97 protein-coding genes and 6 pseudogenes (2 of these 103 cut by a window edge) are annotated in these 113,888 nt (G+C 72.2%); 53 read left to right on the top strand and 50 right to left on the bottom strand.

The window, feature by feature from the left end; translation table 11 throughout:
• Positions 1-845, top strand: the 3' portion of a protein-coding gene (locus tag AS97_RS12030) for a PHB depolymerase family esterase (protein WP_210564876.1). Its footprint begins 67 nt before the window's first position; only the last 845 of its 912 coding nucleotides appear in the window; the start codon falls outside the window, past its left edge; its stop codon occupies positions 843-845.
• A 426-nt stretch (positions 846-1,271) separates the two neighbouring features.
• Here the strand turns inward: AS97_RS12030 and AS97_RS12035 are convergent, their stop codons facing one another.
• Positions 1,272-2,615 carry an endonuclease domain-containing protein gene (locus AS97_RS12035; protein ID WP_210564877.1) on the bottom strand — a complete coding sequence of 448 codons (1,344 nt, stop codon included), beginning with the start codon at positions 2,613-2,615 and terminating at the stop codon, positions 1,272-1,274.
• A 358-nt stretch (positions 2,616-2,973) separates the two neighbouring features.
• Between AS97_RS12035 and AS97_RS12040 the strand changes: the two genes are divergently transcribed.
• The 7 genes from AS97_RS12040 (at position 2,974) to AS97_RS12070 (ending at position 10,477) form a co-directional block, all read left to right on the top strand.
• Positions 2,974-4,308: a ferredoxin reductase family protein gene (locus AS97_RS12040; RefSeq protein WP_247204800.1), complete on the top strand. Its 1,335-nt coding sequence runs from the start codon at positions 2,974-2,976 to the stop codon at positions 4,306-4,308.
• Between the two features lie 78 nt (positions 4,309-4,386).
• Positions 4,387-4,818, top strand: a complete 432-nt coding sequence (locus AS97_RS12045; RefSeq protein WP_210564879.1) for an FMN-binding protein — start codon at positions 4,387-4,389, stop codon at positions 4,816-4,818.
• A gap of 43 nt (positions 4,819-4,861) precedes the next feature.
• Positions 4,862-5,572, top strand: a complete 711-nt coding sequence (locus AS97_RS12050) for an FAD:protein FMN transferase (protein ID WP_125757527.1) — start codon at positions 4,862-4,864, stop codon at positions 5,570-5,572.
• Positions 5,573-5,881: 309 nt separating this feature from the next.
• Positions 5,882-5,971, top strand: a complete 90-nt coding sequence (gene kdpF, locus AS97_RS12055; protein WP_037770757.1) for a K(+)-transporting ATPase subunit F — start codon at positions 5,882-5,884, stop codon at positions 5,969-5,971.
• Between the two features lie 32 nt (positions 5,972-6,003).
• Positions 6,004-7,665, top strand: a complete 1,662-nt coding sequence (kdpA, locus tag AS97_RS12060) for a potassium-transporting ATPase subunit KdpA (protein ID WP_086708402.1) — start codon at positions 6,004-6,006, stop codon at positions 7,663-7,665.
• Complete coding sequence (kdpB, locus tag AS97_RS12065) at positions 7,665-9,803, top strand: potassium-transporting ATPase subunit KdpB (protein WP_201724522.1); 2,139 nt, start codon at positions 7,665-7,667, stop codon at positions 9,801-9,803. The genes kdpA and kdpB overlap by 1 nt, the downstream gene beginning before the upstream one ends.
• Positions 9,804-9,808: 5 nt before the next feature.
• Positions 9,809-10,477, top strand: a complete 669-nt coding sequence (locus AS97_RS12070; protein ID WP_059148644.1) for a potassium-transporting ATPase subunit C — start codon at positions 9,809-9,811, stop codon at positions 10,475-10,477.
• 94 nt (positions 10,478-10,571) lie between these two features.
• Here the strand turns inward: AS97_RS12070 and AS97_RS12075 are convergent, their stop codons facing one another.
• From AS97_RS12075 to AS97_RS12095, 5 genes are all read right to left on the bottom strand, one after another.
• Entirely contained in the window at positions 10,572-10,760 is a 189-nt protein-coding gene (locus AS97_RS12075) for a hypothetical protein (protein WP_059148645.1), read from the bottom strand.
• Between the two features lie 152 nt (positions 10,761-10,912).
• Positions 10,913-11,710 (bottom strand): hypothetical protein, encoded by a 798-nt coding sequence (locus AS97_RS12080; RefSeq protein ID WP_059148646.1) that lies wholly within the window; start codon positions 11,708-11,710, stop codon positions 10,913-10,915.
• Positions 11,707-12,255 (bottom strand): sigma-70 family RNA polymerase sigma factor, encoded by a 549-nt coding sequence (locus tag AS97_RS12085; RefSeq protein ID WP_086708405.1) that lies wholly within the window; start codon positions 12,253-12,255, stop codon positions 11,707-11,709. Before AS97_RS12085 ends, AS97_RS12080 begins: the two co-directional genes overlap by 4 nt.
• Positions 12,252-12,410: a hypothetical protein gene (locus AS97_RS12090; RefSeq protein WP_014059559.1), complete on the bottom strand. Its 159-nt coding sequence runs from the start codon at positions 12,408-12,410 to the stop codon at positions 12,252-12,254. The genes AS97_RS12085 and AS97_RS12090 overlap by 4 nt, the downstream gene beginning before the upstream one ends.
• A 225-nt stretch (positions 12,411-12,635) precedes the next feature.
• Complete coding sequence (locus tag AS97_RS12095; protein ID WP_086708406.1) at positions 12,636-13,475, bottom strand: helix-turn-helix transcriptional regulator; 840 nt, start codon at positions 13,473-13,475, stop codon at positions 12,636-12,638.
• Between the two features lie 103 nt (positions 13,476-13,578).
• Here AS97_RS12095 and AS97_RS12100 point away from each other — a divergent pair, with 103 nt between their 5' ends.
• Positions 13,579-14,286: an SDR family NAD(P)-dependent oxidoreductase gene (locus tag AS97_RS12100; protein ID WP_210564880.1), complete on the top strand. Its 708-nt coding sequence runs from the start codon at positions 13,579-13,581 to the stop codon at positions 14,284-14,286.
• A 28-nt stretch (positions 14,287-14,314) separates the two neighbouring features.
• On the opposite strand, the gene AS97_RS12105 is transcribed toward AS97_RS12100, so the two are convergent.
• The gene (locus tag AS97_RS12105; RefSeq protein WP_059147000.1) at positions 14,315-15,058 is read right to left on the bottom strand and encodes a CDP-alcohol phosphatidyltransferase family protein; all 744 of its coding nucleotides are present in this window, start codon (positions 15,056-15,058) and stop codon (positions 14,315-14,317) included.
• Between the two features lie 117 nt (positions 15,059-15,175).
• Between AS97_RS12105 and AS97_RS12110 the strand changes: the two genes are divergently transcribed.
• From AS97_RS12110 to AS97_RS12130, 5 genes and pseudogenes are all read left to right on the top strand, one after another.
• A complete protein-coding gene (locus tag AS97_RS12110; protein WP_059146999.1) occupies positions 15,176-16,174 on the top strand; it encodes a zinc-binding alcohol dehydrogenase in 999 nt (332 codons plus the stop codon).
• 78 nt (positions 16,175-16,252) lie between these two features.
• Positions 16,253-16,651: a 6-carboxytetrahydropterin synthase gene (locus AS97_RS12115; protein WP_059146998.1), complete on the top strand. Its 399-nt coding sequence runs from the start codon at positions 16,253-16,255 to the stop codon at positions 16,649-16,651.
• Entirely contained in the window at positions 16,648-17,754 is a 1,107-nt protein-coding gene (locus tag AS97_RS12120) for a glycosyltransferase family 4 protein (RefSeq protein WP_059146997.1), read from the top strand. Before AS97_RS12115 ends, AS97_RS12120 begins: the two co-directional genes overlap by 4 nt.
• Positions 17,751-18,587, top strand: a complete 837-nt coding sequence (locus AS97_RS12125; RefSeq protein ID WP_059146996.1) for a class I SAM-dependent methyltransferase — start codon at positions 17,751-17,753, stop codon at positions 18,585-18,587. The genes AS97_RS12120 and AS97_RS12125 overlap by 4 nt, the downstream gene beginning before the upstream one ends.
• Positions 18,584-19,504, top strand: a pseudogene (locus AS97_RS12130) (lysylphosphatidylglycerol synthase transmembrane domain-containing protein); the annotation flags it as partial. The gene AS97_RS12125 and the pseudogene AS97_RS12130, both read left to right, overlap by 4 nt.
• Positions 19,505-19,696: 192 nt before the next feature.
• On the opposite strand, the pseudogene AS97_RS47305 reads toward AS97_RS12130, so the two are convergent.
• Both AS97_RS47305 and AS97_RS12135 read right to left on the bottom strand, forming a co-directional pair.
• Positions 19,697-20,338 (bottom strand): annotated as a pseudogene (locus AS97_RS47305) (RibD family protein); the annotation flags it as partial.
• Positions 20,338-21,087: a creatininase family protein gene (locus AS97_RS12135; RefSeq protein WP_210564882.1), complete on the bottom strand. Its 750-nt coding sequence runs from the start codon at positions 21,085-21,087 to the stop codon at positions 20,338-20,340. The pseudogene AS97_RS47305 and the gene AS97_RS12135, both read right to left, overlap by 1 nt.
• Before the next feature lie 97 nt (positions 21,088-21,184).
• Between AS97_RS12135 and ribA the strand changes: the two genes are divergently transcribed.
• The 6 genes from ribA to AS97_RS12165 all read left to right on the top strand — a co-directional run bounded on the left by ribA (position 21,185) and on the right by AS97_RS12165 (position 27,371).
• Entirely contained in the window at positions 21,185-21,841 is a 657-nt protein-coding gene (gene ribA, locus AS97_RS12140; RefSeq protein WP_210564883.1) for a GTP cyclohydrolase II, read from the top strand.
• A gap of 168 nt (positions 21,842-22,009) precedes the next feature.
• Positions 22,010-22,516 (top strand): 2Fe-2S iron-sulfur cluster-binding protein, encoded by a 507-nt coding sequence (locus tag AS97_RS12145; protein ID WP_086708412.1) that lies wholly within the window; start codon positions 22,010-22,012, stop codon positions 22,514-22,516.
• A complete protein-coding gene (locus AS97_RS12150; RefSeq protein WP_059146992.1) occupies positions 22,513-23,502 on the top strand; it encodes a xanthine dehydrogenase family protein subunit M in 990 nt (329 codons plus the stop codon). Before AS97_RS12145 ends, AS97_RS12150 begins: the two co-directional genes overlap by 4 nt.
• Positions 23,499-25,631, top strand: a complete 2,133-nt coding sequence (locus AS97_RS12155) for a xanthine dehydrogenase family protein molybdopterin-binding subunit (RefSeq protein ID WP_059146991.1) — start codon at positions 23,499-23,501, stop codon at positions 25,629-25,631. Before AS97_RS12150 ends, AS97_RS12155 begins: the two co-directional genes overlap by 4 nt.
• Before the next feature lie 2 nt (positions 25,632-25,633).
• Positions 25,634-26,548: an NAD(P)H-binding protein gene (locus tag AS97_RS12160; protein WP_210564884.1), complete on the top strand. Its 915-nt coding sequence runs from the start codon at positions 25,634-25,636 to the stop codon at positions 26,546-26,548.
• Between the two features lie 145 nt (positions 26,549-26,693).
• The gene (locus tag AS97_RS12165) at positions 26,694-27,371 is read left to right on the top strand and encodes a hypothetical protein (RefSeq protein ID WP_247204341.1); all 678 of its coding nucleotides are present in this window, start codon (positions 26,694-26,696) and stop codon (positions 27,369-27,371) included.
• 58 nt (positions 27,372-27,429) lie between these two features.
• Here AS97_RS12165 and AS97_RS12170 read toward each other — a convergent pair whose 3' ends face one another.
• Positions 27,430-28,302 (bottom strand): NAD(P)H-binding protein, encoded by an 873-nt coding sequence (locus AS97_RS12170; RefSeq protein ID WP_236669823.1) that lies wholly within the window; start codon positions 28,300-28,302, stop codon positions 27,430-27,432.
• Positions 28,303-28,383: 81 nt separating this feature from the next.
• On the opposite strand from AS97_RS12170, the gene AS97_RS12175 reads away from it, so the two are divergent.
• The 3 genes from AS97_RS12175 to AS97_RS12185 are packed head-to-tail and all read left to right on the top strand — an operon-like array spanning position 28,384 to position 29,948.
• The gene (locus tag AS97_RS12175) at positions 28,384-29,349 is read left to right on the top strand and encodes an AraC family transcriptional regulator (protein ID WP_210564885.1); all 966 of its coding nucleotides are present in this window, start codon (positions 28,384-28,386) and stop codon (positions 29,347-29,349) included.
• A 36-nt stretch (positions 29,350-29,385) separates the two neighbouring features.
• A complete protein-coding gene (locus tag AS97_RS12180) occupies positions 29,386-29,529 on the top strand; it encodes a hypothetical protein (RefSeq protein WP_236669824.1) in 144 nt (47 codons plus the stop codon).
• A gap of 47 nt (positions 29,530-29,576) precedes the next feature.
• Positions 29,577-29,948, top strand: a complete 372-nt coding sequence (locus tag AS97_RS12185; protein ID WP_210564886.1) for a LysR substrate-binding domain-containing protein — start codon at positions 29,577-29,579, stop codon at positions 29,946-29,948.
• A gap of 65 nt (positions 29,949-30,013) precedes the next feature.
• Here AS97_RS12185 and AS97_RS12190 read toward each other — a convergent pair whose 3' ends face one another.
• Complete coding sequence (locus AS97_RS12190; protein WP_210564887.1) at positions 30,014-31,207, bottom strand: glycosyltransferase; 1,194 nt, start codon at positions 31,205-31,207, stop codon at positions 30,014-30,016.
• A 277-nt stretch (positions 31,208-31,484) separates the two neighbouring features.
• Between AS97_RS12190 and AS97_RS12195 the strand changes: the two genes are divergently transcribed.
• Complete coding sequence (locus tag AS97_RS12195) at positions 31,485-33,407, top strand: cellulose synthase catalytic subunit (RefSeq protein WP_086708418.1); 1,923 nt, start codon at positions 31,485-31,487, stop codon at positions 33,405-33,407.
• Between the two features lie 15 nt (positions 33,408-33,422).
• On the opposite strand, the gene AS97_RS12200 is transcribed toward AS97_RS12195, so the two are convergent.
• The 4 genes from AS97_RS12200 to AS97_RS12215 all read right to left on the bottom strand — a co-directional run bounded on the left by AS97_RS12200 (position 33,423) and on the right by AS97_RS12215 (position 37,712).
• Positions 33,423-34,445: a glycoside hydrolase family 6 protein gene (locus AS97_RS12200; RefSeq protein ID WP_125757507.1), complete on the bottom strand. Its 1,023-nt coding sequence runs from the start codon at positions 34,443-34,445 to the stop codon at positions 33,423-33,425.
• A gap of 61 nt (positions 34,446-34,506) precedes the next feature.
• Complete coding sequence (locus AS97_RS12205; protein WP_236669826.1) at positions 34,507-35,274, bottom strand: cytochrome b/b6 domain-containing protein; 768 nt, start codon at positions 35,272-35,274, stop codon at positions 34,507-34,509.
• Complete coding sequence (locus AS97_RS12210) at positions 35,216-35,950, bottom strand: molybdopterin-dependent oxidoreductase (protein ID WP_059146983.1); 735 nt, start codon at positions 35,948-35,950, stop codon at positions 35,216-35,218. The genes AS97_RS12205 and AS97_RS12210 overlap by 59 nt, the downstream gene beginning before the upstream one ends.
• A 106-nt stretch (positions 35,951-36,056) precedes the next feature.
• Positions 36,057-37,712 (bottom strand): FAD-binding dehydrogenase, encoded by a 1,656-nt coding sequence (locus tag AS97_RS12215; RefSeq protein ID WP_059146982.1) that lies wholly within the window; start codon positions 37,710-37,712, stop codon positions 36,057-36,059.
• A gap of 272 nt (positions 37,713-37,984) precedes the next feature.
• Here AS97_RS12215 and AS97_RS12220 point away from each other — a divergent pair, with 272 nt between their 5' ends.
• The 4 genes from AS97_RS12220 to AS97_RS12235 all read left to right on the top strand — a co-directional run bounded on the left by AS97_RS12220 (position 37,985) and on the right by AS97_RS12235 (position 40,106).
• Positions 37,985-38,710: a hypothetical protein gene (locus AS97_RS12220; RefSeq protein WP_210564888.1), complete on the top strand. Its 726-nt coding sequence runs from the start codon at positions 37,985-37,987 to the stop codon at positions 38,708-38,710.
• Positions 38,711-38,739: 29 nt separating this feature from the next.
• Positions 38,740-39,276, top strand: coding sequence for an NUDIX domain-containing protein (locus tag AS97_RS12225; protein ID WP_086708420.1), 537 nt, complete (start codon positions 38,740-38,742; stop codon positions 39,274-39,276).
• A 107-nt stretch (positions 39,277-39,383) separates the two neighbouring features.
• Positions 39,384-39,749 carry a DUF202 domain-containing protein gene (locus AS97_RS12230; RefSeq protein ID WP_059147027.1) on the top strand — a complete coding sequence of 122 codons (366 nt, stop codon included), beginning with the start codon at positions 39,384-39,386 and terminating at the stop codon, positions 39,747-39,749.
• 18 nt (positions 39,750-39,767) lie between these two features.
• Complete coding sequence (locus tag AS97_RS12235; RefSeq protein ID WP_210564889.1) at positions 39,768-40,106, top strand: DUF202 domain-containing protein; 339 nt, start codon at positions 39,768-39,770, stop codon at positions 40,104-40,106.
• Between the two features lie 207 nt (positions 40,107-40,313).
• On the opposite strand, the gene AS97_RS12240 is transcribed toward AS97_RS12235, so the two are convergent.
• Both AS97_RS12240 and AS97_RS12245 read right to left on the bottom strand, forming a co-directional pair.
• Positions 40,314-41,240 carry an NADP-dependent oxidoreductase gene (locus tag AS97_RS12240; protein WP_125757503.1) on the bottom strand — a complete coding sequence of 309 codons (927 nt, stop codon included), beginning with the start codon at positions 41,238-41,240 and terminating at the stop codon, positions 40,314-40,316.
• Between the two features lie 167 nt (positions 41,241-41,407).
• Positions 41,408-42,061, bottom strand: a complete 654-nt coding sequence (locus tag AS97_RS12245; RefSeq protein ID WP_059146977.1) for an NAD(P)-binding domain-containing protein — start codon at positions 42,059-42,061, stop codon at positions 41,408-41,410.
• A gap of 122 nt (positions 42,062-42,183) precedes the next feature.
• Between AS97_RS12245 and AS97_RS12250 the strand changes: the two genes are divergently transcribed.
• The 3 genes from AS97_RS12250 (at position 42,184) to AS97_RS12260 (ending at position 45,009) form a co-directional block, all read left to right on the top strand.
• Positions 42,184-42,600, top strand: a complete 417-nt coding sequence (locus tag AS97_RS12250; protein WP_086710586.1) for a helix-turn-helix domain-containing protein — start codon at positions 42,184-42,186, stop codon at positions 42,598-42,600.
• 164 nt (positions 42,601-42,764) lie between these two features.
• The gene (locus AS97_RS12255) at positions 42,765-43,787 is read left to right on the top strand and encodes a phosphotransferase family protein (RefSeq protein WP_059146975.1); all 1,023 of its coding nucleotides are present in this window, start codon (positions 42,765-42,767) and stop codon (positions 43,785-43,787) included.
• Between the two features lie 7 nt (positions 43,788-43,794).
• Positions 43,795-45,009 carry an acyl-CoA dehydrogenase family protein gene (locus tag AS97_RS12260; RefSeq protein WP_059146974.1) on the top strand — a complete coding sequence of 405 codons (1,215 nt, stop codon included), beginning with the start codon at positions 43,795-43,797 and terminating at the stop codon, positions 45,007-45,009.
• Positions 45,010-45,173: 164 nt separating this feature from the next.
• Here the strand turns inward: AS97_RS12260 and AS97_RS12265 are convergent, their stop codons facing one another.
• The 4 genes from AS97_RS12265 to AS97_RS12280 all read right to left on the bottom strand — a co-directional run bounded on the left by AS97_RS12265 (position 45,174) and on the right by AS97_RS12280 (position 49,459).
• Entirely contained in the window at positions 45,174-45,776 is a 603-nt protein-coding gene (locus AS97_RS12265; RefSeq protein ID WP_079059643.1) for a TetR/AcrR family transcriptional regulator, read from the bottom strand.
• 31 nt (positions 45,777-45,807) lie between these two features.
• Positions 45,808-47,451, bottom strand: coding sequence for an AMP-binding protein (locus tag AS97_RS12270; protein WP_059146973.1), 1,644 nt, complete (start codon positions 47,449-47,451; stop codon positions 45,808-45,810).
• A gap of 70 nt (positions 47,452-47,521) precedes the next feature.
• On the bottom strand, positions 47,522-48,304 hold the full coding sequence (locus AS97_RS12275) for an SDR family oxidoreductase (RefSeq protein WP_086710052.1): 783 nt from the start codon (positions 48,302-48,304) through the stop codon (positions 47,522-47,524).
• Between the two features lie 114 nt (positions 48,305-48,418).
• Complete coding sequence (locus tag AS97_RS12280; protein ID WP_125759033.1) at positions 48,419-49,459, bottom strand: LysR family transcriptional regulator; 1,041 nt, start codon at positions 49,457-49,459, stop codon at positions 48,419-48,421.
• Positions 49,460-49,758: 299 nt separating this feature from the next.
• Between AS97_RS12280 and AS97_RS12285 the strand changes: the two genes are divergently transcribed.
• Positions 49,759-51,123: a serine-threonine protein kinase gene (locus AS97_RS12285; RefSeq protein WP_210564890.1), complete on the top strand. Its 1,365-nt coding sequence runs from the start codon at positions 49,759-49,761 to the stop codon at positions 51,121-51,123.
• Positions 51,124-51,173: 50 nt separating this feature from the next.
• Here AS97_RS12285 and AS97_RS12290 read toward each other — a convergent pair whose 3' ends face one another.
• The gene (locus AS97_RS12290; RefSeq protein ID WP_086710054.1) at positions 51,174-54,020 is read right to left on the bottom strand and encodes a penicillin acylase family protein; all 2,847 of its coding nucleotides are present in this window, start codon (positions 54,018-54,020) and stop codon (positions 51,174-51,176) included.
• A 201-nt stretch (positions 54,021-54,221) separates the two neighbouring features.
• Here AS97_RS12290 and AS97_RS12295 point away from each other — a divergent pair, with 201 nt between their 5' ends.
• Together AS97_RS12295 and AS97_RS12300 are read left to right on the top strand one after the other, a co-directional pair.
• A complete protein-coding gene (locus tag AS97_RS12295; protein WP_059146969.1) occupies positions 54,222-54,833 on the top strand; it encodes a hypothetical protein in 612 nt (203 codons plus the stop codon).
• Between the two features lie 236 nt (positions 54,834-55,069).
• Positions 55,070-55,531: a MaoC family dehydratase gene (locus AS97_RS12300; protein WP_059146968.1), complete on the top strand. Its 462-nt coding sequence runs from the start codon at positions 55,070-55,072 to the stop codon at positions 55,529-55,531.
• Positions 55,532-55,574: 43 nt separating this feature from the next.
• On the opposite strand, the gene AS97_RS12305 is transcribed toward AS97_RS12300, so the two are convergent.
• Positions 55,575-56,219, bottom strand: a complete 645-nt coding sequence (locus AS97_RS12305) for a TetR/AcrR family transcriptional regulator (RefSeq protein WP_059146967.1) — start codon at positions 56,217-56,219, stop codon at positions 55,575-55,577.
• A gap of 101 nt (positions 56,220-56,320) precedes the next feature.
• A pseudogene (locus AS97_RS12310) lies at positions 56,321-56,544 on the bottom strand (chorismate-binding protein); the annotation flags it as partial.
• Positions 56,545-56,548: 4 nt separating this feature from the next.
• Between AS97_RS12310 and AS97_RS12315 the strand changes: the two are divergent.
• The gene (locus tag AS97_RS12315; RefSeq protein WP_247204342.1) at positions 56,549-56,962 is read left to right on the top strand and encodes an MMPL family transporter; all 414 of its coding nucleotides are present in this window, start codon (positions 56,549-56,551) and stop codon (positions 56,960-56,962) included.
• 107 nt (positions 56,963-57,069) lie between these two features.
• On the opposite strand, the gene AS97_RS12320 is transcribed toward AS97_RS12315, so the two are convergent.
• Both AS97_RS12320 and AS97_RS12325 read right to left on the bottom strand, forming a co-directional pair.
• Positions 57,070-57,852, bottom strand: a complete 783-nt coding sequence (locus AS97_RS12320; protein WP_125759039.1) for an aminotransferase class IV — start codon at positions 57,850-57,852, stop codon at positions 57,070-57,072.
• A gap of 117 nt (positions 57,853-57,969) precedes the next feature.
• Positions 57,970-59,295: an RNA-guided endonuclease TnpB family protein gene (locus tag AS97_RS12325; protein WP_210564891.1), complete on the bottom strand. Its 1,326-nt coding sequence runs from the start codon at positions 59,293-59,295 to the stop codon at positions 57,970-57,972.
• Positions 59,296-59,321: 26 nt separating this feature from the next.
• Here AS97_RS12325 and tnpA point away from each other — a divergent pair, with 26 nt between their 5' ends.
• A complete protein-coding gene (gene tnpA / locus AS97_RS12330) occupies positions 59,322-59,753 on the top strand; it encodes an IS200/IS605 family transposase (protein ID WP_210564892.1) in 432 nt (143 codons plus the stop codon).
• 22 nt (positions 59,754-59,775) lie between these two features.
• Here tnpA and AS97_RS12335 read toward each other — a convergent pair whose 3' ends face one another.
• On the bottom strand, positions 59,776-60,330 hold the full coding sequence (locus AS97_RS12335; RefSeq protein ID WP_210564893.1) for a nuclear transport factor 2 family protein: 555 nt from the start codon (positions 60,328-60,330) through the stop codon (positions 59,776-59,778).
• On the opposite strand from AS97_RS12335, the gene AS97_RS12340 reads away from it, so the two are divergent.
• Positions 60,280-60,795 (top strand): DUF402 domain-containing protein, encoded by a 516-nt coding sequence (locus AS97_RS12340; RefSeq protein ID WP_059146963.1) that lies wholly within the window; start codon positions 60,280-60,282, stop codon positions 60,793-60,795. The genes AS97_RS12335 and AS97_RS12340 overlap by 51 nt on opposite strands.
• Before the next feature lie 28 nt (positions 60,796-60,823).
• On the opposite strand, the gene AS97_RS12345 is transcribed toward AS97_RS12340, so the two are convergent.
• The 4 genes from AS97_RS12345 to AS97_RS12360 all read right to left on the bottom strand — a co-directional run bounded on the left by AS97_RS12345 (position 60,824) and on the right by AS97_RS12360 (position 66,789).
• Positions 60,824-62,107, bottom strand: a complete 1,284-nt coding sequence (locus AS97_RS12345) for an MFS transporter (protein WP_059146962.1) — start codon at positions 62,105-62,107, stop codon at positions 60,824-60,826.
• Between the two features lie 3 nt (positions 62,108-62,110).
• Positions 62,111-63,565 (bottom strand): citrate:proton symporter, encoded by a 1,455-nt coding sequence (locus AS97_RS12350; protein WP_086710061.1) that lies wholly within the window; start codon positions 63,563-63,565, stop codon positions 62,111-62,113.
• A gap of 122 nt (positions 63,566-63,687) precedes the next feature.
• Entirely contained in the window at positions 63,688-65,919 is a 2,232-nt protein-coding gene (locus tag AS97_RS12355; protein WP_125759048.1) for a molybdopterin-dependent oxidoreductase, read from the bottom strand.
• A 192-nt stretch (positions 65,920-66,111) separates the two neighbouring features.
• The gene (locus AS97_RS12360; RefSeq protein ID WP_059146959.1) at positions 66,112-66,789 is read right to left on the bottom strand and encodes a TetR/AcrR family transcriptional regulator; all 678 of its coding nucleotides are present in this window, start codon (positions 66,787-66,789) and stop codon (positions 66,112-66,114) included.
• A gap of 101 nt (positions 66,790-66,890) precedes the next feature.
• Between AS97_RS12360 and hmgA the strand changes: the two genes are divergently transcribed.
• From hmgA to AS97_RS12375, 3 genes are all read left to right on the top strand, one after another.
• Positions 66,891-68,246: a homogentisate 1,2-dioxygenase gene (gene hmgA / locus AS97_RS12365; protein WP_185929957.1), complete on the top strand. Its 1,356-nt coding sequence runs from the start codon at positions 66,891-66,893 to the stop codon at positions 68,244-68,246.
• Positions 68,247-68,335: 89 nt separating this feature from the next.
• A complete protein-coding gene (locus tag AS97_RS12370; protein WP_059146958.1) occupies positions 68,336-69,085 on the top strand; it encodes a GntR family transcriptional regulator in 750 nt (249 codons plus the stop codon).
• 320 nt (positions 69,086-69,405) lie between these two features.
• Positions 69,406-70,614 carry a type ISP restriction/modification enzyme gene (locus tag AS97_RS12375; protein ID WP_210567197.1) on the top strand — a complete coding sequence of 403 codons (1,209 nt, stop codon included), beginning with the start codon at positions 69,406-69,408 and terminating at the stop codon, positions 70,612-70,614.
• 271 nt (positions 70,615-70,885) lie between these two features.
• Here AS97_RS12375 and AS97_RS12380 read toward each other — a convergent pair whose 3' ends face one another.
• Entirely contained in the window at positions 70,886-71,149 is a 264-nt protein-coding gene (locus tag AS97_RS12380; RefSeq protein ID WP_059146957.1) for a hypothetical protein, read from the bottom strand.
• Between the two features lie 222 nt (positions 71,150-71,371).
• Between AS97_RS12380 and AS97_RS12385 the strand changes: the two genes are divergently transcribed.
• From AS97_RS12385 to AS97_RS12395, 3 genes are all read left to right on the top strand, one after another.
• Positions 71,372-72,886 (top strand): DUF4331 domain-containing protein, encoded by a 1,515-nt coding sequence (locus AS97_RS12385; protein ID WP_125760849.1) that lies wholly within the window; start codon positions 71,372-71,374, stop codon positions 72,884-72,886.
• Positions 72,887-73,066: 180 nt separating this feature from the next.
• Positions 73,067-74,428: a hypothetical protein gene (locus AS97_RS12390; protein WP_247204343.1), complete on the top strand. Its 1,362-nt coding sequence runs from the start codon at positions 73,067-73,069 to the stop codon at positions 74,426-74,428.
• Positions 74,429-74,547: 119 nt separating this feature from the next.
• Positions 74,548-76,050: a nickel transporter gene (locus AS97_RS12395; protein ID WP_247204344.1), complete on the top strand. Its 1,503-nt coding sequence runs from the start codon at positions 74,548-74,550 to the stop codon at positions 76,048-76,050.
• Positions 76,051-76,143: 93 nt separating this feature from the next.
• Here AS97_RS12395 and AS97_RS12400 read toward each other — a convergent pair whose 3' ends face one another.
• Complete coding sequence (locus tag AS97_RS12400) at positions 76,144-76,950, bottom strand: SGNH/GDSL hydrolase family protein (protein WP_125761052.1); 807 nt, start codon at positions 76,948-76,950, stop codon at positions 76,144-76,146.
• Positions 76,951-77,353: 403 nt separating this feature from the next.
• On the opposite strand from AS97_RS12400, the gene AS97_RS12405 reads away from it, so the two are divergent.
• The 3 genes and pseudogenes from AS97_RS12405 (at position 77,354) to AS97_RS12410 (ending at position 79,464) form a co-directional block, all read left to right on the top strand.
• Positions 77,354-77,749: a hypothetical protein gene (locus AS97_RS12405; RefSeq protein ID WP_125761056.1), complete on the top strand. Its 396-nt coding sequence runs from the start codon at positions 77,354-77,356 to the stop codon at positions 77,747-77,749.
• Between the two features lie 4 nt (positions 77,750-77,753).
• Positions 77,754-77,867: pseudogene (locus AS97_RS47310) on the top strand (cellulose biosynthesis protein CelD); the annotation flags it as partial.
• A gap of 484 nt (positions 77,868-78,351) precedes the next feature.
• On the top strand, positions 78,352-79,464 hold the full coding sequence (locus AS97_RS12410) for a DUF5925 domain-containing protein (protein WP_059146952.1): 1,113 nt from the start codon (positions 78,352-78,354) through the stop codon (positions 79,462-79,464).
• 57 nt (positions 79,465-79,521) lie between these two features.
• Here AS97_RS12410 and ddaH read toward each other — a convergent pair whose 3' ends face one another.
• The 4 genes from ddaH to AS97_RS12430 all read right to left on the bottom strand — a co-directional run bounded on the left by ddaH (position 79,522) and on the right by AS97_RS12430 (position 82,563).
• Positions 79,522-80,298: a dimethylargininase gene (gene ddaH, locus AS97_RS12415; protein ID WP_125761050.1), complete on the bottom strand. Its 777-nt coding sequence runs from the start codon at positions 80,296-80,298 to the stop codon at positions 79,522-79,524.
• 48 nt (positions 80,299-80,346) lie between these two features.
• Positions 80,347-80,727: a GntR family transcriptional regulator gene (locus AS97_RS12420; protein WP_059146950.1), complete on the bottom strand. Its 381-nt coding sequence runs from the start codon at positions 80,725-80,727 to the stop codon at positions 80,347-80,349.
• Between the two features lie 76 nt (positions 80,728-80,803).
• Positions 80,804-81,394, bottom strand: coding sequence for a TetR/AcrR family transcriptional regulator (locus AS97_RS12425; RefSeq protein ID WP_059146949.1), 591 nt, complete (start codon positions 81,392-81,394; stop codon positions 80,804-80,806).
• A 62-nt stretch (positions 81,395-81,456) separates the two neighbouring features.
• On the bottom strand, positions 81,457-82,563 hold the full coding sequence (locus AS97_RS12430; protein WP_210564894.1) for a methyltransferase domain-containing protein: 1,107 nt from the start codon (positions 82,561-82,563) through the stop codon (positions 81,457-81,459).
• 58 nt (positions 82,564-82,621) lie between these two features.
• Between AS97_RS12430 and AS97_RS12435 the strand changes: the two genes are divergently transcribed.
• Positions 82,622-83,401 carry a class I SAM-dependent methyltransferase gene (locus tag AS97_RS12435; RefSeq protein ID WP_236670012.1) on the top strand — a complete coding sequence of 260 codons (780 nt, stop codon included), beginning with the start codon at positions 82,622-82,624 and terminating at the stop codon, positions 83,399-83,401.
• Here AS97_RS12435 and AS97_RS12440 read toward each other — a convergent pair.
• Positions 83,373-84,119 carry a class I SAM-dependent methyltransferase gene (locus AS97_RS12440; protein ID WP_086709658.1) on the bottom strand — a complete coding sequence of 249 codons (747 nt, stop codon included), beginning with the start codon at positions 84,117-84,119 and terminating at the stop codon, positions 83,373-83,375. The two genes, AS97_RS12435 and AS97_RS12440, sit on opposite strands and share 29 nt — an antisense overlap.
• A gap of 230 nt (positions 84,120-84,349) precedes the next feature.
• Between AS97_RS12440 and AS97_RS12445 the strand changes: the two genes are divergently transcribed.
• Positions 84,350-85,774: an MFS transporter gene (locus AS97_RS12445; RefSeq protein WP_125757501.1), complete on the top strand. Its 1,425-nt coding sequence runs from the start codon at positions 84,350-84,352 to the stop codon at positions 85,772-85,774.
• The gene (locus tag AS97_RS12450) at positions 85,771-86,994 is read left to right on the top strand and encodes an FAD-dependent monooxygenase (protein ID WP_210564895.1); all 1,224 of its coding nucleotides are present in this window, start codon (positions 85,771-85,773) and stop codon (positions 86,992-86,994) included. Before AS97_RS12445 ends, AS97_RS12450 begins: the two co-directional genes overlap by 4 nt.
• A gap of 7 nt (positions 86,995-87,001) precedes the next feature.
• On the opposite strand, the gene AS97_RS12455 is transcribed toward AS97_RS12450, so the two are convergent.
• The 4 genes from AS97_RS12455 to AS97_RS12470 form a co-directional block, all read right to left on the bottom strand.
• Positions 87,002-87,694, bottom strand: coding sequence for a response regulator transcription factor (locus AS97_RS12455; RefSeq protein WP_059146943.1), 693 nt, complete (start codon positions 87,692-87,694; stop codon positions 87,002-87,004).
• Positions 87,691-89,016, bottom strand: coding sequence for a sensor histidine kinase (locus AS97_RS12460; RefSeq protein WP_210564896.1), 1,326 nt, complete (start codon positions 89,014-89,016; stop codon positions 87,691-87,693). The genes AS97_RS12455 and AS97_RS12460 overlap by 4 nt, the downstream gene beginning before the upstream one ends.
• Positions 89,017-89,023: 7 nt before the next feature.
• Entirely contained in the window at positions 89,024-91,351 is a 2,328-nt protein-coding gene (locus AS97_RS12465) for an MMPL family transporter (protein WP_210564897.1), read from the bottom strand.
• Positions 91,352-91,555: 204 nt separating this feature from the next.
• Entirely contained in the window at positions 91,556-105,283 is a 13,728-nt protein-coding gene (locus AS97_RS12470) for a type I polyketide synthase (RefSeq protein ID WP_210564898.1), read from the bottom strand.
• Between the two features lie 429 nt (positions 105,284-105,712).
• On the opposite strand from AS97_RS12470, the gene AS97_RS12475 reads away from it, so the two are divergent.
• Positions 105,713-107,005: a carboxymuconolactone decarboxylase family protein gene (locus tag AS97_RS12475; protein WP_086709908.1), complete on the top strand. Its 1,293-nt coding sequence runs from the start codon at positions 105,713-105,715 to the stop codon at positions 107,003-107,005.
• 96 nt (positions 107,006-107,101) lie between these two features.
• Here AS97_RS12475 and AS97_RS12480 read toward each other — a convergent pair whose 3' ends face one another.
• The 6 genes and pseudogenes from AS97_RS12480 to AS97_RS12505 form a co-directional block, all read right to left on the bottom strand.
• A complete protein-coding gene (locus tag AS97_RS12480) occupies positions 107,102-107,779 on the bottom strand; it encodes a class I SAM-dependent methyltransferase (RefSeq protein ID WP_059146939.1) in 678 nt (225 codons plus the stop codon).
• A 99-nt stretch (positions 107,780-107,878) separates the two neighbouring features.
• On the bottom strand, positions 107,879-108,955 hold the full coding sequence (locus AS97_RS12485) for an HAD-IIIC family phosphatase (protein WP_086709906.1): 1,077 nt from the start codon (positions 108,953-108,955) through the stop codon (positions 107,879-107,881).
• A gap of 27 nt (positions 108,956-108,982) precedes the next feature.
• A complete protein-coding gene (locus AS97_RS12490) occupies positions 108,983-110,092 on the bottom strand; it encodes an acyl-CoA dehydrogenase family protein (protein WP_125757491.1) in 1,110 nt (369 codons plus the stop codon).
• Positions 110,085-110,357, bottom strand: a complete 273-nt coding sequence (locus AS97_RS12495) for an acyl carrier protein (protein WP_247204801.1) — start codon at positions 110,355-110,357, stop codon at positions 110,085-110,087. The genes AS97_RS12490 and AS97_RS12495 overlap by 8 nt, the downstream gene beginning before the upstream one ends.
• Before the next feature lie 2 nt (positions 110,358-110,359).
• Positions 110,360-111,223 (bottom strand): 3-hydroxyacyl-CoA dehydrogenase family protein, encoded by an 864-nt coding sequence (locus tag AS97_RS12500; RefSeq protein ID WP_059146936.1) that lies wholly within the window; start codon positions 111,221-111,223, stop codon positions 110,360-110,362.
• Positions 111,224-111,604: 381 nt separating this feature from the next.
• A pseudogene (locus tag AS97_RS12505) lies at positions 111,605-111,778 on the bottom strand (TetR/AcrR family transcriptional regulator); the annotation flags it as partial.
• Here AS97_RS12505 and AS97_RS12510 point away from each other — a divergent pair.
• Positions 111,779-112,114: pseudogene (locus AS97_RS12510) on the top strand (short-chain dehydrogenase); the annotation flags it as partial.
• Between the two features lie 79 nt (positions 112,115-112,193).
• Here the strand turns inward: AS97_RS12510 and AS97_RS12515 are convergent.
• A complete protein-coding gene (locus AS97_RS12515) occupies positions 112,194-112,352 on the bottom strand; it encodes a hypothetical protein (protein ID WP_167543243.1) in 159 nt (52 codons plus the stop codon).
• Positions 112,353-112,506: 154 nt separating this feature from the next.
• On the opposite strand from AS97_RS12515, the gene AS97_RS12520 reads away from it, so the two are divergent.
• A complete protein-coding gene (locus tag AS97_RS12520; RefSeq protein ID WP_210564900.1) occupies positions 112,507-113,373 on the top strand; it encodes a helix-turn-helix transcriptional regulator in 867 nt (288 codons plus the stop codon).
• The gene (locus AS97_RS12525) at positions 113,333-113,545 is read left to right on the top strand and encodes a DUF397 domain-containing protein (protein ID WP_125757485.1); all 213 of its coding nucleotides are present in this window, start codon (positions 113,333-113,335) and stop codon (positions 113,543-113,545) included. Before AS97_RS12520 ends, AS97_RS12525 begins: the two co-directional genes overlap by 41 nt.
• On the opposite strand, the gene AS97_RS12530 is transcribed toward AS97_RS12525, so the two are convergent.
• Positions 113,527-113,888 carry the 3' portion of a sulfite exporter TauE/SafE family protein gene (locus AS97_RS12530; RefSeq protein WP_210564901.1) on the bottom strand. The gene runs 403 nt beyond the window's last position, so the window shows 362 of its 765 coding nt (coding positions 404-765); its start codon lies off the right edge, out of view; it ends in the stop codon at positions 113,527-113,529. The two genes, AS97_RS12525 and AS97_RS12530, sit on opposite strands and share 19 nt — an antisense overlap.

The raw sequence follows: 113,888 nt of genomic DNA on the forward strand, positions 1-113,888 counted from the left end.
AGGGCGACTTCACCGGAAGCACGTCGCTCACGGCGAGTGACTCCGCCGCGGCATCTGCCGGATGCGGCAAGGCGCCCGCGCTGACCAGCGGTACGCATACGTTGCAGAGCAACGGAAAGAACCGCAGCTACATCCTGAAGGTTCCGGACAACTACGACCAGAACCGCTCCTACCGGTTGGTCTTCGGGCTCCACTGGCTGGGCGGCACCGCCACCGATGTCGCGACGGGGCGAACGGTGGAAACGGGCACCTGGGCCTACTACGGGCTCCAGCGGCTGGCGAACGACAGCACCATCTTCGTCGCGCCCCAGGGTCTCAACAACGGCTGGGGCAATGCCGGCGGTGAAGACGTGACCTTCGTCGACAACATGATCAGCCAGATCGAGGGAGCGCTCTGCGTCGACACCTCACGGCGCTTCGCCGTGGGATTCAGTTACGGCGGTGCCATGTCCTACGCGCTGGCGTGTGCCCGGCCGACGGTCTTCCGCGCGGTCGCGGTCCAGTCCGGCGGCCAGCTCAGCGGATGCAGCGGTGGCACCCAGCCCATCGCCTACCTCGGGGTGCACGGCATCAGGGACGGAGTGCTCGGCATCTCCGGCGGACGGACCATGCGCGACACGTTCGTCAGGAACAACGGCTGCGCCGGACAGAACCCGCCCGAGCCGGCACAGGGCAGTCGAACGCACACAGTCACCACCTACGCGGGGTGTTCGGCCGGGCATCCGGTCGCGTGGGCCGCGTTCGACGAAGGCCACATCGCCGCTCCCCAGGACGAGGCCGGCGGCGACAGCGGCTCCAGGACCTGGGTTCCCGGAGAGATCTGGAAGTTCTTCACCCAGTTCTAGGCCACCACCCCGGCGTCGGGCCGATCCGCCCGACGCCGAAGGCCCGGAGGCTTCCGCGCCTCCGGGCCCGCACGTCCGCGGGAACAACAAGGTCTGGGGCCATGGCGCCGGCAATGGGCACGTCCTGGACGACGGTCCGTGCGACCGTGAGCACCGCGGCTCCGACCGGCCCCGCCAAGGTGTGCGGCGGGGCCGGTCCGCGCTCGCGCACGGTAAGACTCCTGAGCGAGGTCTGAGGATGCGCAGGGGCTTTCCCATGGACCGAGCGGTATCGAGCGGCCTCTTCGCTCCGAACAGCGGAATGAACACCATCGCCAGCGGTCGCGCTCGCCCTTCGACATGCCGCCGAAGACGGACATGATCAGGTCGTGGGCCTCGCCGGCAGGTGCGAGGTGACGTCGGGGTGTCAGGTCTCCCGGCGCTCGCTCAGAACAGTGCCAGGCCCTCGCCGCTGGTGTCCGCGATGACTGGCCGGAACTGGGCGGGGAGATCGTCCAAGCGGTCAGGACCGGCCGCGGCGGCCACGGCAGGGGCCGTCTCGGCCAACCAGGGGCGAAACCGCTCGGCGGCTTCGCGGTAGGGGACTCGCGCCAGGACACGGTGCTCGCCGGAGGGGCAGAAATCGACCGCGACCGTGAGCAGGCAGGAGCGGGGCGCGTTCTGACTGCCCGTCCAGGACACGCGCAGAACACCGCAGGGCTGGCGTCCGCGGGGGGCGCGGTGGGTCGGGCGCAGCGATCGGCAGGCGATGTGGGCGGTCCATGCGGCGAGGTGTGGCAGGGGCAGGGTGGTGCGTGCGCGGCAGCCGGGGCAGCGGTGCCAGTGGCGAAGCCAGTCGTCGGCGCCGGTGTCGAAGAGGCGTGTGTAGCGGTTCGCCACGCGGATGTCGTTGCTGTACAGGTGGTCGGGGCGTTCCTGGGTGTTGCAGGACTGGCAGACGGGGGCGCGGACGTAGCCGTGTTCGTGGCAGTGGTCGAGGACCGTGGCGGGCGCGGTGCGGCAGACGGCGCACGCCCACCCGGCCACCCTGCGGGGGGTGCCGGGCTTCCTGCTGAGCACCGAGTACAGCTGGCCGTCCAGCTCCGCGTGGTACGGGCGCGGTGAGGCGGTGGAGCCCTCGGTGCTCGTCGTCCGCGGACCGCCGGAGTCTGGGGCCTGCCGGGGGTGGGAGGGCGGCTTGATGGCGGCTGTGCCTGCCCGGCGGGTCCGCGCGGCGTGCGCCCACCGGGTTTCGGCGTGCTCGGCCGCGTCGAGCAGCCTGACCACGGCACGCGGCAGCCACCACGTCGGCTGTGTCCCGTCGCGGGTCCGCTCCACGAGTATCTGTCGCCAGTCGATCCCCGCCAGATGGTACGGCCGGCCGACGTCACGTCGTGCTGCCCGCTCGGGGCCGCCCAGCTCGCGCAGTTCCCCCGTGATGCGCCGGCGCCAGCGCAGCGGCGTCTCCTGGTCGTGCTCCTGCCCCGGCGCCGCACGAAAGGGACCGATGCGGACCAGGTCCCGCCGATCCATCCCCACCGCGTTCAGTTCCGCGGCCGCCCGGCGCACCTCGGCCTCCGGAACACTCCACTGGCCGCCGCTCGACCGCACCGTCGGCACCACATGGCCGCCGAGCAGGACGTACCCCACCCGGGCATGGGCAGGAGAGCGGGTGAAGGCCCCAGAGGCCGTCGGTACGGCGCTGTCGGCCGTCACCTCGACCCACAGGGCGTCCGCGGCACCCAGGGTGATCAGGCCGTCCGTACAACCGGGCAAGGCACGCTCCGACATACCGACAGGCTAACGGCCCGCGACGCGGCAACGGGCGCCACGTGCCCCGGTCGGCCGGGCCGCCGCCACGCCGCATCCGCCGCCCGCAACCCACGTTCGGGCTCGCCGTCGACGACGAGGACGCGGACCCGGGCGCCGTCGGGCCGCTGCGGAAAACGGCCGGTGGTGCGCGTATCCATGATGAGTCCAGGACCCCTCGCGGTGCGCCGTGCCCAGGCGCCCCCTTCCTCTGAGTTTCCTCTGAATCCGAAGGCGTCCGCCTCGTTCATAGGGTCCTCAGAGCTTCGCCGATGACGCTGGCCGGGCACAATCGCCCGAGAGGACTCCCATGACCAGCACGACCCCAACGGTCCCGGCCATGACCCGCCCGTCCCGGTCGGCACCGCGCCCGCCCAGCCCCGTCCCGGTGCTCGCACACCTGGTGATCTGGGGCGGGGCCGCCGCCGTCCTGGCGCTGTGGTGGCACGACACCCCCTCGGTCGTCGGCGCCGCCGGCTGGCTGACCGGCGCGGGGCGGATCACCGGGCTGCTCGCCGGTTACGCCTGCGCGATCCTCCTGCTGCTGATGGCACGCGTACCGCTGCTGGACCGGGCCATCGGCACCGACCGGCTGGCCCGCTGGCACGCCCTGGGCGGTCGCTACACGATCTCGCTGGCCTGCGCCCATGTCCTGCTGATCATCTGGGGGTACTCGCTGGAGTCGCACACCGGCGTGGTGGACCAGACCACCACTCTGGTCCTCCACTACCCGGATCTGCTCAAGGGGACGATCGGCTTCCTGCTGTTCCTCGTCACCGCGATCGTGTCCGCGCGCGCCGTGCGCCGCCGCATCCCCTACGAGACCTGGCACCTGCTGCACTTCGCCACCTATCTCGCGGTCTTCCTGGTCTTCGGGCACCAGCTCTCCAATGGGGCCGACTTCACCGGGAACCGCACCGCCCAGCTGGTCTGGTACGCCCTCTACATCGGGGTGGCGGTGCTGCTGGCCTGGTACCGCTTCGCCGTCCCGGTACGCAGGGCGCTGCGCCACCGGCTGTACGTCACCGAGGTCCGGCCCGAGGCGCCGGGCGTCGTATCGGTGTACCTGTCGGGCAGCGGGCTGGCGGAGCTGCGCGCGGAACCCGGCCAGTTCTTCCGGTGGCGGTTCCTGACCCGGGGCATGTGGTGGGCCGCCAACCCCTACTCCCTGTCGGCCGCACCGCACCCCGCGTACCTGCGGATCACGGTCAAGGCGTCCGGCGGGCACAGTGCGGCCCTCGCCCGTCTCCGCCCCGGCACCCGGGTACTCGCCGAGGGTCCGTACGGGGGCTTCACCGCACGCCGCCGCCGCACCCGCAAGACCCTCCTGCTGGGCGGCGGCGTCGGGATCACCCCACTGCGGACCCTCTTCGAGACACTGCCCGGCGAGGTGACTCTCGTCTACCGGGCCCGGCGCCCCGAGGACCTGGCGCTGCGCGGCGAGCTAGACGCCGTCGCCGCGGCGCGCGGGGCGGCCGTCCATTACGTCGTGGACGAGCCCGCCGTCTACTCCTCACCGCTGACCGCCGGGGCACTGCGCGGTCTGGTGCCCGACCTCGCCGAGCGCGACGTCTTCCTGTGCGGCCCACCGGGCATGACGGAGGCCGCCCTGTCCGCCCTGCGCGAGGCAGGAGTGCCACGCCGCCGTATCCACCACGAGTCGTTCGCGCTCTGAGTCCGATCCGCCTGAATCCGATCCCGCGCCGCGTCCGATCCGCGCCGCGTCCGAAGTCGCGTCCGAAGGAGATCCGCCGTGCGCAAGGCCGCCGTCACCACCGTCTCGACCGTGGCAGGTGTGATCCTGCTGCTGTCGCTCAAACCGCACCAGAACCCGGCCCCGGCCGTGGCCGAGCCGTCGGGACGGCCGTCCCCCGCGCCGACCGGGCGCACCCCCTCGAACGGCGGCGTCTCCGGCACGTACACCGGCAGCGTGATCAATACCTCGTACGGACCGGTCCAGGTGTCCGTCACGCTCTCCCACGGCAGGATCACCACGGTCAAGGCGCTCCGCACCCCGTTCGACCGCCCCCGCTCCCAGCAGATCGCCGCCGACGCCGTGCCCCGGCTCACCCAGGAGGCGCTGAGCGCCCAGAGCGCGCACATCGACGCCGTTTCCGGCGCCACCTACACCAGCGAGGGGTACGCCCGGTCGCTGCAGAGCGCACTGGACAAGGCCGGTGTCTGAGGCGTGCCCGCCCGCGCGCGGAACGCGCCACGTCGAGCACGTCATGGGCACGGTGTTCTCCTTCGACCTCCGCGATCCGGTCACCCCGCCCGTCCGCCGGGCCCTGGAGGAGGCCGTGGCCTGGTTGCACCACGTGGACGAGGTCTTCTCCACCTACCGTCCCGACAGCGCGATCAGCCGCCTCGGCCGGGGCGAGCCGGTCCCGGAGCGGTACGGGCCCGAGGTGGCCGAGGTGTTCGCGCTGTGCGAAGAGGTGGCGCACACCACCGGCGGCTGGTTCAGCCACACCCCCGGCGGCCGGCTCGACCCGTCCGGATTGGTCAAGGGCTGGGCGGTCGAACGGGCGTCGCGGATGCTGTACGCGGCGGGCACGCGCAACACCTGCGTCAACGGCGGCGGCGACATCCAACTGCGCGGCGAAGCCGCCCCCGGCACGCCCTGGCGGATCGGCATCGCGCACCCCGCCCGCCCCGGGGAACTGGCCGCCGTGGTCACCGGACGTGATCTGGCCGTCGCCACCTCGGGAACGGCCGAGCGCGGCGCGCACGTGGTGGACCCGCACACCGGCGAGCCCGCCACCGCCCTGGCCTCCCTCACGCTGACCGGCCGCAGCCTCACCCGGACCGACGCCTACGCCACGGCCGCGTTCGCCATGGGCGCCGGAGCCCGTGACTGGGTCGAGGCGCTGGACGGCCACGAGGCGCTGGGGATCACCGCGGCGGGCGACATCTGGCGCACCTCGGGCTTTCGCTGAGCCACCCGCGCCGCCCCATGGCGCCTCGCACCACCCCACGGCAGCAGAACGATCGGTTCCGGCCACCCCTCGCCGCAGCGCCCGTATGGGTCGCGTCAAGGGGGTGCGGATCGGCGTATGGGACCCGTCAACGACGCTCGGATCCGGCCATGGGCGGGGTTTTCTTCTATCGACAACCCGTCCGATCCGCCGCTTGCGGATTCCCCCGACCTCTTTCCAGGAGTTCGCGATGGCCGATGTGGCCTTCGTCGTCACCACGCTCGCGGTGTTCGCGCTGGTGGCCTTTGTCGCCAAAGGGGTGACGAAGCTGTGACCGTCGAAAACGTCGTCGGCCTCGTCGTCGCCGTCGCCCTGCTGGGCTACCTCGTCCTCGCCCTGATCTTCCCGGAGAGGTTCTGACGGTGACATCAGCTGCTACCGCGGCGGGAGGCATGGGCCCCGTACTCGCGGGCGTGCTCCAACTGCTCGCCCTCATAGGGGCGCTGGCGCTCGCCTACGTTCCCCTCGGCAACTACATGGCCAAGGTCTTCTCGTCCGAGAGGCACTGGCGCGTGGAGAAATGGATCTACAAGGGCATCGGTGCCGACCCCGACACCGAGATGCGCTGGGCCTCGTATCTGCGCGGGGTGCTGGCCTTCTCGGTGGCCGGTGTGCTCTTCCTGTATCTGCTGCAGCGGCTGCAGGGCAGCCTGCCCGGCTCCCTCGGGTTCTCCTCGATCGAGCCGGCGCAGGCGTTCAACACGGCCGCGTCCTTCGTGTCGAACACCAACTGGCAGTCGTACTCCGGCGAGCAGGCCATGGGCCACGTCGTGCAGACCGCCGGACTCGCCGTGCAGAACTTCGTCTCGGGCGCGGTCGGCATCGCCGTCGCGATGGCGCTGGTGCGCGGCTTCGCGCGCTCGCGCACCGGTGAACTCGGCAACTTCTGGGCCGATCTGGTGCGCGGCACGGTCCGCGTCCTGGTGCCGGCCGCGGCAATCGCCGCCGTCGTGCTGGTCGCCTGCGGGGCCCTGCAGAACTTCTCGGGCATCCACGAGGTGGGCCAGTTCATGGGCGGCTCGCAGCAGTGGAACGGCGGGGCGGTGGCCTCGCAGGAGGCCATCAAGGAGCTGGGCACCAACGGCGGCGGTTACTTCAACGCCAACAGCGCCCACCCCTTCGAGAACCCGACCCCGTTCACCAACCTCTTCGAGATCTTCCTGATCCTGGTCATCCCGCTGGCGCTGACCCGCACCTTCGGCATCATGGTCGGCTCGGTCAAGCAGGGCTACGCGATCCTGGGGACCATGGTCACCATCTGGGTCGGCTTCGTGGCCCTGATGATGTGGACCGAGTTCGCCCACCACGGCCCGGCCCTGCAGGCCGCCGGTGGCGCGATGGAGGGCAAAGAGGCCCGCTTCGGTGTCGGCGGCTCGGCGCTCTTCGGGGTGTCGACCACGCTCACCTCGACCGGAGCGGTGGACTCCTTCCACTCCTCCTTCACGGGCCTGGGCGGCGGCATCACCATGCTCGGCATGATGCTGGGCGAGATCGCGCCCGGTGGTGTGGGCTCCGGCCTCTACGGCATGCTGATCATGGCGATCATCGCGGTGTTCATCGCCGGGCTGATGGTCGGCCGCACGCCCGAGTATCTGGGCAAGAAGATCGGTGCCCGCGAGATGAAGCTGGCGGCCTGCTACATCCTGGTCACCCCGGCGCTGGTGCTGATCTTCACCGCCGCCTCCATGGCCCTGCGGACGCCGCCGAACTCGATGCTCAACTCCGGTGCGCACGGATTCTCCGAGGTGCTGTACGCGTTCACCTCCGCCTCGAACAACAACGGCTCCGCCTTCGCGGGCCTGAACGCGAACACCGACTGGTTCAACACCACGACCGGTCTCGCGATGCTGCTCGGCCGCTTCGTGCCCATGGTCTTCGTCCTGGCGCTCGCGGGCTCGCTCGCCGAGCAGAAGCCGGTGCCGACCACCGCGGGCACGCTGCGCACCGAGAAGCCGCTGTTCACGGGATTGCTGGTGGGCGCGATCCTGATCATCACCGGTCTGACGTACTTCCCGGCGCTGGCGCTGGGGCCGCTGGCCGAGGGGCTGGCGTGATGACCACCCGCACAGAAAACCACGAGGACTCCATGTCCACTGCCATTCCGACCAGGGCGCCGCAGAACGGCGTTCCCACCGGGCACGGCTCGGCCGAGGACCGTGCCGGCGCGGGCCTCTTCGATCCCGGACAGCTGCTGAAGTCGCTGCCGGACGCCTTCCGCAAGCTGGACCCGCGGGTGATGGTGAAGTCGCCCGTGATGTTCGTCGTGCTGGTCGGGTCCGTGCTGACCACGGTGTTCTCCTTCAAGGATCCGGGCGACTGGTTCGGCTGGGCGATCAGCGCCTGGCTGTGGCTGACCGTGATCTTCGCCAATCTGGCGGAGGCGGTCGCCGAGGGCCGTGGCAAGGCGCAGGCCGACACCCTGCGCAAGGCCAAGACCGACACGGTGGCCCGGCGGCTGGCCGCGGACGGCACGGCCGAGGAGCGGATCCCCGGCACCGGGCTGAAGATCGGTGACCTGGTGGTCTGCGAGGCCGGCGATGTCATCCCCGGTGACGGCGATGTGGCCGAGGGCGTCGCCTCGGTCGACGAGTCGGCGATCACCGGCGAATCGGCGCCGGTCATCCGCGAGTCCGGCGGCGACCGTTCGGCCGTGACGGGTGGCACCAAGGTGCTGTCCGACCGCATCGTCATCAGGATCACCACCAAGCCGGGCGAGACCTTCATCGACCGGATGATCAACCTGGTGGAGGGCGCCGCCCGGCAGAAGACGCCGAACGAGATCGCGCTGAACATCCTGCTCGCCTCGCTGACGATCGTGTTCCTGCTCGCCTGCGTCACGCTGCCGCCGTTCGCCGATTACGCGGGCACGCGGCTGACGATGGTGGTGCTGGTGGCGCTGCTGGTCTGCCTGATCCCGACGACGATCGGCGCGCTGCTGTCGGCGATCGGCATCGCGGGCATGGACCGGCTGGTGCAGCGGAACGTGCTGGCGATGTCGGGCCGGGCGGTCGAGGCCGCCGGTGACGTCTCCACACTGCTGCTGGACAAGACCGGCACGATCACCCTGGGCAACCGGCAGGCAGCGGAGTTCGCGCCGGTGCGCGGCACCACCGAGGCCGAGGTCGCCGACGCCGCCCAGCTCTCCTCGCTGGCCGACGAGACCCCCGAGGGCCGGTCCATCGTCGTCCTGGCGAAGGAGACGTACCGACTGCGCGAGCGCCACCAGGGCGAACTGGTGGGCGCCGAGTGGATCGAGTTCACCGCGCAGACCCGGATGTCGGGTGTGGACGTCGGCGAGCGGAAGATCCGTAAGGGCGCGGCCGGTTCGGTCATCGCCTGGGTCCGGGAGCGGGGCGGCACGGTCGCCGAGGACGCGGACCGGATCGTCCACCGGATCTCCGAGGCCGGCGGCACCCCGCTGCTGGTGGCGGTCCAGGACGCCGACGGGGCGCGGGTGCTGGGCGTCATCCACCTCAAGGACGTCGTCAAGGAGGGCATGCGGGAGCGGTTCGACGAGCTGCGCCGCATGGGCATCAAGACCGTCATGATCACGGGTGACAACCCGCTGACGGCCAAGGCCATCGCCGAGGAGGCGGGCGTCGACGACTTCCTCGCCGAGGCCACTCCCGAGGACAAGATGGCCCTGATCAAGCGGGAGCAGGCGGGCGGCAAGCTGGTCGCGATGACCGGCGACGGCACCAACGACGCCCCGGCGCTGGCCCAGGCGGACGTCGGCGTGGCCATGAACACCGGTACGTCGGCCGCCAAGGAGGCCGGCAACATGGTCGACCTCGACTCCAACCCGACCAAGCTCATCGAGATCGTGGAGATCGGCAAGCAGTTGCTGATCACCCGGGGCGCGCTGACCACCTTCTCCATCGCCAACGACGTCGCGAAGTACTTCGCGATCATCCCGGCGCTGTTCGCGGCGGTCTATCCGGGCCTGGACAAGCTGAACATCATGCGGCTGTCCTCGCCGGACTCGGCGATCCTCTCCGCGGTGATCTTCAACGCGCTGATCATCATCGCGCTGGTGCCGCTGGCCCTGCGGGGTGTGCGCTACCGGCCGATGAGCGCGGACAAGATGCTGCGGCGCAACCTCGGGATCTACGGCCTCGGCGGCCTGATAGCGCCCTTCATCGGCATCAAGATCATCGACCTGCTCATCTCCCTCATTCCCGGGATCGGCTGACCGCCATGAACCATTCCGTCATGAACACCGCCCGGCTGTTCGGGGCCGGCCTGCGGGCCCTTCTCGTACTGACCCTGGTCACGGGCGTCATCTATCCGCTGGTGGTCACCGGCATCGCCCAGGGGCTGTTCCACGACAAGGCGAACGGCTCCGAGATCAAGGCCGACGGCAAGGTCGTCGGCTCCTCGCTGATCGGGCAGCCGTACAACCTGCCGCTGAGGAAGGGGCAGGAGACCCCGGATCCCGATCTGAAGTGGTTCCAGGGGCGCCCGGCGAACGGCCTCGGCGCCAACAGCGTCAACACCCAGTACACGCTGCTGCTGTCCGGAGCCACCAACCTCTCCGCCGACAGCAAGGACCTCCTCCAGCAGGTCAAGGACGCCAAGGCCGCGGTCGTCAAGAACAACTCGGTGCCCGGCTACACCGTCAGGCCGTCCCAGGTCCCCGCCGACGCGGTGACGTCCTCCGGCTCCGGCCTGGACCCGGACATCTCCCCGCGCTACGCCGAGATCCAGGTCCACCGGGTCGCGGAGCGGAACGGGCTGTCCGTCGCCCAGGTGGAGAAGCTGGTCGAGGACAAGACCGAGGGCCGCGTCATCGGCTTCATCGGCGAGCCGCGGGTGAACGTCCTCGAACTCAACATCGCGCTCAAGGCTCTCGTGGCCCGGCACTGACGGCGGCACACGCCCCGAGAAGCGGGAGCCGGCGGCCGGAGACATGCGGCCGCCGGCTCCCGTCGTCATGTCCCGGGGGCCGAAGCCGCCCGGCTCATCCGTCGCTCTCCGGCCGCTTCATCTCCCGCAGTTCGTTCTCGACGACGAGCGCGGCCCGGCGCAGATGCTGGTCGGCCGCCGCGATGTCGTCCGGGCCGAGCGTGGCGTTCAGAGTGTCGCTGATCTTGAGTACCTCGGCGCTCATCTCCGTCAGCGCGGCCTGGCCCGCGTCGGTGACCTTCATCGACCGCGAGCTGCTTCATCGACCGCGAGAGGCCAACGGGCCGGCGGAGGAGGCCGGCGCGCCGGGCAAGGGACGCGTGCGGCACACCGGCCCGGTGCCGGCCCCCGGCCGACCCGGGAAGCCACTCGCCCTGGTGATACGCGGGCGGGCCGCTACGCGGGGGAACCGCTGCGCGGCCGCTCGGGCAGTACGGCCCGGTCGGGCGAGGGCGCGCCGGCCGTGGTGGTCTCGGTGGCGGTGAGGTCTTCGATGCGGTCGGCGAACCCCGGTTCGGGCAGGGGGAGATCGATGTCGGGGTCGTCGGTGAAGTCGACGGCCCGGGCGACGTAGTGGATGACGGCCATGGTGGCGGGCGGCACCTCCTGTTCCCGTTTCAGGCCGTGCAGGATGCGGAGGGCGGCGGCCATCTCATGGTCGGTGGCGGCCCAGTCCTCCACGGTGTCGGTGACCGGCGGGATGTCGTGGCCCGCCTGCTCGTGCCACCACTCCAGCCAGGCGTGCGCCTGGCCGTCCTCGCCCAGGGCCATGTGGTGGAGGTAGAGGCAGTACGCGGCGGCGGGGTCACCGGCGCCGGCGGCGAACTGCCACCAGAACTGGGCGTGGTCCTCGTGGCCGGCCAGTTGCAGGACGCATCCGAGGACCCGGGAGCCGGGCGGTTCGAGGATGCGGCGGGTGAGGAAGTCCCGTAGCTGGGTCAGGGCATCGGGGCGGGCGATGATCGCCTCGCACAGGGTGTGCAGGTCCTGCGCCATCCGTTCGTCCACGCCCGGCGCCGCGGCCCCCGCGGCCGCGGATGTCCGCTGCGCGTGCCGTGGAGGGCGCTCCTGGGGTGGGGCACCACCGGGGTCGGCGTGGCGGATGGCGAGCCGGGCCTCGGCTGCCTCGAAGTCGACGGGAGGGGTGGGGTTGAGCAGGGCCCGCGCGAGGATGCGGTCAATGGCTGAGGTCATCGGTCCTCCTTGGCCAGGAGTTGTTGCAGACGGCGGCGGGCGTAGCGGGCGGTGGAGCGGACGCCGGCCTCGGTGATGCCGAGGTGGGTGGCGGTCTCGGCGACGCTGTAGCCGCGGCAGTGGAGCAGGATGACCACGTCCTGCTGGCGCTCGGGGAGTTTCTTGATGGCCTGGTAGAGGTTCAGGCTCTCCTCGAGTACGGCGATGGGATCGACCGCGTCCCTGAGCAGCGCGGTCTCGAAGGTCGCGTTGTCCAGGAGGGCGGGGCCGCGGTTGCGGGCGCGGGCGAGGTCGACGGCCCGGTTCTTCATGACCTTCCAGGCGTAGGCGGCCGGGTTCTCCATGGTCAGCACCTTGGGCCAGCAGCGCAGGAGTTGTTCGAAGGCCGCGTCGACGGCCTCCTCGGCGTCCGCGTGGTTGCCGAGGTAGACCACGGCCCGGTCGATGTACGCCTTCCGGTGGAGCTGGTGGAAGGCGCGGAAGTCCGCGGGGAGTCCCGGTGTCATCGAGGTGGTCTCGCGCGAGCGCAGGAATTCGTTGGTCACCGCTCCCCTCCCTCCCGGTCGCTGCGATGCAGTTCCGATACGCCGACGCGGACTCCCATCGCGGCCGCGCGACGCAGGAGGGCGATGGCGTCACTGCCGAATACCCGCGCCACAAGTACGGCGGTGACGACGTTCACCACGGTTTGAAGATTCACGGACTTCGTTGTCCTTCTGTTCGTTGTACGAGGGGTGGCCCCCACACGCCCCGCGAGTGCGCGGTGTTGCGCTCTCTGTTTCAGATAGCGCTCACGGACGCCGATTCGTGCATCGGATGAGCTTAAAATCTTACGGAACGCAGCGATCCAATTACGCAAATATGAAAAACATATGGACCTGGTCCGCAGATCCGGCCCCGCCCGCGCCGCCGTACGGGGGACGGGCTAGCCGGTGAGCGTCTGCGTGCCGAGCACGGTGAGCAGGGCGAGGCGTTCGGCGTCCTCGGTGCCGGGCTCGGCGGTGTACACCACCATGCGCAGATCGCTGCCCGCCACCGTGAGCACATCGCAGTCCAGCGTCAGCGTGCCCACCCGCGGATGGTCGATGGTCTTGCGCGACGCCTCGTGGTGGCCGACGGTGCCGGAGTCCCACAGCTCGGCGAACCGCTCGCTGTTGGCGCGCAGCTCCGCGACCAGCCGTCGCAGCCGCTGGTCGGCCGGGTAGCGGGCGGCGGCCGTGCGCAGATCGGCGACCAGTGCGGCCTGGAACTCGCCGCGGTCCTCATGCGTCTGCCGGGATCCGCTGTCCTCGCCGACGAAGTGGCGCCACACTCCGTTGCGCTCGTTGCCGCGCCACCGGGACGGATCGCCCCTCAGGGCCACATACGGCGGATTGGCCATGAGCAGCGTCCAGGACGCGTCGCTCACGGCGACGGGTGTACCGGTCAGCCGGTCCAGCAGCCGCTGGACGCTCGGGGTGATGTACGCCGGCACCGTCTCCGGCCCCGGTGGCGCCAGCCCGGCCAGCCGGAAGAGATGGGCACGCTCGGTCCCCGACAGCCGCAGCGCCCTGGCCAGGGCCTCGACGATCTGGGTCGAGGGATGGGAGGCCCGGCCCTGTTCGAGGCGGGTGACGTAGTCGACGGAGATCCCGGCCAGCATCGCCAGCTCCTCGCGGCGCAGCCCGACCGCGCGCCGCTGCCCGCCGGACGGCAGCCCGGCGGCCTCCGGCGGGACCCGGTCCCGCCAGCGCCGTACCGCCTGCCCGAACTCCGTGGTCGCCATGACCACCAGTGTGCACCGCCGACCGGGGGCCCTTCCTGGTACTCGCGGTCCCAGGAAGACAGGGCACCTGGCTGCCCGCTCGCCCCGGGCGCAGCCTGGAGACATGACGACAACACTTATCACCGGAGCCAACAAGGGTCTCGGCTTCGAGACCGCCCGCCGCCTGATCGCCGCGGGACACACCGTCTACATCGGCAGCCGGGACGCCGAGCGCGGCCGCCGGGCCGCCGAACGGCTGGGGGCGCGGCTGGTCGTCCTCGATGTCACCGATGACGCGTCCGTGGCCGCCGCCGCCAAGGCCATCGAGGCCGACGGCGGACTGGACGTGCTGATCAACAACGCCGGTATCGAGGCACGGACGCCGGACGGCGGGGTGATCGGCGCCGCCGAGGTCACCGCCGACATGATGCGGACGGTGTTCGAGACGAACGTCTTCGGCGTGGTGCGGGTCACCCACGCCTTCCTGCCACTGCTGCGGCGGTCCGCCGCCCCGGTCGTGGTCAATGTCAGCAGCGGGCTGGCCTCGCTGGAGCGGGTCTCCACCCCCGACACCCCGACGCACGCCTATCCGGGGGTCACCTATCCGGCGTCGAAGGCCACGGTGAACATGCTCACCGTGCAGTACGCGAAGGCGTTCCCGCAGATGCGGATCAACGCCGTCGAGCCCGGCTACACCGCGACGGACCTCAACGCGCACACCGGCCACCAGACGGTCGAGGAGGGCGCCGAGATCATCGTCCGGATGGCCCAGGTGGGGCCCGACGGCCCGACGGGTGGGTACTTCGACATCGAGGGCGCTCTCCCCTGGTAGAGCGGCGGGCCGGTCGGCGACGCCGCCCTCACCGGGCCCCCGCGGTCACCTCGGCCCGGCTGTCCCGGGTGCGCCACAGCCACCTGATGTCGCGGGCGAAGGACCAGCTGAGCAGGGTCAGGGCGAGCAGGGCGGCGCCGAACGCCAGCGCGTAGGGCAGGACGTCGGCGCCGACGACCAGCAGCAGCACACCCTGGAGCGCGGCCACCGTCTTGCGGGCCGTGCTCGGCGGGAGCTGCCCGTTCAGCCAGGGCAGCACCCGGGCCGCGGCGACGAAGGCGTAGCGCATGGCGCCGATCAGCAGCACCCAGGGGCCGAGCGAGGTGGCCACATAGACGCTGAGCACCAGGATGAGGACAGCGTCGACCTCCATGTCGAACCGCGCGCCCAGCGAGGACGAGGTGCCGGTGCGGCGGGCCACCTGGCCGTCGACCGCGTCCAGGAGCAGCGCGACCGCGGTGAGGGCCACCAGGACGGTGACCGGCGGCGGGCTCTCGAAGGAGTCCGCGACCAGCGCGGTCACCCCGCCGACGAGCGTGGCCCGCGCCAGGGTGACGCGGTTGGCCGCGCCGAAGGAGACGAGCCAGGACCGCGACAGGGCGCGGGTGAGCACCGCCCAGGTGGCGACCGCGAAGGCCAGGCCGGTCAGCCAGCCCACGGGTCCCAGGTCGATCGCCGTGCCGAGCAGCACGAGCAGCAGCAGCTGCGCGGCCGCGCCCGCGGCCGTCTCGTTCCGCACCAGCGTCGTGTTGTAGGGATTGTTCAGGGCCACCGTGCACCCTCCGGGCTGTGTGGCGGAGTGGATGGGTGCCGCGTACCGTGTTCGCGGCTTCATGGTCACCGGTACGTGGGCCACCGCCCGATTGTTCAGCCCCTTTGGAGACGTCGTATGACGCGCACCGCCCGCGCCTTCTGGCTCCGCTCCCCCGGCCGTGGCGAGATACGGGAGGTGGCCCTGCCCGACCCCGGGCCCGAGGACGTGGTGGTGCGCACGCTGTGCTCGGGGGTGAGCCGCGGTACGGAGACCCTGGTCTTCCGCGGTGGCGTACCGGTGAGTCAGCACACCGCGATGCGCGCGCCGTTCCAGGACGGCGAGTTCCCCGGGCCGGTCAAGTACGGCTATCTCAACGTGGGTCTGGTCGAGGAGGGGCCGGCGCCCCTGCTGGGTCGCACCGTCTTCTGTCTGTATCCGCATCAGACCCACTATGTGGTCCCGGCGAGCGCGGTGACCCCGGTGCCGGAGGGCGTGCCCGCCCCGCGCGCCGTGCTGGCGGGCACGGTGGAGACCGCGGTGAACGCGGCGTGGGACGCCGCGCCCCTGCTGGGCGACCGGATCGCCGTGGTGGGGGCCGGGATGGTGGGCGCCTCCGTGGCGGCGGTGCTGGCGCGGTTTCCCGCCGTACGGGTGCAACTGGTGGACGCCGAGCCGGCGCGCGCGGAGGTCGCGCGGGCGCTCGGGGTGGGCTTCGCGCTCCCCGAGGAGGCGGTGGGCGACCTCGATCTGGTCGTGCACGCCAGCGCCACCGAACAGGGGCTCGCACGCTCGCTGGAACTCCTCGCCCCGGAGGGCACCGTGCTGGAGCTGAGCTGGTACGGGGACCGGCGGATCAGCCTGCCGCTGGGGGAAGCCTTCCACTCCCGCCGGCTGACGGTGCGCGCCAGCCAGGTGGGGACGGTCTCCCCGGCCCGGGGCGCCCGCCGCGGCTACGGCGACCGGATGGCGCTGGCGCTCGAACTGCTCGCCGATCCGGCCTTCGACGCCCTTGTCACCGGCGAATGCGGTTTCGAGGAGCTTCCCCAGGTGCTGCCGGGGCTCGCCTCCGGGGAGATTCCGGGGCTGTGCCACCGGGTTCGCTACGACGCGGAATCTGCCGTGTCATCCGTCTGAACACGGGGAACGTGAGGGCCGTACTAGAGGGCGTGCCCCGGCTGAGGGCCCGACGCGCCGTATCTGGAGGGTCATCCGTTGTTCAGCATCACCGTCCGCGATCACATCATGATCGCTCACAGTTTCCGCGGGGACGTCTTCGGACCCGCACAGCGGTTGCACGGGGCGACGTTCCTCGTGGACGCCACGTTCCGCCGTGCCGAGTTGGACGACGACAACATCGTCGTGGACATCGGCCTGGCCACCCGTGAGCTGGGGGAGGTGTGCGGCGCGCTCAGCTATCGCAATCTCGACGACGAACCCGATTTCGAGGGGATCAACACCTCCACCGAGTTCCTCGCCAAGGTGATCGCCGACCGCCTCGCCGAACGGGTGGCCTCCGGGGCACTGGGCGAGGGCGCCCGCGGGCTGTCCGGGATCGTGGTCACCCTGCATGAGTCGCATGTCGCCTGGGCGAGTTACGAGCGCGGCCTATGAGCCCGGCCGCACCGCGCACGGTGCACATCGTGATGCCCGGCGCCGTGGCCGACCCGGCCGCGCCGAGCGGCGGCAACGTCTACGACCGGCGGATCTGCCGGGATCTGCCCGGCGTCGGCTGGCGGGTCGAGGAGCATGCCATCGAGGGGGACTGGCCCCGGCCGGACCCCGCCGCCCGCGCCGAGCTGACCCGGATCCTGGCCGGGCTGGCGGACGGCACGGCCGTCCTGCTCGACGGGCTCGTCGCCTGTGCGCTCCCCGCCATCGTCGTCCCGCAGGCCCAGCGGCTGCGGCTGGCGGTGCTGGTGCATCTGCCGCTGGGCGACGAGACGGGGCTCACCCCCGGCAGGGCCGCGGAGCTGGCGGCACTGGAGGGCCGGACGCTGCGCTCGGCACGGGCGGTGGTGGCCACCAGCGCCTGGGCGGCCGGGCGGCTGGTGGATCTGCACGGGCTGGTGCCCGATCGGGTCCATGTGGCGGCGCCCGGCGCCGATATCGCCCCGCTCGCCGCCTCGGGCGGCGCGGGCTCACGGCTGTTGTGCGTGGCCTCGGTGACCCCGCGCAAGGGGCACCTGCGGCTGGTGGAGGCGCTCGCGGAGATCCCGGATCTGCCCTGGGCTTGCGACTGTGCGGGAGCCCTGGACCAGGACCCGGAGTACACCGCCCGGCTCCGGGAGCTGATCGAGAAGCTGGGCGTGGCCGACCGGGTGCGTCTGCTCGGCCCGAAGACCGGCGCCGAGCTGGACGCCGGTTACGCGGGTGCCGACGCGGTGGTGCTCGCCTCGTACGCCGAGACGTACGGCATGGCGGTGACCGAGGCACTCGCCCGGGGGATCCCGGTGCTGGCCACGGCCGTCGGCGGGGTGCCCGAGGCCATCGGGCAGGCCCCCGACGGCAGGGTGCCGGGCATGCTCATCGACCCGGACGACCCCGGGGCGCTCACGGCGGCGCTGCGCCGCTGGCTGGGCGACCCCGGTATCCGCCGCAGGCTGACCTCCGCCGCGCACGAGCGGCGCACCGCGCTGGCCGGGTGGGAGAACACCACCCGGAACCTGGCCGGTGCGCTGGAAGAGCTACGAGACGAACCGCGGAGGGCCGCGTGAAGACGACCGACGTACCGCGTTACACCCCCGACTGGCTGGAGCTGCGGGAGAGCGCCGACGCGGCGGCCCGCTCCCCCGAACTCATCGAGGAGCTCCGCCCCCGGCTGTCCGGCCCGCCGCTGGTGGTCCACGATCTGGGCTGCGGCACCGGCTCCATGGGGCGCTGGCTGGCGCCCAGGCTGAGCGGTCCGCAGCTGTGGATCCTGCACGACCGCGACCCCGATCTGCTGGACCGGGCGGCCCTGCGGATGCCCCGGGCGGCCGGTGACGGCAGCCGCATCGCCATCGCCACGGCGCGTGGCGACCTCGCCCGGCTGACCGCGAGCACGCTGGACGGCGCCTCGCTGGTGACGGCGTCCGCGCTGCTGGACGTGCTCACCGCCGAGGAGGTGGACGGGATCGCCGCGGCCTGCGCGGCGGCCCAGTGCCCGGCGCTGCTGGCGCTGTCCGTGGTGGGGCGGGTCGAGATCACCCCGGCCGATCCGCTGGACGCGGAGATCGGCGAGGCGTTCAACGCCCATCAGCGGCGCGGCTCTCTGGTGGGCCCCGACGCGATGGCGGTGGCCGCCGAGACGTTCGCCCGGTACGGCGCGACGGTACGGACCCATGCCAGCCCCTGGACGCTCGGCGCCGAACAGGCCGCGCTGACGGCCGAGTGGCTGCGGGGCTGGGTGGGCGCGGCCGTGGAGCACCGGCCGGAGCTGGCCGGGCGCGCCGAGGCGTATCTGCGCCGCCGGCTGGCGATCGCCGCGACCGGCGCGCTGCGGGTAGTGGTGCACCACCGTGATCTGCTGGCACTGCCCGCGTCCCGCACGATGGGGGCCGCCGCGTGACCGCCGCGCCGCGGGCCCGGCTCGGGGCGGCCGCGGGCGTCGCCATCCTCGGGGTGGTGCTGTGGCGGCTGGGCACCGGGGCCTTCGTGGACGGTCTGCGTACCATCGACGGCCCCACCCTGCTGGCGGCGCTCGGCCTCGGCCTGCTCACCACGGTCTTCAGCGCCTGGCGCTGGTGTCTGGTGGCGCGGGGGCTGCGGATCCGGCTGCCGCTGGGTCCGGCCGTGGCCGACTACTACCGCGCGCTGTTCCTCAACGCCGCGCTGCCCGGCGGGGTCCTCGGCGATGTGCATCGGGCGGTGCGGCACGGGCGGGACGCGGGGGATGTCGGCCGGGGCGTACGCGCGGTGGTGCTGGAGCGGGTCGCGGGCCAGGTGGTGCTGATCGCGGTGGGCGTGGCGATACTGCTGGCGCACCCCTCCCTGGCCCTGGAGCAGTTGGGCCGGCTGGCCGGCGGCCTCGGCGGCCGGACGGTGTGGGCGGCGGTGCTCGCGGGGTGCGTCGCGCTGCTCGTGACCGTGGCCGTCCGGCGCCGCCGCACGGCGCCGGTGACCGCGCGGCGGCGGGGCGCGGTCCGCGGCGCGCTGGCCGAGGCGCGCCGCGGGCTGCTGGCCCGGGGAAGCTGGCCGGGGGTGGTGGTCTCCTCGGTCGTGGTGCTGGCCGGGCATCTGACGACGTTCGTCCTCGCCGCCCGGGCCTCGGGGTCAGACGCTCCGCTGACCGAGCTGCTGCCCCTGATGGTGCTCGCCCTGATCGCCATGGCGCTGCCGCTGAACGTCGGCGGCTGGGGTCCCCGCGAGGGGGTCACCGCCTGGGCCTTCGGCGCCGCGGGCCTCGGCGCGAGTCAGGGGCTGACCGTGGCCGTGGTCTACGGGGTGCTCACCTTCACCGCGAGCCTCCCCGGTGTCGCGGTGCTGGCCGTCCAGTGGGGCGCCCGGTCGCGGGGCCGCCAGGTCGAGTTCGAAGAGGGTGTCCTCGCCGAGGGTGGAGCGGCGGACGGGCGGGCGCAGCGCGTCCCGCATGACCGGCGTCCCGTCGAAGCGCAGCCCGGGGACGCCGTCGCCGAGCAGCACCGGGGCCACGGTGACATAGAGCCGGTGCAGCGCCCCCGCGTGCAGGAAGCGGGACACGGTGACGCCGCCGCCCTCGATGAGCACCCGGCCCAGTCCGCGCCGCGCGAGCGCCCGCACCAGCTGGTGGGGGGCGAAGGCGTCGGGCTCCGTGAGCGTCAGCAGCTCCACCCCGTCCGGCGGCGCCGGCCGGCGCTCGCCGGTGGCTCCCACCACCCACAGGGTCGGAGCTGAGCCATCGGTGAACGCGCGTCGGTCGAGCGGCACCCGTCCGCGGGGATCGAGGACGACCCGTACCGGGTGGGTGCCCGCGCAGGCGCGGACGGTCAGCTGGGGGTCGTCCGCGACGGCGGTGCCGGCCCCGACGACCACCGCGTCGGCCAGGGCGCGCAGCCGGTGGAGATGGCGGCGGTCCTCCTCGCCGGTGACATAGTCGGCGTCGCCGGTGCGGGTGGCGATGAATCCGTCCAGGCTCTGACCGAGCTGAGCGATCGTCAGCCGCGGCCCGGCCAGGCACAGCGGGAGATAGCGGTCGACCAGGAGCCGGGCCTCCGGCGAGGCGGGCTCACTCCACCGCCGCCTGCCGTCCGGGCCCCGGACCAGACCGGCGTCCCCGGCATCCGCCTCGCTCCGGACGGAGCACAGCCGCGCCCAGGCCGCTTCCGTTTCCAGAAAGGTCATCACGCCTCCTTCTCGGCACCGACCAGGGAAAGATACTCGGCGAAGGAGTCGACAAGCCCGGCAAGCACTTCCTTTCCCTTATCCGCGGACGCCCTGGACGGTCGGCCGATGACGCCGGACTCCGTATAGGCGGACATACCGAGAGTGAGCAGATGTTTCCGTTCTTCGGATATCCAGTCGGAGGTTTCATGACCGGGCCGGACGAGTTCTGGATGGGCATGCAGGAGTATGGATGTCTCCAGTTCCCCCGCATGCATATCGCTGTGGGACGGGGTGCGTACTCCGGCGCGGTTCCTGGCGGCATCCCAGTCCGCCGATCCGGGGAATAGCGCCATAGCGAAGTCACCCCCGGCGGATTCCTGAACGATGTTGCGCAGTACGTAATTGCCGCCGTGTCCGTTCACCAGAATCAGACCGCGTATACCCGAGCGCCGGAGCGAGTCCGCGATATCGCGGACCACGGCGTAGAGGGTGGCCGCGGACAGGGATATCGTGCCTGGCCAGGCCGCATGTTCATGGGAGCAGGAGATCGTCACCGGGGGCAGGTGAAGCACCGGATAGACGGCGGCGATCTCGCCTGCGATCGTGCCCGCGATGACCGTGTCGGTCGCCAGCGGGAGAAATGCGCCGTGTTGTTCGAAGCTGCCTACGGGAAGCACGGCGACTTCGGCCCGGTCGGCCCGCACTTCCTCCGTCGTCCGTGTCGGCAACACCATGCCGGCCTGCGGGCGCGTTCCCGAACCGCTCATATCTCGTGGACCTTTCCTGTGTCGGCCGGACAGCTTGTTGCCCCGGCTTTGTCATTCTCCTGTACAAGGGCGGTGGTTTTCCAGATAAGATCGGGACATGACAGAAAGTGATGGCGTGTTCGATGTCGACGCCCGCCCCTCGGGTGTCGAACGAGTGGTGAATGTCCGGCTGTCCACGAAGCATGGCGACTTTCTCGCGATCGGCTACCGGGATCTCGTTCGCGGTGATGAACAAATGGCGCTGGTATACGGCGATGTCACCGGTGAGGAAGCGCTTACCCGCCTGCATTCGGAGTGCCTCACCGGAGACGCGTTCGGCTCCCGTCACTGCGAGTGCGGCGACCAGCTCTCCGCGGCACTGAAGGCGATCGTGGCCGAAGGCCGGGGCATTCTCGTCTATCTGAGGGGCCATGAGGGACGCGGGATCGGACTGCTCGCCAAGCTCCAGGCGATGAAGCTCCAGGCGGAGGGGCTCGACACCGTCGAGGCCAACCTCGCCCTCGGCCTGCCGGCGGACGCCCGGGACTACAAGGTCGCGGCGGATGTCCTGCACGACCTCGAGGTGCACTCCGTGCGGCTGCTGTCCAACAACCCCCAGAAGCGGGACGCGCTGCTGCGGCACGGCGTCAGGGTCAGCGAGCAGGTGCCGCTGCTGATGACTCCGCACAAGGAGAACCTCCCGTATCTGCTCACCAAGCGGGATCGCATGGACCACTATCTGCCCCATCTGGAAGCCGTGATCCAGCGCACCTGAAGAAGACCCTGACCCGAGGGCCGCGGCCCCGTCCACCGGCGTCGGCCGGGCGCGAGCCGCGGCCCGCCATCGGTGTGGCCATACCGCCGAACGGGCGATCAGTGCCCATATATCCGAGAATGGGGGTGCGTGTGACGTTCCGACGGACGACGATCAAGGGTAGGGACCATGGACCTGGAGATCGAGCTCCGGGTGGACGGGAGCGAGCACCGCCTCACCGTCGACACCCGTACGACGCTGCTGGACGCCCTGCGCGAGCAGCTGGGGAACACCAGCCCCAAGAAGGGCTGCGACCACGGACAGTGCGGCGCCTGCACCCTGCTGCTCGACGGCCGCCGGATCCTCGGCTGCCTCGCGCTGGCCGTCGCCCACCAGGGCGCGGACATCGTCACGGCGGCGGGGCTCACCAACGGTGAGCTGCATCCGCTCCAGCAGTCCTTCATCGCCCATGACGCCTTCCAGTGCGGCTACTGCACACCCGGTCAGATCGTCTCGGCGGCCGGCATGCTGCAGGAGGCCGGGGAGGGCTGGCCGAGTGCCGCGAGCAAGGATCTGGGCGCCACCGATGTGGTGCTCGACGACGAGGAGATCGCCGAGCGGATGAGCGGCAATCTGTGCCGCTGCGCCGCGTACGCGAACATCGTCCCGGCGATCGCGGAGGTGGCGCACCGATGAGGCCCTTTCGCTACGAGCGCGCCGATGAGGTGTCGGCGGCCGTCACCACCCTGGTCGAGGAGCCCGAGGCGGCCTATCTGGCCGGCGGGACCAATCTGGTCGATCTGATGCGGCTGGAGGTGGCGACCCCGGAGCTGCTGATCGACGTCCGGCGGCTCACCTCCGACCGGATCGAGGAGCTGCCCGACGGCGGGCTGCGGATCGGCGCGGCCGTGCCCAACAGCGATCTGGCCGCCGACTCCCGGGTCCGGCGGCGCTATCCGGTGCTCTCCCAGGCGCTGCTCTCGGGCGCCTCGGGCCAGCTGCGCAACCTCGCCACCACCGGCGGGAATCTGCTGCAGCGCACCCGCTGCCCGTACTTCCAGAACGTCACCACCGCCTGCAACAAGCGCACACCGGGCGCGGGCTGTTCGGCCATGGAGGGCTATCAGCGCGATATGGCGATCCTGGGCGCCTCCCCCACCTGCGTGGCCACCCACCCCTCGGACATGGCCGTCGCGCTGGCCGCGCTGGACGCGGTCGTGACGGTGGCCGGCCCGGCGTCCGAGCGGCGGATCCCGCTGACCGACCTGCACCGGCTGCCGGAGGCCGACCCCGAGCGCGACACCGTCCTGGAGCGCGGTGAGCTGATCACCGGGGTGGAGCTGCCGCCCCCGCACGCCGCGCTCCGCTCGCGCTACCGCAAGGTGCGCGACCGCGCCTCGTACGCCTTCGCGCTGGTCTCGGTCGCCGCCGCGCTGGAGGTCACCGACGGGGCGGTACGGGACGCGCGCGTCGCGCTGGGCGGGGTGGCGCACAAGCCCTGGCGGGCCATCACGGCCGAGGCGGTGCTGCGCGGCGCGCCCGCGACCCGGGAGAGCTTCGTGGACGCGGCGGCGGCCGAGCTGTCCGCGGCGCGGCCGCTGCCGGGCAACGCCTTCAAGGTCCCGCTCGCCCGCAACACGATGGTCGCCACCCTGCTGGAGCTGCTGGAGGAGGCGCGATGAGCCACGTCACAGCCCGCCCCCACGCCATCGGCATCCCGATGGACCGCGTCGACGGCGCGCAGAAGGTCACCGGCACCGCCACCTACGCCTATGAATGGCCCCTCGACCAGCCCGTCTATCTGTATCCGCTGCAGTCCACGATCGCCTCCGGGCGGGTCACCGGGGTGGACAGCGCGCTCGCGGAGGCGGAGCCGGGGGTGCTGGCCGTACTCAGCCATCTCAACGCCCCCACGCTGACCCGGCCCGACGATCCGGAACTCGCGGTCCTGCAGTCCGACGAGGTCGCCTGGCGCGGCCAGTTCATCGGGGCGATCGTCGCCGAGTCCCTGGAGACCGCGCGCCGCGCGGCGGGGCTCGTCCGCGTCGACTACGAGAGCCGGCCCCCCGATGTGGTGCTGCGCGCCGACCGCGACGACCTCTGCTCCCCGGCGCACGCCGCCACCTTCGGCACCGGCGGCGGAGAGCTGCAGGACGGCTCGCCGGCCGACAGTGCGCTGGGGGACGTCGACACGGCGCTGGCGGCGTCGCCGACCATGGTGGACACCACGTACTCCACGCCGATGTACCACAACAACCCGATGGAGCCGCACACCGCCGTGGTCACCTGGCGGGACGGTGAGCTGATCGTGCGCTGCTCCACCCAGGGCACTTACCTGAGCCAGGCTCTGATCTCCGGGGTGCTGGGGCTCGAGCCGGGGCGGGTACGGGTGATCTCCCCCCATGTCGGGGGCGGGTTCGGCTCGAAGGTCTACCCCCATTCGTACGCCGTGCTCGCCGCGATGGCGGCCCGGATGGTCCGGCGTCCGGTCAAGTTCTCCCTGACCCGGCAGCAGATGTTCGCCCTGGTCGGCTACCGCCCGGCGTCGATCCAGCGAATCCGGCTGGCCGCCGGCCGGGACGGCAGGCTCACCGCGCTCGCCCACGATGTGATCGAGCAGACCGCCAAGGCCAAGGGGTACGCGGAGCATGTGGCCGTCTGCTCCCGGATGATGTACGCGGCGCCGCATCGGCGCACCACCCACCGGCTGGCCCCGCTGGATGTCCCGGTGCCGACGATCATGCGGGCGCCGGGCGAGGCGCAGGGGATGTACGCGCTGGAGTCGGCCATGGACGAGATGGCGATCGCCTGCGGTCTTGACCCGGTGGAGTTCCGGATCCGCAATGAGCCGGAGGTGCACCCGGAGTCCGGACTGCCGTTCTCCAGCCGCCATCTGACCGCCTGTCTGCGCGAGGGCGCCCGCCGGGCCGGATGGGGGCACCGCGACCCGACCCCCCGGGCGCGCCGCGAGGGGCGCTGGCTGGTGGGCACCGGCGTGGCCGTCTCGACGTATCCCTCCCCCCGCTTCCCCGGCAACGCGGCCACCATCCGGATCGGCCCGGACGGCCGCTACACGGTGCGGATCGCCGCCGCCGACATGGGCACCGGCACCTGGACGGCGCTCACCCAGATCGCCGCGGACGCGCTGAGCGTCCCGGTCGGGCAGGTGGAGATGCGGATCGGGGACACGGCGCTGCCGGCCGCGTCGGTCGCCGGGTTCTCGGCCGGCATCAACAGCTGGGGCACCGCGATCTGGGAGGCGGCGGACCAGTTGCGGGCCCGGCTGCGGTCCGAGCACGGCGGTATCGCGCCGCCGGAGGGGCTGGAGGTCACCGCGGAGATGGCCGGCGGCAACCCGGACGCCGAGCGCTATGCGATGCACAGCTTCGGCGCCCAGTTCGCCGAGGTGCGGGTCGACGAGGACACCGGTGAGCTGCGGGTGACGCGGCTGCTGGGGATGTTCGACGTGGGCCGGGTCATCAACCCCAAGACGGCCCGCTCCCAGCTCATCGGTGGGATGACCCAGGGGATGTCGATGGCGCTGTACGAACACAGTGTGCTCGACCCGCGGTTCGGCCATGTGGTCAACCACGACTTCGCCCAGTACCACATCGCCTCCCACGCCGATGTCCACGCGGTCGAGGCCCACTGGCTGGACGAGCCCGATCCGTACACCAACCCCATGGGGGCCAAGGGCCTCGGCGAGGTGGGCATCGTGGGCACCGCCGCGGCCATCGGCAACGCCGTGCACCACGCCACCGGTGTCCGGGTCCGCGAACTGCCCATCACCCTCGACAAGCTGGTGTCCTAGCCATGGCCGCGGCACCGATCCTGGTGACCGGCGCCGCGGGGAGCGTCGGAGGCGTCGGCCGCACCGTGGTGGAGGAGCTGCGCCGACGCGATCTGCCGGTGCGGGCCATGGTCCACCGGGAGGACGAGCGGGCCGACGCCCTGCGGGCGATGGGCGCGGAGGTGGTGGCGGGCGATCTGGCCCGCGCCCCGGATGTGGTCCGCGCGCTGGACGGCTGCGGACGGATGTACTTCGGCCTGAGCGTGTCGCCGGGGTATCTGGAGGCCACGGTGACGACGGCGGCGGTCGCGCGCGCGTACGCGCGGCTGGAAGTGCTGGTCAACATGTCGCAGATGACGGTCTCCCAGATGGACTTCACCAGCACCACGGAGTCCGATCAGCACCGGCTGCAGTGGCTGGGCGAACAGGCCCTCGACTGGTCCGGGCTGCCCGTCACCCACCTCAGGCCCACCGTCTTCATGGAGAATCCGCTCTTCTCCGTCTTCGTCTACTCCTCCATCGCGCGGGAGGGCACGATCGGGCTGCCGTTCGGCACCGGGCGCACCTCCCCGGTCGCGGCCCGGGACGTCGCCGCGGTGGTGACGGAGATCCTGGTGGACCCCACCTCGCACATCGGCAAGACCTACCATCTGACCGGCCCGGCCTCCGTCGACATGACCACCATGGCCGCGGAGTTCGCCGACGCGCTCGGCCGGCCGGTCAGCTATGTCGACGTCTCCTACGAAGCCTGGGTCAACCACGATCTGCGGGCCCTGGGCCTGCCCGACCACGTCTTCCGGCATCTGGCGACCATGGCCCGGCTGCACGCGGAGAACCGCTACGACCGCCGGACCGACGACATCGAGACGATCACCGGGAGGCCCGCGACCGGGGTGCGGGAATTCGTCGGCACCCACCCCGAGATGTTCACGGCCTGAGAGCGGGTGGGACGAGAGGGTACGCACGTAGGAACGGAATCGCGGTGCGAGTACTGCTGGGCATCATCGGCGCCGTCATCGTGCTGGGCCCCGCCGGGCCAGCCTGACCGCCATCGACTTCTGCGCGGCGGCCACCGGCCCCATCGTGGTCGGCCTGCAGATCGGCTATCTGCCCACCCTCTACAACGCCTATCAGCGCCGCGAGACCGAGGTCACCCTGCTACAGACCCGGGCCGGCGCGCCGCCCTGGGGTCCGCAGATCCTCGCCCGCTACGCCCAGGTCGAGCTGCTGGACGACATCGGCGACCTCTTCCGCGGGGAGCGGTGGTGCGCCGTGGTGAGCGAGACCCACACCACCTATCCGATCCTGATCCACTTCCGCTCCCCCAAGGCCGACCGCAACTGGCTGATCGCCCTGCTGGCGGTGCTGGACGCGGGCGCGCTGCGGCTGGCCTTCAACCCCTCCCAGCCCCATGCCGAAACCCGGCTGGCGCTGCGCGCGGGCTACGTCTGCCTGCACGACATCGCCGATATCCGCGGCATCCCGTACGACGCGGACCCGCACCCGGAGGATCCGGTGCGGCTCGGCTACACGGACTTCCTGCGCGGGGTGGAACAGATGCGCACCTACGGCTATCCGATGGAGCGCACCGCGGAGCAGGCGTGGCCGCACTTCCGCGGCTGGCGGGTGAACTACGAGACGCTCGCCCACCGACTGGCCCAGGACATCGACGCGGTCCCGACCCCCTGGTCGGGCCCGCGCCGCACCCCTCTGTCGGTCCGGTCCCCGGTGACCCCGATCGACCGGCGTCCGACGGGGTAGGCCCGATGCGGCGGACGGTCCGCGGTCCCGTGGCGCCCGGCCCCGGGGGCGGCCGGTCTCAGTCGGCCCAGGCACCGCTCCCGGCGGTCTCGCAGACGTAGTCGGCGAAGTCCCGGGGCGCACGGCCCAGGACGCGGTGGACGCCGTCCCCCAGACGCGCGTTGCGCCCGTCCAGCAAGGTGGCGAACAGGTCGGTCAGAAACGCCCCCAGCTCGTCCGGCAGCCCGTGGTCGCGCACCAGCGCGGCCCCGTACTCCTCGGCGGGGACCGGCACATAGCGCACCGCGCGGCCCGTCGCCCCGGCGATCTCCGCGGCCGCCTCGGCGAAGGTCAGCAGCCTTGGCCCGGTGATCTCGTAGCTCCGGCCCGCGTGTCCGTCCCCGGTCAGCGCCGCGACCGCGACCTCGGCGATGTCGTCGGCGTCCACGAAGGGCTCCTTCACGTCCCCGGCCGGGAAGACGATCTCGCCGTCGAGCACACCGCTGCGCAGGATGCCCTCGTCGAAGTTCTGGAAGAACCAACTCGCCCGCAGCACGGTCCACTCCACACCCGGCACCCGCACCGCCTCCTCGGCGGGCAGCGCCGCCTCCACGCCCCGGGCGGAGAGCAGCACCAGCCGCCGGGTGCCGCTCCCGGCCGCCCGTTCGGCGAAGGCGCGGAGGGTAGCGGCGGCGCCCGGGTCGCAGACGTCGGGGTAGTAGGCGAGGTACGCCGCGGCGGCGCCGTCCAGCGCGGGTTCCCAGGTGCGCGGATCCTCCCAGTCGAAGGGCGTCTCGCCGGACCGGGAGCCGATCCGCACCGGGTGCCCGGCCCGGATCAGCCGGTCCGCGACCCGGCGGCCGGTCTTGCCGGTGCCGCCGAGCACCAGGACGGTCGTCGGGTCGGCGGGCTGTGCCGGCGCGTGCTGTGTTTCCGTGTGGTGTGTCGTCATACGGCCAGTCAACTCGCGGGTGGTGAGACGGGCCATGGCCGAGAGGCTCGGCCGCATAAGCGAGCGTCTACGCTGTGCGCCATGGACGCGCTGGCGAGTCTGCTGGACGGCCCGCGGGCCCGGGGGGCCTTTCTGCTGCGGGTCGTGATGGAGCCGCCCTGGGCGGTACGGATCGAGGACCGGGCCCCGCTGTGCGTGATGACCATGGCGCGCGGCGAGGCCTGGGTGGTGCCGGACGAGGGCGAGGCGGTGCGGCTGCGCCCGGGGGACGTGGCCATCGCGCGCGGCCCGGCTCCGTACACGGTCGCCGACGACCCCGCCACCGCGCCGCAGGCGTGGATCCTCCCCGGTGAGGTGTGCCGCACGGCGGACGGCGCGGATCTGGCCGAGGCGATGGCGCTGGGGGTGCGCACCTGGGGCAACAGCCTGGACGGCTCGGCCACCATGCTCATCGGCACCTATCAGCTCGACGGGGAGATCAGCGGGCGGCTGCTGGACGCGCTGCCCCCGCTGCTGGCGCTGGACGGCGAGGTGTGGGACTGCCCCCTGATGCCCTGGTTCGGCGAGGAGATCGTCAAGGACGAGGCCGGGCAGGAGGCGGTCCTGGACCGGCTGCTGGATCTGCTGCTGATCTCCGTGCTGCGGGCCTGGTTCGCCCGGCCGGAGGCCCGGGCGCCGGGGTGGTACCGGGCGCTGGGCGACCCGGTGGTGGGCCGTGCCCTGCGGCTGCTGCAGAACAACCCGGCCCATCCGTGGACCGTGGCCGGGCTCGCCGCCCAGACGGGCGTCTCGCGTGCGGCGCTGGCCCGCCGCTTCACCGCGCTGGTGGGCGAGCCGCCCATGGCGTATCTGACCGGCTGGCGGCTGGCGCTCGCGGCGGATCTGCTCCGGGACCCGGCGAGCACCCTGGCGGCGGTGGCCCGGCGGGTCGGCTACGGCAGCGCGTTCGCCCTCAGCGCCGCCTTCACCCGCGAGCGCGGCCTCAGCCCGCGGGCGTACCGCGAGGCGGCAGTAAGCGCGGCCAACGCTTTCGGCAACAAAAGCTAACTCGATTTTTGCTTTTGCGGCGGGGACGCTGAAGGCATGTTCCCGCGCATCGCCTCTCCCCGTCTTCTCGCCCTGGCCGGCACCGTCGTGCTGTGGGCCTCGGCCTTTCCCGCCATCCGGGTCGGTATCGAGGGGCTGGGGGTGGCCGGGCTGTCGTTTCTGCGGTTGAGCAGCACCTGATAGGCGGTCATGCCGGTGGCCCCGCACGGGGCGATCATCGGCAGATCATGTCGTCGCGGCAGACGTACCTTTGTGAACGGCGCCACCAGCAGCAGCGCGAGAGCCGCGACCCCGAGCAGCGCGCCTGTGGCGCCGCCGGGTTCGTCCCGGACATCCGGGTGCGCAGCAGCGATTTCGCCGTGCTGACGGCCCTGGTCGCCGCGGGAGCCGGTGCCGCCCTGGTGCCCCGTATGGCGCTGCCGGACACCCTCGCGCCCGTCAGTCTGCATCCGCTGGTCCATCCCGTCTCCCGGACCGTCTTCACCGTCGGCCGTGCGGGCACCGGCAACCGTCCCGGCCTGCGGCATGTGCTGGAGCTGCTCCGTGATCTGGCCCCGGGGCCTGATGGCGACCGCGGCGAGGCCGCGCGAGGCGATTGATTCCGCGCCTGCGGCAAGGGGCGGCGTCGGTGCGGCGCGCGGGCCGTCTCAACCGGCGGGCCCTCTCAGCCCGCGGGCGCGCCGCGCCGCGGCATGCGGCGGCTGATGGGGGACACCCGCAGACAGCCGTCCGGCCCGCAGGTGGTGGCGCGGTCGTAGAGGTCCATCAGGCGGCGGGCGCCGCGGGCGATGTCGTAGCGGTCGATGGCGTCCGGGACCGGAAAGCGCAGCGGGCCCGCGGCGGCCTGCCGGCGCAGGGCGTCGGCGAGGGCGGCCGGGCCGGGGGCGATACGGCGGGCGCCGGGGACGGCGCCAGTGGGGAGTTCGTCGAGGGCGGGGCAGACGGTGTGCAGCACCGGCAGCCCGGCCGCCAGCCCCTCCAGCGCCGCGAGGCCGAACGCCTCCTCGGTGGACGGCGAGACCAGCACGTCCATGGCGGCCAGCAGTCCGGGCAGCCCCGCGGGCCGGTCGTCCGGCGGGGCCACGGCGCCGTCGCGCTCGCCCAGCAGCCGCACCCGGTCGGCCGCGCCGAGCCGGGCGGCCAGGTCCTCCAGGGCGGGACGCTCGGGGCCCTCGCCGACCAGCAGCAGCCGGGTGTCCGGCACCTCGGCGACGGCCCGCACCGCCGCGTCGAACCGCTTGTCCGCCACCAGGCGGCCGACCCCGCCGACCACGAAGGCCCGGTCGGGGAGGCCGAGACGGGCGCGGGCGGCCGCCCGTGCGGCCGGTTCGAAGCGGAAGTGGCGGGCGTCGATCCCGTTCGGCACCAGATGGATCCGGGGGTTGGGCACGCCCCAGTCGCGCAGCCGGTCGGCGACGGCGGCCGAGACGGCGACGGTGGCCGAGCCCAGCCGCTCGGCGGCGAGATAGCGGGCGCGGAGGGCGGCCGTGAGCGGTCGGCCGTCGATCCGCCGCTCGCCCAGGCTGTGTTCGGTGGCGATGACCGGCCGCACCCCGGCCAGCCGGGCGGCGATCCGGCCGAGCACACACGCCCGGTACAGATGGGTGTGCACCAAGTCGTAGCCGCCGGAGCGGATGATCCGCACCAGCCTGGGCACCGTGGTGAGCTGGCGCTCGCGCCCGACGCCCAGGGGCACATGGGTGACCGGGACGCCGTCCGCGCGAATGCCGTGCGCGGTGGCGCCGGGGTCCGAGAGGGCGATGACGTCACAGCGCACCGGCAAATGGCGCAGCAGCAGCCTCAGTTGCTGTTCGGCTCCTCCGGCCCCGAGGCGGGAGATGATGTGCAGGACTCTCATCGGGCGACTGCGCCCCATCCTCCGTATTCCGATGGGCTTCGATCGGTGCCGACCCTGCCAGACGGCGGGATGTAAATCACGTAAGACGCGCACCGCTGGGCCGTCGGAGTGGATGCCTTACGGGCCCTCGACAAGGGCGCGCCGAATATTCGATGTGCACGGCCAGTCCCCATGGGATTGTTACCTTCTCATCTCGCGCGATGACCTGAAGAATATGGCCCGTATGGGTCATCGCGGCGCGCCATTCGGTTCGAGCCAGCCCCGCGGGAGTGCCCAGATGTCTGCACCGACCCCCGTCAGAGATTCCCCCCGGAAAGCCACCGCACACGCCGTATCCGCCGGGCCGCCGCCCGCGCGTACCGCGTCATCCCGCGCCCCGCACCGCCGTTCCGCCTCGGTGTACGAGTACAAGCGGTACAGCGAGCTGGCGGGCCCGTTGACCAACGCTCCCACGGACCGCCCCTACCGGGTGCGCTGCCGGAGTCTGCTGGCGCAGGAGCCGCACCGGATCCGGGCCGCGCTGCTGCTGTGCGCGGCGCCGGTGTGCTCGGCGCTGCTGCTGCTGTGGCTGCTGCACCCCGATCACTGGCTGGAGCGCGCCTACGCGCCGTGGTGGCAGCGGGCGGCGGACCTCGCGATGCTGGTCTCGATCGCGCTGATCGAGGGCTTTCGCCTGTTCACGGTCGTCTCCAACGCCCATGCGACGCTGGTGGCGCGGGATCCGGTGCCGGTGGTGGCCGAGCCGGGGACGCGGGTGGCGTTCCTGACCAGCTTTGTGCCCGGCAAGGAGCCGATCGCGATGGTCCGGGCCACGCTGGAGGGGGCGGTGCGGATCCGGCACACCGGGCCGCTGGACGTATGGCTGCTGGACGAGGGGGACGACGAGGAGGTCAAGGCGCTGTGCGCACGGCTGGGCGTACGGCATTTCTCCCGCAAGGGCATCGAGAAGTGGAATCAGCCGAAGGGCGCTTTCCGGGCGAGGACCAAGCACGGGAATTACAACGCCTGGCTGGACGCGCATGGTGACGCGTATGAATTCATGGCGTGTGTGGATACCGACCATGTGCCGCTGCCCAACTTCCTGGAGCGCATGCTGGGTTACTTCCGGGATCCGGATATCGCCTTTGTGGTCGGTCCGCAGGTCTACGGGAATTACGACACCCCGGTCACCAAGGCCGCCGAAAGCCAGCAGTTCCTTTTCCACGCGCTGATCCAGCGGGCCGGAAACGCCTATGGCGGCCCGATGTTCGTGGGCACCAACAACGCGGTGCGGATCAGCGCGCTGCGCTCGATCGGCGGGCTGTACGACTCGATCACCGAGGACATGGCCACCGGCTTCGAGCTGCACCGCCACCGCAACCCCGCCACGAGGAAGCGGTGGCGCTCGGTCTACACCCCCGATGTGCTCGCGGTCGGCGAGGGGCCGAGCACCTGGACGGACTTCTTCACCCAGCAGATGCGGTGGAGCCGCGGCACCTACGAGACGGTGCTCAAGCAGTTCTGGAAGGGCCCGTTCACCCTGTCGCCGGGCAAGCTGCTCAACTACTCGCTGATGATCGCGTACTACCCGATGACCGCGCTCAACTGGATCCTCTCCGCGCTGTCGTGCGCGCTGTTCCTGGTGCTGGGCGCGGCCGGGATCCACATCCCCGCCGAGCTGTGGATGATGCTCTACAGCGACGCGGCGATGCTGCAGATCGGGCTGTACATCTGGAACCGGCGGCACAACGTCTCCCCGCATGAGCCGGAGGGCTCCGGCGGGCTGGCCGGGATGCTGCTCTCGGCGCTGTCGGCCCCGATCTACGCCAAGTCGCTGTGCGACGCGGCGCTGCGCCGCACCAGCCGGTTCGTGGTCACGCCCAAGGGCGACTCGTCCAGCCCCGACCGGCTCTCCACGTTCCGTATCCATCTGCTGTGGGCCGCGGTGTTCGGCTCCTCTCTGGTCGCCTCGTTCTTCCTGGGCCACGCCCATGCGGTGATGCGGACCTGGGCGGTGCTCGCCCTCGCGCTGTGTCTGGCGCCGGTGGCGGTCTGGTCGGTGGGGCTGGTACGCCGCGGCCGGAAGCGCCCGGCGCGCGGAACGGTGCCGACGGCGCGCGACGCGGCCAGCCCCTGTGCGGCCCCGAAAGCGAAGAACAAGAAGAACAAGAACAAGAGCAAGAACGAGGACAAGGAGAAGGCGCCGGTCTGCGCGCTGTGACCGGCGGCCGGGCGGCTAGTGCCGGCGGGGCGCGTTACGGGCCAGATCGAGCGCGTACGCGGTCCACCAGCGGCCCGCCGGGGGGCCGCCGTTGCAGGTCCCGTCGGACTCTCCCGGCCGCTTGATCCACAGATAGGCGTCCACGAGGCGATCACCGGTGGTGGTGCTGGGCCGCTCGCCCAGCGCCCGCCCCGGCGGATTGCACCAGGAGTCCCGGGCCCGGATACCGTGCCGGGCCGCGCCGCGCAGCCGCAGCGGACCGTTGCCGTTCCGGCTGGTGTCGATGACGAAGTGGGCGCCGTCGAGGGCGGCGGAGAGCCGGTGGCCGTACGCCACGGTCCGCCGGGTCGGCTGGAAGTTGGAGACGTTCAGCGCGAAGCCGTCCGCCTGCTCGACACCGCCCTCGCGCAGCGGCCGCACCAGCCGGTGGGGATTCTTGATCCAGCCCGGGTTCCCCGCGTCCACGTACACCTGGACGTGCGGCAGGGCGGCGAACATGGCGACCGCGTCGCGCAGCATCGCCAGCCGGGCGGTGCGCAGCCTGGCCGGTACGCAGCCGTCGACGAGCTGGGCCACCGCGTCGGGTTCCAGGACGACGATCGCCTCGCGGTCGCCGATGCCCAGGGTGATCTGCTCGATCCAACGCCGGTACGCATGGGCGCTCCGGGCCCCGCCCGCCGAGTACCGTCCGCAGTCCCGGTAGGGGATGTGATAGGCGACCAGGACCGGGGTGGACCCGGTGCGCGCCGCGGATGCGGTGATGAAGCGGACCCGTTCACGGGGCGGCGCGGGGCCGAGCCACTCCGCGACCGGCTGCTGGGCGATCTGCCGGATGAGCGCGGCGTCGCGGTTCTTTCCCTCGTTCCGCCGCTCACGGACCTGCCGGGCGGCCGGGCTGTCCGGGTTCACCCAGAGCCCGCCATGCCTCGGCGGGGCGTCGAACATGCGGCACCCGCTCAGCGGCAGCATCGCCACGGCGCAGAGGGCGACATGCGCCCCAAGCCGCATAACGGACTTTGTTGCACCTCTCTCGCGCATGCGACGCATCATGGCACCGGGTGTCATGGGTTCGGCGGACGTGGCGCGCGTGGCCACTGGTTCAGCGGATGCGGTGTTCGTGGTCTCCGGTGTCGTGCTCCGCGTCCCGGTGGCCGTCCGCGGTGTCCTCGTCCGTACGCCACAGCGGATGCTCACGGGCCGCCCACGCCCGCTCGACCCGGCCCGTGCGCATCCCGCGCCGGGCCTCCGGATCGGCGAACGCCTTGCCGATGTGGCCGAGCAGGACGATGCCGATGGCCAGCGCCAGCCAGTCGTGGACAAAGGTGGCGCTGGTGCGCCACACCAGCGGGGCCAGATCGGTGAACCACATCAGCAGCCCAGTGCCCGCCATCACCATCACGGCGCCCGCGATATACCCCGCGTACAGCTTCTGCCCGGCGTTGAACTTCCCCGCCGGGCGCTCCTGTCGCCGGTGGTCGCGGCGCAGCGCAGCGCGCAGCCAGCGGCGGTCGTGCGGGCCGAAGCGGTTGAGGCGAGTGAGATCGGCGCGGAAGGCGCGGGAGGCGAGCCCGAGCAGGGCCGGGAGGGGCGTCAGGATGCCGCTCCACTCATGGACGGTGACGACGAGGGCGCGCCGCCCGACGAGTTCGGCGAGCTCGGGCAGATAGAGACAGCCCGCGCTGAGCACACACACGCCCAGCAGGAGGGCCGTGGTGCGGTGGATCCAGCGCTCGGCGGGGCTGAACCGGCGCACCCGCGACCCGTCCCGGTCCCGGTCTTCGGCTCGCGACGTCGCGGTCTTCGTCCGCTCAGGCGGTGGGGTCATCGTCGCGTCCGTTCGATCTGCCGACCCAGGCGTCGACGTCATAGCCCCGGTCCTCCCAATAGCCGGGCCGCACCTGATCGGTGACGGTGATACCGGAGAGCCATTTCGCCGACTTGTAGAAGTACATGGGCGCCACATACAGCCGCACCGGCCCGCCGTGGGAGTGTCCCAGCGGCTTGTCCCGCAGCTTCAGCGCGACCAGGACGTCCGCGCGCCGCGCCTGATCGAGGGTCAGGCTCTCGCTGTACGCGCCGTCGAAGCAGGTGAAGCGGACGGCCTTGGCCCGCGAACGCACCCCGGCGGCGTCGAGCAGCGTCGACAGCCGCACCCCCTCGAACGGGGTCTCGGGCACCCGCCAGCCGGTGACGCACTGGACATCGCGGACGAGGCGGGTCTGCGGGAGCGCGCGCAGATCGGCGAGGCGGTACTCGGCGGGCTTGTCGACGAGTCCGTCGACGGTGAGACGGTAGCTGTCGGCGTCCTTGTGGGGCACGGAGGAGGTGACGGAGTAGTAGCGGAATCCCCCGCCGTTGGGGAGGAGTCCGGTCACCCCCGTCGGGTCCTTGTCGGCCACCGCTCCCAGAGCGGCCTCCAGGCGGCCCTGCAGCCAGGGGGCCGCGGCCATCGCGCCGGCCCCGAGGCCGAGCATGCCGAGGACGAGGCGCCGGCCGACGGGGGCGCCGTGGCCGTCGGATCCGGCACCGGTGTTGGGGTCCATGGGTCGATAAGAGCACCGGGCGGGGGTGGTGCGCCATATTCGCCCGGGATTCGTCAGACTTCGGTAAGACTCCGGGACCCGGGAGCCCGGGGGCCACGCCCCGGGTCTACCCCACCGCCTTGGCCGCCGCCCGGCCCGCCGTACGGCCCGAGAAGAGACAGCCGCCCAGGAAGGTGCCCTCCAGGGAGCGGTAGCCGTGCACTCCCCCGCCGCCGAAGCCCGCCGCCTCCCCGGCCGCGTAGACACCGGGCAGCGGTTCGCCGCCCTCGGTCAGGACGCGGGAGGAGAGGTCCGTCTCGAGGCCGCCGAGCGTCTTGCGGGTCAGGATGTTCAGGCGCACGGCGATCAGCGGACCCGCCTTGGGGTCGAGGATGCGGTGCGGGGCCGCGGTGCGGATCAGCCGGTCGGCCACATATTTGCGGGTGCCGCGCAGGGCGGTGACCTGGAGGTCCTTGGTGTAGGGGTTGGCGATCTCGCGGTCGCGGGCGACGATCTCCCGCCGCAGCCCCTCCTCGTCGATGAGCGGCTCCTTGGTGAGCGCGTTCATCCGCCGGACCAGCGCCGGCAGCGACCGCTCCACGATGAAGTCCGCGCCGTGGTCCATGAACGCCTGGACCGGGCCCGGGGCCCCGGCCCGGCCGCGGCCGATCACCTCGCGGACGCTCTTGCCGGTGAGGTCGGGGTTCTGCTCGGAGCCGGAGAGCGCGAACTCCTTCTCGATGATCTTCCGGGTGAGCACGAACCAGGTGTAGTCGTAGCCGGTCCGCATGATGTGCTCGAGCGTGCCGAGGGTGTCGAAGCCGGGGAACAGCGGCACCGGCAACCGCTTGCCGCGCGCGTCGAACCACAGGGAGGACGGGCCGGGCAGGATGCGGATGCCGTGCCGGGGCCAGATGGGGTTCCAGTTCTCGATGCCCTCGGTGTAGTGCCACATCCGGTCGCGGTTGATGATGCGGCCGCCGGTCGCCTCGGTGATGCCGAGCATATGGCCGTCCACATGGGCCGGGACTCCGGAGATCATCCGCTCGGGCGGGGAGCCCAGCCGCTCGGGCCAGTTGGCGCGGACCAGGTCGTGGTTGCCGCCGATGCCGCCGGAGGTGATGATCACGGCTTGGGCGCGCAGTTCGAAGGCTCCGGCCACCTCGCGGCCGCTGGGGGTGCCGCGCTCGGCGTCGCTGGGCTCCAGGATGTCGCCGGTGACGGTGTCGACCGTGCCCGCGCTGCGGGCCAGCCCCGTCACCCGGTGCCGGAAGCGCAGCTCGACCAGGCCACGGGCGGCCGCCGCCCGCACCCGCCGCTCGAAGGGGGCGACGACACCGGGGCCGGTGCCCCAGGTGATGTGAAAGCGGGGCACGGAGTTGCCATGGCCGGTGGCGTCATAGCCGCCGCGCTCGGCCCAGCCGACGAGCGGGAACAGCCGCAGCCCCTGGGCGTGCAGCCAGGACCGCTTCTCGCCGGCGGCGAAGTCGACGTACGCCTCGGCCCAGCGGCGCGGCCAGTGGTCCTCCTCGCGGTCGAACCCGGCCGTGCCCAGCCAGTCCTGCCAGGCGAGTTCATGGCTGTCGCGGACGCGCAGCCGGCGCTGCTCGGGTGAGTCGACGAGGAAGAGACCGCCGAAGGACCAGTGGGCCTGACCGCCGAGCGACTGCTCGGGCTCCTGGTCGAGCAGGATCACCTTACGGCCGGCATCGGCCAGTTCGGCGGTGGCGGCGAGGCCCGCGAGCCCCGCGCCGACCACGATCACGTCCGCGTCGTACGCCATGGTGTGGTGTCCGTTCTCGTGAGCCCGCCGACGCCCGCCGAGGCGTCATGACCGCGATCCTGCCTACCGCCCAGTACGGCGTCAACCCGGGGTGTGGGAGCGGTTTCCGGCCGCTTCCGGCCCGCCAACCTCCCCGCGAAACATCGACGTAGAATAAAAGGTCACAATCGTTCACCGAGATTGGACACGGTTAGGCCAACCGTGCATCATCAACGACCATGGCTGACCGCTCCGTTGAGCATTCAGGGCCGACGCCCGAGGTGGAACGTCGCGTGGTGAACCCGACGCTCGTCACCCCCGGCCCGCAGCCCCTCCAAGCCGGGCCGCCCGTGGACGAGGCGCAGGTGCTCCGCGGCGAGGTGATCGGGCCCCGGCACGCCCGCCGCCGCCCGGTGGACAACCGCCGTAAGGCGGCCGCCGGGGCGATTCTGCTGTCGGCCACCGGCGCCGCCACCGCCCTCTTCATGCTCATGGGCAAGGACGCCCGTGAGGCGACGGCCTCCTCCGGACACGACACCTCGACGGCCGCCCCGGACGAGCCGGAGAGCCATACCGTCCCGTACGCCGAGGCGGCGGTGGGCGACACCCCGCTGCGCGGTGCGCGCGCCGAGAAGCCCAAGCCGCAGCCGCCCGCCGCCCAGCCCGTGGCCCAGGCCCCGGCGGCCGACCCCACGCCGGACAAGTCCCGGAACCCGTCCGCCGGCAAGAGCCGCTCCACGCCGTCCTGGCCGGGCTGGTCGTCCCGGGGGCCGGGACAGTACGACGACTGGCAGGACGCGGTGGATGCCTTCGACCGGTGGGCCGAGCGGCAGCAGGAGCGGCAGCGCGACGAGGGCGGCGGCTATGGCGGTGGAACCGGCTATGGCGACGGCTACGGCGGTGGCTATGGGGGCGGCCAGGGCGGCGGGTACGACGGCGGCTATGGCGGTGGAACCGGCTACGACGGCGGCTATGGGGGCGACTACGGCGGCGGATACGGCGGTGGCCTCCGGCGCTGACCGGTCCCGCGATCTGCTTGTATGGCGGTATGCCTGATCAGGAACCGCTTTCCGCCAACGAACTGCTCGACATCGTGGACGAGCGGGACCGCGTGGTCGGCCAGGCCCGACGCGGCGACGCCATGGCCCACCGGCTCCGGCACCGCTGCGTCTTCATCCAGGCCCGGGACGCCCAGGGCCGGATCTTCGTCCATCGCCGCACCGCCGAGAAGCTGGTCTTCCCCTCGCTGTACGACATGTTCGTCGGCGGGGTGGTCGGCGCGGGCGAGGGCTATGACGAGGCGGCGCTGCGCGAGGCGGAGGAGGAGCTGGGGGTGCGGGGGCTGCCCGCACCCGTACCGCTGTTCTCGTTCCTCTACGAGACGCCCGAGCACACCTGGTGGAGCCGGGTCTACGAGGTGCGCTGCGAGCTGCCGGTCGATCCGCAGGCCGAGGAGGTCGCCTGGCACGCCTTTCTCACCGAGGACGAGCTGACCCGGCGGCTGCCCGAGTGGGAGTGGGTGCCGGACGGGCGGGAGGCGTACCGGCGGCTGATGGAGTGGCGCCGTGAGAGGGTCGAAGCGTGACCGAATCCTCCGGGCCCGGACCTTCGGAGCCTCCGCAGCCTTCGGAGCCTGCACAGCCTGCCGAGCCGCGTGGCGGCGGTCTCGCCTCGGCGGCGTCGGACGTACGGCTGTGGTTCGCGCCCGAGCGGCTGCGGGAGGAGGGCGGCACCCCCGACTACCGCTTCTCACTCGCCAACGAACGGACCTTCCTCGCCTGGCTGCGCACCGCGATGGCGCTGGTGGGCGGCGGCTTCGCGGTCGACCAGTTCCTCCCGGAGATCGCCCGGCCGCTGCGGCTCGCGCTGGCGCTCGTCCTGCTGGCGGGCGGCGCGCTGTGCGCCCTGCGGGCCATCAGCCACTGGGTGCGCTGCGAGCGGGCCATGCGGCGGGGCGAGGACCTGCCGATGTCCCGCTTCCCGGTGGTGCTCGGGCTCGCGGTCGGAGTGGTCGCGCTGCTGATGGTGATCGTGGCCGCCTTCGGGTGGGGCGGGTGACCCGGGAGGTGTGAGGCGATGCCGGAGGGGAAAGGGACGCACGGACCACGAACGCGGGACCGGGACCCCGGGCTCCAACCGGAGCGGACGCGGCTGGCCTGGCGCCGTACGACGCTGGCGTGCGCGGTGGCCGCCTCGCTCGCGGGCCGGCAGACCCTGCACGGCGGTATCGACCCGGCCTCGCTGGTGGTCCTGGCCCTGGTGGTGGTGGCCTGGCTCGCTTTCCTGGCGCTGGCCCACCGCCGCATCCGGGCCATGCGCATGCCACGTCCGCCCGCCCTGTCCCCGCGGGCGGCCGTGGCCGCGGGGACCTGCACCCTCGCCCTGGCCGTCCTGGGAGCGGCCATGCTGCGCTGAGACCGCGCCCGGTGCCGCACTCCTCCGGCGGTCCCGGGCGGGGACCCTGGTGCCGCGGGGACCGACCCCGCCGCGCGCCCCCGCCCATGGTCGTCGCGCCTACTGGACGAAGCGCACGTCGGGGTAGGAGGCGGACGGCGTCCCCTGGCATTCCATGAGGTGTTCGGGCCGGTTTCTCAGGGCCACCACGAGGGTGATCCCTGTCGCTCAGTCCACCGCGATGGCGATCTTGCCCCTGGCGTGGCCCTCCATGCTGAGCCGCTGGGCGTCCGCCGTCTTCCGGAGGGGGAAGACCGCCGCGACCTCGACGCCGAGGGCGCCGCGCTCGGCGAGGTCGGTGAGGTCCTGGAGGTCGTCGGGGTCGGGGCGGACGAAGACGTAGTGGCCGCCGAGGCCGAGGACGGCGGGGTCGGCGATGGAGGCCAGGCGGCCTTCGGGGGCGAGGAGTTCGGCGGAGACGGTGAGCGCGTCGCCGCCGACCAGGTCGAGCACGGCGTCCACCCCGTTCGGGGCGAGGGCGCGGACCCGTTCGGCGAGGCCCTCCCCGTATGCGGTCGGCTCCGCGCCGAGCGCGCGCAGATACTCATGGTTGCGCTCACTCGCGGTGCCGATCACGCGGGCACCCATGTGCCGGGCCAGCTGGACCGCCATCGAGCCGACCCCGCCCGCCGCCGCGTGGACCAGGACGGTGTCGCCCTCACCGACCCTCAGCGCCCGCACCAGCGACTGGTAGGCCGTCAGCCCCGCCAGCGGGATGCCCGCGGCCTGGGTGAAGGAGAGGTTCCGCGGCTTGCGGGCGAGGGTGCGGATGGGCGCCGCCACATACTCGGCGCAGGTGCCCCGGGAGAGGAAGTCCTCCCGTACGTATCCGATCACCTCGTCGCCGGGCCGGAAGTCCGTCACCGCGGGGCCGGGCCGCTCCACGACCCCGGAGACGTCCCAGCCGGGGATCACCGGGAAGACCGCGTCCAGGAACGGTTCGAGATATCCGGCCTGCGCCTTCCAGTCGACGGGGTTCACGCTGGCGGCCCGGACCCTGATCAGGACGGAGTCGGGGCCGACCTTCGGCTCCGGCCGCTCCCCGTACTCCAGGATCTCGGGGCCGCCGTAGCGGGAGTAGGTGATGGCCTTCATGATGGCGCTCCTCGCGGCTCTCACATTCTCGCGGTTCTCACAGCTCCTCGCGGCTCTTCGGGACTCCTCGCGGCTCTCACGTTCTCCTTGCCGCGCTCCTCCCCTTCGACGCTCCTGCTCCCCCACCGCCGGCGCAAATCCGCACCGCCACGGCCGCCGCCCCGGCGCTAAGCCGGGCTCTGCGCCGCCAGCGGCGGCAGCGCGGCCCGTGGCTCCACCCCGCCGAACCAGAAGCCGAGCAGAAACGCGACGGTGGACTCCAGCAGGCGGGCCCGCTCCAGGCCCCCGGCGTCCAGCGGTACGCAGCCCATATCGCGGACCAGCGTGCGTACGGCCTCCAGGGCCTTCTCGTCGTCCCCGCACAGCGGGACCGCCAGCGGTCCGTCGGCGAAGACCGGCGGGGTCATCCGCCACACCGCGTCCGAGCAGTGGCAGAACGCCTTCACGACCCGTGCCCCGACGGCCCGTGCGGCGATCCGCTCGGCCATGCCCGGTCCGCCGTCGGTGGCGAGGGTGAAGCGCCCGGGGACGACCGCGTTGGTGCAATCGATCAGCGCCCGGCCGCTCAGCGTGCCCTTCGCCGCGCCCGCCGCCTCCAGCGCCGCCTCCACCCCGCCGTACGCCACCGCCAGCAGCGTCACCGCGCCGAATCCGGCGGCCTCGCGCAGACTCCCCGCCCGCGCGCCGTGGCCGATCCGGGCGGCCAGCGCCGCCGCCTTCGGCCGCGAGCGGCCGCCGATGAACAGCTCGTGCCCCGCCCGCGCCCACTGGGTCCCCAGCGCGTCCGCCATCGTGCCCGTGCCCAGCACTCCGATCCGCATCGCGGTCTCCTCCTCGTTCTCGCCTGCCGATGGGGAAGGACACTAGGAAGTCCGTCGCACACCGCGCGGTGTGCGACGGATGCGCTAGGACGGACGGCGGTCAGCAGGTCAGGAGGTCATCAGTGAGTGAACCGGCGACGACATCGCGGCCCCTCGCACCGGAGGGATTCATCGCCGACTGCCGGGCGCGGCTGGGCTTCGATCTGCTGGCCCGCACCTGGACCGCCGTCGTGATCTTCGGACTGCGGGAGGGGCCGCGCCGCCCAGGCGAACTGCGCGAGGCGATCGGCGGCATCAGCCCGAAGGTGCTCAACGACACTCTGCGCCGCCTGGAGGACGACGGGCTGGTGGAGCGGCGCCGATACGCGGAGGCGCCGCCCCGGGTCGAGTACGCGCTGACCCCGCTCGGGGAGACCTTGCTGGGGCCGGTCGAGGCGCTGGGTGCCTGGTCGGTGGAGTACGGGGAGGCGGTGGTCGAGGCCCAGGAGCGGGCCGGGGAACGGGCCGGGGAACGGGCCGAGCGGGGGCGGGGGCGGTAGTTCCGAGCCCTCCGGGCCGCGGTCCCGATGTGCCCGGTGAGGCACCGGCACTGGACTACATACCGACTGGTCGGCATCATGTTGCGGAGCGGTTCGTCCGCTCCCCTGACCGAGCGGCTGTGCGCAGTACCGAGAAGTACCGAGGAAACCCAGGAAGAGGTTCGATGAACGCAGGCAATCCCCCAGGGCTCGACCTCGATCGGCTCCGCGCCCACCTCGGCCGCGAACGCGCGGGACTGGTGCGCGGGCCGCTGAGCGCCGAGCTGATCGAAGGCGGCCGTTCGAATCTCACCTACACCGTCACCGACGGCACCTCCCGCTGGGTCGTCCGCCGGCCGCCGCTGGGCCATGTGCTCGCCACCGCCCATGACATGGCGCGGGAACACCGGGTGATCAGCGCCCTGCACCCGACGGCCGTGCCGGTGCCGGAACCGGTGCTGCTGTGCGAGGACGAGACGGTGGTCGGATCGCCCTTCTACGTCATGGAGTTCGTCGAGGGCACCCCGTACCGCACGGCCGAGCAGCTCGCCGGCATCGGCCCGGAGCGCACCCGGGAGGTCGTCCTCTCCCTCGTCGACACCCTCGTGGCGCTGCACTCCGTGGACCCGGCCGAGGTCGGGCTCGGCGACTTCGGGCGCCCGGAGGGGTTCCTGGAGCGGCAGCTTCGCCGCTGGGGCAAGCAGCTGGCGGCCTCGCGCAGCCGTGAGCTGTCCGGGATCGACGAGCTGCACACCCGGCTCGCCACGGCGCTGCCGGCCTCCCCTACGCCCACGGTCGTCCACGGCGACTACCGCCTGGACAACGTCCTGGTGAACGCCGACGACCGGATCACGGCGATCCTCGACTGGGAGATGTCCACGCTCGGCGATCCGCTGACCGACCTCGGGCTGATCGTGATGTACAGCGGTCATCCGAATCTCGCCGACTCCCCCATCTCCTCCACCCAGGGCGCCCCCGGCCACCCCGCCACGGACGAGCTGATCCAGCGCTATGCCGAGGGTTCGGGGCGCGATGTGAGCCTCGTGTCCTGGTACACCGCCTTCGCCTACTTCAAGCTCGCGGTGATCCTCGAGGGCATCCACTACCGCTACACCCTCGGCCAGACCGTCGGCGCGGGCTTCGACCGCATCGGCGACATCGTCCCCGCCTTCATCGACCACGGCCTCACCACCCTCGAGGAGAGCTGATCCTGTCATGGACTTCGCATTCGACGCCCGGACCGAAGAGCTGCGCGCCAAACTGCTCGCCTTCATGGACGAGCACGTCCATCCGGCGGAAGCGGTCGTGGAGGAGCAGCGCGCGTCCCTGGACTCCCCGTGGCAGACCCCGCCGATCGTCGGCGAGCTCAAGGCCGAGGCCCGCCGGCAGGGGCTGTGGAACCTCTTCCTGCCCGACGCCGAGTACGGCGCGGGGCTGACCAATCTCCAGTACGCCCCGCTCGCGGAGATCACCGGCCGCAGCCCCCAACTGGCCCCCACCGCCCTGAACTGCGCCGCCCCGGACACCGGCAATATGGAGGTGCTCGTCCAGTTCGGCGACGAGCGGCAGCGCAAGCAGTGGCTGGAGCCGCTGCTCGCGGGGGAGATCCGGTCGGCCTTCGCGATGACCGAGCCGGAGGTCGCCTCGTCCGACGCGACCAATATCGAGACCCGGATCGAGCGCGACGGCGACGACTACGTCATCACCGGGCGCAAGTGGTACATCTCCGGGGCGATGAACCCCGACTGCAAGATCTTCATCGTGATGGGCAAGACCGACCCGGAGGGCGCCGATGTGCGCCGCCAGCAGTCGATGGTGCTGGTGCCGCGCGACACCCCGGGCGTCGAGGTGCGGCGGGCGATGCGGGTGTACGGCTACGAGGACCACTACCACGGCGGCCACGCCGAGGTGGTCTTCGACCGGGCGCGGGTGCCGGTGAGCAACCTCATCGGCGAGGAGGGCGGCGGTTTCGCCATCGCCCAGGCCCGTCTCGGCCCCGGCCGGATCCACCACTGCATGCGGCTGATCGGCATGGCCGAGCGCGGTATCGAGCTGATGTGCCGACGGGCAGTGGACCGTACGGCCTTCGGCAAGGCGCTCGCCCAGCAGGGCCAGGTCCATGAGTGGATCGCGGACGCGCGGGTGGCGGTCGAGCAGCTGCGGCTGCTGGTGCTGAAGACGGCCTGGCTGATGGACACGGTGGGCAACCGCGAGGCGCACACCGAGATCCAGGCCATCAAGATCGCGACGCCGCGTACGGTGGTTCAGATTCTGGACCGGGCGGTGCAGTTGCATGGCGCGGGCGGGGTGAGCCAGGACTTCCCGCTGGCCGAGCTGTGGGCGGCCGCGCGGACGCTGCGGCTGGCGGACGGGCCGGACGAGGTGCATCAACGGTCGCTGGCGCGGCGCGAGTTGAAGCGGTACGTGTAGCTGAAGCGGTACGGGTGAGGGCGGGGCGGGGTTTGTTTCCCCACCCCGCCCCTTCCCGGCAGCATCCGATATGCGGCTCCGCCGCGTGGGGAGGCTCCGCCCCCGGGCCCCGGGCCTCAAACTCCCCCAGCTACCGCTGGGAGGTGCCCCCTGGACGGGCTGAACTACGGCCGCAGCGCGCGCAGCAGTAGGTCGGCCAGGTGGTCGGCGACCTCCTGGGGGCCCAGCAGGCCGCCGGGCCGGTACCAGGTGCCCAGGTGGTGCACGGAGCCGAAGTGGTAGTCCACCACCAGATCGGCCGGGGTCCGGGAGCTGAACACCCCGGTCCGCTGCCCCTCCTCGATCAGCGCGCGGAACCGCTCGTGGTAGCGGCGCCGCTCGGCGCGCACCTGCTTGTGCTTCTCCGGGCTGAGTTGGTGCATCGACCGGAAGAAGATGGTGGCGTCGTCGAGGTTCTCGATGGTGGTCACCACGACATCGGCCGCCGCGTCCCGCAGCCGCGTCTCCACCGGTGCGTCGGCGTCCGCGAAGGCGTCCAGGCGCTCCTGCTGGAGCCGGAGCACCCGGCCGTAGATCTCATGGAGCAGATCGTCCTTGGAGCCGAAGTAGTGGTAGAGCGCGCCCTTGGTGACGCCCGCCGCCTCGACGATCTCCTGTACGGACGTCCGGTCGTATCCGCGCTCCGCGAACAGGCGGGTGGCAGCCGCCAGCAGCCGCTGTGGCACCGGCTGTCCGTCACCGTCCGTCGTTTTGGCCATGGTCGCCACCCGTTCTCTTCTGCCCTTCTGACTTTCTCTCTCATCCTCGCAGTTCCCGCCGGAGGATCTTGCCACTCGTCGTCTTGGGCAGCTCGGGCAGGATCTCCACCTCGCGCGGGTACTTGTACGCGGCGAGCCGCTCCGCACAGTACGCGGACAGCTCGTCCGGTGTGGCCTCGGCCTCCGGTCGGAGGCTCACATACGCCTTGACCGTCTCGCCGCGGTACGCGTCGGGTTTGCCGACGACGGCCGCCTCCCGCACGGCGGGGTGAGTGTAGAGCACGTCCTCGACCTCGCGCGGCCACACCTTGAACCCCGAGGCGTTGATCATGTCCTTCTTGCGGTCGACCACGTACAGCCAGCCGCCCTCGTCCATGAAGCCGATGTCGCCGGTGCGCAGCTCCCCGTCCGGGAGGGCGACCGCGGTGGCCTCCGGGCGCCGCCAGTAGCCGGGCACCACCATCGGGCCGCGGACGACGATCTCGCCCTGCTCGCCGAACGGCACGTCCTGCCCGGCGTCGTCCACGATGCGCACGATCGTGTCGGCGCCGGGAACGCCGACGGCGAGGGTGCCGGAGACCGGGTCGACGGGGGCGCGGACACCGGGCGGGACGCTGGCGCAGGGCGCGGTGCACTCGGTGAGCCCGTAGCCGTTGTGCAGATACGGGCCGAGGGCCGTCTGGAACCGCTCGACCAGCGCGGGCGGCAGCGGGGCGCCGCCGGAGGAGATGATCCGGAAGGACGAGAAGTGGTCGCGGCCGGCCTGGGGGTGGGCCATCAGCGCCATGAAGGCGGTGGAGGGGCCCACCGTGTAGACGGGGCGGTGCTCGGCGAAGGCGTCGAGGACGACGCCGGTCTCGAAGCGGTAGGCCAGGGCCAGGGTGCCCGCTCCGGACATGCACGCGCACAGCTCGCAGACCATGCCGGTGATGTGGAACAGCGGGGCCAGCGCGAAGAGCGTCGAGCCTTCGGGCAGCTCGTGGAGGAGGTGCTGCCGGTCGGCGTTGTAGGAGATGTTGCCGTGGGTGTTGGTGGCCCCCTTGGGGGTGCCGCTGGTCCCGGAGGTGTAGCTGATCAGCGCGATGTCCTCGGCGCTGGGCGCGGGGACGGACGGCGGGCGGGCCCCGGCGCGGGCGGCGGCGAGGAGGTCCTCGGTGTCCTCGGGGACCGGGAGGGGCTCCTCGCGCAGCACCCGCTCGTCGTCGCGGGTCTGGAACTGACGGGCGTCGGCGGTGAACGCGATGCGCACCGGGGACGCGGCGGCCGTCTCGCGGACGTAGTCCGCCCAGGCGTGGCGGGAGCAGACCAGGGCGCTCACCTCGGCGTCGCCGAGGATGTGTGCGAGCTCGGCGCCCTTGTACATGGGGTTGACCGGGACGACCGTACCGCCCGCCTTCCACGCGCCCAGCAGCGCGAGCACGAAGTGCGGGGTGTTCTGGAGCATGATCGCCATCCGGTCGCCGGGCCCGAAGCCGCGCTCGGCGAGATGGCCGGCTATGCCGTCGGAGAGCTCATCGACCTCGCGGTAGGTCAGCCGTCCGTCGAAGTAGGCGAGCGCCGGATGGCCGGGGGCGGTGCGCACGGCGTCCCGGAAGGCGTGCAGCGGACTCGGCCGCGGGGTGATCTTCCGGCGCTGTGCCTCGGTGAGCTGGGCGAGCCATGGCTGGTCCTGGTACGTGGTCATGGGTGCGGCCCTGTCTGGACGGGGGTGCGGGTGGTGGTGCGGAGAGTACGGGAGCGGCGGACCCGCGGGGTCAGCCCGAGGTCCCGGATGCCGCCTCGAGATCCTCGAGCTTGCGCTGCAGCTTGTTGATGCCGCCCAGCCAGCGGTCGGTGTCGCCGGCGCGGGCCGCGTAGTGGCGGGCCACCTCGGGGTGCGGAAGGATCAGGAAGCGCTCCTCCTCGATGCCCGCGAGGACGGCGTCGGCGACCTGCTCGGGCTCGATCGCGGTGGGCGCCAGCACCAGGTCCCCGGCGGTCCCGGTGGCGGTCAGCATGTCGGTGCGCACCCCCTGCGGGCAGACGGCGTGGACGCCGATGCCGCGGTGGCGGTAGGTGGCGGAAAGCCACTCGGCGAAGGCGAGCGCGGCGTGCTTGGAGACGGCGTAGGGCGCCGAGCCGATCATGGTGAGTATCCCGGCGGCGGAGACGGTGGCGACGAAGCGGCCGCTGCCGCGCTCCAGCCACTCGGGCAGCAGCTCCCGGGCGGCCCGCACATGGGCCATCACATTGACGTCCCAGGACTGCTGCCACAGCTCCTCGTCGGCCTCGGGGCCGCCGTCGTGGCCGACGCCCGCGTTGGCGCAGAAGATGTCGATGGCGCCGCCGAGCGCTTCACGGGCCGCGGGCACGACGCCGGAGGCGTCGCCGGGGACGGCGGTCGCGCCGATCTCCTCGGCGACGGCGGCGGCCTTGGCGGCGTCGAGGTCGTTCACCACGACCTGCGCGCCCTCGGCGGCGAAGCGCCGGGCGAGCGCGGCGCCGATGCCACCCCCCGCCCCGGTGACCACAACACGCGCCCCACGCACGGTACCCACGATTCGCAACTCCTCGGATCGACTCGGATCGGCTCCTGCCCGCAGCGCAGACTAACCAGTCGGTATGTGTCAACGGAAGAGGCACACCCGGCCTCCCGGCGCACGGCCGGCGGGTTACCGGCCGGGGCGCTTCTCGCGCATCACCCCGCGCCAGCGGGCGTTCTCCCCGGCGAGCGCGTCCCACAGCACGTTGAGCGGATGACCGGAGTCCTGCGCGGTGCGCTCCCCGGCCCGTACGAACACCCCGATCAGCACTTCCAGCTCCGGCCCCACGCCGTCGGTCAGCTCCAGGGTGCGCAGTCCGGCACCGGCGCGGATCCGCCCGTCGGCCACCGCGTCGCCGATGCCCTCGGTGACCAGCACACAGCCGCGCAGTACCCCCGAGGAGAGCAGCTCCAGCCCGTACTGCACGGTGTCGATCTCGGCCGCGATACGCAGCTCCTGGCGGTAGCGGGCGCCGAACCAGCCACGCAGAAAGCCGGGTATGAGGCCGTCGGCCGAGACCGCGAGCGGCAGCCGGGGCAGCTCGCTCACCGGGACCGAGGGCCCGGGCAGCTCCTCGGCATCCAGGTTGGTGACCAGGGACAGCCCGCTGCGCCGCCACTCCATCACCTCGAAGCCGTCGAGCCGGCTGTCGTGGCCCGCGGTGGTGAGGACGCTGCCGCAGACCAGGTCGAGCTCCTTGGCGTCCAGCCGCTCCAGCAGATCCCGGGTGCGCACATGCTCGACCTTGAGCTCGACGCCCCGGCGGTCGAATTCCCCGGTGACCAACTCCACGGCATTCAGCAGAAAGCCGAGGGTGTATCGGGTGGAGCCGACACAGAGCCGGCTGCCGAGACGGCGGCGGCTGTCGTGCAGCCCCTCCAGCCAGTCCTCCAGGGTGCCGCGCGCGAGTCCGGCGAGGGACTCCCCGGTCGCGGTGAAGAGCACATTCTGACTGCGTCCCCGTTTGACCACCAGCGGCTCTCCGCACAGTGCGCCGAAGTTCCGGTTCAGGGTGTCCAGTTGTTTCTGCACACTGGACTGCTCCCGCCCCAGCAGCCGGGCGGCGCCCAGTGCGGTGCCCGCCTCATGGACCGCGAGCAACGTCCTGAGCTGGTCCATCGTGGTGTCCAGCAGCGCCGTCGGGTACTGCCATCGATCCTTTAAGGGCATTCCGGCCTTCCGCTCGAAGAGTATTCGGCACCCCAATGACGTTTCCGTTCGCAGCATAGTGCAGCGCCTTCCGGGTGAACTGATCCCGAGAACAGCGGGGATATTCTCCCGATGGATATTCGGGAATTCCCTATCTCCGGACGGTCCCGGAGTCGGGCATTCCAGGTTCCCGCCGCATCATTCCGGGTAAGTCGAACGGCTGGCCGATTGTCCGACGGCGACCGTATGCGTGTCGTATGGCCAGCGGACGGGGCAGTTGGGACGATGCCCGCACATCGGGCCATCCAAGGGGAGCAGCGATGACGGGGATGAGCGTACGGCCGTACTGGGAGCCGAGATTCGACGCCTACGGGGACGTCGACTTACGGCAGCGGGACCGGCTGCTGGAACAGGCCGCCCAGCGGGACCTCACGGATCTGGTGGTGTTCGCGCACGGCTGGAACAACACCCGGACGATGGCCACACGGCTGTACGACCGATTTTTCGCGCCCTTTCCGGAGCTGCTCGGCGAGGCGGGCCCGGCGCGGCTCGGCTATATGGGGGTGGTGTGGCCGTCGATGCGGTTCGCGGACGAGTCGCTCGCGGGCTCACCCCCCGAGCCGGCGCCCGGTGCGCCCCCGGACCTCGACGCGGACGTCCAGCGCCCGGGGCTCGACGCGGACACCCCGTGCCCGGGGCTCGACGCGGAGACCCACCGGGCGCTGGAGGTGGTCTTCCCGGGGCGGCGGCAGATCGTGGCGCGGCTGGCCGAGTTGCTGGCCGAGCGGTCCGAACGGCTGGCGGCGCTGGATGAGTTCGGGGTGCTGGTGCGCGGGCTGGTCCGGGTCCGGGGGGAGTACGGCACGGCCGGGGACACGGCGGAGGGGGACGGAGACGCGGACGCCGGCATACCGGCGATGTTCGGGGAGGACGTGGCGGAGGTCTGCGAGCGGTTCGCCGCCGCGCTCACCGCGGCGCGCGGCAAGTCCGATGCCGAGGACCGCGCCTTTCCCGACAGCGGGCTCGGCGGGCTGTGGGACGGGGCGCACGAGTTGCTCCGCCAGGCGACGTACTACGTGATGAGGCGGCGGGCCGGCGCGGTCGGGCGCGAGGGCCTGGGACCGGTGCTGGGCGCCCTCGCGGCCCTCCGGCCCGCCCCGCGGCTCCATCTGGTGGGCCACAGCTTCGGCGGCCGGCTGGTGTCGTACGCGCTGAGCGGGCTGCCCGAGGGCGCCACGGTGGCGTCGGTGACCCTGCTCCAGGGGGCGTTCTCGCACTACGCGTTCGCCGAGCGGCTGCCGCACGCCGCCGACCGCCGCGGCGCCCTGCACTCCGCCGCCCACCGGGTCCGCGGGCCCGTGGTGTCCTGCCATTCGCGGCATGACACCGCGCTCGGGCTGCTGTACCCGGTGGCGTCGCGGGCCTTGGGGGACGATGCCCCGCTGCTGCCGGACGACACCCGCTGGGGGGCGATCGGGTACGACGGCGTCCAGGCCGTGGAAGGGTGCCCGCGCCTGGACCTGGCCAAGGCGCTGGAGGGCCCGTTCCCGGCGGAGGGCTGTGTGAGCGTCGATGTCTCGGAGGTCGTACGGCACGGTGTGCCGCCGGCCGGGGCGCACAGCGACATCTGCCATGAGGAGCTGGCCCGGCTGGTGCTGCGCGCGGGCCGCATCGGAGAAGGGTAGCGGGCCGGGGGCGGGGCCTCGCCGGGTGCGAGGCCCCGCCCCCGGTGGCCTCAGCGGTGGGCCGGGAACTCCACGACCTGCTGGAAGGTGGGCCGGTTCTGCCAGCTGATCTTGTCGTGGGTCAGCCCGCCGACCGGCCGGTGGATGATGGCGTCGGCGCACCACTGGTCGCCCGCCGAGCAGTTGTCGTCGCCCGGGTAGACCTGGGCGGCGGTCTTGCCCACGGCCGACTTCAGGCTGGTCAGCAGGGCGTCACGGCAGGCGCTGAGCTGTCCGCCGCCGCAGTACGGCCGGGCCAGCGGCCCCTTGACGTCCTCGCCGAGGACCGAGCGCAGATCCTTGTCGACATAGGACCACCAGCCGTACTGGAAGGAGGATCCGGCGTGCGAGCCGGTGGGGCCGTGCCCGGCCGAGGGCGCCTCGTCGACCGTGAGATTGGCGCGCAGGGCGTCGTAGAGGCCGTCTCCCAGTCCCGATGTGAACTCGGCCTCGACCAGCAGCGGCCACCAGGCGTCCATGATCCGTACCGCGTCGGCGTGCCCGTAGGTGTGCGAGCCGGCGCTGGTCTCATGGCGCTGTGAGCCCGCCGACTGCCAGGACTCGAGCTGCTGTGCGGCGGTGGCGAGCTGGGGGTCGTCGATGGGCCCCGAGCGCAGCACCTTCAGCAGCTCCGGCAGCACGTCCTCGCCGCGCAGATCGGTGACGGCGGCCTCGGCCATGGCGCGGGTGAGCGCGGAGCGGGTGACGCCGCCCTTGCGGACCAGGGCGCGCACCCGGTCGTCGAGGAGGTTGCCGCGGTGCACCGAGCCGTTGCCGAAGCCGGCCGCGCTGTAGTCCTTGGCCAGCTTGTTGTTCCAGCTGATGTAGTAGTCCTGGTCGATGGACTGGGGATGTTCGGCGGGCGGCGTGGCGGCGGCGGTGTTGTCCTTGGGGTCGAAGTCCCGCCATTCGTAGGCGGTTTCACCCTTCACCGGAAGCGAGGCGTCGACGTCCGCGGCGCGCACCGGGTTGAGCCCGCTGTTGTAGTAGCCGGTCTGCCGGGAGTCGGCGTAGAACCAGTTGAAGGTGTAGTTGATGTTCTGCGCCGCGCTCTGGAAGGACTTGGCGTCGGTCACATAGCCCGGGTCATTGAGCATCTGGAAGCCGACGATGGAGTCGGCCTCGTGGCGGTAGGTGGAGCGCAGCATGGTGTAGGCCACCGGTGTGCCGTCGACGGTCGCGCGATGGGTCACCAGCCCGTACTTGGTGCGGTAGACCTGCATCCGGTACGAGCCCGCGGCGGTGGAGTCGGCGAGGGTGGGCTTCCAGGCGTTGCGCCGCTCCAGCTTGTCCATCGCCACGCAGTCGCCGTGGTAGCGGTAGTACGTGGAGTCCTTGGACGGTGTGGAGCCGTCCGGGGAGCACAGCTCGACCGCGTAGGTGTCGGTGATGTCCTGGCCGGAGGTGGTGGCGCTCCAGGCGTAGTCCTGGCCCCGGCCGAGCTGGATGTACATCCCGACCCCCGCGAAGGATGCGCCGCGAGCGCTGATCCCCGGGCCCTGGAGCTCCTGGAGCATCAGCAGCTGCGGGGCGAAGTAGCCGGTCTGCGGGCCGAAGACGGCCACCGGGTGGCCGCTCGCGGTGTACTTGCCGGAGACCACGAGCGCGTTGGACATGCCCTTCTTGCGGCTGAACAGATCGCGGGGCAGCACCCCGTCGTCGTAGATGCCGCGCAGCGGCTCCAGTGCTGCCTTCGGGGCCTTGACCTTGGTGCGGGCCGTGGCGCCGGACGTGGCGGTGGCGCCGCCCTCGCGGTCGTAGACGAGCTGTTCGGGGGTGACCGACCCGGCGTCGGGCAGCGCGGTGCCCTTGGGCGCGGCGGGCTTGCCGGCGTACGGGAAGCTGCCGTCGCGTACGGTCAGCGCCGCCTCCGGGTCGTTGCGCTCGCGGAAGGACTCCCACACCTTCGCGCCCTCGGCCAGGCCGTACTTCTGCTGGGCGGCGAGCAGCGAGAGCGCGCCCTCCACCTCACCGCCTCCGCCGTTGCCGAAGAGTGCGCCGACCACGGAGGCGAGGGCGATCAGGTCGGTGAGCTTGAACGGCTGGATCTCACCGGCGTTGGTGATCGCGTCGATATGGCCGGTGAGCACGTACTCACCGGGGAAGTACCGGCCGTCCTTGGCCTTCTTGGCGTAGGCGTTGATGCCGTCGACGTACGCCTGGGCGTCGGCCAGCGCCTGGCGGCCGCGCTCTCCGCCGTGGGCGAGGATGTAGTCGACCTGCGCCTGGTAGTCGGCCTCGGTGTACGGCGCCTGGCGGAAGAAGTCCTGTTCCAGGCCCTGGTTGGCGGGGGCGCCGCCGGCGAAGGAGGTCAGCTCGCCGCGGCCCACGTGGCGGAAGAGGTCCATCAGCCACAGCCGGTCCTGGGCGGCGGCGTATCCGGCGCCGTACTCGGTGCCCTCGCGGGTGGTGCCCTGGATGTGCGGGACGCCGGTCTTCTTGTCGCGGGTGATCGTGACGTCGCCGCGCGGCTTGGTCACGGAGGCGACCTGGTCGGCGGGGACTCCGAAGGAGGAGTCGTTGAAGAAATTCGTCAGCTTGTCGTCGGTGAGGGTGGGGTAGCCGCTCGCCAGGTCGCCGTACGGGCCGAGCTGGTCGGCGCTGTGCTCGGGGTGGGTGCCCAGCACCCGGTTGGCGAGGATGTCGGCGAGGGTGGCGTTGCCGGTGGCGCCCGGCGGGAGGATGTCGGAGCACTGGCCCCGGCAGTAGTCGGTGGCGGCCGCCGCGGCGGGCTCGGCCCGGGCCGGCTGTGGCACCGGCGCCGCGAGGGCGACGCCGAGGCCCAGCGCGGCGGCCGCGGCGAGCACGGTACTGGTGAACGTGCGGGTTCTGGTGGGCCTGGGGGTTCGTCGTCGCATGTGCGCTCCTCCCGATTGCCGTCGCGACGGAGGTTACCGGCGGTATTACCAGCCCGGAAGATGAGCGGACGTCAACTTCGTTGCGCGAGAGGACCAATGAGGACTGTCGGCGAAAGTCCGGGGAATTCGATGGATCCGGATCGCACTGCGTTACGTCCATTCGACAACGAGTCGGGTCCGCACTCGCGGAGGTGGTATGAAGTGGCCGGTTTCAGAGCACTGGCACGAGAAGTTCGCAATCCACGCAGACACATCACTGCTCGGCGCACATCGCTGCGCAAATGCCTTGAACGGTTCGCGCCGTACGGGCACCGGGCGACCTGGCACCATCTGTGCACCCGCTCCGGGATCCCCCCGGAGGACCGCAGGCCGGACCCCCTACGACTGCTCACCGCACTGGAAGAGCTCGAGGAGGCCCGCACGCTGTGGCTCGCGTACGAGGCGGACTTCGCCGCCCGGCGCAGGCAGGAGAAACTTCTCGGCATCCGGCAGCCGAGCATCGTCGACGACTGGCATCTGCGCACCTGGGGCGGATGCGACATCATTCCCTGCGAGAGCCCCTCGACCCATCCCGGCGACCGCCTCGCGGACGTGCTGCGACGGCTGATCGCCGCGATGGAGTCGGGACCGGGGTCGGCCTGCCCCGTGTGTGCGCAACGGGGCCTGGTCTGGCGCGAGGACCTGGACCGCTATCCATCGGCCGGGCCGGTCTGCGCGGACTGCGGCATCGTGGTGCCGCTGCCGCTGCTGACCACCGAGGCGCTGGCGGCGTCCCGGGGCACGGTCCGGCTGGGCCGTTACGCCACCGTATGAGGCGCCACCGTACGGCGCCCGGCCGCCCCTGGCCGGGAGCGCGCTCGCCAAAGTCCCCGCACCGGGTGGCCGGCGAGCGCGCCAAAACCCCTTGACGAGGACCGGCGAACGCTGACGTCCGCCGTGGCCGCGTCGGCGCGGAGCCCGCGTGCGGGGGCGCGGCGCGCGTTGACAGGGCCCGGGTCGGCCAACCATGCTGAGCAGTCGCTTAGTGAGTGGTTGCCCGGGAGGCACGCATGGCAGAGCCCAGGATCTTCACCTCGCCCGATGAACTGCGGTCCGCGGTCGGCGAGGAACTCGGCCCCAGTGACTGGCTGGAGATCGACCAGAAGCGCATCGATCTGTTCGCCGACGCGACCGGCGACCACCAGTGGATCCATGTGGACCCGGACAAGGCCGCCGCCGGTCCGTTCGGCACCACGATCGCGCACGGCTATCTGACGCTGTCCCTGCTGCCGTCGTTCACCCCGCAGCTGCTGCGGGTCGAAGGCGTGCGGATGGGCATCAACTACGGCGTGAACAAGGTCCGCTTCCCCTCCCCCGTCCCGGTCGGCTCCCGGCTGCGCGCCACCGGCCGGATCGTGGAGGTGGCCGAGGTCAAGGACGGGCAGCAGATGACGCTGGCGGTCACCCTCGAGCGGGAGGGCGGGACCAAGCCGGTGTGCGTGGCGGAGTGCGTCGTCCGCCACTACTCCTGACGACGGCGTCCCCCCTACGGCAGGTCCTGACCGGCCGTCGTCCTTACGGCCGCCGGTCCTGACCGCCGTCGGCGCCCACCATGCGCAGCACCAGACCCGCGTAGAGGTCGCCGACCTCGTCGGGGGTGCTGCGCCCGCGGGCGTTGAACCAGCGGGCGACATCGATGCACAGGGACAGCACCGCGACCGTGGCGCCGCGCACATCCGGGACGTCGAAGGCGCCCGCCTTCACCCCGTCCTCGATGATCGAGCGCACCGCCCCGTCCGTGGCCTTGCGGACGGCGATGACCTCGGCGTGGTGCTCCTCGGCGAGCGCGCCGAGCTCGTACTGCACCACCCGCGCGGTCATATGGTGCTCCGCGTGCCAGCGGACGAAGGCGCGCACGGCGCGGGCCAGCCGCTCGGCGGGCGTGCCCGCGCTGTCCCGCTCCCGCTCCACGATCTCCAGGGCCCGCTCATGGCCGACCTTGCTGATCTGGTAGAGCAGCTCTTCCTTGGTCTTGTAGTGGATGTAGAGGGCGGCCGGGCTCATTCCGGCGCGGCTCGCGATGTCCCGGGTGGTGGTGGCGTGGTAGCCGCGCTCCGCGAAGGCGTGCACGGCGGCGCTCACCAGCCGCCGGGCGGCGTCGGGGGTGATGTCGCCCCAGGGCTCGATCCCGCCCCCGCTGTTCTTCGGCTCCGCGTCCATGGCGGACACCCTACACGGAGAGTGAGCAAGCGCTTAGAGGTCCCCGGAGGGCCCCACAGGGCCACCCCGGACGGCCGTGCCCGCTCGACGCCGGTGCCCGGTCAGCGGGCGGCCGCCGTCTCCGTGCCCACCCGGCCGGGGAACTCCGCGCCCAGCAGCCGCAGCAGCGGGTCGCCTTCACGGCCGTCTCCTCGAACTCCTCGTCCGGGTCGGACAGCGCCACGATCGCGCCGCCCACCCCGTACCGGAACCGGTCCGGGGTCACCACCAGGGTGCGGATCACGATGCTCAGATCGCAGGCCCCGGACAGCGAGAAGTAGCCGATCCCGGTGACGCTCTTCGGCCCCGCCTTCGGGCTCGCGATGCACTATCAGGTCTTCCTGCTGTCCCGGATGCGGGAGGAGTACGAGCTGACCGGTTCGCCGACGGCCGCGGTGGCCCGGGGGCTGGAGCGCACCGGGCGCATCGTGACGGCGGCGGCGGTGGCGATCTCGGTGGTCTTCCTGGCGTTCACCGTCTCCGGCATCTCGCTGGTGAGGGCGTACGGGATCGGGCTGCCGCTGGCCGTCCTGATGGACGCGACGCTCATCCGGGGGGCCGTGCTGCCCGCCGCGATGCGGCTGGGCGGGCGCGCCACCTGGTGGGCCCCGGCCCCGCTGCGGCGGCTGCACAGCCGGTACGGCCTGCGGGAGGAGCCCGCGGCGGCGGCGCGGCGCGACGGCGACCGGGCCCTGACCGGCTGACCGGCCCGCCGCCCCAGGCGGCTCACGACGGCCCAAGCCGGTTCACGACGGCCCACGGGTCCGCCGCCCGGCACACCGGGCGCGGACCCGCCTCATGTGCCGCGGCTTTACAGCGGTTCGGCGTCCGTCGCGGCGTACTCCTCGCGCAGCACATCCAGGACGGGGTGGCCGGGGTCGAACTCCACCCCGTCGATCGACCGGATCGCCCGCACCCCCACCCCCGCGTTGAGGGCGAAGGCCGCCTCCAGCTCGCCGAACCGGTCACGGCCGATCGGCTCGGTGTGCTGCGGTCCGGCATGGCCGCGGCGGAGCAGTTCCCGGGTGACGCCGGGCAGGCACCCGGCCTCCGGCCACAGCAGACGGTGGCCGTCGAAGAATCCCACGTTCCAGGTCGCGCCCTCGGACACCGCACCCCGGTCGTCCGTCAGCAGCACATCGTCATAGCCGTCGAGCTGGGCGAGGCGGCGCAGCCGCAACAGCCCGAACAGCCCGACGTGTTTGACCTCCGGCAGGTCGCGGTGGTGCGCCACGGTGCGCACGCTCAGCGGGGGCAGCGAGGGCGACGCGGCGGGCCGGGTGGTGACCAGGATCCCCGGCCGGGCCTCGGCCCCGGGCCGCTCCAGCCCGAGGTCGGGGTCGTACACGGTCACCCGGACGGTGCGCGGCTCCGTGGCGTCCGTGACGGCGCGCCGGGCCAGTTCGCGGATCCGGTCCCGGTCCGGTGCGGTGCCGAACAGCACCCCGCAGTCCCGTACCAGCCGGTCCAGATGGAGGGACAGCCCCCGTACCCGGCCGTCCTCCACGCGCATGGTGGTGAAGTGGCCGTAGTTGGTCATGGCCAGCGCCGTCAGTTCGCGGATGCCCGCCGGTTCCCCGTTCAGCTCTGTCATCGGGCCAGTCTCGCAGCCGGGGGGTGGACGGACTCGGCGAGTCGCCCGAGCTTATCGGGGTTGATCAGGCCTTGAAGTTCTCCCCTCCCTTCGCAAGCTCAGGAAGGGGATTCCCGTCTACCTTGCGGCGACAGGCTTGACGGTCTTAGCCGCCCTGCGACCGCGCCTTCCGGCGGCCGGGACCTCCACGATGTCGTGGCCGATCCGGTACAGGTGCAAAATGTTCCTCGCTGCGTTCCAGTCGGCGTTGCACTGGAAGTCGCAGTCGGGGTTCTTGCATACGAACGTGGCCTGGTCTTCCCTGCTGCCGGGGACGGTGAATCCGCATGCGGAGCAGCGTCGGGAGGTGTTCGGGGCGGGAACCTTGACGAGCTGGCCGCCGTAGCGGGCGAGCTTGTACGTCAGTATCGTGACCGTGCGTCCCCACGCCTCTTGTGCGATGGAGCGGTTGAGACCGGCCTTGGCTCTGACGTTCTTGCCCGGCTCCTCGATGGTGCCCCGGGCGGACTTGACCATGTTCGTGATGTTGAGCTGTTCGACCACGATCACGCCGTACCTACGGGCGAGGTAGGTGGTCGTCTTGTGCTGCCAGTCCAAGGCTCGTCGCGTGGCTTTTGCTCGGAGCTGCTTGATCTGGTCGTAGGTGTGCTGCAAGCGGCGGGAGGTCTTCTCCCCCTTCTTGCGCAAGCTCTTGCGGTGTGCGGCCTGCCGTTCCAGCTTGAGGAGTTTGGCCTTCTCCTTCGGGGTGAGCCATTTGTCCCGGTCGGCGGTGCCGTCCGGCAGGCGTGGAGGACGCCCGTGGTCCTGGTGGTCCTTGTTGGACAAGGCGAGGGGGATGTTCACTCCGGCGTCGATGCCGACTTCCGGACCCTGGTGGGGCTGCGGCTTGACTTCGAGGGTCTGGATACGGAAAGCGATGTGCCAGCCAAGCGCATCCTTCACCAGCCGGGCGCCGGTGATCCTGTTGTCGGTGCCTGCTCGCTTGCCCACGGGGAGGTCTTTAGTCCAGCGGAAGCGGACGCGGCCGATCTTCGGCAGGCTGACCATGCCCCAGCGGCGGTGGACGCGGACGATGTTCAGGTCACGGCCCTGCGGGATGTCCACAGACATTGCCGACCGGAACCGGGCCTTGAAGTTCGGCTCGTCTGCCCGGCCTTCCCAGCAGTTCACCCAGGCGCGGAAGTACGTCTTCAGCACCGCCTGGGATGCCTGCGCGGGCAGCTCGGCGAGGAAGTCGAGCTCTTTACGGGCTTCCCGTATCGCCGCATCAGCGGCGGCGAGGGTCCGCTTGTCCTTCGGCATCATCTGCCACCAGGCATGCAGGCAGTTCCACATAGTGCGGGCCGCGTGCGCCTGGTCGTCCATGACCCGGATCCCGGCAGGGCTGAGCGCCAGTCGGGCACGGTGCCCGAACTGCCGCTTCACCAGGCCGAGTTCACTCATGGCGATCACTGTACTACATTTGGTTTATGTCACCTCGCTGGAACCCGAATCCTGATGTCAGGACCGGTCGCCACGTCGTCTACAACCTTCACGTCCACTTGGTGTTTGTCACCAGGTACCGGCGCAAAGCATTCACCAACGAGATGACGACGCGCTGCGAAGAGATCATGCGGGAGGTCTGCGCGGACTTCGAGGCCGATCTGAAGGAGTTCAACGGCGAAGAGGATCACGTACACCTGCTCGTGCACTACCCGCCGAAGGTCCAGCTCTCCAAGCTGGTCAACTCACTCAAGGGAGTCTCCGCCCGCCTGCTGCGCAAGGAGTACGACGCGCACGTCCGCAGGCACCTGTGGGGCGGACACTTCTGGTCCGGCTCCTACTTCGCCGGAAGCTGCGGCGGGGCGCCCCTGACCGTCGTGAAGCAGTACATCGAGAACCAGAAGCGCCCCGTGGGCTGAGCTGAATACTGCGGACCCGTACTCATGCGCGGGTCAGAACAGTTCTGAGATGGCCTTCACCCCCGGCGTAAACGCCGGAGCACTGGCCAAGATCAAAGGTAGACGCCGCGCACCCGCTCGCCGTCGGGCGCGGGGTCGAACACCCCGCCGCGTACAGCGTCCCGCCGACGGACAGGACCACCCCCGGGGCCCCGTTGAGCTGCACCGGGCGCGCGTCGAAGGGGGGCAACCGCGCGCTGACGGCGGCCACCGGGCGGGCCACCTCGTCCCGGCCCTCGACCACGCGGAGGGCGGCGCGGCGCTTGCCCCCGCCGTCGCTCCACATGACCACCTCCGGGGCCAGGACATCCATCAGGGCGTCGAGGTCACCGCCGATGGCCGCGTCGAGGAACCGCTCGGTGACGATGCGCTGGGTGGAGCGGTCGAGGTCGTAGCGCGGCCGCCGGGCCTCGACGCGCTCCTTGGCGCGGTGGGCGAGCTGGCGGACGGCGCCGGACGCCCTTCCGGCACCGCTTAGGATCGCCTCATGGCCGATCTCGTATCCGTGAACTACACCAAGTACGACGGCACTTTGCACTGGAACCTGCGGATGCGCAGGCTGGGCGAGGACGACCACGGCGTCTGGCTGGGGCTGCCCGGCGGGACGGTCATCCGCAAGGGGTACGGCCCGATGGTGCCGATCGCCTGCGCGCATGTGATCCTCCTGCCGCGCGAGGCGTGGTGGACCGCGACGTTCAACGCCCCGCCCCGGGAGACCGAGATCTACTGCGACATCGCCACGCCTCCGCGATGGGTCTCCTCCCACGAGGTCACGATGGTGGACCTGGACCTCGATGTCATCCGCAAGCGGGACGGCAGGACCCTGCTGGACGACGAGGACGAGTTCGCCGAGCACCAGGTGCGGTACGGCTATCCGGCGGATGTCATCGCGGAGGCCGAGGCGGCGGCACGGCGGCTGATGGACGCGGTCGGCGGGCGCGCCGAGCCGTTCGGGAATGCCTGTGAGCCGTGGCTGGGCATGGTCGACGGCGAGCGGCCCTGACGCGGCTCACCGTCATCCCACCGCCGCCTCACCGGGGTGGGTGCCCCGCGCCCCGCGAGGCCGAAGTGCCCTCCGTACGTCGCTCCCTGGGCGCGGGCCGGGCCTCGCCGGGATCGGTGGCCGGGCGCCCGCGCAGCGGACGGACGGCTATGCCCGCCGATATCAGAAGCAGCCCGCCCAGCATGACGAAGGGGGCGGCCGTGCCCGCGAGCCCCGCGAGCACACCGGCGGAGGCGGGCGCGGCGACCTGGCCGAGCCGGTTGCCGGTCAGCCGCAGCGCGAGAGCCGTGCTGCGCGCCCCCTCCGGGGCGGCCTGGACGACGGTCGTCATCGACAGCGGCTGTCCGACGCCGAGGCAGAAGCCGAGCCCGGCCAGCAGCACCCCGAGCGCCCAGGCGGGCACCGGCAGGGCGATGCCCGCGCACAGCAGCGCGGCGCCCAGACAGCTCACGGCCATCAGCACGGTGCGGCCCATCAGCCGGATCATCGGGGTCATGGCGAGCCGGCAGGCCACCGTGGCGGCGGCGCGCAGGCTGAGCAGCACCCCGACGACCGCGGGCGAGATACCGCGCTGTTCGCCGACGACCGGCAGATAGGCGGTGAGGATGTCGGTGGCGGAGAGCACGGCGAGGCTGATGAACATGCCGGAGGGGACCCCGCGGGTGGTCAGGATGGACCGTACGGAGACCTTCCGGGCGGGGGCCTCCTTGGCGGGCGCCGCCGCCGTCCCGGCCGGGCGGCGCTCGATGCGCCACAGCGAGGTGCAGGAGAACGCGGCGAGGGCGGCGGAGACGAACAGCGCGACGGCACTGGTGCGGGCCATCGCCCCGTCGTGTCCGGAGACCACCAGACCGGCCGCGATGGGCCCGATGAGCTGGCCGAGCGAGGCGCCGATGGTGAAGTGGCCGAAGTTGCGGTCCTGTTCGTCGGGGGCGCTCTGGCGGGCCACGATGGACTGGGCGCCGATGACGAACGACAGATGGCCGAGCCCCATCACCCCGCTCCACGCGGCCATCGCGGGCAGCGATCCGGCCGTACCGCTGAACGCGCAGCCGGTGGCGATGAGGGCGACCCCGATGGGCAGCAGCGGGGCGCACCGGCCGTGGTCGGTGCGCCGCCCCAGCGGTACGGCGGCGAACAGCGGCAGCAGGGCGTAGATACCGACGATCACACCGACCGCGCGGGCGTCGGCGCCGAGCGCGAGGGCCCGGTAGGAGACGGCGGGCCGTGCCATGCTCACCGCCCCCTGGGTGAACGAGAAGGCGATGACCAGGCGCAGCAACCAGCCCCTACCGGGCTCTGAACTCTTCACGGGTCAGATGATGCCGAAGAGGAGACCGGCGGCGAGCACCACCAGGGAGGTGAGCACCGCCCATTTCACGGTGAACCGGGTGTGGTCGCCGAATTCGACCTTGGCCATGCCGACGAGCACGTAGACCGCGGGGACCAGCGGGCTCGACATGTGCAGGGCCTGTCCGACGAGCGAGGCGCGGGCGATCTCCAGCGTGGAGACCCCGTGCGCGGCTCCGGCCTCGGCGAGGATCGGCACGATGCCGAAGTAGAAGCCGTCGTTGGACATGAAGTAGGTGAGCGGGATGGACAGCACGCCGGTGACGATGCCCATCTGCGGGCCCATGCCCTCGGGGACGCCGTCGACCAGCCAGCGGGCCATGTGCTCGACCATGCCGGTGCCGGTGAGGACGCCGGTGAAGACGGCGGCGGCGAAGACCATTCCGGAGACGTTGACGACGTTCTCGGCGTGTGCGGCGACACGGGCCTTCTGGTCGTTCATCTGCGGGAAGTTGACGGTGAGCGCGACGGCCGCGGCGAGCAGGAAGAGGACCGGGATCGGCATGGTCTCGGTCACCATCAAGGCGAGGAGAGCGATGGTGAGGGCCGCGTTGAACCAGTAGAGCTTGGGGCGCAGGGTGGCGCGGTTCGGGTCGAGGCCCTTGAACTCGTCGTCGTCCGAGGAGTCGGAGGCATCCGAGGCGCCGGGGCCGTTCGGGGACGGGGCCTTGGCGTCGGCGCCGGAGCCCGCGCCGCCGGTCATGGCGGCCTTGCCGCCCTTACCGCCCTTGGCCCCTTTGCCGCCGGAGCCCGCGCCGACCAGCACCTGCTCGGGGTCGCCCGCGGTGACCTCGTCCAGCGTCAGCACGCCCAGCCGCCTGCGCTCGCGCAGACCGAGGCCGTAGGAGAGGGCGATCACGAAGAGCAGGCCGACCGCGAGGGCCGGGATCATGGGCACGAAGATGTCGCTCGCGTCGACCTTGAGCGCGGCGGCGGCGCGGGCGGTGGGGCCGCCCCAGGGCAGCGTGTTCATCACGCCGTTGGCCATGGCCGCGACACCGGTCATCACCACCAGGCTCATCTTCAGCCGCCGGTAGAGCGGCACCATCGCCGACACGGTGATCATGAAGGTGGTGGAGCCGTCGCCGTCGAGCGAGACGATCGCCGCGAGGATCGCGGTGCCGACCACCACCCGCATCGGGTCCGCCTTGCAGAACCGCAGGATGACCCGGACGATCGGGTCGAAGAGGCCGACGTCGATCATCACCCCGAAGTAGATGATGGCGAACATCAGCATGGCGGCCGTGGGGGCCAGCTCGCCGACACCCTTGAGGACGTAGTCCCCGAGGTGCGCCCCCTTCCCGACAAGCACACAGAACAGCGCGGGGATGAGCACCAGGGCGCCCATCGGGGACATCTTCTTCATCATGATCAGGACAAGGAATGTCCCGATCATGACGAAGCCGAGGATGGTCAGCATAGTTTGGCTACCTCACGTTCGCCTTTGAACTCCCCCAGTTTTGGCGGTCGAGGTGACGTTAGGTGCGGCAACTTTCCGTTAACAAGGTCTTGACGCGTGAGCAATAAGCGCAAAACCCCAGGTCAGTGCTGTAGCGAGGGCGAAACGCGCACGGGGTGGGCATTGAGCACCGCCGTACCGGAGAGCGGATCCAGCCGTGAGCCGTCGAAGAGCTGGTTGACATTGACCCCGGGGCTGGCCCCGGCCACGGACAGCCGGACACCGGCCCGGGCGTGGCCCCAGCCGTGCGGCAGGCTCACCACTCCGGCCCGTACCGCGTCGGTCACCTCGACCGGCACCTCCAGCTCCCCGCCGTCGCCCTTGACCCGGGCCAGGCCGCCGTCGGCCAGGCCCAGCCGGGTGGCGTCCTCGGGGTGCACCTGGAGCGTGCAGCGGTTGGTGCCGCCCATCAGGGCCGGGACGTTGTGCATCCAGCTGTTGTTGGAGCGCAGATGGCGGCGGCCGACCAGCAGCAGCCCCGAGGGCCGGTCGGCCAGCGACCGGCGCAACCGCTCCACATCGGCGGCCAGCGGCTCCGGGCACAGCTCCACCGTGCCGCTGCGGGTCTTGAGCAGCCCGGGGACGCGCGGGCGCAGCGGGCCGAGGTCGATGCCGTGCGGATGGGCGAGCAGCTTCTCCAGGCTCAGCCCGTCGGGGTCGGCGCCGAACCCGTCGCCGTACGGGCCCAGCCGCAGCATCATGTCCAGCCGCCGCTCGGGGCCGTCCACCCCGGTCAGCCGCGCGGCCAGCTCGGCGGGCTCGCGTCCGTACACCGGGGACGCCGGGTCGGCGACCTCCTTGCCGAGGGTCCCCTCGATCGCCATCGCGTCCACCGCCGCCGGATCGTCGCCGCCGTGCCCGCTCACGCACAGCACCAGCCGTGCCAGGATGGCGCTCTCGCTCAGCCGGTCCGCCTCCAGCGGGATCACCGGGCGGGTGTAGCGGACCTGGTTGCGTACGGACAGGCTGTTGAAGGCGTAGTCGAAGTGGGGGCTGCGGCTGGGCGGCGGCGGGGGCAGCACCACATGGGCGTGGCGCGAGGTCTCGTTGAGGTACGGGTCCACGCTGACCATGAAGTCGAGCCCGGCCAGCGCCCGGTCCAGGCGATCGCCGTCCGGTGCGGAGAGCACGGGGTTGGCCGCGAGCGCCAGCACCGCCCGTATCCGCCCCTCGCCCGGGGTCTCGATCTCCTCGGCCAGCGCGACGGTGGGCAGTTCGCCCTTGGCCTCGGGGTATCCGCTGACCCGGCTGTGCCAGCGGCCGAGCGCGAAGCCCCTGCCGGGCCGCGCCGGGCGCTCCCGCCGACCCGTGGCGGCGAGCGGGAACATCATGCCGCCGGGCCGGTCGAGCTGCCCGATGAGCACGTTGACCACATCGACCAGCCAGCTGGTGAGGGTGCCGAACTCGACGGTGGTGGAGCCGACCCGCCCGTACACCACGCCCTGGGACGCGGCGGCCAGCTCACGGGCGAGGGTGCGGATCTCCTCGGCGGGCACATCGCACGCCTCGGCCACGGCCTCCGGCGGGAAGTCCGCGGCCAGCGACCGCACCTCCGCCACCCCGCTGACGTGCTCGGCGAGCGGGCCCGGGGCCACCAGGTCCTCGGCGAACAGCACCTGCACCATGGCGAAGAGCAGCAGGGCATCGGTGCCGGGCCGGATCGCCACATGGCGGTCGGCCAGCTTGGCGGTCCGGGTGCGCCGGGGGTCGACCACCACCAGCCGCCCGCCGCGCCGCCGCAGCGCCCGCAGCCGCCCGGGGAAGTCGGGGGCGGTGCACAGGCTGCCGTTCGAGTCCAGCGGGTTGGCGCCGAGCATCAGCAGATGGTCCGTACGGTCCAGATCGGGCACCGGAATGGCGTTGGCGTCGCCGTACAGCAGTCCGCTGGAGACATGCTTGGGCATCTGGTCGAGGGTGCTGGCGCTGAAGACGTTACGGGTGCGCAGCGCGCCGAGCAGCAGCTGCGGATAGAGCCCGCCGGCCACGGTGTGGACGTTGGGGTTGCCGAGCACGACCCCCACGGACTGCGGTCCGTGCTCGGCCAGCAGCGGGGCCAGCCCCTCCCGCACGGCGGCGAACGCCTCGTCCCAACTGGCCTCCTCAAGGCGCCCGGCACGGCGCACCAGGGGGCGCCGCAGCCGGTCGGGGTCGGCGTCGAGCTCGCCGATCGCGGCGCCCTTGGGGCAGATGAAGCCACGGCTGAAGATGTCCTCGTGATCGCCGCGCGCCCCGGTCACCCTCCCCTCGTCGATGGTGAGGGTCAGCCCGCAAGTGGCTTCGCAGAGCGGGCAGATACGCAGGGCAGTGCTGCTCATCGGTCTCTCCCAGGGACGGCGGCGAGGCCGCGATGACGCGCCGGACCCGGTCACCATACCGACTGGTAGGCATGTCGGGGAGGTGTCGACGGGAAGTACCGAGGCGGGACGGGAAGTACCGAGGCGGGACGGGAAGTGCCGAGGCGGGACGGGAAGTGCCGAGGCGGGACGGGAAGTGCCGAGGTCCCCGGATCAGTCCAGAACCCGGGCCAGATAGGCGCGCAGCAGCTCCTTCGTCTCCGCCACGATCGCCGGATCGCCCTCGGGATCCACCCGGAACGCCAGCCGCAGCAGCGCGTCCGCCGCCTCGACCGCGAGCAGGAAGGCCACCCGCAGCCGCTCCTCGGCCGCCTCGTCCCCGGCGGCGTCACCGGCCCCGGCGGGGGCGCCGGTCGCGAGCCGGTCGGCGAGCAGCATCCGCAGCCGGTCGGCGACCAGATGGTTGGGCTGCTGCGGCTGTGCGGTGGCCGGGACCGGATTCCCGAACTCGATGAGCGCGAACCCGGGCGCCCCGCGCTTCATCGCCAGATACTCGTCGACGACGACGTCCATCGCCTCCCGCCAGCCGCCGCCCCCGTTCGGCCCGGAGTCCGGCCCGTGGTCCGGCCCGGACTCCGAGGCGGCCAGCCGCCGGGTGATCCGCGCCGCGTACTCGTCCAGATTGCGGTGGGCCAGCGCCTCGGCCATCGCCCGCTTGTTGGAGAAGAAGCGGTAGACCGAGCCGATGGGGACATTGGCGCGCTCGGCGACGGCCCGGGTGCTCAGCTCTTCGTAGCTGATCTCGTCGAGCAGCTCGGCACAGGCGTCGAGGATCCGGCCGAGGCGCTCGGCGCTGCGGCGCTGGACCGGCTGGCGGCGGAGGGGCGGCATGGGCACGCCCCCATCCTGCCCGATCATTGACTCACCCGGGTTTCGATTCCTATCGTCTCATAGAGGAATCCAGCGGTGCGGCGGAGCGGTGGGAGCGCGCGATGGGCGATGGCACAGGCATGGAGCAGGGGATCGAGCAGGCGCGGAAGACGGCCGAAGGGCTGGCGTACACCTCCGGCTTCGGCAATGAGCACAGCAGCGAGGCCGTGCCCGGCGCACTGCCCATCGGCCGCAACTCCCCCCAGCGCGCGCCCCTCGGGCTCTACGCGGAGCAGCTGAGCGGCACCGCCTTCACCGAGCCGCGCGCCACCAACCGGCGCTCCTGGCTGTACCGCATCCGGCCGTCCGCCGCGCATCCGCCGTTCACCCGGATCGCGGGCGGCGCGCTGCGCGGCGCGCCCTTCACCGAGGCCGCGCCCGACCCCAACCGGCTGCGCTGGGACCCGCTGCCGGAGCCGCCGGCGGGCACCGACTTCCTCGACGGGCTGTGGACGCTGGGCGGCAACGGCGACGCCACCCAGCGCGCGGGGATGGCCATTCACCTCTACGCCGCCAACGCGCCCATGACCGACCGGGTGTTCAGCGACGCGGACGGCGAGCTGCTGATCGTCCCCGAGCGGGGCGGGCTGCTGCTGCGCACCGAGTTCGGTCTGCTGCGCGCCGAGCCGGGGCATGTCGCGCTGATCCCGCGCGGGGTGCGGTTCCGGGTGGAGCCGCTGGAGCCGTCCGTGCGCGGCTATGTGTGCGAGAACTACGGCCGCCCCTTCACCCTGCCCGACCTCGGCCCGATCGGCGCCAACGGGCTGGCGAACCCCCGCGACTTCCTCGCCCCGGTCGCGGCGTACGAAGACGTGGAGGGGGCTCGCCCGGTGGAGGTGGTCAACAAGTTCTGCGGCAACCTGTGGGCCGCCACCTACGACCACTCGCCGCTGGATGTGGTCGCCTGGCACGGCAACCATGTGCCGTACGTGTACGACCTGCGCCGGTTCAATGTGCTCGGCACCATCAGCTACGACCACCCGGACCCGTCCATCTTCACGGTGCTCACCTCGCCCTCCGACACCCCCGGGCTCGCGGGCGTGGACTTCGTGGTCTTCGCCCCGCGCTGGCTGGTCGGGGAGGACACCTTCCGGCCGCCGTACTTCCACCGCAATGTGATGAGCGAGTACATGGGGCTGATCGAGGGCGCCTACGACGCGAAGACCGGCGGCGCGGGGGGCTTCGTACCGGGCGGTGGCTCGCTGCACAACATGATGTCCGCGCACGGCCCGGACCATGAGACCTTCGAACGGGCGAGCGCGGCCGAGCTGGCGCCGCACCGGCTGGACGACGGGCTGGCCTTCATGTTCGAGACCCGCTGGCCGGTCACGGCCACCCGGCAGGCGCTGGAGGCGGACCATCTCCAGGGGCGCTATGACGACGTATGGCAGGGTCTGGAACGCCATTTCCGCCCTTGACCGCCGCCGTTGGACGCGGTGGGACGGCGCCGCTGACGCGGTTGACCGCCACCGTGCGGCCGCTGCCGTGACTCGTGACCGGAGACCGCGTGACCACCTTCGCCCCCGACTCCCTCGCCCTCAACCGCAAGTTGCCGCTCTGGTACCAGGTCTCGCAGTCGCTGCGGGCCTCGATACTCGGGCGGGCCCCGCACGATCCGCTCCGGCTGCCGACCGAGGACCGGCTCGCCGAGCACTACGGGGTCAGCGTGCTCACCATGCGGCAGGCGCTCAAGGAGCTGGAGACGGAGGGGCTCATCAGCCGCCACCGCCGCCGCGGCACCTTCATCGAGCCGAGCGCGCGGCGCGCCGCGCCGGTGCGGCTGCTGGGGTCGGTGGACGCGATCGTGGCCCAGCAGTCGGGTGAGCGGACGACGGTGCTGGAGCACGGCCCGGCGCCGGTACCGGCGGAGCTCGCGGAGTACTTCCCCGGCCTGGACGAGGCGACCGCCTACCGCCGGTTGCGCCGCGACGGCCACAGCGGCGAGCCCACCAACTGGGCGGAGAACCTGGTCCACCCCGAACTGGCCGACCGCATCGATCTCGCGGACCTCGCCCGGTGGCCGATGACGAAGGTGCTGCGGGACGCGGTGGGGGTGCGGATCAGCCGGATCACGGACACGGTGGAGGCCCGCCTCGCCGACCCCGAGACCGCCCGCCTGCTGCAGGTTCCCCTGCTCAGCCCGATCCTGCACTACACGGGCGTGACCTACGACGAGAGCGGCCGCGTGGTCGACGTGGCCCGCATCCACTACCGGGGCGACCGCTTCTCCTTCTCGGTCACGGTCGAGGCGGACTGAGCGGCACACCGGGTCGTGACACCTGCGGCGGGCTGTTCCCCTCCCCACCCCTTCCCACAACTGGGGCTCCGCCCCAGACCCCGCTCCTCGGACTCCCCCGGCTACCGTTGGGAGGTGCCCCCGGAGGGGCCTGGAGGGCGGGGCTTCGCCGCAGCCCCCGGGGTCCAGGGGCGGAGCCCCTGGTAACGGGAAGGGCGGGTAGGGGAAAGACCCCAGCCGGTCCGACGCCCCTCGCCCGGCCTCCGCCGTGGCCACGGCGGGCGGAGGGAGCCACCGAGCGGCGGCGGACGACCCCGGGAGGACAGGGCGGCATGGATACCATGCCGGGCGTGGGAGAACGTGACGCGCCACCGCTGGGCGACCTGATGCCGTGGGCCGTCGGGCCACTACGGTTCGGCCGGTCGTGGGTCATGGCGCCGGACCCCGCCTCGCTCCAGGCGCGCTGGGAGCGGCTGACGGGAGCCGGAGACGAGGCCGGGCGGGCCGCGCTGTTCCGGCCAACCCGCGGCCGTACGCTGCACAGCTCCGTACCCCAGCTACCCGGCCAGCCCACCTCCACCGCCCGCCTGGCACGCGAGGACGGGCCGTGCCCCGAGCCGGTACGGATCGCACACGGCCCCTTCGACCAGCTCTGGCTGATACCGGATCACCGCCTGATCGACGCCGCCCGCCCCGAGCTGTGGCGGGTGGCGGACGACCGCCAGATCCATGTCATCGAGGCCGCCGGACCCGACCCGGACCCGGTGCTCGGCTTCTCCGCGCTGCTGCCGGACGGCTACTCCCCCGCGGGCCGTCCCGGCCGTATCCGTCCGCTCTACCGCCGCCCCGGCGGGCAGGAGCCCAATCTCGCGCCGGGGCTGCTGGACCACCTCGCCACACGGCTCGGCCGCCCGGTGGCCGCCGAGGACTTCCTGGCGTGGACCGCCGCCACGGCGCGGGGCGTCCCGTGCGCCGTACCCCTGACCGCCGACCCCGAGGTGTGGGAGTCGGGCGTGGAGCTGGGCCGCCGTGCGCTGTGGCTCCATACGCGCGGGGCGCACAGTGGTGAACGCCCGCGCATGCCGGGTGGCCAGCGCCCCTACGTTCGCGCCGCGCTTCCGTCGAGCGGGCTGCCCCACTCCCTGGACTACGCCCCCGACGAGGAGGCCCTGCTGCTGGGCGAGGGCCGTATCTCGCCGGTGCCACGGGCGGCATGGGAGTTTCAGTCGGGCGGGGTGCGAGTGCTGGAGACGTGGTTCGAGCAGCGCACCGCCGCGCGGGAGCCGGGCACACTGGAGTCGATCGGCCCGGCGGGCTGGCCGCCCGCGTGGACCTCGGAGCTGCTGGAGCTGATCACCGTGCTGGCGCTGCTCGCCGAGCTGCGCCCGGAGCTGCGGGCCCTCGCCGACCGGCTGGCGGACGGCGCGCTGATCGACGCGGCGGAGCTGCGGGAGGCGGGGGTGCTGCCGGTGCCCGGAGCGGCCCGGCGCCCGGCGTCCGTACTGGATCACCATGAGGAGGGCCCGGAGGGGCAGTTCGCCCTCCTCTGAGCCCGCCGGCCAGACCTGGGTCCGGCTGCCCCGAGCACACCTGCTCTGGGGTTCTCCCGCTGCATACGGAAGGCGCGCCCGTCTCCGGGCGCGCCTCCCACTGTCCACGGCCTCACAACGGCCGCACGGCCGACCGGGCGGCCTCTTCGTCGGCATCCCACAGCGACAGCGGCGTGGGGTGGATCACAGCACGGACTCACCGGCTGGAGCGAACCGGTTGACCCCGTGCCTGCCCGGGATGACGAACGAAGACGCCTACGGGCCGGCCGGGTCAGCCGTGGTTGCCGAACAACGTGCGGCGCAGCCGGCGCAGCGGCGCGAACAGCGACACCCGCGCACCCCGGCTGTTCTTCGCGCGCGTGTGATCGCGCGCGATCAGCTCCTGCATCAGCATCGTCGCGCCCTCCGCCTCCCGCTGGGGGACGGCAGGGCCGCCCATCACCGCGAGATGGCGCTCGAGCCGCGCGCTGGACGCACCGCTTCCGCAATTGATCGCAGGCACTCGTGGCCTGCTCCGTACCGTTATCTGCTCCATGACACTCCCCACCCGTACGAGGGCACCCGCCCCGGGCAGAGTAACCCTACCTCCCCGAGCCGTCACCCACGCATCCCAGGTTCCGGATTCACCACCGCGTCAAGGGTGTTGACGATACCTATCACGCGCAAACAAATTCCCGAGCCGACCAATCCGTCCGTTCGCCAGGCCCGAATAGCCGCTTGAAGGACTGCTCCGACAAGCGTGCGAAGGACCTACAGGATGACCGCAATCACCAAGAGCTTGGCCGCGCTGGTCAGCTGCGCACTGGCCGCCGGCGGGCTCACGGCCGCCGCTGTGGCCATAACTCAGCCCGGGACGGCGCAGGCTTCGAGCCACCGCGAGGCGCCGCTGATCTCCGGTCAGCCGCAGTACGACGCCACGGACGTCTACGCGTTCGTCAGCCCGGACAAGCCGGACACGACCACCATGGTCGTCAATGTGCTGCCGTTCCAGGACCCGGCGGGCGGCCCCAACTTCTACAAGTTCGCCCATGACGCCCGCTACGACCTGCACGTCGACAACAACGGCGACGGCCAGGGCGATCTGCTGTTCCGGTGGACCTTCAAGGACCACCTCAAGAACGGCGACACGTTCCTCTACAACACCGGCCCGGTGAACTCGCTCGAGGACGCGACCCTCAACTTCACCCAGACCTACGACCTCGAGGTCATCAAGCTGAAGCATCAGAAGGCCGTCGCCCGCGCCAAGCTCGGCAGCGATCTGCCGGTCGCCCCGTCGAACGTCGGCAAGGCGTCCATGCCCGACTACCAGAAGCTCCGCGACCAGGCGGTGCGGAAGATCGGCTACAGCGGGGGCTCGACGGCCTTCGCCGGTCAGTCCGACGACCCGTTCTTCCTCGATCTGCGCGTCTTCGACCTGCTGTACGGCGGGGACATGTCCGAGGTCGGCAATGACACCCTCAAGGGCTACAACGTCCAGTCGATGTCCCTCCAGGTGCCGACATCGGCGCTGACCGAGTCCAAGGACCAGCCGGTGATCGGCGTATGGGCCACCACCCACCGCCAGACCTCCGACGGCGACTGGACGCAGGTCTCCCGGCTCGGCAGCCCGCTGGTCAACGAGGTGGTCATCCCGCGCAAGGACAAGGACAAGTTCAACGCCTCGGCGCCGTGGGACGACGGGCAGTTCCTGAAGTTCGTCCAGGAACCCGAACTCCCCAAGCTGGTCGAGCAGATCTACAAGATCAAGGCGCCGGACACCCCGCGCGACGACCTGGTGCAGGCGTTCCTGACCGGTGTGCCGGGGCTCAACCAGCCGCCGAACGTCCGCCCCGCCGAGGAGCTCCGGCTCAACACCTCCATCCCGCCCACGGGCAGCCCCAAGCGGCTGGGTGTCCTGGACGGTGACAACGCGGGCTTCCCCAACGGCCGCAGGCTCTCCGACGACGTCCTGGACATCGCGCTGCAGGCCATGGAGGGCGAACTGCTCGGCAAGAAGAACGACCTGGGCGACGCGGTGGACGCGAACGACCAGAAGTTCGGCGGCTCCTTCCCGTATCTGGCGCTGCCCAGCTCCGGTTCGGATGCCAAGGCCGTCCAGAAGAGCGCCGGGCAGTCGCTGCTGAACGGCGGTTCGGGCATCGGTTCCTCCTCCGACGACAACATGGTGCTGGCCGGGTCCGCGGCGGCCGGTGGCGGGGCCGTGCTGCTGCTGGGCCTCGGATTCCTCTGGATGCGGTCGCGCCGTCGGGCTCCCCGCATGCGCCGGCACTGAACCACGGGCGCCCTCGGGCCCGTATCACCGGGCGCGGCCCCGCCGACACCCGCGCGGCGGCCGCGCCCACGCCTCGCCCCTCCGTTCCCCCTCCCCTTCCGTTCCCCCCCGTTCCCCCCTTCCGTTCGCCCGTCCCGCCACACGGTCGTGCTCATGCTCATGCGAAAGGCAGCTGTCACCATGGCTCTTCGGCCATTCCTTCCCCATACGGCCCGGACCGCGGCCGTGGTGTTCGCGCTCGCGGCCGGGCTGACCGCCACCTCGGTCGTGATCGGCGCCTCGGACGGGCCGGGCGCTTCCGGCGGTGGCCAGGACGCCGCCCGCGCGCTGCGCCCGGCCGCCGCGCGGTACGAGCAGCTCAGCGGCGACGGCCTCGCCCGGCAGATCGGCGCCATGCAGACCCATCTGCGCGGCGAGCCGAAGGACGCGGAGAGCTGGGCCGGTCTCGGCTCGGCCTATGTCGAACAGGCCAGGAGCAGCGGCGACCCCACCCGGTATCCGCAGGCGGAGCAGGCGTTCGCCCGATCCCTGTCCCTCCAGCCGCGCGACAACGACGTGGCGCTCGCCGGGCGCGCCTCGCTCGCCGCCGCCCGCCATGACTTCCGGGGCGCGCTGCGCGACGCCGACCGGGCCCTGAAGGTGAACTCCTACAGCCAGGGGGCGCTGGCCGTGCGGGTGGACGCCCTCGTCGAGCTGGGCCGCTACCAGGACGCGTACACGGCCGCCAAGAAGGCCGACTCACTGCGCCCCGGCATCCCGGTGTTCACCCGCCTCGGCTACGTCCTCGAACTGCGCGGCGATCCGGCCGGGGCGCGCCGGGTGCTGCTGCGCGCGCAGGACTCCGCGACCTCGCCCAGCGATATCGCCTACGTCTCGACGGCGCTCGGCCAACTGGCCTGGAACCAGGGCGAGTACGGCACCGCGCGGCGGGCGTACGCCACCGCGCTGCGCGCCGTGCCCGGCTATCTCCCGGCGCTGGAGGGCCGTGGTCGTACCTCGGTGGCGGACGGGCGGCAGATGGCGGGGATCCGCGATCTGGAGGCGGTCGTACGGCGCTATCCGCTGCCCGCCGAACTCGCGGCGCTGGGCGAGGCGTACGAGGCGCGGGGCGACCGCTCCCTGGCGAGGCGGCAGTACGCGGTGGTCGACACCTGGATCACGCTCGCACGGGCCAACGGTGTGGCCACCGACCTGGACAGCGCGCTGGTCGCTGCCGACCACGGCGAGGCGAAGGAGGCGCTGAAGGCGGCCCGCGCCGAGTGGGAGCGGCGGCGGACCGTGCACACGGCCGACGCGCTGGCCTGGGCCCTGCACCGCGACGGCGAGGACGGGAAGGCCCTGGAGTACGCCGAGCGCGCCGCCGGGCCCGGCTACCGCAACGCGGCGTTCCTCTACCACCGCGGCGTCATCGAGAAGTCCCTCGGCGACGACAAGTCGGCGCGCCGCCACCTGAAGGCCGCGCTCGACCTCAACCCGGGCTTCTCCCCGACCGGCGCGCGAGCGGCGAAGGCGGCGCTCAAGGCGCTGGGGGGTGCTCGATGACCTTTCCGCACTCCGCCCCTTCCCGAGCGGCCTCCCACGCTGGAATCCCCTTTGGCGAATCCCGGGGCACGCCCCCCGAGCGGCGCACCCGTTGGCGGCTGACGGCCGCCGGTGTGCTGATGGCGGCCGTCGTGCTGGTGGCGCTCCCCACCGGCAGCGCCGAGGCGCACCCGCTCGGCAACTTCACCGTCAACCGGTACGACGGGCTGGTGGTCACCCCCGGGACGCTGCGGGTCGACCATGTCGAGGACCTCGCCGAGATCCCCTCCGCGCAGACGAAGCCGGAGATCGACCGCGATGGCGACGACGCCCTGTCCGGGCGGGAGTTGGACGCGTGGGCGGCACGGCGGTGCGCGAGCGCGGCGAAGGGGGCGCGGCTGACCGTCGGCGGACACCGGGTGCCCGTACGCGACGGGCGCGCCCGGGCGCGTCAGCGCCCCGGCCAGGCCGGGCTGCCGACGCTGCGGGTGGAGTGCCGGCTGACGGCCGCGCTGGGGCACGGCGAACGGGCGACGGTCGCGTATCGCCCTCGGGACATCGGTACGGGCCCCGGCTGGCGGGAGGTGACGGCGCAGGGCGACCGTATGACGCTCACCGACGCCGACGTCCCCAAGACCTCGGCCTCCCACCGGCTGACCCGCTATCCGGCGGGGCAGCTCTCCTCGCCGCCCGATCAGCGGTCGGCCGCGCTGCGCGTCACAGCGGGCGGCCCCGCGCTCGCCGCCACGGCGGGGTCCGGCCGGGACGATGCGGTCGGCTCGTCGGTGCTGCCGCGTGGTGTGGATCGCTGGACGCAGGCGCTCACCTCTATGGTGGCGCGCCATGACATCACCCTCGGCTTCGCCCTTACGGCCTTCGCCACCGCCATACTGCTGGGCGCGATGCACGCCCTGGCCCCCGGCCACGGCAAGACGATGATGGCGGCGGCCGCCGCGGCGGGCGGGCGCGGCGCGCTGCGCGATGTACTGGCGCTGGGCGCGTCGGTGACGGTCACGCACACCCTGGGGGTGTTCGCGCTGGGGCTGCTGGTCACGGCGGGTTCGGCGGCCGCCCCGTCGGTGATCTCATGGCTGGGCATCGCGAGCGGCGTGCTGGTGGCGGTGGCCGGGGCGGGGCTACTGCGCAAGGCACTGCGCCGCCACCGGCAGGCGCGTGCCCATCACCACGGCCACGATCACGGTCATGACCACACGCACGGCCACGACCACAGCCCTGCCCATACGCACACCCACGACCACGGCGACGGGCACACCCACACCCATGAGGTGCGGCCCACTCTGCGCGGCACGCTGCTGCTCGGCTTCGCCGGGGGCATGGTGCCCAGCCCCTCCGCCGTCATCGTGCTCGTCGGCGCGGCCGCGCTGGGCCAGGCGTGGTTCGGTTTCGTCCTGGTGGTGGCGTACGGGCTCGGGCTGGCGCTGACGCTCACGCTGGCCGGGTTCGCCGCGGTGCGCCTGGGCGTGCGGGCCACGGAGCGGCTGGCGGCCCGCAAGGCGTCGGAGGGCCGGATCGACCGGATGCTGGGGGCGGTGCGCCGCGCCTCGCCCGTCGGAACCGCCGCGGTCGTCCTCGCGCTGGGGTGTGGACTGGTGCTGAGGGGGGCGGCCACCACGCTCGGCTGAGGTGGCCGCGGCCCGAGTCGCCCGGTGGCCACGGACTGCGAGGAGGCCCCGACGGCCGGGGCCTCCTCCTGTGCGTGTGGTGGCGGGTGACGGTCAGGCGGCGGAGCTGAAGACCGGGAGGTAGCCACCGGACTGGCCGACGGGGGTGGGGTGGTAGGACTCGTCAATGGGGAAGGTGACGCTGTTCAGCCAGGCGTCGCCGGAGCAGATCTCATGTCCGGTGAAGGTCGTGGTGACGTCGCCGAAGCTGAAGCCGTGGTCGGCGGCGCGCTTGGCGGTGACGGAGTTGAGCAGATCGGCACCGCTGTTGATCGCGGCGCGCTCGGTCTCGCTGAGCCCCACGATGCACGAGCCGCTCAGCTTGTAGAACCGCGGGTAGCCGAGGACGACGACATGCGCGGAGGGGGCCTTGGCGCTGATGGCGTTGTAGACCTGGTCCAGCTTGCCGGGCAGGGTGTTCTGGACGAACGTCTTGGCGCTGTTCACCGCGTTGACGCAGGTGGACTCGGACTGCAGCACGCAGGTGGTCATGATGTCGGCGAAACCGGCGTCATTGCCGCCGATGGAGATGGAGACGAGACCGGTGCCGGAGCCCAGCGGACCGAGCTGGTTGTTGAGCACATCGCCGGTCTTGGCGCCCGAGCAGGCGGTGAAGTTGAAGCTCGAGGGGGCGTGCGCGGCGGCCCAGAGCGCGGGGTACGCCTTGCTGCTGCGCTTACAGCTGCCGCTGGCGCTGTCGTAGCTGCCCGAGCCGAGGCCGGATGAGTAGGAGTCGCCCAGCGCCACATAGGCGGGGCCCGCGCTGTTCTCGGTGGCATGGGCTGCGCCGGCCCCGGTGAGGGCGAGGACGGCACCGACGACGAACGCACCCATCGTCGCCGTGAGTCTGGACAGTTTCATTCGATCTCCCTAGCAGGATCACTGCTGTGCCGATATGAGGCGCGATAGCCCAGCAAAAGGGCAATCGCGTTCGAAACCGTCAGCCACGCCGCCAGGGATCGTTTCGGCGGTGTGACATGGATATGTCATCCCGCGCAAACGGCCGATCTATGCGAGTAGTTGGCAAAAATCTTTCGATACGTGGCCGATACGTCCCTAGGTCGGACGGAATGGGGATGAGTCACCACGCCCGCCCCGACTTCCCCGGCGCACGACCGGCGCACAGGGCGCGACCAGCCCTGATGGGCACTCAACCCCCGTGCCCGCCAATGGACCGTTCGTGCACTTTCTCCGTCTTGACGGCATCCGTCGACTGCGCGACATTGAAGCCCGGCATCCGGCGCTTCGGGGGGCAAAGACGCCAATGCACACCATCACTGACAAGAGACCGGCGGGTGGCGATTCACTGCCGGTGATCGCGGGCGCCGCGGTCGGCCTCGCGGCCATCGGCGCGGCACTCGCGCTGGCCGACGTCCACTCGCCGCTGCGGGCGCCGTTCACGCTGTTCTTCCTGCTCGCCGCGCCCGCGCTGGCCATCGGCAGCGCCCTGCGCGGACTGGACGCGCTGATCCGCCCGGTGCTGGCCGTGGCGGGGGCGCTCGCGCTGGATCTGCTGGTGGCGCAGGCGATGCTCGCGCTGCGGCTCTGGTCGGCGCGCGGCGGAGTGGCGGCGGTCGGATGCCTGAGCCTGCTGATCCTGGTGCCGGCGCTGCTCACCCGCCTCACGCGGCGACGACGCATGACCCACAGTCAGGAATAGATACGTGGAGATCGGTGTGTACCGTCCGGGTGAGCTGACCGCAGCCGACCGGGCGGTATGGACGGCCATGCGGTCACAGGCGCGTCTGCTGGGCGCGCCGGAGCTGGCGAACCCCTTTTGCCCGCGCCCCACCCCATGATGTGCTGGTTCCGCGGCATCGGGTGGCGCGACCGCAGCGCGCCCGCGGCCTTGCGGCCGCTCTCCGTGCCGTGGTCGGCGCTGTACTGGGTATGGGTGAATCCCCAGCCCGGGCCCCTGGCGCCGGCCTTCCCGCGCGCCGACTTTGATCCGGGCCGTCCCTCACCCGCGCCGGGCCCGCCGGAGCAGGTGGTCGCCACCCGTGCCATGGTGGCCCTGCCGACACCGAGCAGTGCGCCGGTCCGCCGGCGCCTCTTTTGCCATAACCTGGCCAACCCGCCCCGTTCCCTTCCCCGACGCCCCACAACGGGTAAGAGTATCCGTGAACGCCCCATTCCAGTGGGGTTCCGTGGAACAGCTCGGTAAACGGCCACAAACCTTGGTGCGCCCTCGCCCCCGGTCCTGGATCATGGGGCCGGGTGCGCTGACCGACGCACCGGCCCCCCGTTCTCAGGAGGCAGACCCTGCCTACGACACCCGCCGAAGAGTCCCTCCCCATCCGGCTCAACGTCGACGACAGCGATTCGCCGTCCGATGTCGTCGACGCGCTCTTCCTGGGGCGCTTCGCGACCGGCGAGCAACCGTATGCCCGCAGTCACTCCGTCGACCGGGTGCGGTCGGGCGCGACGCTGCTGCCGCCGTCCGCGACCGTGCTGCGCGCGGCCTGCGACGACGACCGCAGCGCGACGCTCGCCGAGGGCGACGGCTGGACCCTGCTGATCTCCCGGTGGAACCGGGGGGCCGATGTGACCGTGACCGCCGTCGACGACGCCCTCGCCGAGAAGGTGCTCCACCAGGCCGTCGACGGCGCGGAGGACGAGCCGGAACCCCAGCCGGAGAACGTGTCGATGGGCTTCTGGTACGTCTCGCCGCGCCGCGGACCGCATCGCACCTCGCGGCAGATCTCGGCCGGGACCTGGGAGGAGATCCGCGGCAACTACACGGCGCCGGTCGCGGAGGCCATGGACGGGCTGATGAAGGTCACCCCGGACGACATCGCCGGCCGCCTCCTGCTGCTGCACGGCCCGCCCGGCACCGGCAAGACCTCGGCACTGCGCACCCTGGCCCGGTCCTGGCGGGAGTGGTGCCAGGTGGACTGCGTCCTGGACCCCGAGCGGCTCTTCACCGACGTCGGTTATCTGATGGACATCGCGATCGGCGAGGACGACGGCACGGCCAAGGGGCGCTGGCGGCTGCTGCTCCTGGAGGACTGCGACGAGCTGATCCGCGGCGAGGCCAAGCACACCGCGGGGCAGGCGCTGTCCCGGCTGCTGAACCTGACGGACGGTCTGCTCGGCCAGGGGCGCAATGTGCTGGTCGGGGTGACCACCAACGAGGATCTGGAGCGGCTGCATCCGGCGGTGGTCCGCCCCGGCCGGTGTCTGGCCCGGATCGAGGTCGGCAAGCTGACGCGCACGGAGGCGGTGAGCTGGCTCGGCGGCGAGGTCGACGACCGGGAAGGCGTGATCGGACGGGACGGGGCGACGCTCGCGGAGCTGTACGCGCTGCGGCGCGGCACCCGGCCGCCCGCCGTGCCGTCGCAGCCGGGGGACGCGAACGCGGGGCTGTATCTGTGAACCGGGACCCGGGGGCCTGTGCGATGCCCCCGGGGTCCGGGACCGGGGGCCCGGCACTCAGGCGTACAGCTCCCGGAGCCGGACCGACAGGCAGGTCACACAGCCCTCCATCTTCTCGAACTCGCTGATGTCCACCGGCACCGGCTCATAGCCGAGATCGGCGAACAGCTCGGCGCTGCGCGGCGCGCTCCGAGCCATCAGCAGCTTGCCGCCGCCGAGCAGCACCACATGGGCGCCGGACTCCTCGGGGACGGGGAGGAAGCGGTCAAACGCGTCCGGGTCGTCGACCAGCGGCGGATAGCCGATGACGGTGCCGTCCGGCAGCGCGGTGACCGCCGACTTGAGGTGGAGCACCTTGCTGATCGGTACGGCCACCACCCGGGCGCCCAGCGGCTCCAGCGCGGCGCGCAGCTGGCGGATGCCGTCGCCGTTGGTGCGTTGGCCGCGTCCCACATAGACGGTGTCGCCGATCTTGAGGACGTCGCCGCCCTCCAGCGTGCCCGGCTCGCGGATCCGGTTCAGCGAGCAGCGGAGCCCGGTCACGGCCTCCTCCGTCGTCACGGTCTCGGGCCTGCGGGACTCGGCTCCGGGGTGGGCGATCACCGCGACGTTCCGGTGGACGACCATGGTGTCCTCGACGAACACCCCGTCCGGGCAGTCGTCCAGCGGCGGCAGCTCCACCGTCTCCCAGCCGTGTGCGCGCAGCGCCACGACATAGACCTCCCACTGCCGCAGCGCCAGCGCGGCGTCGACCGGCGTGCGGTCGATATGGGTGACGAGCCCGTCGGCGAGGCGGGGGCTGGGGCGTCGGACGAGGGCTTTGCGGCTGGTCATGGGGACAGCATGGCAGGCGGCGTCACCGGCGCTGTGAGCGGTGGAGGTTCAGGCGGAGTCTCCGTAGCCGGCCCGCAGCGCGTCCTCGACGGCGGCGAGGGCGGTCGCACGGTCCAAACCTAGGCGGCGTGCCCGCTGGACATAGGTCTGGGCGGCCTCGGCGGCCTGGCGCCGGGCCGCGTCACCCGCCGCCGCGATGAAGGTGCCGTGGCGGCCGCGGGTCTCGATCACCCCGTCCGCCTCCAGGGCGCGGTACGCCTTGGCGACGGTGTTCGCCGCCAGCCCCAGCTCCTCGGCGAAGCCGCGCACGGTGGGCAGTTTGTAGCCCACGGGAAGCGCGCCGGAGCGGGCCAGGTCGGCGATCTGCGCGCGGATCTGCTCGAAGGGGGCGGTCGCCGCGTCCTGGTCGACGGTGATCTGCAAGGCCACGTGGGGCTCCTGGGGCGTGGGGGCGGTGGTGTCCGGCCCCCATTGTGTGCCAGGGCGGGCGCCGCCCGGCCGATGGTCAGTGCGGTCGGCGCAGCCCCGCGATGAGCAGCTCGACCAGGTGACGTGTGTCGCAGCGGGGGTCGGTGCCGGCGCCCGCGCAGAGGCTGCCGACGCCGCGCATGAGCTCGTAGGCGTCCTGGCCGGTGCGGATCTCGCCCGCGGCGGCCGCGGCGTCGAGGAGCTGGGTGCAGACGGGCAGGAGCCGGTCGAGGAAGTAGGAGTGCAGGGGGTCGAAGCAGGGGTCGTCGGACTGCAGCACGGCCGCGAGCCCGTGCTTGGTGACCAGGAAGTCGACAAAGAGATCGATCCAGCGCCCCAGGGCGGCGTGTGGGGTCTCGCTGGTCGCCCGCAGGGCCGGACCGGCCTCGGCGAGGGCCTCGACCTGGTGCCGGTAGACGGCGACGATGAGATCCGCCCGCGTCGGGAAGTGGCGGTAGATCGTGGCCGTGCCGACCCCGGCCTTGGCCGCGATATCGCGTATCGGCGCCTCGACGCCCGAGGTGACGAAGACCGCGGCGGCCGCTTCGAGCAGGGCCTTCTCGTTGCGCCGCGCGTCCGCCCGCTTGGGCCGGGCCGCGCGCCCCGCGTCTCGATCGTTGTCGTCCACCGCACCCTTCCCTTCGCCGCCGAGTCTAACGAAACGGGACAGCGTCCCATAACCTCCGGTGGTCAGAGCGGGGTCAGCCGGCCGGGCCCCTCCGGGGTGTACGCGACCGGGTCGTCCGGCTCATGCCAGTGGAGGGCGAAACGGTGGCCCGCGCGGTACGCCTCGAGGCCGGCCCGGCAGTACGCCACCATGTCGTCCGGCAGCGCGTCCAGCGGGAACCAGCCGAGCTCGGAGCACTTCCCCGGCTCCCGGTTGACGGGCTCGAGCCCGCTCGCCCGTCCTGCCTCCGCCTCGAAGAACCACCCCGTACGGGCCGCCCCCGTGGGCGCCTTGTGCTGCAGCACAAGGACGACCCGCACCTCGTCCGGGCCCAGGGTGAGGCCGATCTCCTCGGCCGTCTCGCGGAGCATCGCGGCGCGGACGTCCTCGCCGTCCTCGACATGTCCGGACGGGGCGTGCAGCAGCCCATCCGCATAGCCGGTGTTGGCCCGGCGGGCGAGCAGAACCTCATCGCCGCGGCGCAGGATCAGATGGACGTCCACGATCTCGGTATGGCGCCGGGCCGGTGCGAGGTCGGCCACCAGGGCATACCGCTCGTCGCGCACGACCCGCCCCCACAGCGCCGCGTCCGGCGCGAGCTGCTCGACCGACAGCCGCTCCGTCACCGGCCCGACCAGTGCGGACAGCTCGGCGGCCGGCAGCCCGACGGGGTCGGACTCGCCCCACCGCCCCTCGATCAGCACCAGCCGCCCACCCGGCCGCAGCAGCCGGACCCACCGGCGCAGCACCGCCTGCCGGTCCGGCAGCATCCACAGCAGATGCCGGACCAAGACGACATCGAAGCTCCCCTCCCCCACGGGCGGCTCCGCCGCGTCCCCGACGAGCACGGTGGCCCCCGTCCCGCCCAGCTTCGCCCGCGCCAGCTCGACCATCCGGGGCGAGCGATCGACCCCCGTCACCCGGTGCCCCCGCTCGGCCGCGAGCAGCGCGAGGCTCCCCGTGCCACAGCCCAGGTCCAGCACATCCCCGGCCCGCTCGGGCAGCCACCCCCGCAGCCGCGCGGCCCACGCCTCCCGCACGGCGGGATCGCGCAGCCCATGGTCCGGCTCGTTGTCGAAGTCCGCGGCGGCGGCGTCCCAGTAAGCGGTGGTCGAGGTATCGGCGCACATGCCGCGATGGTCGCACCCATCGCTGACAACGCACCCCGGGTGCCGTCACCATGGACCCGTGCCGCCCTCACCCCGCTCCTCGCTCGCCACGTCGTTCAACGCCATCGCCGCCCTGTACGCGGCCGTCCGGCCCGGCTATCCGCCGGAACTGTTCGCGATGGTGGAGGAGTTCGCGGGGCGGCCGCTCGACGGGGCCGATGTGCTGGACGTGGGCGCGGGCACGGGCATCGCCACCCGGCTGCTGGCCGAGCGCGGGGCGCGTGTCGTGGCCGTGGAACCGGGCGCGGGTATGGCGGCCGAGCTGCGGAGCGCCCTGCCACGGATCCCGCTGGTGCGGGGCGACGGCGAGGCGCTCCCGTTCGCGGACGGCGTCGCCGACGTCGTCACCTACGCCCAGTCCTGGCACTGGACCGATCCGGCGCGCTCGGTCCCCGAGGCCGTCCGGGTGCTCCGGCCCGGCGGCGCCCTCGCGCTGTGGTGGAACGTCCCGGACACCGACGTCCCGTGGCTGGCGCGGCAGGAGGCCCGGCTGGCCGAGCGCTGCCCCGCCTACCGCCCGCCCGGCTTCCCCGCCACGGTCGCCGGGCTGCTCGCGCCGTTCGGGCTCGATACGCGGTCGGGCACCGTCCGCTGGTCACGAACGATCACCGTGGAGGACCGGCTGCGCACCCTCGGCAGCCACTCCTACCTCGCCGTGATGAGCGCCGCCGAAGCGGACGCGGTGCTGAGCGCGGAACGGGTGGAGCTGCTCGCGCGGTTCCCGGACGGGGTGCTGGTCGAACCGTTCGTCGTGGACGTCACCGTGGCGCTCAGGGGCTCCGCCGCAGTACGAGGGTGACGAAGCCGAGGGTGCCGCGGTAGCCGTGCAGCCAGCCCGTGCGGTGTTCGGCGGCGGCCTTGTACGTGTCCAGGGCGTCGGGTTCGTCGCGGTGGTCCAGGGCCCAGCGGGACAGTGAGCCGGTCCAGGACCACTCGTAGTCGTCCCACTCCCCCGCCGTGCTGACGTGGCCGTAGACGGGTGTCCAGCCGTCGGCGGTGACGCGGTCCACGGTGGTGGCGAGATCGGCGTAGTCGTCCCAGGTGGCGCCCAGGGCCGAGAGGGCGGCGGCGTCGGGTTCGCGCTCCCAGAAGCCGTCGCCCACGAGGAGATGGCCGCCCGGGGCGAGGAGTTCACGCGCCGCCGCGAGGGTGGGCAGCAGCCCGCCGAAGGCGTGCGCGGCGCCGACGCTCAGCACCACGTCGAAGCGGTGCGCCGAGGCGAAGACCGAGGCATCCATCTCGTGGAGGACCAGCCGGTCCGCGACGCCGGCTTCCTCCGCGCCCTCGCGTGCCTGCTCCAGGGCCGCGGTGTGGATGTCCACCCCCTCGGCGCGCATCCGCGGATAGCGGACCAGGAGCCGCCGCAGCCAGGCGCCGCCTCCGCAGCCGAGGTCGAGGGCGCGGTCGGCCTCGTCCGCCACCGCCCTCTCGAGCAGTCGGGCCACCGATTCGTCGGTGAGCGGGGCGGCGATCGGGTGGTCGGCGTGCGCGAGCTGGGATCTGCGTTGACGGTCCATCCGCTCAGCGTGTCAAGGTTCCGTCCTCCACCGCAGCTGCTTTATCGGTGAACGGCTCGGTTGGCCGGTCTGTGGTGCGTAGGCACCAGGACAGGTGAGTGGCTGGTCCGGGTGCACCAGGGGAAGACGGCGGCGGGAGACGATGCCCGGCGGGGCGCCGGAAGGAAGGGTGGGAATGCGCGTGAATCCCGCGCATTCCCCCCTGCCTGACGGTGTCTGGAAGGATGTCCATGTCCCTAGCTGTAGCTTCCCCGGTCCGCATCGGGAGGCTGTCGATCGGTGCCCTCGGCATCTTGGCGCTCGCCCTCGGCACTCTGCAGTCGGTGGTGGAGCCCGCGCTCCCGCAACTCCAACGTGAGCTGGGGGTCAGCCCTTCCGAAGGGGCGTTGATCGGCAACACCCTGCTCATCACCGGCGCGGTCATCACACCCGTCGCGGGCAAACTCGGCGACCGCTACGGCGGAAAGCGGGTGCTGGTCTGGCTGATGGCCGTGGTCTCGGCCGGTGGTGTGCTGGCGAGCCTCGCGCCGGACCTGCCGGTGTTGTTGCTCGGTCAGATATTGCAGGGCGTCATGGTGGGCGCGCTGCCCCTCTCCTTCATCCTGGTGCGCAAAAACCTCCCCGCACGCGAGTCACAGGTGGCGATCGGGGTGGTCATGGCGCTGTTCACGGGCGGCGGCATGGTGGGAACGCTGATCGCCGGGCCGCTCTCGGAAGAGCTGTCCTGGCATTGGATGTTCGCGCTGCCGACAATCGCGATCATCGCGACGACGTTGGTCCTGACGCGGCTGATGCCGCATGATCCGCCGATCGCATCGGACGGCAGGATCGACTGGCCGGGCGTGGCTCTGCTGAGCGGCGCGTTGCTCGCGTTCATGATCGGGCTCGTGCGGGTGACGGGCGACGGTCTGCCGCCCCTCGCGGTCGTCGCCCTCACCCTTCTCGTGGCCGCCCTCGCCACCGCATGGGTCGTCGTCGAGCGCCGGGCGGCCTCGCCGATGGTCGATCTGCGCATGCTGGCCAAGCCCGCGATGTGGCATTCGTGCGTGCTCACCTTGGTCGTCACCACCAGCTTCGGGATGGTGGCCTTCCTGCTGCCGCAGATGTTCGCGATATCGGCCGACGGGTACGGCTTTGGGCTCAGCACCACCGATATCGGACTGTTCCTGCTGCCGGGCGCCATCGCCGGGGCGGTCAGCGATTCGGTCGGCGGGGTCGTGGCGCGGCGTTTCGGTCTGCGGGCCGTGCTCGTCGGGGGTGCCGTCGTCACCGCGGCCACCACGATCACCCTGGCGTCGCTGCACACCGCGTCCTGGCAGCTCGTCCTCGCGAAGGCGCTGACCGCGATCGCCGCGGGCGTGGCCGGCACGGCGTTGCTCACCCGCGCCGCCGCCGCCGTCGGCACCGGGGACACCGGCATCGCCACCAGCCTGCTCGTGGTGACGCGCGTGATCGGCGTCGCCCTGGGCTCCCAGGTCGGCGGCGCGATTCTCGACTCCGGGGCCGACTCGACGACGGGCCTGCCGACCGAATCCGCCTTCGTCACGGGTTTCGTCACCGCCGGTCTCGTCGCCGCGGTGTCACTGCTCATTGTCCGCATCACGAAGATCCGCGGCACGCAGATCCGCAGCACGCAGAATGGAGCCCAGGCATGACATCTACCGGTCTGTCGAAGGACGCGCGTACCTCCGCCAAGCGCACCGTCCTGATCTCCGGGGCCAGTATCGCCGGGCCCGCGCTGGCGTACTGGCTGCACCGGTCCGGATGCGCGGTCACCGTGGTGGAGAAGGCGGGCGCGTTGCGCGCAGGTGGTTACCCGATCGACATCCGCGGTACCGCGATCGAGGTGGTCCGGCGGATGGGGATACTGCCGCGACTGCGGGACGCGCACATCGACTCGCGCCGCTGCACCTTTCTCGACGCCGATGGCGGCGAGGTGGCCTCGCTCAGCCCGAGCGCCGTTGCCGGCGGTGTCGAGGGACAGGACCTCGAAGTGCGGCGTGGGGATCTGGCGGCGAGTCTGTACGCGCTGGTCCGCGACGATGTGGAATTCCTGTTCGGCGACTCCATCGACACCCTCGACCAGTACGGACAAGGGATCGACGTGACGTTCCGCAGTGGGCAACGGCGCACGTTCGACTTGGTGGTCGGCGCCGACGGGACGCACTCACAGACCCGGGGGACCCTGTTCGGCCCCGAGGAACAGTTCCACCGCTACCTCGGCTACTGCTTCGCCATCTTCACCATGCCGAACACCTTCGGGCTCTCCCGCGAGGTCATGATGTGGAACACCCCGGGGAAGGCCGCGGCCCTCTACGCCGTCGGGGACGACGACGAGCTGCACGCCTTCCTGAACTTTCACCAACCGGAGCCGCCGCTCGACGCCCTCCGGAACCCCGACGCCCAGCGGGACCTGGTGGCCACGGTCTTCGCGGGCGCGGGATGGGAGGTCCCTCGCATGGTGGGCGCCCTGCGGGAGGCGGATGACCTGTTCTTCGACACGGCCGGTCAGATCCGCATGCCCCACTGGTCCAGCGGCCGCGTCGCGCTCGTCGGCGACGCCGCGTACGCACCCTCGTTCCTGACCGGACAGGGCTCGAGCCTCGCGCTGGTCGGTGCCTACATGCTGGCCGACGCCGTGGCCTCGCACCGGGATCACACCGCGGCCTTCGCCGCCTACGAGCACGGCGTTCGCGAGTTCGTCGCCATGAATCAGGCACTGGTCGACACGGGCGGGGCCACGCTCTTCCCCACCACCGCGGAGGCGCTGGAGCGGCGCAACACCCGGCTGCGTGGCCTCGTCGCCCTGCCCTCCGCGCCGGCCCGGCCGGCCCACTCGGCCCTTACGCTGCCCGCATTCGCGCCGGTGCCGTGACCTCGGACTACGACAGGGGGTCGGCCCCGCCGTCGGGGGCGGCGTGGGCCAGGCCCGTCCGGTAGGCGATGACGACGAGTTGGGCCCGGTCACGGGCCTCCAGCTTGGTCATGGCGCGCTGCACATGGGCGCGGACGGTGAAGGGGCTGAGGAACATCTGCTCGGCGATCTCCTGGTTGGACAGACCGGTCGCGACCAGTGCCACCATCTCGCGCTCGCGCGGGGTGAGCACAGCGAGCTGTTCGGCGTGGCGGGGCGGGGCGCCGGCCGGTGTGGCCAGGAAGCGGGCGACCAAGGAGCGGGTCGCGGCGGGGGACAGCAGCGTGTCGCCGTCGGCGATCGTCCGCACGGCGTCCAGCAGGTCCGCGGCCCCGATGCCCTTGCCGATGAAGCCACCGGCCCCCGCGCGCAGCGCCTGAGCGACGTATTCGTCGGTCTCGTACGTGGTCAGGATCAGGATGCGGCTGGCACGCAGTTCCGGGTCCGCGCAGATCTCCGACGTGGCGGCGAGACCGTCCACTTCCGGCATGCGGATGTCCATGAGCACCACGTCCGGGCGCAGTTGCCGGGTGAGTCTCACCGCCTCCCTGCCGTCGGCGGCCTCGCCCACCACCGTGATGTCGTCGGCGGAGTCGAGGAGCAGCCGGAAGGCCCCGCGCAGCAGGGCCTGATCGTCGGCGAGCAGCACTCGGAGCGTCACGGCGCGTCCCCGGCCTCTCCGTCGCCCGTCCGTCCGTCGCCCGTCGCCGCGTCGGCCATCTGCCCCTCGGGGGTGGTCGCTCCGTCGGTGCTCCGCGTCGTGTCCTTGGCGGGCGGGAGGGGCAGGTCGGTGGAGACGAGGAAGCCGCCCTCCGGGCGTTTGCCCGCGGAGAGCTGTCCCCCGACCGCGGTGGCGCGTTCCCGCATCCCGATCAGACCGTAACCGGGCGGACGTTCCGGCATCGTGGGCGCGCTCCGTCCCGTGGTCGCATTCGGTCCCGTACGGCCGCCCCTTCCGTCGTCGGCGACGGTGATGGTCACCCGATCGCGGTTCCAGGCGAGGCCCACCCGGGCGCTACCGGTACCGGCGTGCTTGGTCACGTTGGTCAGGGCCTCCTGGACGATGCGGTAGGCGGTGAGGTCCACGCCCGGCGACAGCGGCCTGGCCGTGCCCTCGTGGTGTACCGACACCTCCAGACCCGCGCGGCGGAAGGACTCGAGGAGCGTGGGAAGCCGGGACAGCCCGGGCGCCGGATCGCCGGGCGCGGGCGCGTCCCCGGACTGACGCAACAGACCGACCGTGGCCCGCAGTTCGTCGAGTGCGTGGCCGGTGGTCTCGACAAGCTCCGTCAGGCTCTTGCGGGTCTGCTCCGGGCGGGCGTCGAAGAGGTGGGCGGCGACCGAAGCCTGCGCGTTGGCCAGGGTGATCTGATGGGCCACGAGGTCGTGCAGTTCCCGGGCGATGCGCACCCGTTCCTCGGCCACTCTCCGGCGCGCCTCGCTCTCCCGGCTCTTCTCGGCCCGCTGGGCCCGCTCCTCCACGGCCGCCAGATAGGCCCGCCGGTTGTGCACCGCGTGCCCGAGTACGGCGGCCACCATCGGGAACGCCGCCACCGCCCCCACCCTGCTCGCGTCCTTCCACGAGAGGGCCCCGAACAAGGGGGTGGAGGCGACCAGCAGCGCCACGGAGGTGAGCGACACCGCGCTCGTCGCGTGCCGTTCGGTGCGCGCGGTGAGCGAGTAGGCGGTGATCACGGCGGGGGCCACGATGAGCGGGCTCAGCAGGAGGCCCGAGAACGGCACCAGCACACCGCTCGCGGTGGTGACCGCCATGGCGGCCAGGGGCGCCCGGTGCCGCACCGGCAGCACGGCACAGGACGCCACGGCGATGAGGTAGGCGGCGGCGGGCGGCAGTGACAGCGCGCTGCCGTCCTCCTTCAGCGCGCCGCCGAGCAGACAGAGCGCGAACGCCGTCGCGGTGATCGCTGCCTCCCGCCACCACGTGCCGCGTGATCGCGGGCCACCGCCACCTGTGGTCATCATGGCCGGCTCAGCCCCGGGGCCGGCCGGCGGGGAGCGGCGCGGCCGCCGCGTCCGGCACGGTCGCGGCGGCCGGGACATGCCTGGTCAGTGCCTCACCCTCGATATCCACATTCGGCAGCACACGGTCGAGGATACGGGGCAGCCACCAGGCCCGGTGGCCGAGCAGCGCCAGGACCGCGGGCACGATCGCCATCCGGACCACGAAGGCGTCGAAGAGGACGGCGGCGGCCAGGCCGACGCCCATCGTCTGGATGGTCGGGCTGCTCATCCCGACGAATCCGGCGAACACGCTGATCATGATGATCGCCGCCGCGGCCACCACCCGTCCGCTGTGCCGGAAGCCGCTCACGATCGCCTCGCCGGGGGACGCCCCATGGACGTGGGCCTCCCGCATCCGGGTGAGGAGGAAGACCTCGTAGTCCATGGCGAGGCCGAAGACGATGCCGATGATGAGGATCGGCATCAGCGACATGACCGGTCCGGTCTGCTCGATGCCGAGCAGATCCGCCGCCCAGCCCCACTGGAAGACGGCGACGAGGACACCGAAGGCGGCACCCACCGACAGCAGGAAGCCGAGCGCGGCCTTGACCGGGACCAGGACCGAGCGGAAGACCACCAGCAGCAGGAGCACCGCCAGGCCGATGACCACGGTGAGATAGGGGATGAGGGCGTCGGACATGGCTTCGGAGATGTCGATGTTCATCGCGGTGGTGCCGGTCACCAGGATCGCGGCGCCCGTGTCGGCCTCGACGCCGGAGACCGCGCCCCGGATCGCGTGCACCAGGTCCTTGGTCTCGCCGCTGTTCGGCGCGGTCTCGGGGACGGCGGTGAGGATGGCCGTGTCCTTGGTCCGGCTGAGTGCCGGATCACCGACCGAGGCGATCCCGTCCACTCCCCGTAGGGTCGTGACGACCTGGTGTGTGGCGGCCCGGGTGTCCGCGGACTTCGAGGCGTCCACCACCACGGTCAACGGGCCGTTGAAGCCGGGACCGAAGCCTTCGGACAGCAGGTCGTAGGCGCGGCGCTGGGTGGTCTCCACCGACTTGGACTCGTCTCCGGGCAGCCCGAGTTCGAGGCTCAGCGCCGGCACGGCGACGGCGCCGAGGCCGAGTCCGGCGATCATCAGCACGGCCACCGGCCGGCGCAGCACGAACCGCGCCCAGCGGGTGCCCATGCGCTTCGCCGGCCTTGCCGCGATGGGTTGCCGGTCGCCTGCGGGTTCACCGTGGCCGGTCGCGTGATTCCCCGCGTCCCTTCGGGGCGCTCCCGCAGCCTTGCGGTGGGCGCGGGGCAGGATCCTTCCCCAAGCTCTCGGCTTCGCTCGAGCAGGGGATGCCCCATAGCCGAAGAGGCCGAACAGCGCGGGGACCAGGGTCAGTGCGACGAGCACGGCCAGGGCCACGGCGCCCGCGCCGCCCATGCCCATCTTGGTGAGTTCGGGGATTCCGACGACCCCCAGCCCGACCAGGGCGATGAAGACGGTGGCGCCGGCGAAGACGACGGCGGATCCGGCCGTGCCCACCGCCCGTCCGGCGGCCTCCTCCGGCTCGCTGCCCTGGGCGCACTCGTCACGGAAGCGGGAGGTGATGAAGAGGGCGTAGTCGATGCCGACCGCCAGCCCCAGCATCAGCGCCAGGATGGCGACGGTGGACGTCAGGCCCAGCGGCACGGCCAGCGCGGAGACCAGCCCGAAGGCGATGGCCACGCCCAACAGGGCGGTCAGCAGCGACAGTCCGGCCGCGACCAGCGACCCGAGGGCGAGGACCAGTACCACGGCCGCCACCGCCACGCCGATGAGCTCCGTCGTACCGCCCGGTTCCTCTTCAGAATCCAGCGCCGAGCCGCCGACCTCCACGGTCAGCCCCGCGTCCCGGGCCTGGTTCGCGGCGTCCTCGAGGGCGCTCTTCGTCGACTCGGTCAGGTCGACGGCGCCCTCGGTGTAGGTGATCGTGGAGTAGGCGATGGTGCCGTCCTCGCTGACCGCGCCGCTCTCATAGGGGTCGGTGGTCGACGCGACCTGATCGTCCCCGTCCAGCGAGCCGAGCGTGTCCTGGACGGCCGCCCTGTTCTCCCTGGCCGTCACCCGCTGCCCGTCCGGGGCCCGGAACACCAAACGGGCCTCGGCGCCCTGGGAGTTGCTCTCGGGGAAGCGCTCGTCCAGCAGGTCGAACGCCTTCTGCGATTCGGTGCCGGGCATGGAGAGGTCCTCTTCCTCCCCGGCCGGTGCCATGGCGGCGGCGGCCAGGGCCAGCACCAGGGCGCCCAGCCACAGACCGCCCACGAGCCGGCGCCGCCGGAAGGCCCACCGTCCGATCCGGTAAAGAAATGTCGCCACCTGTAGATCACTCCAGACGCCGTCGGGCAAGGGGAACGCGCGGGATTCACGCGCATTCCCACCCTTCCTTCCGGCGCCCCGCCGGGCATCGTCTCCCGCCGCCGTCTTCGCCTGGTGCGCCCGGACCAGCCACGCGCCTGTCCTGGTGCGTACGCACCACGGGCGGGGACGGGGCCATCCCCCGTCCCCGCCCGGAGAAGCCGTTCACCCCAGCTCGGTGAGCCAGTCGGTGATGTGGCCGGCGGCGGCGGGGGCGTGCTGGTTGACGAGGGTGAAGTGGTTGCCCGCAGTGGTGCGGGTGGTGGTGAGGTGGGGAAGGTCCGTCTGCCAGTCGTGCGGCACCGGGTCCGCCCCGGGTGCTGCGGGGAGCGGGTCCGAGGCGCGCAGGAGCAGGGTCGGGAAGGGCGTGGGTGCGGGGGTCCAGGTGTGGATGAGCCGTTCCATCCAGGCGTAGGCGGACAGGTCGGTGGCGGTGAAGCCGCCGGTGTGGTGCTCGCGCTCGTACAGGCCGTGCCACAGGTGGGGTTGGAGGGCGCGGGCGGCGGGGGATTCCAGGATGTAGGTGTCCAGGAGGACGACGGCCCGTACGGGCACCCCCTGATCCGCGAGACGGCGGGCGGTCTCATGGGCGAGGATGCCGCCGGACGAGGTGCCCAGGAGAATCAGGGGGTCGGTGGTGCTCGCGGCCGCGGCTTGGGCGAGCCCTTCGACGAGGGCTTCGCGAGTGGCGGGCAATGGCTCGTCGGCGCCGAAGCCGGGGGGCGTCAGGCAGGAGACGTCCCAGGTGTCGGGGAGCGCCCCGGCCAGGGCGAAGTAGGTGTCGGGTCCGGTCAGGGGCACGATGGGGGCCACGCAGACCAGCCGGGTGCCCGAGGTGCCGGTGGTGAGCCGGTCCAGAGTGGATGGCATGGGCCCGGTGCTCTTGGGCCGGAGGGCGGCGAGGTCGAGGAGCAGGGTTTCGGCCTCGTTCCTGCGGCCCGTCCGCACGGCGTCGCGGTGGAGGCGGGCGACCAGATCGGTCGTCGGGTTCGCGACGGGGCCATGGTCCTCGGCCCGCGGCGTGGCGAGGTGGTCGAGGAGATGACCGGCCAGGTCGGCCGGGGTGGGGTGGGTGAGGACGACGGTGCTGGGCAGTGTCGTGCCCATCGCGGCGGCGAGTCGGTTGCGCAGGTCGATGGCGGCGAGCGAGTCCATGCCGTGGTCGCGGAAGGCGGAGTGTTCCTCGATGGCCTCGCCGGATGAGTGGCCGAGGGCGACCGCGGTCTCGCTCCGCACCAGGTCGAGGAGGAGTCGCCGCGCCTCCGCGGGTGGCAGGCGCCGCAGCCGTGCCGTGAAGTCGCCGTGTCCGCCTGCGGGTTCGGGCTCGGTGAGCTTGGCTGCCTCCGGCAGCTCGCTGAAGAACGGGCGGGGCGCGGCCTCGGTGATGACGGGGAGATGGCGGTCCCAGTCGATGTCGGCGACCGTCAGCGCGGTCTCCTGTTCATGCAGCGCCTGGGCGAGCGCGGCCAGGGCCAGGTCGGCGTCGAGGAAGGACATTCCGCTGCGCAGGAGTCGCTCGCGGTCGTGCTCGCTCATCCGCCCGCGCGCCTCCTCCCAGGGGCTGTAGGCAATCGCCGTCGCACGGGCGCCGCGGGCGCGGCGCTGGGAGGCCAGCGCTTCCAGATACGCGTTGGCCGCCGCCTGTGCGGCGTGGTGGCCGATGCCCCAGACGCCGGAGATCGAGGAGAACAGCACGAAGGCGTCCAGGCCGGTGTCATCGAGCAGTTGGTCGAGGTGCGCGGCGCCGGCCACCTTGGTGTGCAGCGCCTCGGCGAAGTGGTCGGGGCCGGCCGTGGAGAGCGGGCCCAGCGGGCTCGTCCCGGCCGTGTGCACCACGGCGCGCACCGGATGGCCGTCCGCCGAGAGCCGGTCGAGCACGTCGGCCACGGCCCCCCTGTCGGTCAGCTCGCAGGGCACCACCTCGGCGGTCGTCCCCCGGGCGGTCAGCTCCGCCACCAGCTCCGCCGCGCCCGGTGCCGCCGGGCCACGACGGTTCATCAACACCAGGTGCTCCGCGCCCTGGTGGGCCAGCCATCGGGCGACCCGGCCGCCCAGCGCCCCGGTGCCGCCGGTGACCAGGGTCGTGCCGCGGGGCGTCCAGGTGCCGGGCGAGTCGGCTCGTGCCGGTGCCCGCACCAGTCGCCGGACGAGGACGCCCGAGGGACGCACCGCCGCCTGGTCCTCCCCCGGGTCCGCCGAGAGCAGCGCGGCGAACCGCCCGGCCGCCTCGGGGTCGAGGCGCTCGGGGAGGTCGGCGGGACCGCCGCGCAGCGACGGTGCCTCCAGGGCCGCGGTCCTGGCGAGTCCGAGGACCATCGCCTGCCGAGGGTCGCGGACCGGGTCGGCCGGTCCGGTGGAGACCGCGCCGCGGGTCACCGTCCACAGCGGCACCTCGGCCCCGGCCGCCATCAGCGCCTGGACCAGCGACACGCTGAGTACCAGACCGGCGGGCAGCGCCGGTTCGCCGCTGTCCGCGTCCTCGGCGGCCGCGAGCAGCGACACCACCCCGGCCACCCGGTCGAGGCCGACGTCGGCGAGCTGTGCGGCCAGCGCCTCCGGGCCGGTGCGGGTCCCGTCGAGGACGACACGGCGCGCCTGGGCGCCGTGTGCGGTCAGGGCGGCCACCACATCCGTGTCGTCGATGGAGCCGGTGGTGAGGACCAGCCAGGTTCCGGTCAGTGCGGGACCGGCGGGGACGCGCAGGGGTGTCCACACCGTCCGGTAGCGCCGTCGGCCGGCCAACGTGTGCTCGTCCTGCCGCCGGCGCCACGCCGACAGCGCGGGGAGCACCGAGTCGAGCGCGCCCTTGCTCTCGGGTTCGAGACCGATCAGCGTGGCGACCGCGGCGCTGTCTCCCTGGTCCACGGCGGTCCACAGCGGCTGGTCGGCGCCTTCGGCGGTGCCGGTCGGCGAGGTGGACGGGGCGGGCGGGGCGATCCAGTACGACTCGTGCTGGAAGGCGTAGGTGGGCAGGTCGACCGTGCGGCCGCCGGGGAGCGCCCTGGTCCAGTCGACGGGCACGCCGTGGGCGTACGCCTCCCCGAGCGAGCGCAGGACCCGGTCCCATCCGCCGTCGTCCCGGCGCAGGGTGCCCAGCGTGACCGCCGGGCTGCCCGCGTCCTCGATCAGCTCGCTGGTGCCGACCGCGAGCACCGGATGCGGGCCGACCTCGATCATGACCCCGTAGCCGTCGCGCAGGAGACCGGTCATCGTCTCGGCGTAGGACACGGTCTGCCGCAGGTTCCGGCACCAGTACCGGGCGTCCAGCTCCTCGGTGTCGAGACGGCCCCCGGTCACCGTGGAGTAGAACGGCACCTCCGACGGCCGGGGCCGCACCGGAGCCAGCAGTTCCAGCAACTCGGCCTCGATCTCGTCGATATGGGCCGAGTGGGCGGCGAAGTCCACCCCGGCCAGCCGCCAGCGCATGATCCTGGCGGTGGACAGACCGCGCTCGACCTGGTCGAGGGCGGCCGAATCGCCGGAGAGGGTCACCGTCTTCGGTCCGTTGACCGCCGCGATGGACACCGCGCCGGACACCTCGTCCAGCAACTCACCGATCCGCTCCGGCGATGCCATCGCCGACATCATCGCGCCGCGTCCGGACAGGCGCTCGTGGATGAGCCGGCTGCGCAGCGCCACCACGCGGGCACCGTCGTCCAGCGACAGGCCGCCGCTGACGCAGGCGGCGGCCACTTCGCCCTGGGAGTGGCCGACGACGGCGGCGGGCTCGACACCGAACGAGCGCCACAGCGCGGCGAGCGAGACCATGACCGTCCACAGCACGGGCTGGAGCACATCGGGGCGCTTCTCGATCGGCGGCGCGCCGGGCTCACCGCGGAGCACATCGGTGGGCGACCAGTCGAGGTACGGGGCCAGAGCCGCCTCGCAGTCGGCGACGCGCGCGGCGAAGACGGGCGAGACATCGAGCAGTTCGGCCGCCATCCCGGCCCACGCCGCGTCCTGACCGGGGAAGACGAAGACCACCGGGCCGCGCTCGGACGCCGTGCCGCGCACCGCCGCGGGATCCGAGGTGCCCTCGGCCAGGGCCGCCAGGCTTCCGCGCAGCGCCACGGAGTCCTCGCCGACCAGCACCGCCCGATGTTCGAAGGCGGCACGGGTCGTGGCCAGGGAATGTCCGATGTCCACCGGACGCGCCCCCGGATGGGCGTCCAGATGTGCGAGCAGTTTCGCGGCCTGGGCGCGCAGCGCTCCGGCCGACTTGCCCGCCAGCGGCCATGCCACCGGCCCGTCCCCTACCGGATCCGGGACCGGGCCGGTGGACACCGGGGCCTGCTCCAGTACGGCGTGGGCGTTGGTCCCGCTCATGCCGAACGCGGAGACCGCGGCCCGCCGCGGACGGCCGAGGTCGGGCCACGGTGCCCCCTCGGTCAGCAGCTCGACCGCGCCCGAGTCCCAGGCGATACGGGAGGACGGCTCGGCGGCGTGCAGCGTCTTCGGCAGGACGCCGTGCCGCATCGCCATCACCATCTTGATGACACCCGCGACACCGGCGGCCACCTGGGTGTGTCCGATGTTGGACTTGACCGAGCCGACCAGCAGCGGCGGGTTGTCGCCCCGGTCCTGGCCGTAGGTGGCCAGCAGCGCGTGTGCTTCGATCGGATCGCCCAGTGCGGTGCCGGTGCCGTGTGCCTCGACCACGTCGACGTCGGACGCCGCGAGACCGCTGTTGGCGAGGGCCTGGCGGATGACCCGCTGCTGCGCGGGCCCGCTCGGCGCGGTCAGCCCGTTGGAGGCGCCGTCGGAGTTCACCGCCGACCCGCGCACGACCGCCAGCACCTGGTGGCCGTTGCGGACCGCGTCCGAGAGCCGCTCCAGCACCAGGAGACCGGCGCCTTCGGCGATGCCCATGCCGTCCGCCGACTCGGCGAACGCCTTACTCCGTCCGTCGGGCGCCATGACCCGGTGCCTGCTCAGCGAGACCAGCAGGTCCGGTCCGGTCAGCACGGTGGCACCGCCCGCGAGGGCCAGGGTGCTCTCCCCCGAGCGCAGCGACTGGCACGCCATGTGCAGCGCGACCAGGGACGCCGAGCAGGCGGTGTCCACCGTCACGGCCGGCCCGTGGAGGTCGAACAGATAGGCCAGACGGCCCGAGAGCACGCTGGGGAGCGTGCCGGTGAGCTGGTAGCCGTCGGAGTCCGCCGACACCCCCGTGCCGTAACTCTGGGCGGTCGCCGAGACGAAGGTGCCGGTCAGGCTGGACCGCAGGGACGCGGGGTCGATCCCGGCGCGTTCGAACGCCTCCCAGGTGAGCTCCAGCAGCATCCGCTGCTGCGGGTCCATCGAGACCGCCTCCCGTGGGGAGATGCCGAAGAACGCCGCGTCGAACTCGCCCGCGCCGTCGACGAAGCCACCCGCCGCCGAGTACGTCGTGCCCGTCCGCTCCGGGTCGGGGTGGTACGCGCCCGCGTCCCAGCCGCGGTCGGCGGGCAGCGGGGAGATGGCGTCCGTGCCCTCGGTCAGCAACTCCCACAGGTCCTCGGGCGAGCGCACCCCGCCGGGGAAACGGCAGCTCATTCCGATGATCGCGATCGGTTCCGCGTCGGCCGCCCCGGCTCCCGTACCACCGGCCGTGACCGCGGCCGGTACGGCGCTCCCCCGCCGCTCGTCGGGCTCGCCGCCCAGCTCGGCCCACAGATGACCGGCCAGGGCCTCCGGTGTCGGATGGTCGTAGATCAGGGTCGAGGGCAGGCTCAGGCCCGTCCGCTTGCGCAGGCCGTCCCGCAACTGGCCGGCGGTCAGGGAGTCGAAGCCCATGTCCTTGAACGTCCGCCCGCCCCCGGCCGCCGCCGGACCCGCGAGCCCGAGCACCGAACCCACCTGCTCACGGACGAGCTGGAGCAGGGTGTCCCGGGCCCGGTCGGCCGTCAGCCCGGTCAGCAGGCCGGAGCCGCCACCGGTGGCGGCGGCCCGGCGGACGGAGCCGACCGGGACCAGGCCGCGGAGGACGGCGGGCACGGTGCCACGCGCCCGCAGGGCGGCCCGGTCGACGCGGGTGGCGAGGACGGACGCCTCGCCCACCGCGCCCGCGGCGTCGAAGCAGGCCAGTCCCTGGTCGACGGTGAGCGTCGGCAGCCCGGCCGCGGCGATCCTGCGGAGCTGAGCGGCGCTCAGCCCGGCGGACATACCGCCGCTCTGCGGCCAGAGCCCCCAGCCGATGGACAGGCCCGCGACCCCCGCCGCGGTCCGCCGCCGCGCCAGCGCGTCCAGGAACGCGTTGGCCGCGGTGTAACCGGCCTGCCCCGCGTTGCCGAGGACACCGAACACCGACGAGAACATCACGAACGCGGTCAGATCGTGGTCGCGGGTCAGTTCATGCAGATGCCAGGCGCCGTCCAGCTTCGGACGGAACACCGTGTCCAGCCGATCGGGGGTCAGCGCCCCGACCAACCCGTCGTCGAGCACACCGGCGGCGTGCACCACACCGGTCAGCGGATGCTCGGCCGGGATCGCCGCCAGCAGGGCGGCCACGGCCGCGCGGTCGGAGACGTCGCAGGCGGCGGCGGTCACCCGCGCGCCCTGCCCGGTCAGCTCGGCCACCAGTGCGTCGGCACCCTCGGTGCCGGCGCCGCGACGGCCGGCCAGCACCAGGTGGCGCACCCCGTGCGCGGTGACCAGGTGCCGGGCCACCAGCGCGCCGAGACCGCCCAGCCCGCCGGTGACCAGCACGGTGCCGTCACCACCCCAGACGGTGCCCGGCGCGGACGGGTCCGGGGCACCGATGGAAGCCAGCCGAGGGATGAGCAACTCCCCGGCGCGCACCGCTAGTTCGGGCTCATCGCAGTCCAGCGCCGCACGCAGTGCCCCGGTGGCGGCCGCCACCGGATCCCCGGTCTCGGCGGGGTCGAGGTCGAGCAGGACGAACCGGTCGGGGCTCTCCTGCCGGGCCGACCGCACCAGCCCCCACACCGCGGCCGCCACCACGTCAGGGGCCGTACCGGTGGTGGTGGCCACCGCGCCTCGGGTCACGAACACCACGCGAGCGGGCCGGCTCCCGCCGGTCGCGTCCGCGTCGTCCGCGTCGCCTGTGTCGCCTGTGTCGCCTGTGTCGCCTGTGTCGCCTGTGTCGTCGTTCAGGTGGTGCCGCAGCGTCTCGAGTACGGACGCGGTGACCGCACGGACCGCCTCCGGCACCGGCACACCGGCCGGTGCGGCGACCGGGACCAGCACCGCCTCCGCGGCGCTCACCGGGTCGTGCCCACCGGCCTCCGGCACCGGGGCGGGCAGCCAGTCCAGGCGCAGCAGCGGCCGCGCCGCCGTGGTCGGTGTGCGGTGGACGTCCGGCGTACGCAGCGTCAGCGTGCGCGCCGACACCACCGGATGGCCCTGGGTGTCCACCGCGCTGAGCGTGACCGTGTCCTCGCCCGTCGCGCGCAGCCGCACCCGCAGCACCGACGCGCCCACGGCGTGCAGGGACACCCCGGACCAGGTCGACACCTCGGAGCGAGCCGAGGCCCGCGCCCCGCCGTCGGGCCCGGTCCACGACGCGAGGTGCAGCGCCGCGTCCAGCAGCGCCGGATGGAGGCGGAAGGCATCGGCCTCGTAGGCGAGGTGCTCGGGGAGGACGACCTCGGCCAGCACCTCGTCCCCGGCCCGCCAGACCGCCCGGACGGCCCGGAACGACGGCCCGTGGGCGAGCCCGGCCTCGCGCCGCCGCTCGGAGAAGTCATCGAGGTCGACGGGTACGGCGTCCGCGGGCGGCCACGCCGACGCGGCACGAACACCAGCACCAGCGCCGACACCGGCACCGGCACCGGCACCGGGTGTGCCCGGCGCGAGCGTGCCGGTGGCGTGCCGCGTCCAGGGCGCGTCCGGCGTGTCGGTGGGCCGCGCGTAGATGGCCAGGGTGCGTCGGCCGCCGTCGCCGGGGCCGCCGAGCGCGACCTGGATCCGCACACCGTCGTCGTCCTGCCCGGGCAGCACCAGCGGGGCGGCCAGGGTGAGTTCCTCGACGAGACCACAGCCGGCCTCGTCGCCCGCGCGCACCGCCAGCTCGATGAATCCGGCGCCGGGGAAGGTCTTGTGACCGGCCACCACATGGTCGGCCAGCCACGGCTGCGCCGCCACCGACAGCAGCCCGGTGCACAGCAGACCACCGGTCTCGGGCAGCTCCACGACCGCGCCCAGCAGCGGATGTGCCACACCGCCGAGCCCGGCCGGGACCGCGCCCGCCGAGGTGTTGCCGAGGGGCGCGGTCCAGTACCGCTCCCGCTGGAACGCGTAGGTGGGCAGCGCGACCCGGCGCGCGCCGGTCCCGGTGAACAGCTCGGCCCACCGCACCTGTACGCCCCGCACATACAGCCGGGCGGCCGCCGCCAGCGCGGTGGACTCCTCGTCGCGGTCCTTGCCCAGCAGCGGCACGGCCTCCACGCGCGCCACATCGGGCAGGGCGTCCTGCGCCAGCACCGACAGCGTGGCGTCCGGGCCCAGTTCGAGGAAGGTGTGCGCACCGGCCCGCGCCGCGGCGCCGACCGCGTCGGCGAACCGCACCGTCGTCCTGACGTGCCGCACCCAGTAGTCGGGGGTACGGATCCGCTCCGCGGCGATCCGCTCACCGGTGACGGTCGAGACGATCGGGATGCGCGGCTCGCCGAAGGCCAGGCCCTCGACGACCGCGCGGAAGCTGTCCAGCATCGGCCTCATCAGCGGGGAGTGGAACGCGTGGCTGACCCGCAGCCGGGTGGCCTTGCGGCCGTCGGCCGCGAACCGGTCCGCGATGGCCTCGACCGCGTCGGCCTCCCCGGACACCACCACCGCCTCGGGGCCGTTGACCGCGGCGAGTCCCACATGGTCCCCGGAGCCGGTGAGCAGCGCGGCCACCTCGTCCTCGGTGGCCCGCAGCGCGACCATGGCGCCGCCTTCGGGCAGCGCCTGCATCAGCCGTCCGCGGGCGGCGACGAGGGTGCACGCGTCGGGCAGGGACAGCACCCCGGCCACATGGGCCGCCGCGATCTCGCCGACCGAATGCCCGACCAGCAGATCCGGTGCCGTCCCCCACGACTCCACCAGCCGGTAGAGGGCCACTTCGAGGGCGAACAGCGCGGGCTGGGCGTATTCGGTGCGGTTCAACAGCTCCGCGTCGTCGCCGAACACCGCCTCCCGCAGCGGCCGTTCCAGCTCGCCGTCCAGCAACGCGCAGACCTCGTCCCACGCCGCCGCGAACACGGGGAACCGACCGTGCAGTTCGCGCCCCATGCCCAGCCGCTGGGCGCCCTGACCGGCGAACAGCAGCACCAGCGGGCCGGGGTCCCCCGCCATGCCCTCGGCCACCTTCATGGGCACGGGCCGCGTGTCGCCGTCTCCCGTATGGTCCGTCGCGGCCAGGAGGACCGCTCGATGCTCCAGCTCGGAACGGGTGGTCGCGAGCGAGTAGCCGATGTCGGCCGCCGCCGCGCCGGTGTCGGCCACGAACGCGGCCAGCCGGTCCAGTTGCGCCTCCAGTGCCGCCTCGGTACGAGCCGACACCGGCCACGGCACCACGTCCGGCCCGGTCTGCGACCGCGGCCCGCCCGAGGGCCGCTCGGCGGTCTCATCGGTACGGTCCCGTGGCGGCTGCTCGATGATCACATGCGCGTTGGTGCCGCTGATCCCGAACGACGACACGCCCGCGCGGCGCGGCCGCTCGGCCGGTGGCCACAGGGTGGGCCCGGTGAGCAGCTCCACCGCCCCCGCCTCCCAGTCCACCTGCGACGACGGCGCGTCCACATGCAACGTGCGCGGCAGTACGCCGTGCCGCATCGCCAGGATCATCTTGATGACGCCCGCGACACCTGCGGCGGCCTGCGTATGCCCGATGTTGGACTTGAGCGACCCCAGCAGCAGCGGGCGGTCCGGATCCCGGTCCCGCCCGTAGGCGGCGAGCAGCGCCTGGGCCTCGATCGGGTCGCCCAGCCGGGTGCCGGTGCCGTGCCCCTCCACCGCGTCCACATCCGACGGGACCAGTCCGGCACCGGCCAGCGCCTGGCCGATCACCTGCCGCTGCGAGGCTCCGTTGGGCGCGGTCAGGCCGTTCGACGCGCCGTCGGAGTTGACCGCGGAGCCGCGCAGGACGGCCAGCACCCGGTGGCCGGCCCGGGTCGCGTCGGAGAGCCGTTCCAGCACCAGGACGCCCACGCCCTCGGACCAGCCGGTGCCGTCCGCGGCCTCCGCGTACGCCTTGCAGCGGCCGTCGGGCGACAGACCGCCCTGCCGGGCGAACTCCACGAAGGTGCCGGGCTCCGACATGACGGTGACACCACCGGCCAGCGCCAGGGAGCACTCGCCATTGCGCAGCGCCTGCGCCGCCAGATGCAGCGCCACCAGCGACGATGAGCAGGCCGTGTCGACGGTCAGCGCGGGCCCGCGCAGCCCCAGGGCGTAGGCGATCCGGCCGGACAGCACGCTCGGCGAGGTGCCGGTGAGCCGATATCCCTCCGCGGCGCCGGAGCTGTCCTTCAGGCGCGGACCGTAGTCCTGGGCCATCGCGCCCATGAACACGCCGGTCCGGCTGCCGTGCAGGGACGACGGGGCGATCTCGGCCCGTTCGACCGCCTCCCAGCTCATCTCCAGCGCCAGCCGCTGCTGGGGGTCCATGGCTTCCGCCTCACGCGGCGAGATCCCGAACAGCGTCGCGTCGAAACGGTCCGCGTCGTAGAGGAATCCGCCCGCCCTGCCGGCCGCCGTCATCTCCGGCGCCCATCCCCGGTTGGCGGGCAGGTCGGAGACGGCGTCGACTTCGCCCGACACCAGATCCCACAGTCCCTCCGGGGAGTTCACCCCGCCCGGGTAGCGGCAGGCCATGCCCACGATCACCACCGGGTCGTCCGCGGGGACGGCGCGGGATGCGGGCGACGCGCCGACAGTCAGCGGGCCGGTGAGCTCCGTGGCCAGATGGTCCGCGCACGCGTCGGGCGTGGGGTGGTCGAACAGCACGGTGTTGGGCACTCGCAGCCCGGTCGCGGCCTTCAGCCGGGTCGCCAGCTCCACCGTCATCGCCGAGTCGAAACCCAGCTCCTTGAAGGACCGCGCCGGATTCACCCGCTCCGCGGAGGCGAATCCCAGCACCACGGCCGTCTCCGTGCGCACCAGCCGCCCCAGGTCGGGGCGGGTCCACGAAGTGCCGGATTCGACACGCTCCGGCTCCGGTTCCGGCTCCGGCTCCAGGTCGGTGGCGTGTTCGGCCACGGCCGCCGGAACGGCCGCGGTGGCGCCCCCGGCGGGCTCCGGGAGCCAGTACCGCTCCCGCTGGAATCCGTACGTCGGCAGGGCCACCCGCCGGGCGTCGGCCCCGGCGAACGGCCGCGCCCAGTCGACCGGCACCCCGCGCACGTACACCTCGGCCAGACAGCTCAGGAACCGGTCCATCCCGCCCAGTTCGCGCCGCAGCGTGCCGACGGCGAGCGCCCGGACGTCGGCCGCGTCGATGGCCTCCTGCACGGCGGGGGTCAGCACCGGGTGGGAGCTGACCTCGACGAAGACCCGGTGGCCCTGGCCGAGCAGCTCCCGGACGGCCGGTTCGAAGGCGACGGTCTGCCGCAGATTGCGGTACCAGTACCCGGCGTCCATGCCGGTGGTGTCCAGCCACTCGCCGGTCACCGTGGAGAAGAACGGCACGTCGGCCCGGCGCGGGGCGATGCCCTCCAGCGCGGCCGACAGCTCCTCGCGCACCGGCTCCACCTGCGCCGAGTGCGAGGCGTAGTCAATCGCGATCCGCCGCACCCGCACATCCGCGCCCGCGAGTTCCGTCAGCAGCTCGTCCAGCGCCTCCAGCTCGCCGGAGACCACCACCGAGCCGGGCCCGTTCACCGCCGCGATCGACACCCGGCCGTCCCAGCGGCCCAGCCGCGCCTCGGCCTCGGCCCGCGGCAGCGCCACCGACAGCATGCCGCCCGCCCCCGAGAGGCGGCGTACGATGGCCTGGCTGCGCAGTGCCACCACGCGGGCCGCGTCCTCCAGCGACAGCGCACCGGACACGCACGCCGCCGCGATCTCCCCCTGCGAATGGCCCAGCACCGCGTCCGGGACCACCCCGTGCGCCCGCCACACCGCCGCGAGGGAGACCATCACCGCCCAGGAGGCGGGCTGGACCACATCGTCCCGTTCCAGCGACGGGGCGCCCTCGGCCTGTCGCAGCACCTCCGGCAGCGACCAGTCCACATGGGGCGCGAGCGCGGCGGCGCATTCGGCCAGCCGCTCGGCGAAGACCGGGGACTCCGCCATCAACCGGACACCCATGCCCGCCCATTGCGAACCCTGGCCGGGGAAGACGAACACCGTGCGGCCCTCGACATCGGCCACTCCCCGCACCACGCCCGGCGCGGACTCGCCGTCGGCCAGGGCCGCCAGCGCGCCCAGGGCCTCCGGCCGGTCCGGCGCGAGGACGACGGCGCGGTGGTCGAACGCGGTCCGGGTGGTGGCGAGGGAGAAGCCCACGTCCACCGGATCGAGCCGCTCGTGCTCCGCCAGATGGGAGGCGAGGCGGGCGGCCTGTGTGCGCAGCGCGTCCCGGGTCCGGCCCGACAGCGGCCATGGCACGGCGCCACCCGCCACCGGGGCACCGTCCGCCGTGTCCGAGCCCATGTCGGTCGGCTCGGTGGCGGACACCACCAGATGGCAGTTGGTGCCGCCCATGCCGAACGACGAGACTCCGGCCAGGGCACGGCCGTCGCGGTAGGGCCACGGACGGGTCACCGACACCACGTCCAGGTGCCACTCGTCGAAGCGGATCCGCGGATTGGGCCGGGCGAAGTTCAGGCTGGCCGGAAGCTCGCCGTTCCGCAGCGACAGCACGACCTTCAGGAGGCCCACGATGCCCGCGGCGCCCTCCAGATGCCCCACGTTCGTCTTCGCCGAGCCGACCAGCAGCGGGCTGTCCGCGGCGCGGTCCGCTCCGTACACCGCGCCGAGCGCCGCCGCCTCCACCGGATCGCCCACCCGGGTGCCGGTGCCGTGCAGCTCCACATACTGGACCGCCGCCGGGTCGACCCCCGCACGTCGGCACGCCGCCGTCAGCACCGCCCCCTGCCCCTCGGGATCGGGGGTGGTCAGGCCCGCGCCGGGGCCGTCGTTGCCCACCGCGCTGCCCTCGATGACGCAGTAGATCTCGTCCCCGTCGGCCAGCGCGCTCGCCAGTGGTTTGAGCAGCACCATCCCCGCGCCCTCGCCGCGGGCATACCCATTGGCGCGCTCGTCGAAGGTGAAGCAGCGCCCGTCCGGGGACAGTGCGCCGAGCCGGGCCGCCGCCAGCGCGCTGTCCCGCACCAGGTTGAGATGCACACCGCCGGCCAGTGCCGTGGCCGACTCCCCGCGCCGCAGGCTCTCGCAGGCCAAGTGCACCGCGACCAGCGACGACGACTGCCCGGTGTCCACCACCAGGCTCGGCCCCCGCAGGCCCAGGAAGTAGGACACCCGGTTCGCGATCACGCTGCGGTTCAGTCCGGTGAGGGTGTGATGAGCGATGGCCGCGGGTCCCCTGCGCCGGTCCAGTACGCCGTAGTCGTCGGCGGTCACACCGATGAACACGCCGGTGTCCTCGCCCCGTACCTCGGCGGGCAGGACGCCCGCGTCCTCCAGGACCTCCCAGCCCAGCTCCAGCGCGAGCCGCTGCTGTGGGTCCATCGCCCGCGCCTCACGCGGCGAGATGCCGAAGAACTCGGCGTCGAAACGGTCGACTTCGTCCAGGAAGGCACCCCATCCGGTCTCGCCGGGGTCCGCCGCCTCGCCGTCGGTCCAGCGGCCCGGCGGCACCTGTGACACGGCGCTCCTCCCGCCGGTCAGCAACTGCCAGAAGCGCGCGGGATCCTGCGCGGACGGCAGCCGGCAGGACACCCCCACTACCGCGATGGCGGTGTCCTGCTGCTGGATTCGGCCAGCGGATATGGACTCAGGCCGGCTCATGGTGCCGCTCCCCACTCGTCGTCCTCACGGGCTCGGCAGGAGCGGCAAGTGCTGGCACACGCCGGGGCCCCAGAATCCGGCGACACCGGACTGCCGTTCAAGTCGTGATCAACAATGTGCGAAACAGTACATCTACGGTCGGCAGAAATCCCTGAGCCGCCAACGGAGCGGCGTGTCGCTCCCTTTGGGGCTATTCGTCGCCTCTTTCCCCCGCCATGGATGCATTCCGTGTCATTCCCGTCACCTTAGGCACGCGAAGGTTGCTGAGAATTCGCCTAGACCTCCGGTGTTTGAACGTCCGGGCAATCGCCTATCGTTGGGCGGGGTCGGCCGAAAAGAGCTGCCGAACGTCAAGCTGCCCGCTGCCCGACAGCCGACAGCGCGTCCGTCGAGACGCCGACGTGACAACACAAGCGCGAGGGTGAGGAAATGCGGCCCAGGATCGATCCGCAGGACGCGGACGACTTCGCCGTCACACCGGCCGGCCAGGTCTACCTCCAGGAGGTCAGCCAGTCCCTGAACGGGATCCTCGCGGACCGGCCGCCGCCGAACGTCCACCGGACCATCGCCAACCACCCGACGCTGCTGCCCGCGATGCAGCCGCTGATGTCTCATGTGGCGGGCGATATCCTCCCGCCGCGCGAGCGCGAGCTCGTCATCCTGCGGACGGCGTGGCGTTCACAGGCGTCGTACGTCTGGGCGCATCACCATGCGGCGGGGCTCTTCGTCGGGCTGACCGAGACGGAGATCGCCCGAGCCGCCTCGGAGGACGCCACCGGCTGGACGCCGTTCGAAGCCGCCCTGCTCACGGCGGTCGACGAACTCCACACCAAGTCGGCGATCTCGGACGGCACGTGGAAGCAGCTCGCCGAGCGCTACAGCGAGGAGCAGATCCTCGAACTGCTGGCCCTCGCCGGCACGTACAAGACCCTGGCGTTCATCCTGAATTCCTGCCTGGTCCCGGTCGACAGCTGGATGGAGCGTCCGGCGCTGCTGCCGGTGGACCCGGGACAGCTCACCTCCGGCAGACATGCCCGCCCGCGCGAGTCGCTTCCGGGATCGGGCGCCGAGACGTGGAACCGACGCATCGTGTTGCAGAACGACACCGGGCTCTCGCAGCTCACACCCTCGGCGGCCCAACCCGAGCCGCCACTTCATGAGATTCTCGTCCGCTATCCGGACCTGATGTCCACGGCCACGCAGGCCCACGAGACCGGCTCACCGCTCCTGCTGATCCGCAGGAACTCCTCGGACATCATGCCGGACACGGACGGCTACTCCTTCAGCGCCACTCATCTGTTCGCCGATTCCACGGGCGTCCCGATTCTCGCCGAAGTGGTGGAACCGCACGACACCTGGAACGCGCACAGCGCGCTGTCCAAAATTCTCGACTACGCGGGCAGCGGGGCCCGGCACTGGCCGCTCCACATACTCCAGCGCTCGCTCGAGTACACCGCGCAATTGCAGGACACCACCGCGGACGGTTTGCTGGCGGAGATGGGCTATCCGATCGACCAGGGCTCGTTCCTGCGCACGATCGAGGGGAATCTGGCCCTGGGCAGGCTCCGTATGGTCATTGTGGCCAGCCAATTCCCGCCCGAATTCAACCGGGTCATCTCGTTCCTCGGCCAGCAGCTCCGCCCCGCCGAGGTGTACGGCGTCGAACTGCGCCGCTTCTCCGACGGGTCCCACGCGGCGTACATACCGCGGGTGGTCACCTGAGCGGGGAAGCCTCCGCGGACGGCCGGGGCGGGCCGGGGCCGAGCCCCGGCCCGCCGTCAGCCATCCGTCGGCCGGTTCACTCACTCACCGGCCCGTTCACTCACCCGCGGGCGATTTCTTGCGGATCAGCGTGATGCCGTCCGCCATGGGGACCAGCGACATCTCGACCCGCGGATCGTCGTGGACCAGCTTGTTGAACGCGCGGATCCCGGCGGTGTCGACGTCCTGCGCCTCGGGGTCCACGACCTTGCCGAAGAACAGCGTGTTGTCGACCACGATCAGGCCGCGGTCGCCGAGGAGCGTCAGCGCCATCTCGTAGTAGTGCGGGTAGCCCTGCTTGTCGGCGTCGATGAACACGAAGTCGAATGTGCCGGGGCCCTCCTCCGCGAGGATCGCCTTGAGGGTGTCGGCCGCGTCGCCGACGCGCAGGTCGATCCGCCCCTCGACGCCGGCCTTGGCCCAGTAGTCGGCGCCGATGCTCGCCCAGCGGTCGGTGATGTCACAGGTGACGAGCTGTCCGCCGGGCGCGAGCGCACGGGCCAGGCACAGGGTGCTGTACCCGGTGAACGTGCCGATCTCCAGGATCCTCTTCGCCGGGGTGAGACCGGCCAGCAGCGTCAGGAGCTGGCCCTCCTCGGGCATGACCTGCATCGCGGTGCCCGCGGGAAGCTCCGCCGTCGTCTCGCGCAGCCGCCGCAGGACCTCGTCCTCGCGCAGGGAGAACTCCCGGATGTACTCCGAGAGCGCGGCCGGGAGACCTACCTGGTTCGCCATGCGTCATCCATCTTCTCTGGCTTCTGTGGCTTCTGTGGCTTCTCTGGTTCTTCTCACATCGGAACCGGCCGGGAGGTGGGCCTCCCGGCCGGCGCTGGCTCAGACGCCCTGGAGGCTGACGGCGTGCAGCTCCATGGTGGGCGGCGGGCCGGACGGCGCCGGGGACAGATGCAGCCGCTGGATCTCCTCCTGTGCGGGCGCGGGCAGTTCGGCCCGGCAGGCGCACGGATCGTCGGTGAAACCGGCGAAGCGGTAGGCGATCTCCATCATCCGGTTGCGCTCGGTCTGCCGGAAGTCGGCGGCCAGATGGACCCCCGCCTGGGCGGCCTGGTCGCCGAGCCAGCGCAGGATCGCCGAACCGGCGCCGAACGACACCACACGACACGACGTGGCCAGCAGCTTCAGGTGCCAGACGCCTTCGTGCTTCTCCAGCAGTTGGAGACCGACCGCACCATGCGGCCCGAACCGGTCGGTGAGCGTGGTCACCAGCACCTCATGGCGTGGATCGGCCAGCAGCGCCCGCAGATCGGTGATGGAGTAGTGCACACCGGTGGCGTTCATCTGGCTGGTGCGCAGCGTCAGCTCCTCCACCCGGGAGAGTTCCTCCTCGGTGGCGCGTCCGATGCGCATCACCAGTTCCAGCGAGCGCAGGAAGTCCTCGCTCGGCCCCTGGAACTGGGCCTCGGCCGCCTTCCGCTCGAATCCGGCCTGGTACATCTGGCGACGGCGGCGCGCGTCCACGGTCACCGTCGCCGGGTTGAACTCCGGCAGGGCGGAGAGCTCGGAGAGCCGCTCGGCGTCATAGCAGCGGACCTCCGGCAGATGGAACTGGACCTCGGCCCGCTCCGTCGGCTGGTCGTCGATGAAGGCGATCGTGCCGAGCGCGAAGTTGAGCTCGGTGGCGATCTCCCGCACCGAATCGGACTTCGGACCCCAGCCGATGTGCGGCAGCACGAAGTACTCGGCCACGCCCAGCGCCTCGAGCTGCTTCCACGCCAGGTCGTGATCGTTCTTGCTGGCCACCGACTGCAGGATGCCGCGGCTGTCCAGTTCGGCGATGAGTTCTCTGACCGGGGCGGGGAGCGTCACCGTCCCGTCCTCCAGCAACGTGCCCTGCCACAGGGTGTTGTCGAGGTCCCACACCAGGCACTTCACGATCGAGTTCTGTTCAGCCACGGCTCTTCCTTGTCTCGGGACGCCGACTCATGTCGCGGGCATCGACACGGCGTGGTCGGCGAGGATCAGCTGACAGATCTCCGTACTGCCCTCGATGAGTTCCATGAGCTTCGCGTCGCGGTACGCACGCTCGACCACATGGCCCTCGTGTGCCGCCGCCGAACCCAGCACCTGCACCGCCGTGGCGGCGCCCTGCGCGGCCTGGACGGCGCTCACCTGCTTGGCGAGGACGGTGGCGACGACCATCTCGGGAGAGCCGTCGTCCCAGCACCGGCTGGCGTGTTCACACACCCGGGTGGCGATCTGCTCGGAGGTCAGCAGAGTCGCCAGGTGGCGGGCGACGAGCTGGTGGTCCGCGAGCCGCTTTCCGAACTGCGTCCGGGTGCGGGCATGGCCGCGGGCGGCGTCGAGACAGGCCCGGAGGATGCCGACGCACCCCCAGGCGACCGAGATCCGCCCGTATGCCAGCGCGGTGGTCACCAGCAGCATCAGGGGCTGTCCGCCGCCGAGCACGGCGGTGGCGGGCAGCCGCACCTCGTCGAGCGTCACGTTCGCATGGCCGGCGGCCCGGCAGCCGGACGGCCGCGCCACCTGGGTCACGGTGACGCCCGGAGCCGAGGCGGGCACCACGACGGCGGCCGCGCCGGAGCCATAGCGGCCGACGACAACGATCAGGTCGGCGTAGTGGGCCGCGGTCGTCCAGACCTTCTGGCCGCGGACGATGACGGTGTCGTCGTCCCGCTCGATGGTCGTGGTCATCGCCGACAGGTCGCTGCCCGCCTCCGGCTCGCTGAACGCGACGGCGGCGAGCTGACCCCCGGCCAGTTTCGGCAGGTACTCGGCGTGCTGCTGCGCGCTGCCCAGGCGCTGAATGGTCCACGCGGCCATGCCCTGCGAGGTCATCACGCTCCGCAGGGAGCTGCACCGGCTGCCCACGAACGCGGTGAACTCGCCGTTCGCCGCGCTGCTCGCGCCGAGCCCGCCGGACGCCTCCGGCACCCCGGCGCACAGCAGGCCGCGAGCGGACAGCGTGCGCAGGACCTCGTCGGGGATCAGACCGGTCCGATCCCACTCAGCGGCCCGGTCGCCGACGAGGTCGTCGACGAGGTCCCGGGCGCCGGCGAGCGGCTCACTCATCGGCGGGCTTCTCGCCGCCGCGCAACCGCACCACCAGAGCGGTCATGGCCGCGATGGTCCGGAAGTTGTCCCGCTTGAGGTCGTCCCCCAGGATCTGCACGGAGAAGGCCTGTTCCAGATGGACGACGAGCTCCATCGCGAACATCGACGACACCAGCCCGGACCCGAAGAGGTCCTGGTCGGCAGGGACCTCCGCCTTCACCCGCTCCGAGACGAACGCCGTGATCGCCTGCTCGGTCGCCTCGGCGGTGACTGCCTGGTCCATACTCACGAAAGCACCTCTCCATAGTTGTAGAACCCGCGCCCTGTCTTGCGCCCCAGGTCACCGGCGCGCACCTTTTCCATCAGAAGTTCACAGGGCTCGAAGGTGGAATTTCCGGTCCGCTCGGCAAGTAGCCGAAGAGCGTCCGCGAGATTGTCGAGTCCGATCAGGTCGGCGGTGCGCAGCGGGCCGGTCGGATGACCGAGGCAGCCGTGCATGAGCTGGTCCACGTCCTCGACGCTCGCGGTGCCCTCGGCCACGATGCGCGCCGCTTCATTGATCATGGGGTGCAGCAGCCTGCTGGTGACGAACCCCGGCGCGTCCCGCACGACGACCGTCTTCCGCCCCAGGCGCTCCAGCAGGGACAGGATCGCGGCCATGGCGTCCTCGCCGGTCTGCGGGCCGCGCACCACTTCCACCATCTCGATGAGATAGGACGGATTCATGAAGTGCACGCCGGCCAGTTCCGCGGGCCGCTGCACCGACTTCGCCAGTTCGGCGATGGGTATTCCCGAGGTGTTGGTGATCAGCGGGACCCCGGCGGGGACCGTGCCGGAGAGCTCCGCCATGACCCGCGCCTTGAGCGCGGCGTCCTCGGTGATCGCCTCGATCACCACTTCGGCGTCCGCGACATCGCCGCTGGAGAGCGTCGTGGTGAGTGTCCCGGTGGCCTGGGAGGCGGGGAAGGCGCCCATGAACTGCCCGTGCCGCAACAGCTGGGCGATTTCCGCTCGGGCGCTCTCCAGCACATCACCCGAGACATCGACCAGCACGACATCGACCCCACGGCCCAGCGCGAGTGCGGTGATGTTGCGTCCCATTACCCCGGCGCCGACGACAGCGATCGTGTCCGATGCGGAACTCGCCATCCCCTGCCTCCAATCGTCACTCAGATGAGCGCGCCCCCGGTAGGGCACACCACAAGTGAATGCCAACAGGAACGGCAGGCCCCTGCCTCTATGGCATTTTCAGGTGAAAATACTAGGAGAGCGCGTCCGGTGTCGATGGGGCGCAACGACCGCCGCCATCTCGGCATCTTCACCTGATCCAGGGCGATTTGGACCATCCGCCGACCGTCGAGGACGGCGATCACCAGCCTACGGGACCGTTCACGTCGAAGAAGCCGCCACTGGGACCGTGCGCCGGGAGCGTGGCGGCGCGCACGACGACCTTCGCGCCCTGCGATGCTCACCGGAACATTGCGCGGCACAGCACATGCCGAGGTGAACAGCGGGCCGGGACAGGAGGGTTCAGGCGCGCGGCAGCACGCCGAGGAGTGCCGAGGTGAAGGAGATCCGCAGAGCGTCACGCAGCTCCAGGTGGAGCACGCCGAGGGCAGGCTCGTCCGCGTAGGCGGCAAGGACGCTGGGCGGCGGCGGGACATACGCCGACAGGGCACCCGCCGAGACCAGGCTCGTCAGGCAGTCGCGGTGGCCGCCCATCCCGGCGTGTCCAACACCGAGCTCGCACGCAACACACCCGCCGCGCTTCGCGCGCCCATCACCTGGCTCGCACCGCTGCTCACCCAGAAGGCCGAGATGGGCGCCCTGCCCACGCTGCGCGCCGCCACCGATCCAGCCGTCACCGGCGGCCAGTACTACGGCCCCGGCAACCGGGGGGAGATCCGCGGCTACCCGAAGCTGGTCGCCTCCAGCCCCGACTCCCACGACCAGGCCGCCCAGCAGCGCCTGTGGACCGTCTCCGAGGAGCTCACCGGGGTGACATTCTCAGCGCTGACTCCACAGCGGAGGGATTCCTGAGGCCGCAACCGGATTCGAACCGGTGTGGACCGGCCCCGGCGGACCTCGCCGGGACCGCCAAGCCGACGGTTCACCGGGGTCATAGGTCCGCACGGTCGCGGTGGCGCGGGCAGCGGCAGGGCGGGAACTGGCTGGACCGCAAGGGTTCGAGCTTGTCCTTGACCACGACGACCACCCTGCCCAGCTCCTGCGTGACGACCGCGCCGTCCGGCGAGACGCGGTAGACGCGCATCGTCATCCGTGGAGCGGTGGATTCGGTGTGTGAGAACACGTTGACCTGTCTTTCCGGTTCGGCCAATTACGTTGTGTGCACACACCGTTGCGTTCCGGCGCGTAGGCTGGAAAGAGGCGACACGTCCCAGCCAAGATCGCGGGACAAGAGGGGATATACGATGCCGTTCCAGCCACGCGAACTCTTTCCCGACCGCTCCGCACGCGACCTCTTCGGCGCGGAGATCCGCCGCCACCGCGAGAAGGCGGACATGTCGTTACGGCGGCTGTCCGAGGTGCTGAACTACAGCAAATCGCACCTGGCACGGATCGAGGCGGCGGAGTCCCTGCCGTACGACGACCTTCCGTCGAAGTTGGACGCGTGCTTTGGGACGGACGGGATGTTCGCGCGGGTGTATGCGCTGGCGAAGAACGAACCGTTCCCGGGCAAGTACCGGCGGGTCGCTGAGGTCGACAGCCGGGCGGTCGCGATCGAGGAGTACACGTGCGCCACCGTTCCCGGGCTGCTCCAGACCGCCGAACTCGCGAGGGAGTCATTGCGGATCGGACACCGCCACGCTCCGGACGCCGAGATCGAGGCGTTGGTCAAGGCTCGCCTCGACCGACAGGCACGGCTGGACCAGCCTCATCCACCGGAGTGCTGGTTCATCGTCGATGAAGCGGCGTTGCGCCGCCCGGCGGGCGGGCCGGAGGTGATGCGGCGCCAGATGGAGTCCCTGCTCGAGCGCGGGACACATCCGTACGTGACCCTTCAGGTGTTGCCCTTCAGCGCGGGACACCATGTGGAAGCGGGCAACTCCCTCATTTTGTACACGCTGCCGGATGAGCCGATGCTGGCCTACCGGGAAGGCAGTCGCTTCGGGACGGTCATCGAAGACAAGGACGCGGTTGCGAAGCTCCGGAAGAACTACGATTTGCTACGGGCCATGGCCCTCTCGCCCCGGGACTCCGAGGCGATGATCCGAGCTGCGATGAAGGACTGGACTCATGGTGACAACACCGAACCTGAGCACCGCCGCCTGGCGTAAGAGCAGCTACAGCAACAACGACGGAGGAATGTGTGTCGAGGTTGCCGACAACCTCCCCGGCATCGTCCCCGTACGCGACTCCAAGAACCCCGACCGACCCGTCCTCATATTCCCCAACGGCTCGTGGAGCGCGTTCATCACGAGCCTGAAGAATCAGCGCAGCAGCAATTGAAGTCCGCCCAGCACCGTAGCCCCGATCACCAGCCGCTCGAAGAGCCGCTGATTGATCCGGTCCACGCACGCCCTACCGATGTACGCACCGGGCAGGACGAAGAGCGCCAGTAGCGCGTCCAGAAGCAGGGAGCGGGCGTCGATCAGGCCGAGGCCGACGCTGAAGGGCACCTTGGCGACGTTCACGATGAGGAAGAACCAGGCCGAGGTGCCCAGGAAACTCAGCTTCCGGAAACCGGCGGAGAGCAGGTAGAGCGACATCACGGGGCCGCCCGCGTTGGCCACCATCGTGGTGAAGCCGCCGAGCACCCCGTACGAACCGGCCTTGAGCCGGGCGCCCGCCC

It is taken from the genome of Streptomyces sp. AgN23, assembly GCF_001598115.1.
GTDB lineage: Bacteria > Actinomycetota > Actinomycetes > Streptomycetales > Streptomycetaceae > Streptomyces > Streptomyces antimycoticus.

Bases quoted from the DNA above. Each gene is read 5' to 3' on its own strand.
- AS97_RS12035 (WP_210564877.1), bottom strand. From the start codon at position 2,615: ATGTCGGAGCGTGCCTTGCCCGGTTGTACGGACGGCCTGATCACCCTG.
- AS97_RS12040 (WP_247204800.1), top strand. From the start codon at position 2,974: ATGACCCGCCCGTCCCGGTCGGCACCGCGCCCGCCCAGCCCCGTCCCG.
- AS97_RS12050 (WP_125757527.1), top strand. From the start codon at position 4,862: ATGGGCACGGTGTTCTCCTTCGACCTCCGCGATCCGGTCACCCCGCCC.
- kdpA (WP_086708402.1), top strand. From the start codon at position 6,004: ATGGGCCCCGTACTCGCGGGCGTGCTCCAACTGCTCGCCCTCATAGGG.
- kdpB (WP_201724522.1), top strand. From the start codon at position 7,665: ATGACCACCCGCACAGAAAACCACGAGGACTCCATGTCCACTGCCATT.
- AS97_RS12070 (WP_059148644.1), top strand. From the start codon at position 9,809: ATGAACCATTCCGTCATGAACACCGCCCGGCTGTTCGGGGCCGGCCTG.
- AS97_RS12075 (WP_059148645.1), bottom strand. From the start codon at position 10,760: ATGAAGGTCACCGACGCGGGCCAGGCCGCGCTGACGGAGATGAGCGCC.
- AS97_RS12080 (WP_059148646.1), bottom strand. From the start codon at position 11,710: ATGACCTCAGCCATTGACCGCATCCTCGCGCGGGCCCTGCTCAACCCC.
- AS97_RS12095 (WP_086708406.1), bottom strand. From the start codon at position 13,475: ATGGCGACCACGGAGTTCGGGCAGGCGGTACGGCGCTGGCGGGACCGG.
- AS97_RS12100 (WP_210564880.1), top strand. From the start codon at position 13,579: ATGACGACAACACTTATCACCGGAGCCAACAAGGGTCTCGGCTTCGAG.
- AS97_RS12110 (WP_059146999.1), top strand. From the start codon at position 15,176: ATGACGCGCACCGCCCGCGCCTTCTGGCTCCGCTCCCCCGGCCGTGGC.
- AS97_RS12120 (WP_059146997.1), top strand. From the start codon at position 16,648: ATGAGCCCGGCCGCACCGCGCACGGTGCACATCGTGATGCCCGGCGCC.
- AS97_RS12135 (WP_210564882.1), bottom strand. From the start codon at position 21,087: ATGAGCGGTTCGGGAACGCGCCCGCAGGCCGGCATGGTGTTGCCGACA.
- ribA (WP_210564883.1), top strand. From the start codon at position 21,185: ATGACAGAAAGTGATGGCGTGTTCGATGTCGACGCCCGCCCCTCGGGT.
- AS97_RS12145 (WP_086708412.1), top strand. From the start codon at position 22,010: ATGGACCTGGAGATCGAGCTCCGGGTGGACGGGAGCGAGCACCGCCTC.
- AS97_RS12150 (WP_059146992.1), top strand. From the start codon at position 22,513: ATGAGGCCCTTTCGCTACGAGCGCGCCGATGAGGTGTCGGCGGCCGTC.
- AS97_RS12155 (WP_059146991.1), top strand. From the start codon at position 23,499: ATGAGCCACGTCACAGCCCGCCCCCACGCCATCGGCATCCCGATGGAC.
- AS97_RS12160 (WP_210564884.1), top strand. From the start codon at position 25,634: ATGGCCGCGGCACCGATCCTGGTGACCGGCGCCGCGGGGAGCGTCGGA.
- AS97_RS12170 (WP_236669823.1), bottom strand. From the start codon at position 28,302: ATGACGACACACCACACGGAAACACAGCACGCGCCGGCACAGCCCGCC.
- AS97_RS12175 (WP_210564885.1), top strand. From the start codon at position 28,384: ATGGACGCGCTGGCGAGTCTGCTGGACGGCCCGCGGGCCCGGGGGGCC.
- AS97_RS12180 (WP_236669824.1), top strand. From the start codon at position 29,386: ATGTTCCCGCGCATCGCCTCTCCCCGTCTTCTCGCCCTGGCCGGCACC.
- AS97_RS12185 (WP_210564886.1), top strand. From the start codon at position 29,577: ATGTCGTCGCGGCAGACGTACCTTTGTGAACGGCGCCACCAGCAGCAG.
- AS97_RS12190 (WP_210564887.1), bottom strand. From the start codon at position 31,207: ATGAGAGTCCTGCACATCATCTCCCGCCTCGGGGCCGGAGGAGCCGAA.
- AS97_RS12195 (WP_086708418.1), top strand. From the start codon at position 31,485: ATGTCTGCACCGACCCCCGTCAGAGATTCCCCCCGGAAAGCCACCGCA.
- AS97_RS12200 (WP_125757507.1), bottom strand. From the start codon at position 34,445: ATGCGCGAGAGAGGTGCAACAAAGTCCGTTATGCGGCTTGGGGCGCAT.
- AS97_RS12205 (WP_236669826.1), bottom strand. From the start codon at position 35,274: ATGACGTCGACGCCTGGGTCGGCAGATCGAACGGACGCGACGATGACC.
- AS97_RS12210 (WP_059146983.1), bottom strand. From the start codon at position 35,950: ATGGACCCCAACACCGGTGCCGGATCCGACGGCCACGGCGCCCCCGTC.
- AS97_RS12215 (WP_059146982.1), bottom strand. From the start codon at position 37,712: ATGGCGTACGACGCGGACGTGATCGTGGTCGGCGCGGGGCTCGCGGGC.
- AS97_RS12225 (WP_086708420.1), top strand. From the start codon at position 38,740: ATGCCTGATCAGGAACCGCTTTCCGCCAACGAACTGCTCGACATCGTG.
- AS97_RS12235 (WP_210564889.1), top strand. From the start codon at position 39,768: ATGCCGGAGGGGAAAGGGACGCACGGACCACGAACGCGGGACCGGGAC.
- AS97_RS12240 (WP_125757503.1), bottom strand. From the start codon at position 41,240: ATGAAGGCCATCACCTACTCCCGCTACGGCGGCCCCGAGATCCTGGAG.
- AS97_RS12245 (WP_059146977.1), bottom strand. From the start codon at position 42,061: ATGCGGATCGGAGTGCTGGGCACGGGCACGATGGCGGACGCGCTGGGG.
- AS97_RS12255 (WP_059146975.1), top strand. From the start codon at position 42,765: ATGAACGCAGGCAATCCCCCAGGGCTCGACCTCGATCGGCTCCGCGCC.
- AS97_RS12260 (WP_059146974.1), top strand. From the start codon at position 43,795: ATGGACTTCGCATTCGACGCCCGGACCGAAGAGCTGCGCGCCAAACTG.
- AS97_RS12270 (WP_059146973.1), bottom strand. From the start codon at position 47,451: ATGACCACGTACCAGGACCAGCCATGGCTCGCCCAGCTCACCGAGGCA.
- AS97_RS12280 (WP_125759033.1), bottom strand. From the start codon at position 49,459: ATGCCCTTAAAGGATCGATGGCAGTACCCGACGGCGCTGCTGGACACC.
- AS97_RS12285 (WP_210564890.1), top strand. From the start codon at position 49,759: ATGACGGGGATGAGCGTACGGCCGTACTGGGAGCCGAGATTCGACGCC.
- AS97_RS12290 (WP_086710054.1), bottom strand. From the start codon at position 54,020: ATGCGACGACGAACCCCCAGGCCCACCAGAACCCGCACGTTCACCAGT.
- AS97_RS12300 (WP_059146968.1), top strand. From the start codon at position 55,070: ATGGCAGAGCCCAGGATCTTCACCTCGCCCGATGAACTGCGGTCCGCG.
- AS97_RS12305 (WP_059146967.1), bottom strand. From the start codon at position 56,219: ATGGACGCGGAGCCGAAGAACAGCGGGGGCGGGATCGAGCCCTGGGGC.
- AS97_RS12320 (WP_125759039.1), bottom strand. From the start codon at position 57,852: ATGACAGAGCTGAACGGGGAACCGGCGGGCATCCGCGAACTGACGGCG.
- AS97_RS12325 (WP_210564891.1), bottom strand. From the start codon at position 59,295: ATGAGTGAACTCGGCCTGGTGAAGCGGCAGTTCGGGCACCGTGCCCGA.
- tnpA (WP_210564892.1), top strand. From the start codon at position 59,322: ATGTCACCTCGCTGGAACCCGAATCCTGATGTCAGGACCGGTCGCCAC.
- AS97_RS12340 (WP_059146963.1), top strand. From the start codon at position 60,280: ATGGCCGATCTCGTATCCGTGAACTACACCAAGTACGACGGCACTTTG.
- AS97_RS12350 (WP_086710061.1), bottom strand. From the start codon at position 63,565: ATGCTGACCATCCTCGGCTTCGTCATGATCGGGACATTCCTTGTCCTG.
- AS97_RS12355 (WP_125759048.1), bottom strand. From the start codon at position 65,919: ATGAGCAGCACTGCCCTGCGTATCTGCCCGCTCTGCGAAGCCACTTGC.
- AS97_RS12360 (WP_059146959.1), bottom strand. From the start codon at position 66,789: ATGCCGCCCCTCCGCCGCCAGCCGGTCCAGCGCCGCAGCGCCGAGCGC.
- hmgA (WP_185929957.1), top strand. From the start codon at position 66,891: ATGGGCGATGGCACAGGCATGGAGCAGGGGATCGAGCAGGCGCGGAAG.
- AS97_RS12375 (WP_210567197.1), top strand. From the start codon at position 69,406: ATGCCGGGCGTGGGAGAACGTGACGCGCCACCGCTGGGCGACCTGATG.
- AS97_RS12380 (WP_059146957.1), bottom strand. From the start codon at position 71,149: ATGGAGCAGATAACGGTACGGAGCAGGCCACGAGTGCCTGCGATCAAT.
- AS97_RS12385 (WP_125760849.1), top strand. From the start codon at position 71,372: ATGACCGCAATCACCAAGAGCTTGGCCGCGCTGGTCAGCTGCGCACTG.
- AS97_RS12390 (WP_247204343.1), top strand. From the start codon at position 73,067: ATGGCTCTTCGGCCATTCCTTCCCCATACGGCCCGGACCGCGGCCGTG.
- AS97_RS12395 (WP_247204344.1), top strand. From the start codon at position 74,548: ATGGCGGCCGTCGTGCTGGTGGCGCTCCCCACCGGCAGCGCCGAGGCG.
- AS97_RS12400 (WP_125761052.1), bottom strand. From the start codon at position 76,950: ATGAAACTGTCCAGACTCACGGCGACGATGGGTGCGTTCGTCGTCGGT.
- AS97_RS12405 (WP_125761056.1), top strand. From the start codon at position 77,354: ATGCACACCATCACTGACAAGAGACCGGCGGGTGGCGATTCACTGCCG.
- ddaH (WP_125761050.1), bottom strand. From the start codon at position 80,298: ATGACCAGCCGCAAAGCCCTCGTCCGACGCCCCAGCCCCCGCCTCGCC.
- AS97_RS12430 (WP_210564894.1), bottom strand. From the start codon at position 82,563: ATGTGCGCCGATACCTCGACCACCGCTTACTGGGACGCCGCCGCCGCG.
- AS97_RS12440 (WP_086709658.1), bottom strand. From the start codon at position 84,119: ATGGACCGTCAACGCAGATCCCAGCTCGCGCACGCCGACCACCCGATC.
- AS97_RS12445 (WP_125757501.1), top strand. From the start codon at position 84,350: ATGTCCCTAGCTGTAGCTTCCCCGGTCCGCATCGGGAGGCTGTCGATC.
- AS97_RS12450 (WP_210564895.1), top strand. From the start codon at position 85,771: ATGACATCTACCGGTCTGTCGAAGGACGCGCGTACCTCCGCCAAGCGC.
- AS97_RS12460 (WP_210564896.1), bottom strand. From the start codon at position 89,016: ATGATGACCACAGGTGGCGGTGGCCCGCGATCACGCGGCACGTGGTGG.
- AS97_RS12470 (WP_210564898.1), bottom strand. From the start codon at position 105,283: ATGAGCCGGCCTGAGTCCATATCCGCTGGCCGAATCCAGCAGCAGGAC.
- AS97_RS12475 (WP_086709908.1), top strand. From the start codon at position 105,713: ATGCGGCCCAGGATCGATCCGCAGGACGCGGACGACTTCGCCGTCACA.
- AS97_RS12480 (WP_059146939.1), bottom strand. From the start codon at position 107,779: ATGGCGAACCAGGTAGGTCTCCCGGCCGCGCTCTCGGAGTACATCCGG.
- AS97_RS12490 (WP_125757491.1), bottom strand. From the start codon at position 110,092: ATGAGTGAGCCGCTCGCCGGCGCCCGGGACCTCGTCGACGACCTCGTC.
- AS97_RS12495 (WP_247204801.1), bottom strand. From the start codon at position 110,357: ATGGACCAGGCAGTCACCGCCGAGGCGACCGAGCAGGCGATCACGGCG.
- AS97_RS12500 (WP_059146936.1), bottom strand. From the start codon at position 111,223: ATGGCGAGTTCCGCATCGGACACGATCGCTGTCGTCGGCGCCGGGGTA.
- AS97_RS12515 (WP_167543243.1), bottom strand. From the start codon at position 112,352: ATGACGATGCGCGTCTACCGCGTCTCGCCGGACGGCGCGGTCGTCACG.
- AS97_RS12520 (WP_210564900.1), top strand. From the start codon at position 112,507: ATGCCGTTCCAGCCACGCGAACTCTTTCCCGACCGCTCCGCACGCGAC.
- AS97_RS12525 (WP_125757485.1), top strand. From the start codon at position 113,333: ATGGTGACAACACCGAACCTGAGCACCGCCGCCTGGCGTAAGAGCAGC.